This window comes from Paraburkholderia acidicola (assembly GCF_002362315.1).
Classification (GTDB): domain Bacteria; phylum Pseudomonadota; class Gammaproteobacteria; order Burkholderiales; family Burkholderiaceae; genus Paraburkholderia; species Paraburkholderia acidicola.
The window spans coordinates 575,324-689,020 of sequence record NZ_MTZV01000002.1 but is presented as its reverse complement, the minus strand read 5'-3'; the positions used below and the strand labels follow the sequence as shown (position 1 = coordinate 689,020).

Sequence of the window (113,697 nt, the reverse complement as noted above, 5' to 3'; positions counted from 1 at the left end):
CGGCGACAACGTTATCGATTCGACCTTTCCGTACTTATTCGTCCCGACATACAGGAATTTCGCCGAGGGTGTGACGAAGCCGTACCTGGGGTCTGTGAAACGCAATCTGGCTGGACGAGTTACGAAGCCTCCCCAAAACATTTCAGGGTCTGCAGCGGGCAAGGTCGAACGGGATTGCTGGCGCACCTGTTCGTAGGGTTCGTCAAGGGTCAGCGCAACTTCATCAGCGGGCCTTGTCGTAGCGTAAATACCCCATGCGATCGCGCAGCCAACCAACACGTACGCAAGGTACGCAAACCTTCTGATACTTTGACTCGGCATGGCTACCTCGGATGCGCAATCAGAAAAATCGAATTTTCGACCATGTACTTCTCTATAGGGTCGCGCAGCAGATCATCGAACCGTTCTGCCGCGCGTTGCACGAACGCCATTCGTTGGTTGGGGTCGGCAAGATTGGCCAGGGGTTGTTTGCTGAAAATCTCGCTTTTCGCGTTGGCACCTGTGACTGTGCATTGATTGACGAGTGCCAACTGGATTTCCCGTGCCGATCCAGTCGGGATATGCAGCGCCCACGCGAACTGATTGGCGCGCACCAGCAGCGCGAATGCCGGATCGTTGTACATGGCCGGTTGCAGAATATTGAGTTGTTCATGGCGAGCCAGTTGCTCAACACCGCTTGCAATATTCCCGGCATCAATCGCCTTGAATCCTCTCTGAATTTCCGGAGTGGGGACGCCAAACCTCACGGAATCCGCAATTGGCCAGACGACGTTCTCACTCAATAGCGCTCGTTCGGGTAGACAGCGTTCAAACCTCTGCAAACCAAATTTCTTATAAAACTGGTGCAATGGCCACACGTCGAGAAACAACGAGATGTTGCCCTTCGCCAGCATCTCGTACACCTTGCGTGCACCTTCGCCTGATGCCTGGTTCGGTACAGACATGCGCGGCGATGTGTAGGGCGACAGGCGTTCAAGCGGCGAACTGGTTTGGTGCCATTGCTGGTAGGCGTTGCGTTCGCGGTTCGACTTGCTAATCAATTCTGCGGCGTTAAGCAGGCCGCAGCCAACCTGTTTAGATGCAAATGCGGCAAGCCCCGCCCACTGGAACCTGTGGTCGTCCAGCCACATTTGTGCATAGGCCGCGTTGATACGCCGGTTACGCTCAACTGGATCGCCAACGGCTACGATGGTCTCGGCCTGCTTCTGAAAGAAGCGCCAGCAGTCGATACAGTCCTGATTGTCGTCTTCAGCCCGTTTCTTTGCGGTGGCCTCTTCCTCTTTCCAGTTGGGGTAACAGATTGGGCATTTTGGGTTATCGCACTTCTGCATGTAACTTACTCGTTGTTTTTGGCCTCGTTTTCATCACGCATCGCGACGTTCGTTTGCGGCGTACGCACACATATAAGGTTGGCCACATCGAACATCGAGCGGCCATTCCCGGTGCGGGGTAAACCTAGCAGATTGCAAGATGCCTATGTTTATGGGATCGCCGCCAACAGGAAAACCGACGTTCATTGGTCGGCTCTTTTGGGCAGTAGCTTGCGAGCATTCCGCGCGAAGCGTTCGAAGCGGCGTTGCGTGATCCTGAGGTGAAGCCGACAACGGCATCAATAGTGACGCCTGCGGCACAGGCTTCTTTTTGGCTTTTTTCGTGAGATCGCACCGCTCAAGGTTGGCAGGCGAAAAAACCCCCGCACACGGCGCCCTTTGGGTTGATGGTCGCGGGGGAGGGCTGGCCGAGTTTCCTGGGGTGCAGCGAGTCGTCCGCGTGCTTGCCCACGTATTGACGAACAGACGTCCGTGCGATCACCGCGCTCGGCGTTCGATGCGGCTGACCTGAGTTCGGGGCCGAACGGGTAGTGTCAGTCGCAACACCAGAAGCAAAAAAGCAAAAAGCCCAGTCGCAATGACTGGGCTAGGTGCCTGAAACTGGTTGGTGCCGGAAAGAGGAATCGAACCCCCGACCTTCGCATTACGAATGCGCTGCTCTACCGTCTGAGCTATTCCGGCATCAGAGAACCGCGATTATAGGGATATTTTCTATCCCTTGGCAAGCCCCACCGATCAACTTTTTGCCTCGTGATGGTAGCGTGTGACGCGGTCGACCTCGTTCTTCGAGCCGAGAAACACGGCAACGCGTTCGTGCAGGCTCTTCGGCTGGATATCGAGAATCCGCTTGTGGCCGTTGGTCGCGGCGCCGCCCGCCTGCTCGACGATAAACGCCATCGGGTTCGCTTCGTACATCAGGCGCAGCTTGCCGGGCTTGTCGGGGGTGCGGCTGTCGGCGGGGTACATGAAGATGCCGCCGCGATTCAGGATGCGGTGCACGTCGGCCACCATCGATGCAATCCAGCGCATATTGAAGTCCGCCTGGCGCGCGCCGTCGGTGCCGGCCTTCAGTTCGCCGACGTACTGCTGGACGGGCGGGTACCAGTGGCGTTCGTTCGATGCATTGATCGCGAATTCGCGCGTCTCGACCGGAATGCGCATCTCGCTCTGCGTGAGCACCCACGACCCGAGTTCGCGATCGAGCGTGAAGCAGTTCACGCCATTGCCGGTGGTCAGCACGAGTACGGTTTGCGGGCCGTACACCGCATAACCGGCCGCGACCTGCTGGGTGCCCGGTTGCAGGAACGACTGTTCGGTGGGCTGCTGGCCATCCGGGCAGCGCAGCACCGAGAAGATCGTGCCGATCGATACGTTGACGTCGATGTTCGACGAGCCATCGAGCGGATCGAACACGAGCAGGTATTCGCCCTTCGGATAGTTCGCTGGGATCGGGAAGAACTGTTCCATTTCTTCCGATGCCATGCCGGCCAGGTTGCCACCCCATTCGTTTGCTTCGAGCAGGATTTCGTTCGACAGGATGTCGAGCTTCTTCTGCACTTCGCCCTGGACGTTCTCGCTGCCCGCGGTGCCGAGCGCATCGCCGAGCGCACCCTTGCTGACGTGATAGCTGATCGCCTTGCACGCGCGCGCCACGACTTCGATCAGGAGACGCAGATCGGCGGGCAGGTTGTTGTTCTCGCGCTGCTGCTCGATCAGATACTTGGTGAGAGTGGTACGTCGCAATAAAGCCATTGCAGTGCTCCGGAAAGACTGAGGAATCCCTCGATTTTACCCGCTCGGATCGGGCGGCCCGTGTTTTACGTCGGGTGCGGGCAACTGTTTTCACTTCACGCAGCAAAAAGCCGGCCACAGGTGCCGGCTTTTTGCCCGATCGGCGGAGGGTGAGCGGGCCGGCGGCGAGCCGGCCAGCGACACCGTCGGAACCTGCTAGCCCAGCGCCTTCTCGACAATCTCCCGCACGTCACGCGACTTCACCTGCGCGGCAACCTTTTCGAGCGCACTACGCATCTTCTCGCGCAGCGCCGGCGTGAACCGGCGCCACAGTTCGAGCGAACGCGCGAGCCGCGCGGCGACCTGCGGGTTCAGTGCATCGAGCGCGATCACCTGATCGGCCCAGAACGCGTAACCCGAGCCGTCTTCCGCGTGGAACTGCGCGGGGTTCGCGGCGCAGAAACTGAAGATCAGCGAACGAGCGCGATTCGGGTTCTTCAGATTAAACGCCGGATGTGACATCAGTGCACGCACGATATCGATCACCGGACGCTGTGCGGAGCCGCGTTGCGTGGCCTGCAGCGCAAACCACTTGTCGATGACGAGCGGTTCTTTTTCGAAGCGGCGGTAGAAGTCTTCGAGCGCTTCCTGCGCACGGCGACCGTCGCTTGCCGCTGCTGCGGTGAGCAATGCGGACAGCGCGGCGGAGCGGTCGGTCATGTTGTTCGCCGCGTCGTATTGCGCGCCGGCGAGCCGGACCACGTCGGCAGGGTCGGCGAGTTCGGCGAGGTAGGCGAGCGCGAGGTTCTTCAGCGCGCGATGACCGCCTGCTTCGGGCGTTGCTTCGTAGTCGCCAGGCGTTTGATGGCGTTCGTAGATCGCGAGCCAGTCGTTCTTCAGCGCTTCGGCGAGACGGCGGCGCACGAACTGCCGCGCAGTATGCACAGCGGCCGGATTCGACTCGGGCATCTGTTCCGCGAGATAGGTTTCCGACGGCAGCATCAGCGCGAGTTCGCGGAACGAAGGCGACAACGTTTCGTCGGTCAGTACCCGCGCGAACGCGTCGACGACCGAGTCGTCGAGTTGCAACGACGCACCGGTTGCCGCGCGTGCGGCAAGACCGAGCAGTTCGCGCGTCGCAAGCCGCTGGCCCGCTTCCCAGCGATTGAACGGATCGCTGTCGTGGGCGAGCAGGAACGCAAGCTCTTCGGCGGAATAGTCGTACTCGACGATCACCGGCGCCGAGAAATTGCGCAGCAGCGACGGCAGCGGTTTCTCAGCGACGTCGACGAACGTGAAGGTCTGCTCGGTCTGCGTGAATTCGAGTACGCGCGTCGTACCGTGCGCCGCAGCCTCGCCTTCGAGACGCAGCGGCAGGTCCGCGCCGTTCGCACCGATCAGCCCGAGCGCAAACGGAATCAGCAGCGGGCCTTTTTGCGTGTCGCGCGCGGCCGGTGCGGCATCGCCGTAGCCCTGCGACAGCGTGACGCGATAGCGGTGCTGCGCCGCGTCGTAGTGCGTGCTGACCGTGACGCGCGGCGTACCGGCCTGGCTGTACCAGCGCTCGAACTGCGCGAGGTCGCGGCCGTTCGCATCGGCGAGCGCATGACGGAAGTCGTCGCAGGTCACGGCCTGGCCGTCGTGCCGCTTGAAGTACAGGTCCATGCCGCGGCGAAAACCGTCGCGGCCAAACAGCGTCTGGTACATCCGCACGACTTCCGAGCCTTTCTCGTAGACGGTCATCGTGTAGAAGTTGTTGATTTCGACGTAACTTTCCGGACGGACCGGGTGCGCCATCGGGCCTGCGTCTTCGGCGAACTGCATCTGGCGCAGGACGCGGACGTCTTCGATGCGCTTGGTTGCGCGTGCGGCTTCGTCCGTGGCGCCGCCTGCCATGTCGGCGGAGAACTCCTGGTCGCGAAACACCGTCAGCCCTTCCTTCAGGCTCAACTGGAACCAGTCGCGGCAGGTGACGCGGTTGCCGGTCCAGTTATGGAAGTACTCGTGGCCGACCACGGCTTCGATGTTCGCGAAGTCGGTGTCGGTGGCAGTCTCGGGGTTCGCCAGCACGTACTTCGTGTTGAAGATGTTGAGCCCTTTGTTCTCCATCGCGCCCATGTTGAAGTCGCCGACTGCGACGATCATGAAGCGGTCCAGATCGAGTTCCAGCCCAAAGCGCTCTTCATCCCAGCGAATCGAATTGATCAGCGAGTCCATCGCGTGACGCGTTTTGTCGAGATCGTGCGGTTCGACCCACACCTGCAGCAGCTTCTCTTTGCCCGAGCCGCTGCGCACACGTTCTTCGAGCTTGACGAGCTTGCCCGCGACCAGCGCGAACAGGTAGCTCGGCTTTCTGAACGGGTCTTCCCAGCGGGCAAAGTGACGGCCGTCCGGCAGGTCGCCTTCGTCGAGCAGGTTGCCGTTGGACAGCAGCACCGGGTACGCGGCCTTGTCCGCACGCAGCGTGACCGTGTAGGTCGCCATCACATCGGGACGATCGAGGAAGTACGTGATGCGGCGAAAGCCCTCGGCCTCGCACTGCGTGAAGAAGTTGTCGCTCGATACGTAGAGCCCCGACAGCGTCGTGTTTTCTGCCGGGTTGCAGAGATTCACGAGCGTCAGTTCGAACGCGTCCGGCACGTTGTCGACGCTGAGGCCATGCTCGTGCGTGCGCACGGCACTGTGCGGCGTCCCGTCGATGCTCGCGCTGACAAACTCGAGCTGCTCGCCCATCAGTTCGAAGTGCGCTGCGTGGGCCGCGTCCGGATTGCGCCGCACGCGCATCGTATTCCTGACGACAGTGCGTTCGGGGACGAGATCGAATTCCAGCGCGACGGTGTCGATCAGGAAAGCCGGCGGTGCGTAGTCGGCGCGCCGGATCACGGTGGGCGTTGCGGTATCTGCCATGATGTCCACGGATAAGGGGATTTTCAGGGAGCCGGCCGGCGCGGGTGTGCGAGGCGAGCATAGACCGCTATTGTACAAAGGCTCGGTGCCCCCTGCCGGGCGAACTTTTTACCGACTCGACCGGTCAGCGTATTATCGGGCCGCTGCACATTGTGCACACCCATGACAGGCAAGACGAGGACGACCATGAAACTGGACCGATGGACCCGGCGCGCAACGCTGTTGCTGGCGGCGCTGACCGTGATGCTTTCCGGCTGCACGACCTACGTGACGAGCCGCGTCACGGCGTTTTCCGACTGGAGCGGCAGCGACGCCACGCGGACTTACGCGTTCACGCGCACTGCCACGCAGCAGAACAATCTTGAACAGGCAACTTACGAACAGCTTGTTGCCGACGAACTCGCCACCCACGCATTCCGCCGCGTTAACGCGGCCGAAGCGCGCTATCTGGTCGGGCTGACGTATTCGACGCGGGCGGGGACGGTGACGGTCTCAGAGCCGGTCTATGCCAACCCGTGGCCAGGTCCGTTCCCCGGTTACTGGGGGCGTCCGTTCGACCCGTGGGGGCCGTACGGCGCGTATGGTGCGTTCCCGGCCGGGTATGTGAACCAGAATTATCCGGTGTCCGTGCATACGCTTGGCATCCGCTTCACCGAGCGCGCGACCGGCAAGGAGGTCTACAACGTGACGGCCCGCACCGCCACCGACGAGCCCTCGCTGGTCCACGCGATGCCTTACCTGGCGCGTAGCGCGCTCGATGGGTTCCCGCTCAACAACGGCACCGTGCGTACGGTACGGATTCCGCTCGACAAGAACGGTGGGGCGTCGAACGAGGTGCCTGGGTCTGCCGTGCCCGGTGTTCCGCCGGCCAAGGCTCCTGTCCCGGCGCCGGCGGTAGCGCCGATCGGCTCTGCGCAGACAGTGCAATAACGATGCGGTGACCGCAACCGGACCGGTCACGGTCCGGCTGTAACCGCTAGCCGCGCTCCGCGAATCAACCGCGCGGATTACGCGGCGATCTTCGCAGTGCGGGCCGCATGCGCCCGCTCCCGATCGCGCTGGTGCACGCACTTCCCAGCCGCGTAGGTCGCATACACCGCGCGGTCGTCGCCAAGCAGCGCGAACGCAAACAGCAGTTCTTCCAGCGATTCCACCCGCGACGTCCGGCGCGCGAGCAACGGCGTCGCCGCCGGATCGAGCACGACGAAATCCGCTTCCGATTGCACAGCGAGCGTCCCGACCTTGTCGGCGAGATCGAGCGCCTGCGCGGCGCCCGCAGTCGCGAGCCAGAACATGCGCGTGGCACTCAGATGATGACCGGTGAGGCGCGCGACCTTGTGCGCTTCGTTCATCGTTTGCAACATCGAGAACGACGTGCCGCCACCGACGTCGGTCGCGAGCGCCACCGGCTGCCCCGTTTCACCGGCCCGGTCGAAATCGAACAGCCCGCTGCCGAGAAACAGATTCGACGTTGGGCAATGCGCGGCGACGGTGCGGGTCTGCGCCATCCGCCGACGGTCTTCGTCGTCGAGATGGACGCAGTGTCCGTACACGGCGCGCGGACGCAGCAGCCCATAGTGATCGTAGATGTCGAGATAGCTGCGATGACCGGGAAACAGACTCGCGACCCATTCCACCTCGGCGAGATTTTCCGCGACGTGACTCTGAATAAAGATGTCCTGATGCTGCTTCGCGAGCACGCTGCACGCTTCGAGCTGCGCTTCCGTCGAGGTCGGTGCGAAGCGCGGCGTCAGCGCATACATCTGCCGGCCGCGGTTGTGCCAGCGCCCGATCAGCTCGGCGCTGTCGTCGTAGCCGGACTGCGCGGTGTCGCGCAGAAACTCGGGGCAATTGCGATCCATCAGCACCTTGCCGGCGACCATCCGCAGGTTGCGCGCTTCGCTCTCGCTGAAGAAGGCATCCGCGGAATGCTTGTGCACGGTGCAGTAGACGAGCGCGGTCGTCGTGCCGCACGCGAGCAGTTCATCGACGAAGAAGCGCGCGGTATCCGCAGCGACCGCGGGGTCGGCGAAACTGCGCTCGGTCGGGAATGTGTACGTCTCGAGCCACGGCAGCAAGCCCGGTGCCGGCGACGCGATCATGTCGGTCTGCGGGTAGTGGATATGCGAATCGATGAAGCCCGGCACGATCAGCTTGTCGCGCAGTTCGTGCACCTGCGTGCCCGGCGCGAGCTGGGTCGATACGGTGTCCCACGCGCCCGCGGCGACGACATGGCCGTCCTCGACGATGAGCAGGCCGTCTTCGTCGAAGACCGCCGCATGGGGTGATTGCGCGGGGTCACCGTTGAATCTCAACAGTTGTGCGCGGTAAGCCGATTGAGTCATGAGAAAAACTGTCTCCGTCGTGTAGCGATTGAAGTGATGTGGGTTGGCGGGCTGTGCGCGGTGGGGGCCGCGCGGCCTTCGTGGTTTCTGTGGTTTCTGTGGCTTTCGTAGCGTTACTGCGCGCTATCGCCGTGCCAATGCGCATCGAGCCGCGCAATCAGCGCCGCGCGTTCGTCCGGTGTCACGAACGATGCTTCGAAGCTGTTGCGCACGGTCGTGTAGACCTCGGCATCGGTGAGCTTCAGCGCTTCGATAATCGCGAAGTAGTTGGTGTTTACGTAACCGCCGAAATACGCCGGGTCGTCGGAATTTACGGTGACGGCGACACCGCGATCGAGCAACTCTTTCAGCGTGTGCTTCGTGAGATCGTCGAACACACACAGCTTCAGGTTGGAAAGCGGGCAGACCGTCAGCGCGACGCGCGAATCGGCAAGACGCGCGACGAGTGCCGGGTCTTCGATGCTGCGCACACCGTGATCGACGCGGTCCACTTTCAACAGATCGAGTGCTTCGTAGATGTACGACGGCGGGCCTTCTTCACCCGCATGCGCGACGAGCTTGAGCCCTTGCGCGCGGGCTTTTGCAAATACGCGTTCGAACTTCGACGGCGGATGACCGCGTTCCGACGAATCGAGACCGATGCCGATCAAGCGGTGGCGATACTGTTCGAAGAGCGGCAGCGCTGCATCGAATGTCGCGAGCGCATCTTCTTCGGACAGATGGCGCAGGAAGCACAGAATCAGCTTGCTCGACAGGCCGCGCTTTTCCGCATCGGCAAGCGCGCGCTCGATACCCGCAACCACGACGTCGATCGATACACCGCGTTCGGTGTGCGTCTGCGGATCGAAGAAGATTTCGGTGTGTGCGACATGATCGGCGAGGGCGCGCTCGGCGTAGGCCATCGTCATGTCGTAGAAATCCTGCTCGGTGAGCAGCACGCTCGCGCCTGCATAGTAGATGTCGAGAAACGACTGCAGATCGGTGAACGCATAGGCCGCACGCAATGCATCGATCGATGCGTACGGCAGCGTCACGCCGTTGCGTTCGGCGAGGCGAAAGATCAACTCGGGTTCGAGCGAGCCTTCGATATGGATGTGCAGTTCGGCCTTCGGTGCGCGTGCAACCTTATCGGCGAGAGTGGGGGCGATCGTTGTAGTCATCTTCGATTCTTCGGGGGTTCTGGTTTGGTTTTCTGAAAACAAATGAGTGTCCGGAGCGAGCAGCTCCGCTTTATCCGATGTCAGGTGCAGTTCGTCCGGCCGCGGCCAGCGCCACGGCGGAAGGCGCGGCATGCGCATTCGCTTCGACGGCTTGCAGCAACTGCGCAGCCGCGGAAACCGCGATGATTTCCGGCGATTTGTCGACGATCCCGTCCACACCAAGCGGGCACTTCATCCGCGCGATCTGCGCGGGATCGATGCCGCGAGCGGCGAGCCGGTGCTCGAACTGCTTGCGTTTCGTGTGCGAGCCGATCATGCCGAAGAACCCGTAGTCGCCGCGCAGCAGGATGCGCTCGGCGAGTTCGAGATCGACCTGGTGGTTGTGCGTCATCACGATGAAGTACGTGTTCGGTGTGGCTTCGTCGACGGCGGCATCGGGCGCATCGTTTGCGTCGATCGTCAGGTTTGGCGCGTTGAGTGTTTCCAGTGGCGGAAACTGCGCATCGCGTTCGTCGATCCAGCGCACGTGGCAAGGTAGCGTGGCGAGCACACGCACGAGTGCGGCACCTACGTGGCCGGCACCGAACAGCATCACCGCGAAGTCGCGCGGCGCGATGGTTTCGGTCAGCAGCGCGCCGCTCGCTTCGAAGCCTGCGCCATCCCACAGCAGACAGTCCGCGCCTTCCACGCCGGGTTCCGGTTCGGACAGCAGCACGGCATCCGCGGCGGGACCGAATGATACGCTACGCACCGTCGATTGCCCGGCAGCAATGCGCTTCGCCAGCGACGTAACCCAGCCGAGATCACCGATATCGAGTCGCTCGAACGCGAGCACGACCGCGCCGCCGCAACATTGACCGAGGCTCGGGCCGAGCGCAAAGCGTTCGAGCCGGCGCATACGCGGTGAACGCATACCGTCTTTGAGCACCTTGCGAGCGCTCTCGATCGCTTTCCACTCGAGATGGCCGCCGCCGATCGTATGCCGCGCCGAATCGCGCGTGACGATCATCTTCGTACCGGCCTCGCGCGGTGCCGATCCTTCGGCACGCGCTACCGTGACAAGCACGACAGCGTCGCCGTGCGCGAGCAGTTGTTGCAGATCGGGTAGCCAGGCTTGCATCCGGCATTCTCCAGTAGAGCCCGCACGAGGTATCCGGGCGGGCGGTTATGCGCTATCGGCGCGGCTAGGCAGTGGTATCGGCTGTCTTCGGCGATGGTGGTGTCACCGCGCCGGCCGCGTTCGCTTCTTGAGGCTCCAGCGGCGACGCAGCGAGTGCATCGATCGCGTCGAGTATCGCTTCCGGCGTTGCGGGCGCGCGCAGCGGCGGCGCGCGGTTCGCGTGCGGCACGGCTGCGGCGATCGCATCGCGAAGCGCCAGAAACACCGAGAACGGCAACAGCAACGGCGGTTCGCCGACGGCCTTCGAACGGAACACGGTCGGCTCGGCGTTTTCGTTGCGATAGAGCCGAGTGTAGAACGCAGCCGGTGTATCGCTTACCGCGGGAATCTTGTACGTCGAGGGCGCGTGTGTCATCAGGCGGCCGTCGCTGTTCCACCAGAGTTCTTCGGTGGTGAGCCAGCCCATGCCCTGGATAAACGCGCCTTCCACCTGGCCGATATCGATGGCCGGGTTGATCGATTGCCCCGCGTCGTGCAACAGGTCGGCGCGCACCAGTTTCCATTCGCCGGTCAGCGTATCGACTACGACCTCCGACACGGCCGCACCGTACGCGAAGTAGTAGAACGGATGGCCGGTCAACGTCTTGGCGTCCCAGTGGACTTTCGGTGTTGCATAGAAACCGTCGGACCACAATTGCACGCGCGCGAGGTACGCGCTCTCGACTAGCTGCGCGAACGGTATCGATGCGCCGTTCGCGTGCACCGCGCTGTCTGCGAAGCGCACGTCCTGCGCTGTGCCACCGAGTTGTTGCGCGGCCAGCACGGCCAGTCGCTCGCAAATGATGTGCGCCGCCGCTTCGGCGGCCTTGCCGTTCAGGTCGCTCCCGGTCGATGCCGCAGTTGCCGACGTGTTGGCAACCTTCGACGTATCGGTGGCCGTGACACGCACACGCGATAGCGGCAAACCGAACGCATGTGCGACGACTTGCGCGACCTTGGTGTTGAGCCCTTGGCCCATTTCAGTGCCGCCATGATTGACGAGCACCGAGCCGTCCCGGTACACGTGCACTAACGCTCCCGCTTGATTCAGAAACGGCACGTTGAACGAGATGCCGAACTTCACCGGCGTCAGTGCAATACCGCGCCGAAGTATCGGGCTCGTCGCATTGAACGCGGCGATCGCAACACGGCGCGCCTGGTACTGGCTGGTCGCGAGCAGTTCGTCGGTGAGTGGCGCGAGGATGTTGTCCTCGACGCGCTGACCGTACGGTGTCACATCGCGCTCGCCGACGCCGTAGTAATTCACGCGCCGCACGTCGAGCGGATCGCGCTGCAACTGCCGCGCGATGTCATCGAGCATCACTTCCATCACGAGCGCACCCTGCGGGCCACCGAAGCCGCGAAACGCCGTGTTCGACTGCGTGTTGGTCTTGCAGCACAGCGCAACGATATCGACGTCGGACAGGTAATACGCGTTGTCGACATGGCAGACGGCGCGTGTCGCCACGGCACCGGACAGATCGGCGGAATAGCCGGCGCGCAGCGCGATCTCGACGCGCACGCCGGCGATCCGGCCGTCGTCGTCGAAGCCCACTTCGTACTCGTACGCGGCGTCGTGGCGCTTGCCGGTGATCGTGAAGTCGTCGTCGCGATCCGCGCGCAGCTTCACCGGGCGATTCAGCGCGCGCGCAGCGAGTGCGGCCGCGCAGGCAAACACCGCCGATTGCGATTCCTTGCCGCCGAAACCACCGCCCATCCGACGACATTCGCAGACCACGTTATGCGCGGGCACATTGAGCATGTGCGCGACCAGTGCCTGCATTTCGCTCGGATGCTGGGTCGAACTGTAGATGAGCATGCCGTCCATCTCTTGCGGCACCGCATACGCGATCTGCCCTTCCAGATAGAACTGCTCCTGGCCGCCTACTTCGAACGTGCCTGTCATGCGATGAGCCGCCGCCGCGATACGTGCGGCGGGTGCGCCGCGAGTCAGATGCAGCGGCGGCAGCACGAACGACTGACGCGCTTTCGCGTCGGCGATGCTGAGCACCGCTTCGAGCGGCTCGTAGCGGATCACGTCGTCGCTCGTGGCGAGCGCGGCGGCGCGGCGCGCGAGCGTGTGGCTCTGCGCGATCACGACGAATACCGGCTGGCCGAGGTACTGCACTTCGCCGTCGGCGAGAATCGGATCGTCGTGCAGCACCGGGCCGCAGTTGTTTTCGCCGGCGATGTCGCTGGCCGTCAGCACGGCAACGACGCCCGGCGCGGCGCGCACGGCGGTGAGATCCATTGAAACGATGCGAGCGTGTGCGTGGCGCGCGAGGCCGAGCGCCGCGTGCAATGTGCCGTGCAGTTCGGGTAGATCGTCGGTGTAGAGCGCTTCGCCGCTCACGTGAAGTCCCGCCGATTCATGCGGCAGCGACACGCCGATCGACGCGTGGTTTGCGTCGCCTGCGGTAGAAGTGTCGATGCGCGAGGTCATGGCTGAGGCTCCTTCGCGAGCGTGACTTCGTCGGCTGCGTCATGCGTGTCATGCGCATCGTGCGCGTCGAACGCGAACGCGTTCACGTCGTGCAGACCAAGCGGTGCGTTGTCGCGCGTTTCCAGATGGAAGCGCCACAGCAGATTGCGCGCCACCTTCAGACGATAAGCGCCCGACGCGCGCATATCGGTCAACGGTTGATAGTCGGCGGCGAGTGCATCCATCGCGCGGCGGCAGGTAGCCGCATCCCAAGGCGCACCTGTGAGCGCCGCTTCCGCATGCGCCGCACGCTGCGGCACCGCCGCCATACCGCCGAACGCGATGCGCGCATCGACAATCGTATCGCCGTCGACGCGCAGTGCGAACGCCGCACACACCGCCGAAATATCCTGATCGTAGCGCTTCGACACCTTGTAAGTACGAAAGCGCAACGTGGGCGCCGGCCGCGGCACACGGATCGCCGCAACGAACTCGCCCGCGGCGAGCGCCGTTCTCCGGTAGCCGGGATAGAACGCATCGAGCGGCACGGTGCGCGTCTTGCGCGCGTGGCGCAGCACGACCTGCGCACCGAGCGCGATTAGCGCGGGCATCGAATCGCCGATCGGCGACCCGTTCGCGACATTGCCGCCGAGCGTGCCCGCATTGCGGATCGGCAGCGAGGCGAAGCGGACCCATAGTTCGGCGACTTCGGGGTAATCGACGGCGAGCGCAGCGTAGGCCGCTTCAAGCGAGACCGCTGCGCCGATGGTCAGCGTTTGCGCATCGCGCTCAATCGCTTTCAGCGCTGCCACGTTGCCGACGTACAGAATGTCGCCGAGGTCGCGAAACTGTTTGGTGACCCACAGGCCGACATCGGTGCCGCCGGCCAGCACGCGCGCCTGCGGATGCTGCGCATACAACTGCGCGAATCCATCGAGGTCGACCGGCGCATGGAACGTCGGCGAACCGGCGGCGGTGCCGCGCACGTCGGGGGCGGAGTAGGTGAAGGTATTACGACGCTGGACCGGTTCGAGCGCAGCGCACACCGCAGCGCGATCGAGCGCGATGCGCGGATATTGCGTGTAGTCGAACATCTTCTGCGAGGCCTCGACGATCGGGCGGTAGCCGGTGCAGCGGCACAGATTGCCGGAGAGCGCGGCGGCGATTTCATCGCGTGTTGGCAGGCCGGCGTCGGCGGGCTGGTTTTCGTAGAGCGCCCACATCGACATCGCGAAGCCGGGTGTACAGAAGCCGCATTGAGAGCCGTGACAATCGACCAGCGCCTGCTGGACCGGATGCAGTGTGCCGTTAGCGGCGCGCAGATCTTCGATGGTGAAGAGGGCGCGGCCGTCGAGCGTAGGCAGGAACTGGATGCAGGCGTTGACCGCTTTTAGCGCGAGCGAGCGCTGCGGACCGAGCTCGCCGACCACCACGGTGCATGCGCCGCAATCGCCTTCGGCGCAGCCTTCCTTCGTTCCCGTGCAATGCAGGTCTTCGCGCAGGTGCTGCAGCACGGTGCGCGAAGCGGGCACGCCGGCGACTTCACGGAGGGCCCCACGGTAATAGAAACGGATGGTTTGCGTTGTCATGGCGAATCCGAAAGACATTGCGGACCGGGCGCGCGTTACGCATGAGGCCGTGCCGTCACCGGCCTCGCGCACGTAGATCGCCATCCATGCCCGAAGATAGCACCACCGCGCGCGGAAAGGATTCCCTGCGGGTAATGGGGGTTATCAGCCGCGGGTCATGAAAACCGTACGATTCGCGCGCGCGGCGGAAGTTGCGTGGGGGCGGGAATGGGCAAAAACAGTGGGAAATGAGGTGAAGCGACGTGCAGCCGCTTGAAGCGGTGGGCCGGAGACGGGAGAGGCCGCGGAGTGGGCCGGGTCGCAGCGGTGACGCCGGACCCGCTAAAGCTGCGCAGCCACGCAAATGCCGCTGAACCTGCGGCGCCGGCGTCGCAGGCTCTACCGCTGCGGCCCCATATCGACCGGCAATGCAGCGGACAAACCGCCCGACAACGAGAGCAGCGCCCGGCAACCCCGAATCAGCTGATGCGGCGCCGGTTGCGTACGAGGCTCCGTACGAGCGGCACGAACGCCACGACGAAGCCAAGCAGCGACCACATCGGCAGCGTCAGGCCGAGAATCGGCGGATAGGCGGTTTCGCAGAGGCCCGCCACCTTGAACACGCCGGGCAGCCAGTGCGCGGGCGGCAGGCTGTCGACGACCGGTTGCAACGCATCGAACCCGCAGCTGAACCCCGGATTTGCCTGCACGTAGACATGTTTCGCCGCGGTGGCGATGCCGGCCGCCGCCGACAGCACAGCCAGCAGTTCGAGCAGACGCACGCCGCGCCAGCCGCGCAGCCGCGCGCCGAGGAACGCGAAGATGGCGATCAGCAGATAGAAGTAGCGCTGCATGATGCACAGCGGGCACGGATCTTCGTGCTTGAAGTACTGGAGGTACAGGGCGCCGGCCACCAGCGCGAGACAGATGAAACCGAGCAGAACCAGCAGGGAGCGCTCACGGCGCAGGACGGCGTTGTCGTTGTTCATGGATCGATCGTGTGGCGGTCGGTGAATGCCGGAGGAGCTCCCCCAGGCGGGTGCCCGCGATTCTAGCGCGAACCCGGGCCACCGCGCCTTTCGTCTAACGGATCGTCGTCAGGACGGCCTCGGCGGCCCGGCCGAGCGCCAGCAGCGCGTCGTCGTTGTGCGGGGCGCCTGCCAGCATCAGGCCGACCGGCGCATCGCCGCGCCGGTGGCACGGCAGCGACAGCGCGCACGTATCGAGGAAGTTGAACGCGCTCGGATTGCGCAGGATCAGCGCGTTGGTGCGGCCGAATGCCTCATCGTCGTCGATCAGCTCGGCGACGCGCGGCGGCACGACCGGCACGGTCGGCGCGACCAGGGCGTCGAAGCGTTGCCACAGCGCGCCGGCCGTTTCCAGCATGGCGCGGCGCTCGGCGAGCAGGTCCAGGTAATCGGCGGCGCTGGCGGGCTGTCCCTTCAGGATACGGACCAGCACGCGCGGATCGTAGAGGTCGCGATGCTTTTCCAGCAGCGGCCGGTGCCACGCATACGCTTCGATCGGCGAAAAGCCGAAGCGGTTGATTTCCGCCAGGCGGTCGAGCGGCGCGAAGCGCACTTCCTTGACGATTGCGCCGGCTGCTTCCAGATGCTTGAGCGCCGTGTCGACGGCTTCGGCGACCGCTGGCTCGACGCCGTCCGTCACGTAGTTGGTCAGCACGCCGAGGCGCACGCCTTCGAGCGGCCGGGCAGCCGGCACGCGCGGCTCGAGGCCGGCCAGCATCCGGTCCACCAGCGCGCAGCACGCGACTGAGACGCCGATCGGCCCGAACGAATCGAGGGTCGACGACAGCGGCACGCCACCTTGCTTCGGAATCCGCTCGGCGGTCGGTTTGAAGCCGGTCAGACCGCACAGCGCGGCCGGGATGCGGATCGAGCCGCCGGTGTCGGTGCCGAGCGCAACTGCTGCCATGCCGTCGGCGACCGAAGCCGCCGCGCCCGACGACGATCCGCCCGAGATCCGTTCTTCGCCGGGCTCACCGCGCCGATACGGCGACAGCGGATGTCCGTAATGCGGATTGAGCCCAAGCCCCGAAAACGCGAACTCGCTCATGTTCGTCCGCCCGACGATGACCGCGCCCGCACGCTTCAGCCGCGCGACGGCGATTGCATCGGCGGTGGCGGGCGGCGCATCGGCGAGCACGCGGGAACCCGCGCGCGTTACCTGACCTTCGATGTCGAACAGGTCCTTCACCGACACCGGAATTCCCGCGAGCGGCGACAGCACGGTGCCCGCGGCGCGCAGGCGGTCGTGTGCATCGGCGGCGGCGCGGGCGCTGTCGGCATCGACGTGCATGAAGACGGTCGAGCCCTGGCCAGCCGGATCGGCGATCCGTTCGAGCGCGGTTTCGACGAGCGCGCGGCTCGTGGTGCGGCCGGCGGAGAGATCGGCGGCGAGTTGGGCGAGCGGCGGGAAGGGCGTTGAGGGTGTGAATTCGGTGGTCATGGTCGTTCAGATCCGGTTGAAAAGCGTCGCGCGGAACGCTTCGATATGACGCTGCACGGACTGGCGCGCGCCGTCCGCATCGCGTTCGCGCAACAGGCGAAACAGTTCGAGATGTTCCTCGTGAACGTCTTCGAGATGGTGCGGCTCGGACAGCGAGATGAACCAGAAACGCAGCGAGCGTTCATGCAGCCCGCGCAGGATGTCGGCGAGCACCGCGTTGCGCGAGGCGGCGGAGATTGCCAGATGGAATTCGCGATCGATGTCCATCATCCCTTCGACGTCGTGCGCGGCAACGCAGACCGCCGAACGTTCGAGCAGCGCTTCCATCGCTTCGAAATCCTGCGCCTGCGCATGCCGTGCCGCGAGTTCGACACAGTAGCTCTCGTTGACGAGCCGCACGTCGATGATTGCGAGCACGTCGTCGAGCGAGACCGGGCGCACCATGATGCCCTTGCGCGGCATGATCGTGAGCATGCCTTCGTGGACGAGCCGGTGCAGCGCCTGGTGAACGGGAGTGCGACCGATGCCGGTCAGCGCCATCAGTTCGGCTTCGTTGAGCACTTCGCTCGGGCGCAGGCGCATCGTGATGATCTCGCGCTTGACGAAGTCGTAGGCCTGTTCGGCCAGGCTCGCGGCATTCGGGCGCTTCGGCTGCCGTGCGGTGCGGGAAGTCTGCGGGAGCGTCATGAAAAGGAGTGCGGTCGGTGTGGCGGCATTGTAGAACACGGCTGCGCGGCGAATGAGGCGCAGCGCGGCCGTGGACTCACTGCGCGCTCGGCGCTGTGAGTCGCAGTGTGAGCATTACGCCGCACTCGTCGCACCGTGCAGTACCTTCACACGCGGCATCGCGAGCGTGACGAGCCCGCCGACGATCAACGCGCCAGCGATCAACAGCAGCCCGTAGGTCACGCTATGCGTCGCATCCTTGACGATGCCGAGCACATACGGGCTCACGTAGCCGGCCAGATTCGCGATCGAATTGATCACCGCAATGCCGGCAACGGCGGCCGTGCCTTGCAGAAACGTAGTCGACATCGACCAGAAAATACCGAAGCCCGCGAGGATGCCGACGTACGCGATCGACAGACCGGTCACAGCGAGCGGAATCGAGTTCGTGACCGACGCACTGCCGATCAACCCGGCCGCGCCAAGGAAGCAGCACACCGCGTAATGCCAGCGACGCTCGCCCGTCACATCCGAGGAGCGGCCAATCAGGATCATGCCGATACCCGCCGCGAGATAGGGAATCGCGGTGACGAAACCGTTCGTCAGCAGGTTGGTCACGCCGAGATCCTTGACGATCTGCGGCAGCCAGAACGAGAAGCCTGCATTGCCGGTGACGAGACAGAAATAGATCAGCGTCAGCAGCCAGAAGCGACTGGAGCGCAGCGCGACGGCGAGACTGTGTTCCGCGCCCGCTGCGGCCGCGGCTGTGTTTTCGCGGGCGAGCCGGCTGAGGATGGCGTGCTTTTCTTCGGCGGTGAGCCAGGCGGCGTCGGCAGGGCTGTTGCGCAGCACGGCGAGCGCCCAGAAGCCGGTGAGGACTGACGGAATGCCTTCGATCAGGAACATCCACTGCCAGCCGCGCAGCCCGTGCGCTTCATGCAGCGCCGACATCAGGAATCCCGACAACGGCGCACCGATGATGCCAGCCACCGGAATCGCCGCCATGAACACGGCGACCATCCGCGCACGCCGGTCGGAGGGAAACCAGAACGTCAGATACAGCACCACGCCCGGCACGAGACCGGCTTCGGCGACGCCGAGGAAAAAGCGCAGCACATAGAACGTGGTCTCCGAATGCACGAACATCATCGCGCACGACAGCGCGCCCCACAGGATCGTGATGCGGGCAATTGTGGCGCGAGCGCCGAAGCGCTTCAAAAGCAGATTGCTCGGCACCTCGAACACGAAGTAGCCGAAGAAGAAGATCCCTGCACCGAGCCCGTACGCTGCGTTCGACAGGCCGAGGTCGCCGGTGAACTGCAGCTTCGCATAGCCGATGTTCACGCGGTCGAGATACGACAGCACATAGACCAGAAACAGGAACGGCATGATGTGCCAGGTGATCTTGCGCAACGCGCTGGTTTCGGCGGAAGCGGCGGGAGTGAGGTTCATGAAAGACTCATTCGACAATGGGTAACGCGCGCACGCGATACGCGTGGCGCAGCGTGCGGTTCAGCACCGGGTCGTGCAGTTCGAGTTCGAGCGCATCGCCGTCCCCCATCCCGACAATGCCGCCGATCACCGCCAGCGTGCCGCAGAACATCGCCGCGCCGGCCGGTACCGGCGCGCGTTCGAGCAGGTCCGCGGCGGCGAGCAGCGAGGCCACGCTGCCTTGCTGGTACAGGCGCCGCTCGCCGTTCAGCACGGCATGCGCGCACAACTGCAACTGGTCCCAATGGCCGACGACATCGTCGAAGCGCCAGGCATCGCGCGCTACCGGCTTCGGGCAGATCTGCTTCGACACGGTCACGCCGTAGGCCTCGACTTCGCGGTCCGTGTGATCGGAGCCGATCGTCACGAGCAGGCCGTCGGCGCTATGGACCAGCACGCACTCGGCTTCGCCGCTCGATTTCGTGCCGACCACGTCGATCTGTTCCGCCTGCGTGAGCAGGCCGGCTCCAAGGCGGTAGAAGAGCGGTGTCGTGGAAGGGCGCTTGACGCCGAGCGCCGCGAGTTCGGCGATGTGATGCTCGATGGCTGCCTGGTCACGGCCGGCCCAACCGGCGATCGTCAGCCGGTTGAGATCGACGGTGGATGGGGCGCTCGTTCCCGAGCGGCTCACGACATTGAACGACACCTGCGGCATGACTGAACTCCAGATTGAATATGCGAAAGATATTATTGTGATATTTCACAGACGTCCAGTCTGTCAAAAACATTCCTTCATGTGGTCGGGCCCGTCCGCAGGCGTTTGGCGGCCCTAATCCCGTGTATCCCGGTGTATCGCGCGTGTGCGTTACTATTCGGTCTCGACATTACTTTTTGTAAGGAAAAGCGCCCATGCACCACGGAATCGGCTTCATTCAGGATCTGGCGGTCGTGATGGCGTTTGCCGGCGTCGTCACCGTGCTGTTCCATCGCCTGAAGCAGCCGGTGGTGCTGGGCTATATCGCGGCGGGCGTGATCATCGGGCCGTACACGCCGCCGTTCCAGTTGATCCACGACGAGGCGACCATCCAGACGCTCGGCGAACTCGGCGTGGTGTTCCTGATGTTCTCGCTGGGGCTCGAATTCAGTCTGCGCAAGCTGTTCCGCGTCGGTGCGACCGCGATCGTCGCGGCGCTGTCCGAGATCGTGCTGATGCTGTGGATCGGTTACGAGATTGGCAGCGCGTTCGGCTGGAGCCCGATGGATTCGCTGTTTCTCGGTGCGATCCTCGCCATCTCGTCGACGACGATCATCGTCAAGGCACTTTCCGAACTTGGCTTGAAGCGCGAGAACTTCGCCCAGCTCGTGTTCGGCATTCTGATCGTCGAAGACATCCTCGCGATCGCGATGCTCGTGCTGTTGTCCGGCATTGCGCAGACTGGCCAGTTGAGCGCGGGCATTGCATTGATCACGCTCGGCAAGCTGCTGCTGTTCATGACGGTGTCGCTGGTGGTCGGCATTCTGGTGGTGCCGCGTGCGCTTAACTACGTGGCGCGCTCGCGCAGCGACGAGATGCTGCTCGTGTCAGTGCTCGGTTTCTGTTTTGGTTTCTGTCTGCTGGTCATGAAGCTCGACTACAGCATCGCGCTCGGCGCGTTCCTGATCGGCGCGATCATGGCCGAATCACGGCACCTGCATCGCATCGAGCATCTGATTGCGCCGCTGCGCGACGCGTTTTCCGCGATCTTCTTCGTCACGATCGGCTTGATGCTCGATCCGCGCATTCTCGTCGACTACGCATGGCCGATTGCGGTGATCACGGTTGCGGTGATCGTCGGCAAGATCGTGTCGTGCGGCCTCGGCACATTCCTCGCCGGCAAGGACGGGCGTACCGCGATGCGTGTCGGCATGACCGTGTCGCAGATCGGCGAGTTCTCGTTCATCATCGCGTCGCTTGGACTGACGTTGAAAGTGACGAGCGCGTTTCTGTATCCGATCGCGGTGGCCGTGTCGGCACTGACCACGTTGTTCACGCCGTATCTGATCCGTGCCGCCGATCCGATTACGCAGCGTCTCGGTCGCGCGATGCCGGCCACGCTGGCCAACGTGTTCGGTATGTACTCGCAGTGGCTGGGTAGCCTGCGCCCCTCAAGCGACGAACCGACGCTGCTCGGCATGACGCGGCGGATCGTGCTGCAGATCGCAGTGAATCTCGCACTCGTTGCGGCGATCTTTCTCGGTGTTTCGTATGGCGCGCCACACGCAAGCGACTTCCTTGCGCACTGGGTGAGTTCGGAACCGTTGCAGCGGGTCGTGCTGTGGAGCGGTGCGTTACTGGTGTCGCTGCCGTTTCTCGTCGCGGTCTATCGCAAGACCAAGTCGCTTGCGCTGCTGCTCGCGGAAGTCAGCGTGCAGCCGGCGAAAGCCGGGCGCTTTACGAGTGCGATCCGCTATGCGATTTCCGATCTCGTGCCGATCGTATCGATGGTGGGGGTGTTCCTGCTGGTCGCCGCGCTGTCGGGCGGTATTCTGCCGCCGACCGGTTTGCTCATCGCCGTGCTTCTGTGTGCGGCGCTGCTCGTGGCATTGCTGTGGCGCTGGTGCGTGCGAATTCACGCGACGATGCAGATCGCACTGCGTGAAACGTTCGAGGAACAGCCTGACCCGTGAAGCAGGCTGTCACCCAAATACCAGCTAGGTTGACAACTAGGCAGGACGATCGACGACCGTCGCGCGCACTGCCTTGCCGCCGAAAACACAAACCGTCAGTGTCGCCAGCACGAGCACGTAGAGGGCGACGTGCAGGCTCAGCAGGCCTGCTCCGAAGCCGATCAGCGGCGGTCCCACGAGAAAGCCCGCATAACCAGCCGTAGCGGCCATCGAGACACCGGCAGCCGGTATCGCCGTCGAGCGACCGGCCGCGCTGAAAATAACCGGCACGATGTTCGCAAGGCCGATCCCCACTAGCGCGAAACCGACGCATGCCGTCACCACACCGGGCACGCTGAGTACGATTGCGAGCCCCGAGGCCGCGATCACCCCACCGATCGTCACGACCGCCGTCGGCCCCAGACGCCGTACCGAGGCATCGCCGACAACACGGCACGCGGCCATCGACAGTGCGAATGCCGAATAGCCGAGCCCCGCGGCGCTGGCGTGTGTCCCGAGCGTGGACCGCAGATAGACCGCGCTCCAGTCCGCTACCGCGCCCTCGACGAGCATGCAGAGAAAGGCGAGCCCCGCGAGTTTCATCACACCTGCGCTCGGTAGCTGCAGTCCTCCTGCGCTCCCGGTGCGCGGTCCGATATCGCGCAGCGCGAAAATCGTACTTGCGACAACGAGTGCGCCGATCACGAGATCGGGAAGCAGCAGCCCACCGAGCGTTCCCACGCCGTGTGCCTGCAGGAGGGTGCCCAGTGCGGCACCGAGCAGGCCGCCACCACTCCACGCAGCATGAAACGACGACATGATCGGCGCCTGCCATCTTGCTTCGATGACACTCGCGTGCCCGTTCATCGAAACATCGAGGGCGCCGTTCGCCGCGCCTAGCGCAAACAGCACGACGCACAGCGACACGAAATTCGGAGCCAGCGCGGGGAACGGCAGCAGGACGGCGAATGCAATGGCGAGCGCCGCGGTGAGCCGTCCGCTACCGAAGCGCAACGAGAACCGGCCGGCGAGCTGCATCGCGACGATCGCACCGAGCCCGAAAGCGAGCAGCGCGATGCCCAGTAGCGAGTCGCTCAGCGCGAGCGCTTCCTTGATTCTTGGGATTTCGACGGCCCATGCTCCGATGCCCAGGCCGTTGGCAAGAAATATCGCCGTTGTTGCAACACGTTCGGAGACGGGCTTCATGATGCGGCCACCGTCAGGTTGCCGCGGGTTTTGGAGAGCGCATCTGCCTGCGCGCGTTCATCTGGAAGCAAGCCATCTACCGCGTCGAGCCGTGTTCTTTGCATGTTCCGCCCATTCCGTTTATCGATGATAAACGAGCATAAAGTATCGTAAACGAGCGTAAATTGAAATCGCCGTGGCGGGGTGCCGTGTGACAGAAACGCACTAATGTGAGCAATTGTGTGCTGGTTTGCCGGGCACTACCGGCTGACGGATAATGGATTCACATCCATTCGTTCGCGTGTCCAGACGCGCCTGTGCCACCGCCATGAGCGAAAACAAACCTGATCAGCCTGCCGTACCGGGCACCCCCTCTTCCTCCACCGCCCACCCGGATGCCGCGAAGCCGGCGCCACCTCCGTCTGCTACACCACCGGTGCAAGCCGCCACCGAAGCGTCATCGACCGATTCGCCCGTCAGCGCATCGAACGTCACGCCTGTTGATCCGGGCGCCGCGCAACGGCAAGAGGCGGCCGAAGCGCGTGCTTCTGCTGCGCAGGCGACTGCGAAGCAGGAAGCGGAGGTGCGCGAACGGGCCGGTAGCGCACATGCGAACCAGGGTGCCGGAGCGGAAGCAACCGCAAATGCCGGCGCGAGCCCCGGCGAGGTGTCGGCGGCCGGGGCGGAACAGGCCAGTACCAGCGATGTCCCCGGCGAAACCGCAGCCGCCGCATCGGCTGCGCGCGCCGGTGCACCGCCAGCCGGTTTCGGCGCGGCGCCGGACTTCAGCGCGACGAATCCGCCACCGCCCAACGCGATACCGCCGGGCCAGCCCGCTTATCTGAAGCAGGCCGATTCCGCGTGGTCGGTGTTTGGACGGATCGTCGCGGCGCGGGCGCGGCGCATCTTCGATCGTGCCGGACAGCGCATCACGCAACGCACGCTGCGTATCGGCGTCTCGGCGCGGATCTTTCATCCGGAGCCGGGTGCGAAGGGATTGCGCGGCAAGACGCTGCAATATCTCGAGGAATCGATTGCGCACTGGGTGATGTCGCGAGATGTGCTCGTGTTCATGATCCCAACCGTCGGTCATCAGGGCATGCTGCATCCGAGCAACATCCGTCTGCGCGATTACGCGAAGCATCTCGATGGGTTGCTGTTACAGGGCGGTGCGGACGTTTCGCCGCAGTCGTACACGGAGGCCGCGACGCATCCCGAATGGCCCGGCGACCGCGTACGCGATATGTACGAACTGGAGCTGCTGCACGAGTTCGTTGAATCAGGCAAACCGGTGCTCGGTGTGTGCCGTGGCTGTCAGCTCATCAACGTCGCGTTCGGCGGCACGCTGTATCAGGACATTGCCAGCGAGGTGCCGACCGCCGCCGTGCATGTCAACGAGCACTACGACCAGCATCGTCATTCGATTCACTTCCCCGATGGCTCGACGCTCGCGAACATGTTCCCGGGCCGGCGCGAGGCAATCGTCAACTCGATCCATCACCAGGCGGTGAAGACGCTTGGACGCGATCTGAACATCGAAGCCGTGTCGGCGACCGACGGCCTCATCGAAGCCGTGCGCTACCGACGCGCGCCGTTCGTGATGGGTGTGCAGTGGCACCCGGAGTTTCATCGCGCGGGCGGGCCGGAGTTGCTCGATTGCACGCCGTTGCTCGATACGTTTTTACGCGTTGCACGCGAGACGCGTTTTTAGGCGCGGGTTTTTAGGCGCAATAGCAGAAAGGCGACCTGTGAAACTCAGGTCGCCGCAGCCCGATCGAGCCGATAGATATAGCGCAGCGCGGTGATATCGATACCGCCCATCTGATCGGGTTCCGCACCCGAGAACTCCCAGCCCTGGCGTTCGTAGAAACGGATCGCGGGTGTATTGCCTGCAAGCACATATAGATAGAGCTGTACCGCGCCTTGTGTGCGTGCCCAGTCCTGGGCGGCACGCATCAGCAGCTTGCCCGCGCCGATTCCCTGATGCGCGGGGAGCGCATGCAGGTTGTCGAGCAACACGCCCCAAGGCGTATCGATCTGACGTTCCACACAGACAAAACCGATCGCTTCGCCGTCACGTTCGGCAATCAGAACGATGCGCCGCTCGGCGCCCGGCGCGTTCATCCGGTTGAGCCAGTAGGCCGCACGCTCACGCGTGACTTCGCTGTCGAGAAAGGCGTCGGGCAGCAGTCCGCGATAGGTGGCTTGCCAGCTGGCGGCGTGGATCGACGCGAGCAATGGTGCATCGCTAACAGTGGCGGGGCGCAGCGAAACGGAAGCGGTAGACATCGAGACGGGATCGGGTCGAAACAGACGAACGCAGAGTGTACCGCCGCTACCGGCGTGCGCGCGTGAAGCTTCGCGCGTCGTGCGGTGCGCCGCAGCGCAAACTGGCCGCAGGGACGCTAAAATTCGAATCGCTGGCGACGCTCGTCTGGCTCCATGTTTACCCGGATACCGCGGCAAGAGTCGCAGCGTCAGAATGCAGCGCCCCCGGCGCGTGTTCTAGTGTCCTGTCCAGTTCGCTCCGGGGCATCCGCTTGCCGATGCAGTGGATGGTCGTTAGTTAACTCCCCGATCCTGCCACCGTCCGCCGGCAACGGGCTCACCCGAGAGTGTCATGTCTACTGCGTCCCACGCGTCTCACGCGTCTTCCACCGAGGAATCGAAAGTCCGCACGGTGTTCCGCGTCGTCAGCGGGAATTTTCTCGAGATGTACGACTTCATGGTCTACGGCTATTACGCGTCCGCGATCGCCAAGACCTACTTCCCCGGCGGCAGCGAATTTGCGTCGCTAATGCTGTCGCTATCCGTGTTCGGCGCCGGCTTCCTGATGCGCCCGCTCGGTGCGATCGTGCTCGGTGCGTATATCGATCACCACGGCCGGCGCAAGGGCCTGATTCTCACGCTCGGGCTGATGGCGCTCGGCACACTGACGGTGGCCGCGATACCGGGCTACGCGACGATCGGTATTCTCGCGCCGGTGCTCGTGCTGCTCGGGCGCCTGCTGCAAGGGTTCTCGGCGGGTGTCGAACTGGGCGGCGTGTCGGTGTATCTGTCGGAGATCGCGACGAAAGGCCACAAGGGTTTCTATTGTTCATGGCAGTCGGGTAGCCAGCAGGTCGCCGTGGTGTTCGCCGCGCTGATCGGCGTGCTGCTCAACAAGCTGCTGCCGGCCGACCAGATGACGGCGTGGGGCTGGCGCGTGCCGTTCCTGATCGGCTGTCTGATCGTGCCGTTCCTGTTCCTGATCCGCCGCTCGCTGAAAGAGACCGACGAGTTTCTCGCGCGGAAGCATCGCCCGTCGATGGGCGAGATCATGAAGTCGATGGTGCAGAACTGGGGCGTGGTGCTGGGCGGCATGGGCATGGTGATCATGACGACGGTGTCGTTCTACATGATCACTGCGTACACACCGACGTTCGGCAAGGAAGTGCTGAAACTGTCGTCGCTCGATACGCTCGTCGTGACCGTCTGTATCGGTCTGTCGAACCTGATCTGGTTGCCGCTCGCCGGCGCGTTATCGGATCGCATCGGGCGCCGGCCGGTGCTGCTCACGTTCACGATCCTGACCATTCTCACGTCGTATCCGGCAGTGCTGTGGCTCGTGGCGGACCCGTCGTTCGGCCGTCTGCTGACCGTCGAACTGTGGCTCTCGTTCCTGTACGGCAGCTATAACGGCGCGATGGTCGTCGCGCTGACCGAAGTGATGCCGGCCGCCGTTCGCACTGCGGGCTTCTCGCTTGCCTATAGTCTTGCGACGACGATCGGCGGTTTCACGCCGGCCATCTCGACACTGTTGATCCACACCACGGGCAACAAGGCTGCGCCTGGTCTGTGGATGGCTGTGGCCGCGGTGTGCGGGCTGATCGCGACGCTCGTGTTGTATCGCACGCCGGAAGCGCGTAACCAGTATCGAACTGCGTAGTAGCGAGCGGTGCGTGAGCGTACCGCTGGGTAGTGGCTGACTGGTCTTGCACGGAACCCCACCTGCCTTTGCGGCGCGTGGGGTTTTTCTTTGGTGGGGGGATGTTGCCTGGGTGCTGGGCGAGTGGTGGTTAGGTGCCACTTAAATGCAGCATAAGTGCAGCTTGGGCGTCGCTTGGGTGTCGCTTAGGCGCGGCCCGGGTGTTGTGCAATGAGCACGTTTAGGCGTCGCGCAGCGCACGTGCGACTGTTTCCGCGACTTCATTCCACGCACCAGGCCGCGGCTGGCGCACGAGTCGCGCGCCCGGATACCACGGGCTGCGCGTGTCGTCGGTGAACCAGCGCCAGTCGGCGGCGAACGGCAACATCAACCAGAGCGGCCGATGCAGTGCGCCGGCCAGATGCGCGATCGACGTATCGATCGATACCACCGCTTCCAGCCGTTCGACGATCGCCGCCGTGTCGGCGAAGTCGACGATGCGTTGTCCGGCCCGTTGTCCCGCGCGCTGACCTATGCGATGAATCGATGCAGCCTGCGGGTGCGCATCGAGTGCCGCGTGATCTTCCGCGCTCAAATCGGGTTGCAGCACGATCCAGTCGATGCCTTCCAGCGCGAACAACGGATCGAGCGCCGCGAGCGGCATCGCGCGGTTTTCCTGCTGCTGGATGCGGCCCGACCACGCGAGTCCGATCTTGCGCTTCGCGTGTCCACCCAGCGATCCGCGCCATTTGCGCTGGTAAGCGGGCGGCACGGTGAGGTAAGGCGTGCGTGCGGGGATCGTGTCGAAGGTCGTGCCGAAGGCGAGCGGCAGGCTCGGTAGCGGGCAGTGCAGATCCGCATCCGGCCGCGCTGTGCCTTGCGCGATCAGCGTGACGCGCCATGCGCGTGCTGCGGGTTCGAGTATCGGGATCAGTTGCGGTTGCACCTCGAGTATCACGCGCGCTCGTGCCGCACGCTGTGCGAGTTCGGGGATATAGCGCACGAACTGTAACGTGTCGCCGAAGCCCTGTTCCGCGTAGATACGCAGGGTGCGCGAGTCGAGTGGCTCGCCGTGCCAGCGCGGCAGGGCGGATGAAGCGCGCGTCGATGTCGGCGATACGCGCGACGCGATGGATGAGTGCGAGATATCCTGCGCATTCGCTGCATTCGCTGCATTCGCTGCATTCGATGCGCTTGCCCCATTCGCTACAGTCGCCGCATGCAACGCACCCGGCGCATTTGACGCACTCAACGTACCCGCGCCACCCACCACATCCATACCCTCGACAACCCGCAATCTCCACTCGTATTCCGGCAAACCACGCGCGAAGTCGCCGAGCGTCAAACGCACGAGTGCGCGATTCATATGCGCGGGCGCGAGATCGGGTCGCAGACGCAGCGCCTGATCGAATGCGCGCAGCGCCGCCGCATGCGCGCCGAGCGCGTGATGCGCAGTGCCGAGGCTCAACCACGCAAACGCAAACTGCGGATCGAGGCCAACCGCGCGCTCGAAACGCGGCAACGCCTGCGCGTGCTGACCGAGCGCGGCCAGTGCATTGCCGAGGCCGAACAGCGCGGGTGGCAGGTTTGGTTGCAGCGCAAGCACGGTTTCGAATGCATCGATGGCTTCGCGATGCTGGCCGATCGCATCGAGCGTGTTGCCGAGATTGAATTGCGCGGCAACGAAGCGCGGCTCCGCTGCAAGCGCCGCACGAAATTCGACGATCGCTTCGTGGGGTTGATGCAGCGCATTGAGCGCCATGCCGAGATTGTTGTGCGCGCCAGCGTGGCCCGGGCGCAGTTCGAGCGCGCGGCGAAACGATGCGATTGCCTCGCGATGCTCACCCAGCGCGTGCAGCGCGTTGCCGAGATTGTTATGCGACGACGCGTCCTGAGGTTGCAGGCGCAGTGACCGGCGGAACGCGTCGGCGGCATCTTCGTGGCGACCGGTTGCCGCGTACGCATTGCCAAGGTTGTAGTGCGCCATCGGAAAGGTCGGCGCGAGCGTCAACGCATTGCGAAACCGTTCGATTGCGTTGTCCAGCTGACCCATCGCCTTGAGCGCGTTGCCGAGGTTTAGCTGCAGCGCGGCGTCGTCCGGGCGCAGATCGGCGGCACGGCGCACGAGGTCGGCCGCTTCCGCGTGCTGGCCCTGCTGGTGGCGCAGCACGCCCAGCAGATGCAGCGCATCGACATGTACGGGATCGGCGTCGAGCGTTGCGCGGTAACCGCGCTCGGCGTCGGCGAGGCGGCCGTCAAGATGTGCCGCGTACGCGCGGTCGAAAGGAGGTTCCATGACGGAAGACGACGAATCGGGTAAGGCAGAGCGCGCATTTTCCCACACTCGCAGGATAGCCCCGCGATTTGACCGGTCAGGCGGCCTCGGCTAACATGTGAATACTTGTTCATATGTTATTTTCCCTGCTGCCCGGTCTCCATGCGGCGACCGGGCGTCCCTTCTGCCGAACCTTCCATGCTGCCTGCCGTCGTCGACGATCGCGTCGTGCCCATTGCCGATCTGTTCCGCCTGCTCGGCGATCCGACGCGGCTGCGCATCGTGCTCGTTTGCGTGGACGAGCAGCGCGCGGTGGGCGCGATCGCCGATGTGCTCGGGCTGTCGTCGTCGCTGGTCAGCCATCATTTGCGATTGCTGCGCGCGGCGCGGATCGTGCGCGCGGAACGTCAGGGCAAGCAGGTGTTCTACCGTGCAGCCGACAGTCATATCAGCAACATGCTCGCGGACATGCTGGAGCACGTCGCCGAGCCGGCCAACGAACTTCCCCAGGATACAGAATGACGAATACGCCAGCCGCCGGCGAGCATGACGACGATCGTGCGTCGCAAGTCGCCGGGACGCCGCAGGATGGGACGGCATCCGGGCATGCTCATTCGCATGATCACGACCACAACCACGCCGACGCAGCGAATGCCGGCGGTGAACATGGCCACGGCCGTCACGATCATGCGGACAAAGCGAACGCTGGTCATGAGCACGACCACGGCCATGCAGACGAAGCGAGTGCCGGTCACGACAACGAAAACGACCACGACCACAGCGGCCACGACCACAGCCACGGCGGCCACAGCCATCACCACCATCACGCACCGGTGGAGGGCCAGGGCCGCGCATTCGCACTCGCGGTTACGCTGAATATCCTGATCGTCATCGTGCAGGCTATCTACGGTGTACTCGCGCATTCGACGGCGCTGCTGGCGGACGCGGGCCACAACCTGTCGGATGTGCTTGGCTTGTTGCTCGCGTGGGGCGCGATCTGGCTCACCGCGCGCCGGCCGTCGGCGCGCTATACATTCGGCTTCGGCAGTTCGTCGATACTTGCGTCACTCGCCAACGCAGGGTTGCTTCTGTTCGCGTGCGGCGTGATCGTCGCCGAGGCGATCAACCGTCTGTTGAATCCGGCGCCCGTCGCAGGGTTCGACGTGTTCGTCGTCGCCACCATCGGCATGATCGTGAACGGCTTTTCCGCGTGGCTGTTCATGCGTGGCCAGGAGAAGGATCTCAACGTGCGCGGCGCGTTCATGCATATGGCCGCCGATGCCGCCATCTCCGGCGCCGTCGCGGTGAGCGGGCTCGTCATTCTCGGCACTGGCTGGACGTGGCTCGACCCGGCGATGAGCATCGTCGTCGTGGCGGTGATCGTCTATGGCACGTGGGGATTGCTGCGCGATTCGATCCGACTCGCGCTCGATGCGGTGCCGCCCGGTGTCGATCTGCAGCGCATCCGCAGTTTTCTCGCGCAACAACCCGGCGTCACCGATGTTCACGACCTCCACGTATGGGCGCTATCCACCACGGGCAACGCGTTGACCGCGCACGTCGTGATGCCCGCGGGGCATCCCGGCGACGCTGCCGTCGACGGCATGGTGATCGCGCTGCGCGAGCGCTTCGAGATGCATCACGCGACGTTGCAGGTCGACCTCGGCACGACCGATCATCACTGCACGCTCGACCGGCCGCCGCATTCACACTGACTGCACTGAACCGGCGGCGTAGCGCACGCCCATCAAAACCGGCGTGCGCTTTGATGCGCCGCGTCGAAAGCCGTTGACACAGCGGCGTACACTAGACGATGTGTTCATCCGTGGAGGCCCGCATGACGGCTGCTTCCTTCGATGCAGCGCCGGTGCTGATCGTCGGCGCGGGTCCGACCGGGCTCGCCGCTGCGATGAGTCTGGCCCGTGCGCACGTTCCTGTCCGTCTGATCGACAAGGCGCTTCAACCCGATTCGCATACGCGCGCAATTGGTATCCAGGCGCGCACACTCGAACTTTTCGAACAACACCGGCTCGTTGAACCGTTTCTCGAGCTGGGTCATCGAGCGCGCGCGGCGAATCTCTACTCGAACGGTCACCGGCTCGTCCAGCTCGATTTCGATCCGCTGCAGACGCGTTATCCGTATCTGCTGTTCCTCGATCAGTCCATCACCGAACGATTGATGACCGGGCATCTCGCGACGCTCGGCGTCACCGTCGAGCGCGGCGTCGAACTGACGACGCTCACGCAAAACGCCGCTGGCCTGCGCGTGAACGTGCAACATCCAGACGGTCATGTCGAGACCTTGCACCCCGCGTATCTGATTGCCGCCGACGGCGCACACAGCTTGATACGCAAGCAGCTCGGCATGAGCTTCGCGGGCAGGACCTTCGAGCAGACTTTTCTGCTGGCCGATCTGCACGCGGATACCGAATGGCCCACCGACGAGTTTCATATCTTCGCGTCAGGCGAGGGGATCGCTGCGCTGTTTCCGATGGGCGATGGCCGCCATCGGTTGATCGCCGATCATGCGGCGGTTCCGGTTGCGGGCAACCTTAAAGGTGAGGGCGAAAGCGAAACGGCGCAGACACCACCGGTGCCGTCGCTAGAAGAGTGCCGCGAGATCGTCGAGCGGCGTATCCATCATCCGGTCGCGCTATCGGCGCTTGCTTGGTCCGCATACTTTCATGTGAACAGCCGCATGGTCGAACAACTGCGTACGGAGCGCGTCTTTCTCGCTGGTGACGCTGCGCACGTGCACAGTCCGGCGGGTGCGCAGGGCATGAACACGGGCATTCAGGAAGCGTTCAATCTGGGCTGGAAGCTGGCGCGAGTGCTGAAAGGCGACGCGCCCGACCGGTTGCTCGACACGTATCACACAGAGCGTCATCCGATCGAACGCGAGGTGCTGCGGCAGACCGGTTTCGTCATGCAACTTGCGCAGGCCGATCACGGGCCGCTCAAGCTGCTGCGCGAACGTGTGATGCCGGCGCTCGCCGCGCTCGGTCCGCTGCGTGACGCGGCGCGTCGCCAGGTCAGCGAACTGGCCGTGCAGTACCGGCGCTCGCCGCTCACGCTCGAACGCGTACTCGACGGCGGCCCGCATGCGGGAGCGCGGGCGCCCGATGCGCTCGTGCATATCGTCGATGGACCGCTGGGACGTGTGCCGGGCACCGGATGCATATTCGATCTGCACGATCCGGCGTTCTTTTCGCTATTCCTGTTGGTAGCCGCAGACGAAGGCGGAGAGGGAGGTGCCGGTGGTCTGGGCCCAAACGATTCGGCCTCGACTTCAGCGCCGCCGCGTGACCGCGATCTCGATCAGCTTGCGGCTACAGTCGAGCAGGCGTTACCCGATGCCGTGCGCGTGTGGCGCGTGACGGATAGGGTCGGCGATGGAGCGTTGTCGTTGAGCGACGCGTATGGGCGTACGCGTCCGTCGTTCTATCTGGTGAGACCCGACGGATATATCGGCGCGCGCGGCCGGCCGTCGTCGGATCTGCGCGCGTTGCAGCGCTACTGTGATGCGTGGTTCACGAAGAATGCGATGTCTGGAGAGGAATCTGACGCGGACTAGGCAGCGTGCATCAAGCAACGGCCGCCGCCGGCGTCAACGACACGCGATGCCGCACCAGCGCCTCGCGAACGATCGCCGACATCTCGTTGTCCGCGGGCGGTTGGTCGAGCGTCGCCAGCAATGTGCGACGCATGCGCGGCTCCCAGAAGCGGCGAATGTGATCGGCGATACCATCGAGCGCTTCCTCCCGATCCGGCATCGACTCGAAGAAATCGCCGATCCGGTTCGCCATGTCGATCAGGTTCTGTTCATCCATCGCCTGTCCTTTTATTTACCGGCCGTTGCGTTCGCCAGCTCGCGCGTGCGTAGCAGATCGAGTTGCTCGGCGTTAAACACCGAGTAGTCTTTCTGCCATTGCGACGGCTGCTCGACCGGCATCACCTGAACGGCCGTGACCTTGTATTCGGGGCAGTTGGTGGCCCAGTCGGAGCTGTCGGTGGTGATCACGTTCGCGCCCGACTCGGGGAAGTGGAACGTCGTGTACACGACGCCCGGCTGCATCCGTTCGGTTACTTTCGCGCGCAGCACGGTCTGGCCCGCGCGCGATTCGATACCAACCCAGTCGTCGTTGCGAATACCGCGTTCTTCCGCGTCATGCGGATGGATCTCGAGCCGGTCCTCGTCGTGCCAGCGCGAATTCTCGGTGCGGCGCGTCTGCGCGCCGACGTTGTATTGCGACAGGATGCGTCCGGTGGTCAGGATCAGCGGGAATTTGCGTGTGACTTTTTCCGGCGAGGCAATGAACTTCGTGATGACGAACTTGCCCTTGCCGCGCACGAATTCGTCGATGTGCATCGTCGGTGTGCCGTCGGGGGCCTGCTCGTTGCACGGCCACTGGATGCTGCCGAGCTGGTCGAGCTTCGCATACGACACGCCATGGAACGTCGGCGTGAGACGCGCGATCTCGTCCATGATTTCGCCCGGATGCGCGTAGTCCATCTCATAGCCGAGCGCACGCGCGAGCAGTATCGTGACTTCCCAGTCCGCGTAACCGGCGAGCGGCGGCATCACCTTGCGCACCCGCGAGATGCGGCGTTCGGCGTTGGTGAACGTGCCGTCCTTTTCGAGGAAGGTCGAACCGGGCAGCAGCACGTGTGCGTACTTCGCCGTTTCGTTCAGGAAGATGTCCTGCACGACGATGCATTCCATCGCCGACAACGCAGCCGATACGTGGTGCGTATTCGGGTCCGACTGCACGATGTCTTCGCCCTGGCAGTACAGGCCCTTGAAGGTACCGTGCACGGCGGCGTCGAACATGTTCGGAATCCGCAGGCCCGGTTCGGGCTGCAGCGTGACGTTCCAGGCATCCTCGAAGAGGGCGCGTGTGATCGAATCGCTGATGTGGCGGTAGCCGGGCAGTTCGTGCGGGAACGAACCCATGTCGCACGAACCTTGCACGTTGTTCTGACCGCGCAACGGATTGACACCGACACCTTCGCGACCGATGTTGCCGGTCGCCATCGCGAGATTCGCGATGCCCATCACCATCGTCGAGCCCTGCGCGTGTTCGGTGACGCCGAGGCCGTAGTAGATCGCGGCGTTGCCGCCGGTTGCGTAGATGCGCGCGGCTGCGCGGACCTGGTCGGCGGGCACGCCGGTGGTTGCCTCGGTGGCTTCGGGCGAGTTCTCCGGTAGCGCAACGAACGCGCGCCATTGTTCGAACGCACGCGTTTCGCAGCGCTCGGCGATGAACGCTTCGTTCAGCAGGCCCTCGGTGACGATCACGTGCGCGAGCGCGGTGACGATTGCGACGTTGGTGCCGGGCATCAGTTGCAGATGGTGTACGGCTTTCACGTGCGGTGTATCGACGATATCGATGCGGCGCGGATCGACGACGATCAGCCGCGCCCCTTCGCGCACGCGACGCTTCAGACGCGATGCGAACACCGGGTGGCCATCGGTCGGATTCGCGCCGATCACCACGATCACATCGGCTTTCTCAACCGAGCGGAACGTCTGCGTTCCCGCCGATTCGCCGAGCGTCGTCTTCAGTCCATAGCCGGTCGGCGAATGGCAGACGCGCGCGCAGGTGTCGACGTTGTTGTTGCCGAACGCAGCGCGCACGAGTTTTTGTACGAGGTAGGTTTCCTCGTTCGTGCAGCGCGACGACGTAATGCCGCCGATCGAATCGCGGCCGTGTTTGTCCTGGATGCGACGGAATTCCGATGCTGCATAGCTGATCGCTTCGTCCCAGCTCACTTCGCGCCACGGGTCGGTGATCTTCGCGCGGATCATCGGCTTCGTGATGCGGTCCTTGTGCGTCGCGTAGCCCCACGCGAAGCGGCCCTTCACGCACGCGTGGCCTTCGTTTGCGGCGCCGTTCTTGTTTGGCACCATGCGCACGACCTGGCTGCCCTTCATCTCGGCCTTGAACGAGCAACCGACGCCGCAATACGCGCAGGTCGTCACAACCGAGTGTTCGGCCTGGCCGAGCATGACGACGCTTTTTTCCTGCAGCGTCGCAGTCGGGCAGGCGGCGACACATGCACCGCACGACACGCATTCCGAATCCATGAACGGCTGGTTCTCGCTGGCGGCGACGCGCGATTCGAAACCGCGGCCCGCGATGGTCAGCGCGAACGTGCCCTGCGTTTCCTCGCAGGCACGCACGCAGCGATTGCAGACGATGCACTTCGACGGATCGTAGGTGAAGTACGGGTTCGACTCGTCTTTCTTGTCCTTCAGATGGTTCGCGCCGTCGAAGCCGTAACGCACTTCGCGCAAACCGGTCACGCCGGCCATGTCCTGCAGTTCGCAGTCGCCATTCGCGGGGCAGGTCAGACAGTCGAGCGGGTGATCGGAGATGTACAGCTCCATCACGTTACGGCGTAGCGACTGCAATCGATCGGTCTGTGTGCGCACCTTCATGCCCGCTTCGACCGGTGTCGTGCACGATGCTGGATAGCCGCGCCGGCCTTCGATCTCGACGAGGCACAGACGGCATGAGCCGAACGGTTCGAGCGAATCGGTCGCGCAGAGCTTCGGCACGTTGACGCCCGCTTCGATCGCGGCGCGCATCACCGATGTGCCGGCCGGCACAGTCACGGCCTCGCCATCGATTTCGAGCGTCACGTCGACGTCTGCGTAACGCAGCGGCGTGCCGTAGTCGGTGTCGTCGAGCGGCGAGCGGGTGGCACGTTGCTGTGCCTGCGATTTGCAACTGCAATTGCCTGAGCCGCAGCCGCCGGAAGGAGAATTGAGCGTAGTGGACATAAGAGTCTCTCTCTTCAGGCTGCCGCTGCGTTAGCGGTTGCCGGGACAGCGGGTTGGACAGTACCGAGACCGAAGTCTTCGGGGAAATGATCGAGTGCGGACATCACCGGGAACGGCGTCATGCCGCCCATCGCACACAGCGAGCCGGACACCATCGTGTCGCACAGGTCACGCAGCAACTGAACCTGGCGCGTCGACGTGTCGCCATTGCGGATGCGCTGGATGACTTCGACGCCGCGCGTCGAACCGATCCGGCACGGCGTACATTTGCCGCACGATTCGAGCGCACAGAAGTGCATCGCGTATTGCGCGAGTTCGGCGAGATTCGATGTGTCGTCGTGTACGACGAGGCCACCGTGGCCGACCACCGCGCCGACTGCCGCATACGCTTCGTAATCCATCGGGACGTCCCACTGGCTCTCAGGCAGATACGTACCGAGCGGGCCGCCCACCTGGACCGCGCGTGCGGGCCGGCCGCTCGCGGTGCCGCCGCCGTATTCGAACAGCAACTCGCGCAGCGTGACGCCGAATGCGAGTTCGACGAGACCACCTTGCTTCACATTGCCCGCAAGCTGGAACGGCAACGTGCCGCGCGAGCGGCCCATGCCGAAGTCTTTATAGAACGCCGCGCCCTTCGCGAAGATGATCGGCACGGTGGCGAGTGTGATGACGTTGTTGATCACGGTCGGCTTGCCGAACAGCCCGGAGAGTGCGGGCAGCGGTGGCTTTGCACGGACGATGCCGCGCTTGCCTTCAAGCGATTCGAGCAGCGCTGTTTCTTCCCCGCACACATACGCGCCGGCGCCTTTCGCGACGAACAGATCGAAGCGGTGCGCTGAACCGAGCACGCTGTCGCCGAGCCAGCCGGCTGCACGTGCTTTGGCGATGGCGGCTTCGAGCGTTGCGATCGCATGCGGGTACTCGCTGCGCACGTAGATGTAGCCCGCGGTCGCGCCGGTCACGATGCCCGCGATCGTCATGCCTTCGATCAGCACGAACGGATCGCTTTCCATCACGAGTCGATCGGAGAACGTGCCCGAATCGCCTTCGTCGGCGTTGCAGACGATGTACTTCTGGTCCGCCTGCGCGCCGCGCACCGTACGCCATTTGATGCCGGCCGGGAATGCCGCGCCGCCGCGGCCGCGCAAGCCCGATTCGATTAGCGCGGCGCAGGCGGCATCGCCATCGGTAGTGAGCGCGTTGCGCAGACCTTCGAGGCCGCCGTGGGCGAGGTAGTCGTCGGTGGAAAGCGGGTCGGTGATGCCGATGCGCGCGAAAGTGAGACGCTGCTGTTTCTTCAGATAGGGAATCTCATCGACGAGACCGACATGCCGCGCATGCACACGGCCTTCGATAAAGCCCGCGTCGAACAATGACGCAACATCGGCGACGTCGACATTCGCGTAACCGACACGGCCTTGCGGTGTGTCCACTTCGACGAGCGGTTCGAGCCACAGCAGTCCGCGTGAACCGTTGCGGACTACGTCGAGTGCGATACCGCGACGGGCGGCTTCCTGCACGACCGCTGCAGCGAGTGCGTCGGCGCCGAGCGCGAGCGCCGATGAATCGCATGGAATAAACACGCGCGTCATGCTGTTTGCTCCATGTGGTTGCTCGCGCTGGTGGCGACCGTGGTCATAGCCGCCTCGAAGAGGGCATCGAATTTTTGCGGTGTGACTTTAGCGTACAACGTATCGTTGATCGTCATCGCCGGCGACAGTGCGCACTGGCCGAGGCAATACACGGATTCGAGTCCCACCGCGCTGTGCTTGTCGTGTTCGCCGTGCGCATCGTTGAAGTGGCAGCCGGTGCGCGCTTCGATGTGTTGCGCAAGCGCTTCGGTGCCCATGCTGCGGCACGCTTCGGCGCGACACAGTTGCACCGTGACCGGCGCAGCCGGCGTGGTACGGAAATGGTGGTAGTAGGTGATGACGCCATGCACTTCGGCACGCGACAGGTTCATCGTGCGGGCAAGCGGTCCGACCGTAGCCGGCGGCACGAAACCGGTTTCGTCCTGGATGGCGTGCAGCACGGCGAGCAGTGACATGCCGGGCTGCGCGTGGCGCTGCACGAGCGCCTCCGGCGCGAGGGCGGTGGGGTCGTCCAAGATGGGGCTCCTCCGAAGTCAAATATGCACACATGATTCATAATGTGTGCATCCCTGCTTCATTTATTTGGTGTGGATAAAGCGTACGATAGGCGGCGAATGGCGCTTGTGCAATAGGAGGCGGTGCGACATATATGATCAAGATCGAATGCCGGGCGCAACTGGTCGTGCGCGATGCGGATGGCCGCGAAGCCAGCCTGACAGATGTCGTGCCGCTGCTGGCGTTTGTTGATGAGGCGGGCAGCATTGCGCAGGCCGCTACGCTCAAGGGTTTGTCCTACCGTCATGCTTGGGGTCTGCTACGCAGTATCGAGGAGCGCCTGGGCGGTCCGCTGATCGCGAAGGAGCGTGGCCGCGGCTCGGTTCTGTCGGAGCTGGGGCAGGCGGTGTTGCGCTCGCAGCGCCTGTGCGGCGAGCGGCTTGGCGGCAACATGCAGGCGCTCGCGAGCGAAGTAGCAAGCGATCTGAACCGCTGGCTCGCCCCGCCCGCTGACGACGTACGGATCCATGCATCGCACGGTTACGCGGTGGCGACGCTGGTCACGGCGCTCGTCGCCAGCGACGTGCCCGTCGACATCAAGTATCGCGACAGCGCAGAAGCTGTTACGGCGCTCGCACGCGGTGAGTGCGATCTGGCCGGGTTTCATTTGCCGCGCGGCGAATTCCGTACGGCATGTGCCGATACGTATCGTCGGTGGCTCGATCCGCAGCGTCACGTGCTGATTCATCTGACGCGGCGCAAACAGGGCCTGTTTCTGGCGCGCGGCAATCCGAAGCGGATCGGTGGATTGGGCGACCTGTCGCGCGATGACATTCGCTTCGTCAACCGGCAGCCTGGTTCCGGCACGCGGCTGTTGCTCGATCTCGCGTTGCGTCGCATCGGCATCGATCCCGATCGGGTCAACGGCTACGCATCGGCGGAGCTGACGCATTCGGCGATTGCAGCGTTTGTCGCGAGCGGCATGGCGGACGTCGGGTTCGGCGTCGAGCCGGCTGCGCATCACTTCGGGCTCGACTTCATTCCCGTCGTCGACGAGGACTATTACTTCGCTTGCGATCGCACGCGACTGCCGCGACCACCGCTTGCGGCCGTTATCGATCTGCTGCGCGGCGAGCCGTTCGTGAGCAGCGTCGCGCGACTCGCGGGCTACGATCCGGTTGAATGCGGGAAGGTATTCGATCTGGATGCGGGGTTGCGCGGCAACGACGCGTGATGGAGCGTGCTGTTTCTCGTGCGGTTCCGTGTAGTGCGCTGTCCGCCACGGTGAGCGGGTAAGTTCAGGTAACAATCTGAGCACCGTCGACGCTGCATCACGGGATAGTTTGCGATACTCTCTAAACTTCGCACTCCGCTTTAGTTGCGCGGCTTCTTGCCGCGCCGAATCGATATGAAATTGCTCATTCAGACATGCATCGCCGCTGCCGCCGCAGGCGTGGTACTCGCAACGGCATCGGTTGCTTTCGCACAAAATTCGCCAGGCGTGCCCGGCGGCATCCTGCAGGACGAATTCCGCTTGCAGGCACATCCGCAACTGCCGTTCGCCGCGTCCGCTCCGTCGAACAAATATCAGAAGGGCGCACCGTCGAAAATGCGCCGCAAGGGCGACGATGGGGACCCGGATGGCTGCAATCTTCAGTGTCCCGGCGATAGCACCAAGTAGGCTTCGTCTTGTCGGTGATGCCGCGCGCCACGGGCCGTGGGTGGTCGCGGCCTGAAGAGCTTTCGCTGCGCGATGAGCTTGAACCGACAGGCACGATCTGATGCCTCGCACTCGTAGTTGCTGGATCGTCAGGACAGATAGAGCCCGCTCACCCGAGCGGGCTTTTTACAGGGAGATGCTGGCGGAGCCGGCGGGATACAGACGCGCCAACGCTCACGACGCTAGTCGTCTGCGCGTGCGTCAAACGGAGGGAAAGATTCCGCGGGTGCGCAGCGCACGAATGCGCTGCGCGGAATTATGGTGGAGGCGGCGGGAATCGAACCCGCGTCCAGAAGCACTCTACGACCAGTTCTACATGTTTAGTTCTGTCATTTGATTTAGCCGCAGCGACGCGGACGAACACGCTGCACTACGGCGATTCACTAATTTTTCGACCCGGACGTCGTGACGCCGCCAAGGCTTAACTGACGTATATGACCTCTGTCGGTATTGCTACCGGTCTTGCGACACTAGCCCGTCAGTGAACTAGGCAGAGGACGGCGGCCCTTAGGCTGCCAGTGCGAACGTATCGTCGTTTGCAGTTACGTTTTTCCCATTGATTAACGAGGTGACGGGTCCTCGACATGCCCTAGCCGCTTCGCAACCCCTGTCGAAACCAGGTCGCCCCCGCAGAAGGAAGGCCCACTGACAAACGTGGGCCAACGCACATTCTACAAGAGAGCGCCTTCTCGTGCCACTGACGCTTCTACACGCGCTGTCGGGCAAGGGCAGGGCAACCGCACGGCGGGTTAACCGATCTCGCGCAGCAGCCGCTGCAGTTCCGCGGGCGAATCGACGACATGTTGCGCATGCCAGCGCGTAGGTGGCAGGTCGGTGCCGCAGTAGCCGTACGCGGCCGCGACCGTCACCATGCCCGCCGCGAAGCCCGCTTGCACGTCGCGCAGGTCGTCGCCGACATAGACGATCCGCTCCGGCGCGATACGCAGTTCGCGCGCGGCATGCAGAAGCGGCGCGGGGTGCGGCTTCGCATGCGGTGTCGTATCGCCGCTGACCACACTCGCCGCGCGCGTGTCGAGGCCGAGCAGCGCGACGAGCGGACCGGTCAACCGGCTGGCCTTGTTCGTTACGATGCCCCAGCGCACGCCGCGTGCATCGAGATCGTCGAGCACGGCATCGATGCCGGGAAAGAGTGTCGTCTCGATGCACAGATCCGCTTCGTAGTTCGCGAGAAACTCTTCGCGCATCGAGGTGAAGTCGGGATGCTCAGGGCCGATCGAAAACGCTCCACCGATCAGACCGCGCGCGCCCGCGGATGCAAGTGGGCGCAGGGTTTCGAGCGGCACCATCTCGAGGCCGCGTTCGTGGCGCATCTTGTTGACGGCAGCGGCGAGGTCGGGCGCGGTATCGGCGAGCGTGCCGTCGAGATCGAACAGGACAGCCTGGCAGAGGCCGATCGATGCATCGTCGCCTTCACGTTGCGGCAGGGGCGTGGGGTCGCTCATGGGATTCCGGGAAAAGGTATCGCGTGTTGACGCGGGTCAGGCCTCGCGGCGACACGCGAGCATGTAGTTGACGCTCGTATCGTCGGACAACGCGAAGTGCTTGCTGAACGGACGGTAGGCGATGCCCTTGATCTCCTGCGTATGCAGGGCGGCGGCCCGCACGAACCCGGCCAGCTCTGACGGACGGATGAAGCGCGCGTAGTCGTGGGTGCCCTTCGGCAACATCTGCGCGAGGTATTCCGCACCGATCACTGCGAACAGATACGACTTGACGTTGCGATTGAGCGTCGAGAAGAACACCCAGCCACCGGGCTTCACCAGTGTTGCGCACGCGGCGACGACGGCTGCCGGCTCGGGCACGTGCTCGAGCATTTCCATACAGGTCACGACGTCGTAGGTGGCCGGTTCGCGGGCGGCGAGGGCTTCGGCGGCGATTTCTTCGTAGTCGACCGTGACGCCGCTTTCGAGGCTGTGCAGATCGGCGACGCCCAGTGCCTGCGACGACAGGTCGATGCCCTTAACCGTCGCCCCCAGGCTGGCCATCGACTCCGACAGGATGCCCCCGCCGCAGCCGATATCGAGCACACGCTTACCGGCAAGCGCTGCATGCGCGTCGATCCACTTGAGCCGGACAGGGTTCAGTTCATGCAGCGGTTTGAATTCGGCGTTCGGATCCCACCAGCGATGCGCGAGATCGCTGAATTTCTGTAGTTCGTGGGGGTCGGCATTGGTCATGGCAGAAGCGGCCTGTAGAGCGGGTGGGCGGGCGATCGAGGATAAACCCTGAGTATATAGGCCGACGATCAGGGCGGCAAAATGCCGCGGTCACAGCGGACGGCCTCGGCCGGTCGGAGCGGCGCGCTGCAGAAGCACATAAAAAAAGCCCCGCCGAAGCGGGGCTTTGATACTGCGGTATGCGTCGCTTACTGCTTCGAAGTACCGACAACTTCGACTTCCACGCGGCGATCCGGTGCGAGGCAAGCGATCAGTTGCTTGCGGTTGCGCTGGTTGCAACCCGTCGTAACCGGGTTACGCTTGCCCTTGCCTTCCGTGTAGATGCGGTTGGCTTCGATGCCACGGCTAACCAGGTAAGCCTTCACAGCTTGAGCACGGCGCAGCGACAGACGGTCGTTGTACTTGTCCGAGCCGATGCGGTCGGTGTAACCCGTTGCCACGACGACTTCGAGGTTCACGCCCTGAATCTTCGAGGCGAGGTCGTCAAGCTTTGCCTTGCCAGCCGGCTTCAGGATTGCCTTGTCGAAGTCGAACAGTGCGTCGGCTTGATACGTGATCTTCTGGCTGGTCAGCACCGGTGCCGGCGGCACTTGAGCCGGCGGAGTCGGAGCCTGGGCGACCAGTGCGCCATCGCACTTCGCGTTAGCCGTTGCCGGCGTCCAGAACGCGTCGCGCCAGCAAAGCTCGTTCGTGCCGTTCATCCACACGTATTCGCCGGTACCGTTCACCCAGTTGTCGTTCACGGCTTGTCGCGATGCCGGCACCGATTGTGCCGAAGCCGATGCAGCCATTACTGCGGTAGCTGCAATGAACGCGAGCTTTGAAAGTTTATTCATATTTCTCCTCTCGAAATTGAGATTACCGCAGGTTTACTGCGAGCCTGTTGACGAAGACAAGTCATACATTGCTCGAAGTATAACATTGGTGCGGAACAAAAAACGTGCTGTGTAGACTTCGAGCCGTGTCTAACTCTTTGTGCGTTGGCATTTTGCCATATCGTTCCCTTCCAACGATAAAAAAATCCTGTTCCCCCGATCAGCCCCCCCAATTGTGGTGCAAGCGCAACAGAACGTTAACTGGCGCAAGAGCCCGCCGGCCGTGGTTTTGCGCCGTTTTCGGGCGAGCACTTTTCGGGCCTGCTCTCACGCGCTGCAGAAGCCCTCAGGCGGCTTCGCTGGTCGTTCCTCTAATAGGTATACGCAGGCCGTCGGTCGTGGATGCTGCGCATGCTAGAATCGCGTGATGCGCCGCGCCTGCGGCGCTGACGCGTAAGGCGCGGCATCTTCGCCGTTTGCGCACGAAAAAGACACGGATAAATGGATCAATTCGCCAAAGAGACTCTGCCAATCTCCCTAGAGGAGGAAATGCGCCGCTCCTATCTCGACTACGCGATGAGCGTGATCGTGGGGCGGGCACTCCCCGATGTCCGCGATGGCCTGAAGCCGGTGCACCGGCGCGTGCTGTACGCGATGCATGAGCTTAACAACGACTGGAACCGGGCGTACAAGAAGTCCGCACGTATTGTCGGCGACGTGATCGGTAAATATCACCCGCACGGCGACACGGCTGTCTACGACACGATTGTCCGGATGGCGCAGCCTTTCTCGTTGCGCTACATGCTGGTGGACGGACAAGGCAATTTCGGGTCGGTAGACGGCGACAACGCCGCTGCCATGCGCTACACCGAAATCCGCATGGCGAAGATCGGCCACGAACTGCTGGCCGACATCGACAAGGAAACGGTCGATTTCCAGCCGAACTACGACGGCAGCGAAAGCGAACCGGCCATCATGCCGGCGCGGATTCCCAATCTGCTGATCAATGGTTCGTCCGGTATTGCGGTCGGGATGGCAACCAACATTCCGCCGCACAACCTCAATGAGGTTGTCGATGGGTGTCAGCATCTGCTGAAAAACCCGCACGCCACCATCGACGAACTGATCGAAATCATTCCCGCCCCCGATTTCCCGACCGCCGGCATCATCTACGGCATCGCTGGCGTGCGCGACGGTTACCGCACCGGGCGCGGACGCGTCGTCATGCGCGCGACCACGCACTTCGAGGAAATCGACCGCGGCCAGCGGATGGCGATCATCGTCGACGAACTGCCGTACCAGGTGAACAAGCGTTCGCTGCAGGAGCGGATGGCCGAGCTCGTCAACGAAAAGAAGATCGAGGGTATTTCCGACATCCGCGACGAATCCGACAAGAGCGGCATGCGTCTCGTGATCGAGTTGAAGCGCGGCGAAGTGCCCGAGGTCGTGCTCAACAATCTGTATAAGGCGACCCAGCTGCAGGACACGTTCGGCATGAACATGGTCGCGCTGGTCGACAACCAGCCGAAGCTGCTGAACCTGAAGGAAATGCTCGAGCATTTCCTGTCGCACCGCCGCGAGGTGCTGACGCGGCGCACTGTATACGAACTGCGCAAGGCACGCGAACGCGGCCACGTGCTCGAAGGTCTGGCCGTCGCATTGGCCAACATCGATGAGTTCATCGCGATCATCAAGGCCGCTCCGACGCCGCCGATCGCGAAGCAGGAGTTGATGGCGCGCCCGTGGGATTCGTCGCTCGTGCGTGACATGCTGGCGCGCGCCGAGACCGAGAATGCAACGGTCGGCGGCGGCGCGGCCTACCGGCCGGAAGGGTTGAATCCGGCGTTCGGGATGCAGGGCGACGGCCTCTACCGTCTCTCCGACACCCAGGCGCAGGAAATCCTGCAGATGCGTCTGCAGCGCCTGACCGGTCTCGAGCAGGACAAGATCATCGGCGAGTACCGCGAAGTGATGGCGCAAATTGCCGACCTGCTCGACATCCTGGCTCGTCCGGAGCGCATTACGGCGATCATCGTCGACGAACTCACGGCTATCAAGGCCGAATTCGGCGATGCACGCCGCTCGAAGATCGAGTTCAACGCGACCGAACTGAACACCGAAGATCTGATCACGCCGCAGGAAATGGTCGTGACGATGTCGCATGCCGGCTACGTGAAGTCGCAGCCGCTGTCCGAGTACCGCGCGCAAAAACGCGGTGGGCGCGGCAAGCAGGCTACCTCGATGAAGGAAGACGACTGGATCGATACGCTGTTCATCGCGAACACGCACGACCACATCCTGTGCTTCTCGAACCGCGGACGCGTCTACTGGGTCAAGGTCTACGAAGTGCCGCAGGGTTCGCGCAACTCGCGCGGCCGTCCGATCGTGAACATGTTCCCGCTGCAGGACGGCGAGAAGATCACGGTGGTACTGCCGGTCAAGGAATTTTCGGCGGACAAGTTCGTCTTTATGGCGACGGCGTTAGGAACGGTAAAAAAGACGCCGCTAGAAGCCTTTAGCCGGCCGCTGCGCAAGGGTATTATTGCGGTCGGTCTCGACGACGGCGACTACCTGATCGGTGCCGCGATCACCGATGGCGAACACGACGTGATGCTGTTCTCCGATTCGGGCAAGGCGGTGCGTTTCGATGAGAACGATGTCCGGCCGATGGGACGCGAGGCGCGCGGCGTGCGCGGCATGCAACTCGACGACGGGCAGAACGTCATCGCGTTGCTGGTTGCGGGCGACGAGCAGCAGTCGGTGCTGACGGCAACCGAAAATGGCTACGGCAAACGCACGCCGATCATTGAGTACACGCGTCACGGGCGCGGGACGAAGGGGATGATTGCGATCCAGACGTCGGAGCGCAACGGCAAGGTCGTCGCCGCAACGCTCGTCGACCAGGAAGCGCAGATCATGCTGATCACCACCACGGGCGTGCTGATTCGTACGCGCGTGTCGGAGATTCGCGAGATGGGCCGTGCAACGCAAGGTGTTACACTCATCAGCCTTGACGAGGGTACGAAGCTTTCAGGTCTCCAACAGGTCGCGGAAGCCGATGCCGAAGGCGATGCCGACGGTCCCGCCGAAAACGGCGAGGCCGATGAAGAAGGCGGTGTTGTCTGAGTCGTACCGGCGCGCTTCTCGGTACTGGGTGAATAGCCGCAAGGACACATGAGCGCATCGGGCCGATGCGCTGTCCAGGCGGCGCGCAGTTCGACTAATTTCTCTTAGGGAGTAATGATGCAAAAACGATTCAAACAGTTGATGGTGCTCGCAGCTTTCCTGCCGACTCTCGCGATGGCGCAAGCGCTGCAGGCGCCGGCTTCGGCACCCGCAGCTGCGGCAGCTCCGGTTGACCCGGCCAAGCAGGCTGCGATCAAGGATCTGCTCGACGCAATCGATGCGCAGAAGCTGGTCGGTGCGATCGGCAACAGCGCACAGATGCAGGCGAAGCAACTGGTTCCGGCCATCCTGTCGGACGCCCTGTCGGAAAACAAGACGCTGACGGACAAGCAGAAGCAGGCTTCGGTCCCGACGCTGCAAAAGAATGCCGTACCGAAGCTGGTTGACGGTGCAGGTCAGGTCTTCGCGACCGATTCGTTCCGTCAGGACGCGATGCAGGCTCAGTACGACGCGTACGCGAAGTACTACAGCACGTCGGAAATCAAGGATCTGACGTCGTTCTACAAGAGCCCGACGGGCCGCAAGTTCATCCAGGTGCAAGACCAGGTGGGCCGCGACGTAGTGAACGGTCTGATGCAGAAGTACATGCCGGAATCGATCAAGGCAACGCGTGACCAGGCCGACAAGGAAGTCGCGGCCGTCAAGCCGGCTAAGTAAGCCAGTCGAACCGGCTGCACCGGCAACATCGCCAGGCGCCGCAAGGCGCCTTCGGTTGGCGGGTTGCCAGTGACAGTGCGATAATGGCCGTTTGCGCATAGGCGCAAACGGCCATTATTTTTTCGGGTTTTTCACGCGGGGTTTTTTGCGATGCGCGTCTTCAATTTCTCCGCCGGACCTGCGGCTTTGCCCGAAGAGGTGCTGCGTCAGGCCGCTGCCGAAATGCTCGACTGGCAAGGCAGCGGTATGAGCGTGATGGAGATGAGCCATCGCGGGAAGGAGTTCTCGTCGATTCACGAGGCGGCGCTGCTCGATCTGCGCGAACTGCTCCACGTACCTGCAAGCCACCATATCCTGTTCCTGCAAGGCGGCGGTCTGGGCGAGAACGCGATCGTACCGATGAACCTGATGGGCGCGAAACCGCGCGCGGACTTCGTCGTGACGGGATCGTGGTCGCAGAAATCGCTGAAGGAAGCGCAGAAGTACGGCGCGGTGCATCTGGCGGCAAGTGGCGAGACATCGGCGGGATTCACGCGCGCGCCCACCCGTGCCGAATGGCAACTGTCCGACGACCCCGCGTATGTGCATCTGTGCACGAACGAAACAATCCACGGTGTGGAGACGTTCGATATCCCGGATCTCGGTGACATTCCGCTCGTCGCCGATGCGTCGTCGCACATCCTGTCGCGTCCGATGGACATCGCCAAGTACGGTGTGCTGTTCGGCGGGGCGCAGAAGAATATCGGCATGGCCGGTGTGACCGTCGTGATCGTGCGCGAAGACATGCTCGATCGCGCGCTGTCTATCTGTCCGTCGGCGTTCGAATGGAAGACGGTCGCCGCCAATAATTCGATGTACAACACGCCGCCCACGTACGCGATCTACATCGCGGGGCTCGTGTTCAAGTGGTTACAGAAGCAGGGCGGCCTGCCTGCGATCGAAGCGCGCAATCTCGAGAAGTCGACACTGCTGTACGACACGATCGATGCGAGCAGCTTCTATCTGAACAAGGTCGAGCGCGGTTCGCGGTCGCGGATGAACGTCCCGTTCTTCCTCGCCGACGAATCTCGCAACGAAGATTTCCTGGCCGGCGCGAAAGCGCGCGGGCTGGTGCAGCTGAAGGGCCACAAGTCCGTCGGCGGCATGCGGGCGTCGATTTACAACGCGGTGCCGCTCGAAGGCGTTAAAGCGCTCGTCGAGTACATGAAGGAATTCGAACAGCGCGAAGCCTGATTGCGGGCACGCGTGCCACTCTTTCATCTAACGGCCGTTTTTACGCATGGACGACGAACTTAATTTACGACTCAAACCGCTGCGCGAGCGCATCGATGCTATCGACGCGCAGCTCATCGCGCTCCTCAACCAGCGGGCGTCGGTTGCGCTCGAAGTCGGCGAGGTGAAGAAGCATTTCAACGCGCCGGTGTTTCGCCCGGAACGCGAGCAGCAGGTCATCGCGCGTTTGCAGGACATGAGCGCGGGGCCGCTGGCCGGCGAACACATCAGCGCCATCTGGCGCGAGATCATGGCGGCGAGCCGTGCACTCGAACAGACGGTTCGCGCCGCGTATCTCGGGCCGATCGGCACCTATAGCGAAGAAGCGATGCACGAGTACTTCGGTCAGTCGATCGAAGGGCTGCCGTGCCCGTCTATCGACGAAGTGTTCCGTTCCGTCGAAGCCGGCGCAGCGGAATTCGGTGTCGTGCCGGTCGAGAATTCGACCGAAGGCGCGGTGTCGCGCACGCTCGATCTGCTGCTGCAATCGCAGTTGCTGATCGGCGGCGAACTCGCGCTGCCAATTCACCACAACCTGCTGACGGCGAGCGGCGACCTGACGGGCGTGACGCGTGTCTGCGCACACGCGCAGGCGCTTGCGCAATGCCAGCGCTGGCTGTCTACACATGCGCCGCATCTCGAGCGCCAGGCTGTATCGAGCAACGCCGAAGCCGCGCGTCTCGCCGCAGCCGATCCGACGGTAGCGGCGATCGCGGGCGACCGTGCCGCGACGCATTACGGTCTGCAGGTGGCCTACTCACTGATCCAGGACGATCCGCACAATCGCACCCGCTTCCTGATGATCGGCAAGGAGCCCGCGGGCGTAAGCGGGAATGACCGGACCTCGCTGATCTTCTCGGTGAAGAACGAGCCCGGTGCGGTGTTCCGGCTGCTCGAACCGCTCGCGCGTCACGGCGTGTCGATGACGCGTTTCGAGTCGCGGCCCGCGCGCGTCGACAAGTGGGAGTATTACTTCTACATCGACGTCGAAGGCCATCGCGACGATGCGGCTGTGGCTGCGGCGCTTGCCGAGCTCGAGCAGAAGGCCGCGTTCGTCAAGATACTCGGCTCGTATCCGCGCGCCCGCTGACACCGGCTTGCCGGCTTGCTGCTGCGAATTCAACACATCAAATGTCGTTTTGGAGATACTCATGACAACGCCTTTCGGTCCTTCCTATGTGCGCGCCATCGCGCCTTATGTCGCCGGCAAACCGATCTCGGAAGTCGCCCGCGAATTCGGTCTCGACGAGGCGAGCATCGTGAAGCTTGCGTCGAACGAGAACCCGCTCGGCATGCCCGAGTCGGCACAGCAGGCGTTGGCGAAGGCCGCGGGCGAGCTGGGCCGTTATCCGGATGCCAACGCGTTCGAACTGAAGGCCGCGCTGAGCGCGCACTACGACGTGCCCGCCGAATGGATCACGCTCGGCAACGGCAGCAACGACATCCTCGAACTCGCTGCGCATTCGTTCGTTGAGAAAAGCCAGTCGATCGTCTACGCGCAGTATTCGTTTGCGGTGTATGCGCTCGCTACGCAAGGACTTGGCGCACGCGCGATCGTTGTGCCGGCCGTGAAGTACGGCCACGATCTCGATGCAATGCTTGCCGCCATCGACGACGACACGCGGCTCGTGTTCGTCGCGAACCCGAACAATCCGACCGGCACGTTTCTCGAAGGCGCGCAGATCGAAGCATTTCTCGACAAGGTGCCGCGCCACGTCGCGGTGGTGCTCGACGAGGCGTACACCGAATACCTGCCGGCCGAAAAGCGTTATGACGCGATCGCATGGGTGCGTCGCTATCCGAACCTGCTGGTGTCGCGCACGTTCTCGAAGGCGTTCGGTCTTGCCGGTTTGCGAGTCGGTTTCGCGATCGCGCAACCCGAGTTGACCGATCTGATGAACCGTCTGCGTCAGCCGTTCAACGTCAATACGCTTGCGCAGGCCGCGGCGATTGCCGCGTTGAACGACAAGGCGTTCCTCGCGAAGAGTGCAGAACTCAACGCGCAGGGTTATCGCCGGCTGACCGAAGCGTTCGACCGGCTTGGCCTCGAATATGTGCCGTCGTCGGGCAACTTCGTGCTGGTGCGCGTGGGCACCGACGATGCGGCCGGCAACCGCGTCAATCTCGCGCTGCTGAAGCAGGGTGTGATCGTGCGGCCGGTTGGCGGTTATGGCTTGCCGCAGTGGTTGCGCATCACGATTGGCCTGCCCGCAGAAAACGACGCGTTTATCGCTGCACTCGAAAAGACGCTCGCGACCGCTTGAGCGGTTCGCGCCAACTATCCGCGTGCCCGGCCCGATGATGGCCGGGACGCTTTTTCCCGGTTCGCTGTGGCCGCATTCTCTTTCAACAAGCTGGTGATTTTCGGTGTCGGCCTGATCGGCGGATCGCTTGCGCGTGCGTTGCGCGAGCGTGATGGTGTGAGCGGCGCGCGTACTGTGGTCGGGATTGGGCGTTCGGCGGCGTCGACGGCGCGGGCGCTCGAACTCGGCGTGATCGACGAAGCTGCCACCTTCGACGATCCGGTCGCTTTGCGCGCGGCGCTGGCGGGCGCGGACATCGTGCTGCTTGCCGCGCCGGTGGCGCAGACGCAGCCGCTGCTCGAGCGCATCGCGCCGTTTCTCGACGCATCGACCATCGTCACCGATGCCGGCAGCACGAAATCCGACGTCGTCGCCGCGGCGCGCGCGGCGCTTGGTTCGCGGGTCGCGCAGTTCGTGCCCGGGCATCCGATTGCCGGTCGCGAGTCGAGCGGCGTCGACGCGGCGCTCGCCGATCTGTATGTCGATCGCAACGTCGTGCTGTGCGCGCTGCCGGAGAATGCGCCGCGCGACGTCGAGAGAGTGGCCGCGATGTGGCGTGCCACTGGCGCAGCGGTGCATGAGATGTCGCCGGAGCAGCACGATCGTGTGCTTGCGTCGGTGAGTCATCTGCCGCACGTGCTGTCGTTTGCGCTGGTCGAGCAGATTCTCAGCTCTCCGGACGCAGCGCTGAAGTTTTCCTTTGCGGCCGGTGGCTTTCGCGATTTCACGCGGATCGCGGCGTCGAGCCCGGAGATGTGGCGCGACATCTGCGTCGCCAACCGCGCGGCGCTGCTCGACGAACTCGACGGCTACACGGCGGTGCTGGCGCGGCTGCGTGCGGCGATCGAAGCGGGCGACGGCGCGGCGCTCGAAGCCGTGTTCGCCCGTTCGCGGGAAGCGCGCAGCGGATGGCAGGCCGGTGGCGGCAAGACCGGTACCGACGACGCGTCGAAATAACAGGACATACCATGGACTACCTCGATCTCGGACCCTTCTCCCGTGCATCCGGCACGGTGCGCCTGCCTGGTTCGAAAAGCATTTCGAACCGTGTGCTGCTGCTCGCCGCGCTCGCCGAAGGCGAGACGACGATTACCAACCTGCTCGATTCCGACGACACCCGCGTGATGCTCGCGGCGCTCGAACAACTCGGCGTGAAACTGACCCGTAGCGGCGATACCTGCACGGTCACCGGTACGCGCGGCGCGTTTACCGCGCAGAGCGCCGATCTGTTCCTCGGTAACGCGGGTACGGCGGTGCGTCCGCTCACAGCGGCGCTTGCGGTAAACGGCGGCGAATATCGCGTGCACGGTGTGCCGCGCATGCACGAGCGGCCGATCGGCGATCTGGTCGACGGTTTGCGGCAGATCGGCGCGAAGATCGATTACGAAGCGAACGAAGGCTATCCGCCGCTGCGTATCCACGCGGCACAGATCGCTGTCGATGCACCGATCCGCGTGCGCGGCGACGTGTCGAGCCAGTTCCTGACCGCGCTGCTGATGACCCTGCCGCTCGTGCGCTCCGCCAGCGGCGTGACGGTCGTCGAAGTGGAAGGCGAACTGATCTCGAAGCCCTATATCGACATCACGATCAAGCTGATGGCGCGCTTCGGCATTCATGTCGAGCGCGACGGCTGGCAGCGTTTTACGGTGCCGGCCGGTCGGCGCTATCGGGCGCCGGGGCGGATCATGGTCGAGGGCGATGCGTCGTCGGCCTCGTACTTTCTCGCGGCCGGCGCGCTGGGTGGCGGACCGCTGCGGGTGGAAGGCGTCGGGCGCACGAGCATCCAGGGCGACGTTGGCTTTGCCGACGCGCTCAACCAGATGGGCGCCAATGTATCGATGGGTGAGGACTGGATCGAGGTGCGCGGTATCGGCCACGATCACGGCAAGCTCGCGCCGATCGACATGGACTTCAACCTGATCCCGGACGCCGCGATGACGATTGCCGTGGCTGCGCTGTTCGCCGACGGCACTTCGACGCTGCGCAATATCGGCAGCTGGCGCGTCAAGGAAACCGACCGGATCGCCGCGATGGCGACCGAATTGCGCAAGGTCGGCGCGACGATCGAAGAGGGCGCCGACTATCTGGTCGTCACACCGCCCGCCCGCCTCACGCCCGGCGCTGCAATCGATACCTACGACGATCACCGGATGGCGATGTGCTTCTCGCTGGTGAGCCTCGGCGGTGTGCCGGTGCGTATCAACGACCCGAAGTGCGTTGGCAAGACCTTCCCCGACTATTTCGAGCGCTTTGCCGCGCTCGCAAAGCCGTGACACCGATTTCCACTCCGGCTTGCCCCGACGAGCGACTTTTCCGATGAAACCGACCCGTCCTTTTCACCAGACGCCCGTCATTACGATCGATGGCCCGACTGCCTCCGGTAAGGGCACCGTGGCCGCGCTGGTCGCCGCCCAGCTGGGTTTTCACCTGCTCGACAGCGGCGCGCTCTACCGGCTTACCGCGCTGGCCAGCGCGCGCTACCAGGTCGCCACCGACGATGCCGACGCGCTGGCCAAGCTGGTCGGCGACCTGCACATCACGTTCCGCGAGGGGCTGGCACAGCTCGACGGGGTGGACGTATCGAGCGAAATCCGCGCCGAGGAAATCGGCAAACGGGCCTCGGCAATTGCCGTCCACACCCCGGTGCGGACCGCGCTGGTGGCGCGTCAGCGGGCTTTTCGCAAGGAACCAGGGTTAGTGGCCGATGGCCGCGATATGGGGACAGTGATCTTCCAGGATGCAGCCCTGAAGGTGTTTTTGACCGCAAGCGCCGAGGCCCGTGCGGCGCGACGTCATAAGCAATTGATCCAAAAAGGTTTTTCTGCTAATATAGATGACTTGCTCCGGGATTTGCGTGAACGCGACGCGCGCGATAGTCAGCGCACGGCCGCGCCGCTCAAGCCCGCAGCAGATGCAAAGCTGCTCGACACCTCAGCACTGTCAGTCGACCAGGCGGTCGGCCAGGTAGTGCAGTGGTATCAGGCGCTAACGCCGCATGCATGACGCGCGCAAGAGCGTGCGAGCGGCAAGGTAGGTGCTTCGCGAGCGTCGCGAAGCGTGTATTTAACCCTTTAACCCCGCGTGGGATTCGCTTTAATCACAGCGACTGAAGTCTTGCCGCTGTACGGCCATCCGGGCCGCGCGAAAACCAGGCAAATTCCGATTTTTATGTCCGACCTGCAAACCTCCACCCCGAATACCGAATCTTTTGCGGCTCTGTTCGAAGAGTCGCTGACCAAGCAGGACATGCGCGCTGGCGAAGTGATCTCCGCCGAAGTCGTGCGCGTCGACCACAACTTCGTGGTCGTCAATGCTGGTCTCAAGTCCGAAGCCTACATCCCGCTGGAAGAATTCCTGAACGACGCGGGTGAAGTGGAAGTGCAGGCGGGCGACTTCGTTTCCGTCGCGATCGACGCGCTCGAAAACGGCTACGGCGACACGATCCTGTCGCGCGACAAGGCGAAGCGTCTCGCTTCGTGGCTGTCGCTGGAAAAAGCCCTCGACAACAACGAACTCGTGACCGGCACGATCACGGGCAAGGTCAAGGGCGGCATGACCGTGATGGTCAATGGCATCCGCGCATTCCTGCCGGGTTCGCTCGTCGACACGCGTCCGGTCAAGGACACGACCCCGTACGAAGGCAAGACCCTCGAATTCCGCGTCATCAAGCTCGACCGCAAGCGTAACAACGTCGTGCTGTCGCGCCGTGCCGTGATCGAAGCTACGCAAGGCGAAGAGCGCGCAAAGCTGCTCGAAACGCTGAAGGAAGGCGCGATCGTGGAAGGCGTGGTCAAGAACATCACCGACTACGGCGCGTTCGTGGACCTCGGCGGTATCGACGGTCTGCTGCACATCACCGACATCGCATGGCGTCGTGTGCGTCACCCGAGCGAAGTGCTGTCGGTTGGCCAGGAAGTCACCGCGAAGATCCTCAAGTTTGATCAAGAGAAGAACCGCGTCTCGCTGGGCATCAAGCAACTCGGCGACGATCCGTGGGAAGGCATTTCCCGCCGTTACCCGTCGGGCACGCGCCTGTTCGGCAAGGTCACCAACATCACCGACTACGGCGCATTCGTCGAAGTGGAATCGGGCATCGAAGGCCTGGTTCACGTGTCGGAAATGGACTGGACGAACAAGAACGTTGCACCGTCGAAGGTTGTGCAGCTCGGCGACGAAGTCGAAGTCATGGTTCTCGAAATCGACGAAGACCGCCGCCGTATCAGCCTCGGCATGAAGCAATGCAAGCCGAACCCGTGGGACGACTTCAGCCGTAACTTCAAGAAGGGCGACAAGCTGCAGGGCGCGATCAAGTCGATCACCGACTTCGGCGTGTTCATCGGCCTGCCTGGCGGCATCGATGGTCTGGTTCACCTCTCCGATCTGTCGTGGAGCGAAACCGGCGAAGAAGCCGTGCGCAAGTACAAGAAGGGCGACGAAGTGGAAGCGATCGTGCTCGGCATCGATGTCGAGAAAGAACGCATTTCGCTCGGCATCAAGCAGCTCGAAGGCGACCCGTTCAGCAACTTCGTTGCCATGAACGACAAGGGTTCGATCGTCGACGGCGTGGTCAAGACGGTAGATGCGAAGGGTGCAGTGGTCACGCTGTCGACGGAAGTCGAAGGCTACCTGCGCGCTTCGGAAATCGCTCAAGACCGCGTGGAAGATGCGCGCAACGTGCTGAAGGAAGGCGACAAGGTCAACGCGATGATCATCAACATCGATCGCAAGTCGCGTGGCATCAACCTGTCGGTCAAGGCCAAGGATTCGGCTGAGCAACAGGAAGCGATCCGCGGCCTGGCTTCGTCGGATTCCAACGCGGCAGCAACCGGCACGACGAACCTCGGCGCGCTGTTGAAGGCCAAGCTCGACGGCCAGAACCAGTAAGCCTGAAGAACGCCCCCAACCCTGGCGCCTCGCGCGCCAGGCCCCCTGAAGAGGGGCTGTCCCCCACGGGGACTTCCTGCGGTGTACAAAACCTGGGGGCGGTCAGGCGTTTTCTTTAGGGGTCTGCTGCAGTATGACCAAATCGGAATTGGTCGCCCAGCTTGCTACGCGATTCCCGCAACTTGTTCTCAAGGACGCGGATTTTGCGGTGAAGACGATGCTCGATGCAATGTCCGAGGCGCTTGCCAAAGGCCATCGCATTGAAATTCGTGGCTTCGGCAGCTTCGGCCTTAACCGCCGTCCTTCCCGTGTCGGACGCAATCCGAAATCGGGCGAAAAGGTGCTGGTGCCGGAGAAGTTCGTACCGCATTTCAAGCCTGGCAAGGAGTTGCGCGAGCGCGTCGATCGACGTGCGGGCGAACCGCTGAAAGACGAAGGGCCGGACGACGATCTGTGAGTTTCGGTGCATGCAACGAAACTGTAGCGACCGCCAGCGGCGGATGCCACAGATGCCAGACGGCAAAAAGATCAGAAAAAAGCGCCTGCGGGCGCTTTTTTTTCGCCTGTATGGCGTGCTACACCGAACTGCGGCGGATCCATGCAAGCGGGATCGCCCAGGACACGGGTTCTGTCCAGCGGCGAGAGGCTTCATTTACAATACGGGTCACTTCGGCGCGGGCAGCACCGTGGCGCGATGCGTCATCAGGCCGGCGTCATCCCGCAATCGCCGTCAAGAGATCTACTCATGAAATTTATCGTCTGGTTGATCCGCGTGCTGGTGTTCGTGCTGCTGCTGGTGCTCGCACTCTCCAATACGCAAACCGTCACGTTGAATTTCCTGGCTGGCTATCAATGGCAGGCGCCGTTGATCCTGATTGGCCTCGCGTTCTTCGTCGTGGGGCTGCTGGCTGGCCTCGTATCGTCGTTGCCGGCGCTGTTCCGGTTACGGCTCGAGAACGGCCGCCTGAAGCGCGATCTGCGCGTCGCGCGCGAAACGCCGGTGGTCGTCGAACAACCGCCGCTGCCGCCATTGATGTGAGTTTCCTCATGCCGCGCGCCTCGTGTGCGCGGCTTTTGTTTTCGCCTTCACTACCATTCGCATGGATCTAGACTACTGGTGGCTACTCGTTATACCGGTCGCCTTCGCGCTCGGCTGGATGGCCGCGCGTTACGACCTGAAGACGCTGTTGTCCGAGAGCGCCAATCTGCCGCGGTCCTATTTCCGCGGCCTGAATTTTCTGCTGAACGAACAACCGGATCAGGCGATCGATGCATTCATCGAAGTCGTCAAGCTCGACCCCGAAACCATCGAACTGCACTTCGCACTCGGCAATCTGTTTCGCCGGCGTGGTGAAACAGATCGCGCGATCCGCGTGCATCAAAACCTGCTGAGCCGCGCCGACCTGCCGGTCAAGGAGCGCGACCACGCGCTCTTCGAACTCGGCCAGGATTTTCTGAAGGCCGGTCTGCTCGATCGCGCGGAGGAAACTTTCCGTTCGCTGCAAACGGGCGACCACGCGCTGGGCGCGCAGCGTTCGCTGATGACGATCTACGAGATCGAAAAGGACTGGAACAAATCGATCGATACCGCACGCCGGCTCGAAACCATGGGCGCGGCATCGCTCGAGAAAGAAGTGGCCCAGTTCCACTGCGAACTCGCGCACGAAGCGCTGCAGCAGCAGAAGCCCGACGAGGCACGCCGGCAGATCGCCCTCGCACTGAAAGCCAATCCGCAGAACGTCCGCGCGACCATACTCTCCGGTGACGTGGCCGCAGCTGCGGGCGAGCAACAAGCCGCGATCGCGCAGTGGCGCAAGGTCGAGGAGCAGAATCCGGCCTACCTGCCTCTCGTGGCCGAAAAACTGATGAAGGCGTATGCGGCGCTCGGCCAGCAGGAAGAGGGCGCCAATCTGCTCACGACATGGGTGGATCGCTATCCGACCAACGATCTGCTGGATGTCGCGTATCAGCACGTCGCGGCACTGCGCGGACCCGACGCGGCGCATGCCCTGGCCCGTACGCAGATGCAGAAATCGCCGACGCTCGCGGGCATGACGCGCCTGCTCGAAGCACAGCAGGCAACCGCGGAAGAACCGCGGCGCAGTGAGCTGGATCTGATGCGCACCTTGATCAAACAGCGGACGAAAAATCTGCCGCGCTACACGTGCCAGAATTGCGGTTTTCGGGCACGGCTTTTCTATTGGCAATGCCCGGGCTGTAGCGGTTGGGAAACCTATGCGCCGCGTCGCATCGAACCGATGGCAGCGGCGAGCTGATCACGACAACGCCGGGTGCGCGCGAAGATCGCCGCGCCCGTGCAGTAGCGACACGGTTGAATCATTCACCGGAAACCCACACCGGAACCACCTACCGGAACGCGTATGAAAATCACCATCATCGGTACGGGCTATGTCGGGCTCGTCACAGGCGCGTGCCTGGCCGAAATCGGCAACGACGTCTTCTGCGTCGACGTCGATCCGCGCAAGATCGGCATCCTGAACGGCGGCGGCGTGCCGATTCACGAGCCGGGCCTGAAGGAAATCATCGCGCGCACGCGGGCGGCCGGACGCATCGAGTTCGCCACCGATATTCAGGCGAGCGTCGAACACGGCGACGTGCAGTTCATCGCGGTCGGTACGCCGCCCGATGAAGACGGTTCCGCCGATCTGCAATACGTGCTCGAAGCGGCGCGCAACATCGGCCGCTACATGAATAGCTACAAGGTGATCGTCGACAAGTCGACGGTGCCGGTCGGTACCGCCGAACGCGTGCGTGCCGTTGTCGCAGAAGAACTGGCGAAGCGCGGTCTCGCGGACAGCCCGCAGCATCGTTTCTCGGTGGTATCGAATCCCGAGTTCCTGAAGGAAGGCGCCGCCGTCGACGACTTCATGCGGCCCGATCGCATCGTGCTCGGCATCGACGACGATGCGGCCGGCCAGATCGCGCGCGAAAAGATGAAGCGTCTGTATGCGCCGTTCAACCGCAATCACGAGCGCACGCTGTACATGGACGTGCGTTCCGCCGAATTCACGAAGTACGCGGCCAACGCGATGCTTGCAACACGCATCTCGTTCATGAACGAAATGGCGAATCTTGCGGATCGCGTGGGCGCCGATATCGAAGCCGTGCGTCGCGGCATCGGCTCCGACCCGCGCATCGGTTACCACTTCCTGTATGCGGGCGTCGGTTACGGCGGCTCGTGCTTTCCGAAGGACGTGCAGGCACTGATCCGCACCGCGAGCGAGAGCGGTCACAACCTGCGCATTCTCGAAGCCGTCGAGGACGTGAATCAGGCGCAGAAGGAAATCCTCGTGCGCAAGATTACCGGCGCGCTCGGCGACGATCTGACGGGCCGCACGTTCGCGGTTTGGGGGCTCGCGTTCAAGCCGAACACCGACGACATGCGCGAAGCGCCGAGTCGACGGCTGATCGCGGAACTGCTGACGCGCGGTGCGACCGTACGTGCTTACGATCCGGTCGCGCTGGACGAAGCGCGCCGTGTCTTTGCAATGGATCTCGACGGCGAGCCCGAACAACGCGCGCGCCTGCACTTCGTGAACACCCAGGACGAAACCTTGATCGGCGCCGACGCGCTTGTCATCGTTACCGAATGGAAAGAGTTCAAGAGCCCGGACTTCGCGTACCTGAAGTCGGTGCTGAAGTCGCCGCTGATTTTCGATGGCCGCAACCTGTACGAACCGGAAGCGATGACCGAGCTGGGCATCGACTATCACTCGATTGGACGCCCCTATGTACAACCCTCCCACCGTCCCTGAAGCGTCGACGCCGGTACCCGAACCACGCGTCGTACCGCGCGAGCAGATCGCGCGTGCACGCGTGCTCGTGGTGGGCGATGTCATGCTCGACCGTTACTGGTTCGGCGACGTCAACCGGATCTCGCCGGAAGCGCCGGTACCAGTCGTGCATGTGCAGAAACAGGAAGACCGTCTGGGCGGCGCGGCGAACGTCGCGCGCAATGCGGCGGCGCTCGGTGCGCAGGCCGGATTGCTGTGCGTGGTCGGTCACGACGAACCTGGCGAGCGCATCGTGCAGTTGCTCGGCGACAGCGGTGTCACGCCGTATCTCGAGCGCGACCCCGCGCTGCTGACCACGATCAAGTTACGCGTGCTGTCGCGCCAGCAGCAGTTGCTGCGCGTCGATTTCGAAAACACGCCGGCGCACGAAGTGCTGCTGTCCGGTCTCGCGCGCTTCGATGCACTGCTGCCGCAACACGATGTGATCCTGATGTCCGATTACGCGAAGGGCGGCCTCACGCATGTCACGCGGATGATCGCCAATGCACGCGCGGCGGGCCGGCCGGTGCTGGTCGATCCGAAGGGCGATGACTGGGAGCGCTATCGCGGCGCGACGGTGATCACGCCGAACCGCGCGGAATTGCGCGAAGTGATCGGACAATGGAAATCGGAAGAGGACCTGCATGCGCGGGTCGCGAAACTGCGCGCCGATCTCGAACTCGACGCGCTGCTGCTCACGCGCTCCGAAGAAGGCATGACGCTGTTCGCCGCCGAAGGCATCCTGCACGCTTCGGCGGTGGCACGCGAAGTGTATGATGTCTCGGGTGCCGGCGACACCGTGATCGCCACGCTCGCCGCCATGCTAGGCGCGGGTTTGTCGCTGGTCGAAGCGGTCTCGCTGGCGAATCGCGCCGCGGGCATCGTGGTCGGCAAGCTCGGCACCGCCACTGTCGATTACGACGAACTGTTCCATTGAACCCGCGCCGCGTTTTGCGTCGCGCAGCCATGCGAACGACGCAAGACGCCGCGTAGCAACCGCTACTCTTACTCAACGCAGGACGATCATGACTCTCATCGTCACCGGCGCAGCCGGCTTTATCGGCAGCAATATCGTCAAGGCGCTCAACGAGCGCGGCGAGCAGCGCATCATCGCAGTGGACAACCTGACGCGCGCCGACAAGTTCAAGAACCTCGTCGATTGCGAGATCGATGATTATCTCGACAAGACTGAATTTGTCGAACGGTTTGCGCGCGGCGATTTCGGCAAGGTACGTGCGGTGTTCCATGAAGGCGCCTGTTCGGACACGATGGAAACCGACGGCCGCTACATGATGGACAACAACTTCCGTTACAGCCGCGCGGTGCTCGATGCGTGTCTCGCGCAGGGCACGCAGTTTCTGTATGCGTCGTCGGCGGCGACTTACGGTGGCTCAGACCGCTTCGTCGAAGATCGCACCGCGGAAGCACCGCTGAACGTGTACGGCTATTCGAAGTTTCTGTTCGATCAGGTAATCCGACGTGTGTTGCCGCAAGCGAAGAGCCAGATTGCCGGCTTCCGCTATTTCAACGTGTATGGCGCGCGCGAAACGCACAAGGGCCGCATGGCGTCGGTGGCGTTTCACAACTTCAACCAGTTCCGCGCGGAAGGCAAGGTCAAGCTGTTTGGCGAATACAACGGCTACGGCGCAGGCGAACAGACACGCGACTTCGTCTCCGTCGAAGACGTGACGAAGGTGAACCTGTTCTTCTTCGATCATCCGGACAAGTCGGGTATTTTCAACCTCGGTACCGGACGCGCGCAGCCGTTCAACGACATCGCGACGACGGTCGTCAACACGTTGCGGGCGCTGAAAAACGAGCCGGCACTGTCGCTTGCCGAGCAGGTGCAACGCGGACTGATCGAGTACGTGCCGTTTCCCGATGCGCTGCGCGGCAAGTATCAGTGCTTCACGCAGGCCGATCCGACGAAGCTGCGTGCGGCCGGTTACGATGCGCCGTTCCTGACGGTGCAGGAAGGCGTCGATCGCTACGTGCGTTGGCTGTTCGGCCAGCTATAAATCCCTCTCGCGGTTTCTTAAACTGGACTCTCCTGGTCGGCGATCGGCGCCGACTGGTTGCATCAAGGAGAGTCCAGATGTTCCGAAAAACCATCATTACGGCGGCGATGCTCGCCGCGTTCGGTCACGCCTATGCGGCCGTCGACGTCAATACGGCGAACGAGGACGCACTGCGCGGTATCAGGGGTATTGGCGCGTCGAAGGCCAAAGCGATTCTCGAAGAGCGCACCGCGCACGGTCCGTTCAAGGATGCGGGCGATCTCGGCAAACGCGTCAAGGGTATGGGTGGGCATACCGTCGAGCGCCTGCAGGCGGAGGGTCTCGCTATCGGTCCGGCTGGCGCTGCTGCTGGCGCACAGGCTGCGGCAAAGGCCGCGCCCGCAAACCCTGGTGTGAAAAACGGCGCGGCGACGGTAGCGAAGAAGTAGCTGCGTGCGATCAGGGCGGTGTTTGCCGCCCTGCGCGGTTTCTTGCCGGGCGCGCGCGAGGCGCTTGCTTCTGTCGGCTCATCCCTTCAGGTCGCTCCTTCAGCCGTCTTCTAATGACTGGCTCCCGCGGCGATATTCGCCGCGGTTTTTTGCGTTTCAGGCGCGATTGTGTGTGGTGGGCGCAACGTCTCGCACCTGCTGTCGTTTCGGACAACTGCCCGCGTTGCGACGAGGGGTAGACAGCGAGGCTGGGCGCGGTGGTTTAGAATCGGCAGATTATCGATCGTCCGGCAAAGCAAACGCACATGGCTTACAAAACAATTGAAGACACGATCGGCAATACGCCGCTCGTCCAGCTCGTCCGCCTGCCGGACGACGAGATCCGCAGCCGCAACAACGTGATTCTCGGCAAGCTCGAGGGGAACAACCCGGCCGGTTCGGTGAAGGATCGTCCGGCGCTGTCGATGATCAACAAGGCCGAAGCGCGCGGACGCATCAAGCCCGGCGATACGCTGATCGAAGCGACGAGCGGTAACACCGGCATTGGGCTGGCAATGGCCGCGGCGATCCGCGGCTACAAGATGGTGCTGCTCATGCCGGAAGACCTGTCGCTCGAACGGCGCCAGAGCATGGCCGCCTACGGCGCGCAGATCGTGCTCACGCCGGTGACGGGCGGCATGGAGTACGCACGCGATCTCGCCGAGCAGATGCAGCGCGACGGCAAGGGCGTGATCCTCGATCAGTTCGCGAATCCCGACAATCCGCTCGCACACTACGAATCGACCGGCCCGGAAATCTGGCGCGATACCGAAGGACGCATTACGCATTTCGTCTCTGCGATGGGCACGACCGGCACGATCATGGGCGTGTCGCAGTATCTGAAGGAACAGAGCCAGGCGGTGGAGATTATCGGTGCGCAGCCGGAAGAGGGTTCGCGTATTCCAGGTATTCGCAAATGGCCGGAAGCCTATCTGCCGAAGATCTTCGATCGCACCCGTGTCGATCGCACTGAGAATGTCAGCCAGGCCGCGTCCGAGGCGATGGCGCGGCGGCTGGCATCGGTGGAGGGGATTTTCTGTGGGATCTCGTCAGCGGGTGCCTGCGAGGTGGCAATGCGGATTGCGCGTCAGGTCGAGAATGCGACCATCGTGTTTATTGTTTGCGATCGTGGGGATCGGTATCTGTCGACGGGTGTGTTTCCGGCCTGAGGTTCTCGCAACGCGGATTCTTGCAACGAAACGCCAGCAAAAAGCGCCGGTTTTGAAGCCGGCGCTTTGCGTTTCACGCTGCGGAGCGATTGCGCTATCCAGCGCGCCGCATCCTACTGATTGCCTGGATTTGAACCACTGTTTATTCCCGGACTAATCCCCGGATTCAACGCAGGACTCGGCTCAACGTTCGGCGCCTGATCGCCCGGCGTCGCATCGCCGGTTGCTTCCATCTGCGCCTTGATGCGCTGACCAAGCTGATACACGGCGAGCGCGTAGAAGAAGCTGCGGTTATAGCGCGTCAATACGTAGAAGTTCTTCAGACCCAGTTCGTATTCGGTCGGCCGTCCCGGAGACGGCAAATCGATCACCGTGACCGGCGTACCTGCTTCCGACGCAATGTCGAGGTTCGGTTCGTTGAGCAGCATACCGGCGCGCAGCAACTGGGCGAGCGGCCAGTGCGGTTCCGGCTGACCGTCAGCAGCAGCTTGCGCGATGCCGATGCTGCCTGGATCGCTGGTAATTTTCCACACCACCGGCCGGCCGTTCTCCCAGCCGTTCTGCTTCAGATAGTTCGCGACGCTGCCGATCGCATCGGCCTGGCTCGTGCGCAGGTCGATCTGCTTGTTGCCGTCGTAGTTGACTGCGTATTGCACGATGCTGCTCGGCAGAAACTGCGGAATGCCGATCGCGCCCGTGTAGGAGCCGAGCACGGTAGTCGGATCGATCTGCGAATCGCGCGTCCACACCAGATAGTCTGCGAGATTCTTGCGGAACGTCGCCTGACGGTCGGCGCGATTCGGGGTGCCCGGGTAATCGAAGGTCAACGTCGTGAGCGCATCGAGCACACGGAAGTTGCCCATGAAGCGCCCATAAATCGTCTCGACACCGATAATGCCGACGATCACTTCAGGCGGCACACCGAACTCGTCGTACGCGCGTTGCAGCGTCGCCTGGTTGTTGCGCCAGAAACGTACACCTGCGTTGATGCGTATCTGATCGAGAAAGCGCGCCTGGTACACGCGCCAGTTCTTGATCGACGGCGACGCCGCGGGCGTGACGAGCTTCACCGCAGTCGCCGAATAGCTGACGCGCGCGAACAGCGCATGCAACACGGACGGATCGAAGTCGTAGCGCGCAACCATGTCGTTGATAAACGCATCGACGTCCGCGTTGTTCGCGTAGCGCTGCGGAACGATCTCTTCTTCGAATGTCTGCCCTTGCTGGACCGTCGCCTGAGGCTGGCTTTGCGCGAGCAATGCGGGCTTTGGATTCACGGTCTGCGCACTCGCGGCACGGCTGCCGGCGAACCCGCACGCAGCGATCAGCGCCATCACGAGCACTGTTGCGCTGAACCGGTTCGATGCGTGCGTGGACGTGAATGTCGAGGCGGGCAAAGCAGACGTAACGGTCATAGGGGACGGGCTGGGCAGGGGCGGAAAAGGACCGGGCCAGTATACCCGACGACATCGGCGGCGCCGGTGCATGTGGTGACCGCAGAACAAAAGCGCATAACCCATGCGCGGCCGGGAGCGATGCGCCGTCGTGTGGTAACTTGGCGCTAATTGCGCGCATTCCCGCTGCGCGCCCAGACGGAGACATGTCGCGCACGCATGGCGTCGCGCGGCTCGACGATTCATGGCCACAGGCTTCTATTCCCACACCGATTGTCTGCAGCACGAGATGGGGCAATGGCATCCCGAATGCCCCGCGCGCCTGCAGGCGATCGAAGATCAACTGATCGCGAGTCGCATCGATGGGCTGATCGAACGCGATACGGCGCCGCCCGCCGACGAAGCCGCGCTGCTGCGTGTGCATACCCAGGCGCATATCGACTACATCCGCAGCCGCGCGCCATCCGAAGGCTATGCGGAGATCGATCCCGACACATCGATGAATCCGCATTCGTGGCAGGCCGCATTGCGCGCTGCCGGCGCAGCAATCACCGCGACCGATGCGGTGATCGAAGGTCGTTACGACAATGCTTTCTGTAGCGTGCGCCCGCCGGGTCACCATGCGGAGCCTGCGCGCGCGATGGGCTTCTGCTTCTTCAACAACGTTGCGATTGCGGCGCGTCATGCGCTGGAAGTGCACGGTCTTGCGCGTGTCGCGGTCGTCGATTTCGACGTGCATCACGGCAACGGTACGGAAGCGGCGTTCTCTGGCGACTCGCGCGTGCTGATGTGCAGCTTCTTCCAGCATCCGTTCTATCCGTTCAGCGGCGCGGACAACCAGGCGCCGAACATGGTGAACGTGCCGATGCCCGCGCGCTCGAAAGGCATGGAGGTGCGCGAGGTGGTGGACCTGCTATGGCTGCCGCGGCTACACGCGTTCAAGCCGGAGATGATCTTCGTGTCGGCGGGCTTCGATGCGCATCGCGAAGACGATCTCGGCAACATGGGGCTCGTCGAAGACGACTACGCCTGGATCACCGGACAGATTCGCGAGATCGCGGACCGCTACGCGCAGGGCCGGATCGTCAGTTGTCTCGAGGGCGGTTATAACCTCTCTGCGCTCGGTCGCAGCGTCGTGGCGCACGTGCGGGCGCTGGCGGGAATTTAAGGCCGCTCCGTTACGCTGCGGCTACGCAAAGGAACAAGTCATGAGCGGCACTTCGCAGATTCCCGTATCAGACAAAACCGATCGCGCATCACTCGTCGACGTTAAGCACGACGCGTACGGTGTGCGCGACCTGGTCTGCCTGACACTGAACCGGCCCGATGCGTTCAACGCGCTGTCGGAGGCGCTGCTCGACGAACTGCAAACACAGCTCGCATCGCTCGAACATTCGGAGGCGCGCGTGGTCGTGATCGCTGGCGCGGGTCGCGCGTTTTGCGCGGGGCATGACCTGAAGGAAATGCGGGCGGCGCCGTCGGCGGGCTACTACGAGGCGCTCTTCGCGCGCTGCACGAAGATGATGCTGACTGTCCAGCGTCTGCCGCAGCCCGTCATCGCGCGAGTGCATGGCGTGGCGACCGCGGCGGGCTGTCAACTGGTCGCGATGTGCGATCTCGCCGTCGCCGCCGATTCCGCGCGCTTCGCGGTATCGGGCGTCAACCTGGGGCTGTTCTGCGCGACGCCGTCGGTGCCGCTATCGCGCAACCTGTCGCGCAAGGCCGCGCTCGAAATGCTGCTGACCGGCGAGTTCATCGATGCGCAGCGCGCGCTACAGCAAGGGCTCGTCAACCGGGTCGTGCCGCTCGACGAACTCGACGCGGCGGTTGCCACACTGGCGTCGAGCATCTGCGCGAAACCGCGCGAGGCGGTGCGCGCGGGGAAAGGGCTCTTCTACCGCCAACTCGAAATGGGCATCGGCGCCGCATATCAGCTTGCTGGTCAGACGATGGCCTGCAACATGATGGATGCCTCCGCGCTTGAAGGCGTGCAGGCGTTCATCGACAAACGCCCGCCTGACTGGCAGCGCTGAACCGACGCACGTCAGGCCGCGCGCTTCACGATCCACTCGATCAACGCATCGATCACCTGCTTGCGATCGAGGTCGTTCATCGTCTCGTGGTAACTCCCCTCGTACAGCGTGAGCGTCTTGTCGGGCGAGCCCGCCTGCGCGCCGAACGTCCGGCTGCCGTCGGGTTCGGTGAGCTTGTCCCGGGTGCCGTGATAGACGAGCAGCGGTAGCCGCAAACCGGCCCGGCCGCGTTCGATGCGCGTCATCGCGAGCAGGATCTCGGCGCCCGTGCGCGCCGGTACCGCGCCGTGATGGACGAGCAGATCGTGCAGGTTGTTGTCGACGACTGCCGGATTGCGCGACAGCAGCGCCGCGTCGATCTTGAGGGCCGGGAAACGCGGCCATACGCGGCTGATAATCCGGCTCAGCCCGATCATCCAGCGTGGCACGTCGCGGCCGGGGGCCAACGCCGGACTCGACAGGATCAAGCCGGTCAACCGACGGCCGCGACTCGCAGCCCGTTCGATCGTATACAGCGCCGCGATCTCGCCGCCCATGCTGTGCCCCATCAGGAAAAGCGGCGCGCTGCTGCGGGCGGCAGCGTCGAGCAACGCATCGGCATCCTGCAGATAGTCGTCGAAACGCTCTACCCACACGCGCAAGCCGGGCGCGCGGCCGTGACCGCGCAGATCGATGGCGAACAGTTCGATGCCCGCCGCGTTCAGCTGTTGTGCCAGCGCTGTATAGCGGCCCGCGTGCTCCGCGAGGCCGTGCACCAGCGCGACGGTTGCGCGGGGCGCCGCCACGGGCCAGCGGTACAGCGGTAGCTCGATACCGTCGCCGGTGACGACGTTCGATACCTCGGGCGCCTTACCGGCCGTGGGCACGGTGGTGGCGGCAACAGACTGGGGTGTCTCCATGGGCGGGGGTCTCCGTCGCGGTTGTTCTGAGATTCGCCCGATCATAGTGGCAGCGGCGAAGCGGGCGTACAGATGATGACCGCGGGTGTCCTCTAATGCTCTCCCGTTATGAAAAGATCGGAATTGATTATTAAGGGAAATGTCGACGCTGCGGTAAAATCGCCGGCCATCCTCTATCAAGGCGGCGGTTGACCTTTGCGATCATCGCGACGGACGATCCGTCGTCCGGCAGACCGCCGTCCTGTTCTCAATGATTGAAATACGCAACATCTCGCAGCGTTTCGCGGGGCCCCGCGGTTGGGTCGAAGCGCTGCACAACGTCAATCTGTCCATTCCGCAGGGCGAAGTGTTCGGCATCATCGGACGCAGCGGCGCGGGCAAAAGCACGCTCGTGCGGACGATCAACCTGCTTACGCGGCCTACCGAAGGCAATATCGTCGTCGACGGCCGCGATCTGACGACGCTGCCCGCCGCGCAACTGCGCGAAGCGCGGCGCGAAATCGGCATGATCTTCCAGCATTTCAACCTGCTGTCGTCACGCACCGTCTATGACAACGTCGCGTTGCCGCTCGAACTGGCCGGCATGTCGGCTGCCGAGATCAAGGCGACCGTCTTGCCGTTGCTCGATCTGGTTGGCCTTTCAGCGCAGCAGGATCGCTATCCGGCGCAGATCAGCGGCGGCCAGAAGCAGCGAGTTGGCATCGCGCGGGCGCTGGCGAGCAAGCCGAAGGTGTTGCTGTCCGACGAAGCGACTTCCGCGCTCGATCCGGAAACCACGCGCTCGATTCTCGATCTGCTCAAACGCATCAACCGCGAATTCGGTTTGACCGTCGTGCTGATCACGCACCAGATGGACGTGATCAAGCAGGTCTGCGATCGCGTCGCGGTGCTCGATGCGGGGCGCGTCGTCGAGGAAGGCAAGGTCATCGACGTGTTCCTGCAGCCGCATCACGAAGTGACGCGCGCGCTGATCGGCGATGTGATCGCGCAGGAGTTGCCACCAGCGATGAAAGCGCGCGTCGCCGAGCGCCTCAAGACCGGTAGTGGTCATCTGTTGCGTCTCGCGTTCACGGGTTCGGGCGTCGATCAGCCGATCCTCTCGGAAACGATCCGTCGCTACGAACTGGACTTCAACATCCTGCACGGCCAGATCGATGAGATTCAGGGCCAGGCGTTCGGCTCGCTCGCGGTGCTGGCGGGCGGCGAGCCGCTGAAGGTCGCGCAGGCGATAGCGTTTTTGCGCGAACAGGGTGTGGTGGTCGAGGAGCTTTCGTATGTTGAGTGAAATGTTCGATATGTTCGTGCAGTCGTTCTGGGAAACGCTCGTGATGGTGGGCATTTCCGGTGCGGTCGGCGCGCTTGCCGGTGTGCCGCTCGGCGTGCTGCTGTATCTGACCGACCGCCAGGGCGTGCTGCAGAACATCGCGGTGAATCGCGTGATGGGTATCGTGGTCAATGCCGTGCGTTCGACGCCGTTCATCATCTTGCTGGTGGCGGTGATTCCGTTCACGCGGCTCGTCGTGGGTTCATCGATCGGCACAGCTGCCGCCGTCGTGCCGCTGACGATCGCCGCCGCGCCGTTCATCGCGCGGCTTGTCGAAACGGCGCTACGCGAAGTGGATCGCGGGCTGATCGAAGCCGCTCAGGCGATGGGCGCGACGACCTCACAGATTGTGTTCAAGGTGCTGTTGCCGGAGTCGCTGCCCGGCGTCGTCGCGGGTCTGACGATCACCTTCGTTTCGCTGGTCGGCTACTCGGCAATGGCCGGGGCGATCGGAGGCGGCGGGTTGGGCGATCTGGGGATCCGCTACGGTTATCAGCGCTTCCTGCCGGAAGTGATGCTGACCGTCGTCGTGATCCTGATCGTGTTCGTGCAACTGGTGCAGTCGTTCGGGGATTGGCTCGTGCGTCGTTTGAGTCATAAATAACAAGGGTTAACAAGAGTTGTTGCGCTTCGTTCGATAACCCGTTCAACGAGAATCATAAAGGTCGGTCATGCAACGTCGTTTCATTGTCAGGCTCGCGGCCGCGCTCGGCGCCGCGTCGCTGTTCACCGTTTTCGCCACGTCGGCCCAGGCCGACGACACCATCAAGGTCGGCGTCACCGGCGGCCCGCACGCGCAACTGATGGAAGTGGTGAAGGGCGTCGCCGCGAAGAACGGCCTGAACATCAAGATCGTCGAATTCTCCGACTACGTGCAGCCGAACGCCGCGCTCGCCGCCGGCGATCTCGATGCAAACAGCTACCAGCACGAGCCCTATCTGCAGGCGCAGGTGAAAGACCGCGGCTACCCGCTGATCAAGATCGCGGATACGGTCACGTTCCCGATGGGCATTTATTCGAAGAAAGTGAAGGCGCTGGCCGAGCTGCAAAACGGAGCGAAGATCGCGGTACCGAACGATCCGACCAACGGTGGTCGCGCGTTGCTGCTGCTGCAGAAAAACGGTCTGCTGAAGCTGCGCGCCGATGCGGGCCTGAAGGCAACGCCGCTCGACATCGTCGATAACCCGAAGAAACTGAAGATCGTCGAACTCGATGCGGCGCAGATTCCGCGTTCGCTCGGCGACGTCGATGCCGCCGCGATCAACACGAACTTCGCGATGGAGGCGGGCCTGAAGCCGAAGCAGGACGCGATCGCCATCGAAGACCCGCAAGGTCCGTACGCCAACATCCTCGTGATCCGTGCCGCGGACCGTAACAAGCCGTGGGTGGCGAAATTCGTGGCCGCCTATCACTCCGCGGAAGTGAAGCAGTTCATCGAAAGCCGCTTTGGCGGTTCGGTCGTCGCTGCCTGGTAAGCATGCGTGTCGCCACGCAAATGCGGAGGCCTCGCCACCAGTTAGAGGCGTCGGTCGGAACCCGGGGTTGGCACCCGGGTTTTTTTGCGTTTAAAATAGAACGATCGTTCGCTATCGCAGTCAAGCCCACCGACCGTCCTACCCGTTTCCTTGCCGGTGTCGTGTCAGGGCGCAATATCCTCGCAGCAAACCCACGCCAGCGACTGTCTGGAAGAAGGCAGTCGTTATAATGGCCGCTGGGTTGACGTATTCGTAACTTTGGAGCGTGTGCATGAAAATCCTGGTGCCAGTCAAGAGAGTGGTCGATTACAACGTGAAGGTCCGTGTGAAGTCGGACGGCACGGGAGTCGACATTGCGAACGTGAAGATGTCGATGAATCCGTTCGACGAAATCGCGGTGGAAGAGGCGGTACGGTTGAAGGAAGCGGGCATTGCGACTGAAGTGATCGCGGTGTCGGCAGGGGTGACGCAGGCGCAGGAAACGCTGCGCACGGCGCTCGCGATCGGCGCGGACCGCGCGATCCTGATCGAATCGAATGAAGATCTGCAGCCGCTGGCCGTGGCCAAGCTGCTCAAGGCGCTGGTCGACAAGGAACAGCCGCAACTGGTGATCCTCGGCAAGCAGGCCATCGACGACGACTCGAACCAGACCGGCCAGATGCTCGCCGCGCTGGCGAATCTGCCGCAGGCTACGTTTGCATCGAAGGTCGTCGTGGCCGACGGCAAGGCGACGGTGTCGCGCGAAGTCGATGGCGGTGCGGAAACGCTGTCGCTGAAGCTGCCAGCCGTTGTCACTACCGATCTGCGCCTGAACGAGCCGCGCTACGTGACGCTGCCGAACATCATGAAGGCGAAGAAGAAGCCGCTCGAAATCCTCAAGCCCGAAGACCTTGGTGTCGACGTGACGCCGCGCCTGAAGACGCTGAAAGTGGTCGAGCCGGCCAAGCGCAGCGCCGGTGTGAAGGTGCCCGACGTGAAGACGCTGGTCGAGAAGCTGAAGACCGAAGCCAAGGTGCTGTGAGGAGACGGACAACATGACAAATCTGGTAATTGCTGAACACGACAGCGCGTCGATCAAGCCCGCGACGCTGAACACGATTGCAGCGGCGCAGAAGATCGGCGGCGATATTCACGTGCTGGTGGCTGGCCATAACGCGCAGGGCGCGGCCGATGCAGCGGCGAAGATCGCCGGTGTATCGAAGGTGCTGCTGGCCGATGCGCCGCAACTGGAAGCGGGCCTTGCAGAGAACGTCGAAGCGACGGTCGTCGGTATCGCGAAGGCGTATACGCACATCCTTGCGCCGGCCACCCCCTACGGCAAGAACATCGCTCCGCGCGTTGCAGCGAAGCTTGACGTTGCGCAGATCAGCGACATCACCGCTGTAGATAGCGCCGACACGTTCGAGCGCCCGATCTACGCAGGCAACGCCATCGCAACGGTGCAATCCGCCGATCCGATCAAGGTCATCACGGTTCGCACGACCGGCTTCGATCCGGTTGCGGCCGAAGGCGGCAGCGCAGCGGTCGAGAAGATCGACGCAGCAGCGGATTCCGGCCTTTCGGAGTTCGTCAGCCGTGAAGTGACGAAGCTGGATCGTCCTGAACTGACCTCGGCCAGCATCATCGTGTCGGGCGGCCGTGGGCTCGGCAGCGGCGAGAACTACACGAAGGTGCTTGAGCCACTCGCGGACAAGCTGAATGCAGCGCTCGGCGCTTCGCGTGCAGCCGTCGATGCAGGCTTCGTGCCGAACGACTACCAGGTCGGACAGACCGGCAAGATTGTCGCGCCGCAGCTGTATATCGCGGTGGGCATCTCCGGCGCGATCCAGCATCTGGCAGGGATGAAAGACTCGAAGGTCATCGTGGCGATCAACAAGGACCCGGAAGCGCCGATTTTCAGCGTGGCCGATTACGGTCTGGTGGGTGATCTGTTCACGGTCGTGCCGGAGCTCGTCGGCGAGCTTTGAGTGTCGACTGCGCGCTTGTCGCGCGCACGGATCGTCGCCGGCTAGCGCTGAATAGCACTGGATAACGCCGCACAACAGGCGTCCGGCAGTAACCGAAGGGGCGCAGGACCTGAAGTCCCGCGCCCCTTTCTATATCGCTCAGCTACAACATTCAGGCAGGAGGAGAACTGACATGTACAACGCGCCCATCCGAGACATGCTGTTCGTCATGAAGGAACTGGCCGGTCTCGAAGACATCGCGGCATTGCCCGGCTTCGAAGATGCGAACCTCGAGACCGCTCAGGCCGTACTCGAAGAATCCGCGCGATTCTGCGGCGAAGTTCTGGCGCCGCTGAATGTAGAGGGCGACCGCAATCCGAGTAGCTGGCGCGATGGCAAGGTCACGGCAACGCCGGGTTTTGCCGACGCGTTCCGCCAGTTTGCTGAAGGCGGCTGGCAAGGCGTCCAGCACCCCATCGATTACGAAGGGCAGGGCCTGCCGAAGCTGATCGCGACGCCTTGCGTCGAGATGCTCAACGCGTCGAACCTGTCGTTTGCGCTGTGTCCGCTGCTGACTGACGGCGCGATCGAAGCGCTGCTGACCGCAGGCACGGAAGAACAGAAACAGGCATATGTGCCGAAGCTGATCTCCGGCGAGTGGACCGGTACGATGAACCTCACGGAGCCGCAGGCCGGCTCCGATCTCGCGCTGGTGCGCACGCGTGCGGAGCCGACCGGTGACGGCGCGTTCAAGATCTTCGGTACGAAGATTTTCATCACGTGGGGCGAGCACGACATGGCGAAGAACATCGCCCATCTCGTGCTGGCGCGCACACCCGGTGCGCCCGAAGGCGTGAAGGGCATATCGCTTTTCATCGTGCCGAAGTTTCTCGTCAATGCGGACGGATCGCTCGGCGAGCGCAACGACGTGCATTGCGTGTCGATCGAACACAAGCTCGGTATCAAGGCGAGTCCGACGGCGGTTCTGCAGTTCGGCGACCATGGCGGCGCGCTCGGTCATCTGATCGGCGAAGAGAATCGCGGCCTCGAGTACATGTTCATCATGATGAACGCGGCGCGTTTCGCGGTTGGGTTGCAGGGCGTCAGCGTGTCGGACCGTGCGTATCAGAAGGCGGTCGCGTATGCGAAGGAGCGTGTGCAGAGCCGTCCGGTCGACGGGTCGGCGAAGCAATCGGTGGCGATCATCCAGCATCCGGATGTGCGCCGCATGCTATCGACGATGCGCGGCCTGACCGAAGCTTCGCGTGCGCTCGCTTATGTGGCTGCGGCTCATTGCGATATCGCGCATCGGCATCCCGACGAAGCGAAGCGGGCCGAGCATCAGGCGATCTACGAATTCCTCGTGCCGATCGTCAAGGGCTGGAGCACCGAGCTGTCGATCGATGTGACGAGCCTCGGCGTGCAGGTACACGGCGGCATGGGTTTCATCGAGGAGACGGGCGCTGCGCAGTACTATCGCGACGCGCGCATCCTGCCGATCTACGAAGGTACGACGGCTATCCAGGCAAACGATCTGATCGGCCGCAAGACGGTGCGCGACGGCGGCGCCGTAGCGAAAGCGCTACTGGCTGGCATTGCGCAGACGGTCGAACAGCTTGGCCAGCAGCAGGGTCCGGCGTTCGCATCGATGCAGCGGCACCTCGCGCAGGGACAGCGTTCGCTCGAGGCAGCGGTGCACTTCGTCGTCGAGAACACGCGACGCGATCCGAATGCGGTGTTCGCTGGCAGCGTGCCTTATCTGAAGCTCGCGGGTATTGTGCTGGGCGGTTGGCAGATGGCGCGTGCATTGCTCGTGGCCGCACAAAAACAGGCCGACGATCCGTCGTTCTACGGCGCGAAGATCGCGACTGCACAGTTCTTTGCCGAGCATGTGTTGTCGCAGGCGAGCGCATTCGAAGCGGCGATCGTCAGTGCGAAGGGTGGTGAAGGGGTGCTGGCGTTGTCGGAGGATCAGTTCTGATCGATCTGTGCGATCGGTTTGCCGCAGGCATGACGCGGGAACAGGCAAACTGATCCGGCAAAACAAACGGCGCCTTGAAGGCGCCGTTTGTTCTCTCAGGTGAACTATGTCAAGCACGGCAAAAAGCCATCGCTAGAAGTATCAAGCGTAAGCCGGGCGATGCGTGCCGCCAGTTTCGCCGAGGTAGCGATGCACCGACAGGTCGCCGGATTGAATAGCCGGCTGCTTGCCGGAGATCAGATCGGCGAGCAACTGGCCCGAGCCGCACGACATCGTCCAGCCGAGCGTACCGTGCCCGGTGTTCAGGAACAGGTTCGACACAGGCGTGCGACCGACGATCGGTGTGCCGTCCGGCGTCATCGGGCGCAGGCCGGTCCAGAAGGTGGCCTTCGACGTATCGCCGCCACCCGGGAACAGATCGTTGACGCACATTTCGAGCGTCTCGCGGCGCGCATTGCGCAATGTCTTGTCGAAGCCGACGATCTCCGCCATGCCGCCCACACGAATGCGGTCGTCGAAGCGCGTGATCGCGATCTTGTAGGTTTCGTCGAGCACGGTCGAGACCGGCGCTGCGGCCGCGTTCACGATCGGCGCAGTGATCGAATAGCCCTTGAGCGGATACACCGGAATCTTGACGATGCTCGACAGAAATTTCGTCGAGTAGGAGCCCAGCGCGACGACGAACGAATCGGCACGCACCAGCTCGTTGCCGCATTGCACGCCGGCGATGCGTCCGCCTGCCATGGCGAGTGCGTCGATCGGTGTGTTGTAGCGGAATTTCACGCCGAGCGCTTCGGCCATTGCCGCGAGACGTGTGGTGAACAGCTGGCAGTCGCCGGTTTCATCGCCCGGCAGGCGTAGACCACCGGTCAGCTTGTGCGACACCGCGGCGAGTGCCGGTTCGGCGCGCGCCAGTTCGTCCGGCGACAGCAACTCGTACGGGATGTTGGCTTCCTGGAGTACGGCGATGTCTTTCGCAGCGCCATCGAGTTGCTGCTGGCTGCGGAACACCTGCAGCGTACCGCCCGTGCGGCCTTCGTACTGGATGCCGGTTTCGGCGCGCAGCGTCTGCAGACAATCGCGGCTGTATTCAGCGAGACGGACCATGCGGCCTTTGTTCACCGCATAGCGTGCGGACGTGCAGTTCTGCAGCATCTGCCACATCCATTGCAACTGGAACTGCGTGCCATCGAGACGAATGGCGAGCGGCGCATGTTTCTGGAACATCCACTTGACGGCTTTCAGCGGCACGCCAGGTGCTGCCCACGGCGCCGCGTAGCCCGGCGAGATCTGGCCGGCATTGGCAAAACTGGTTTCGAGCGCAGGGCCCGCTTCACGATCGATAACGGTCACATCGTGACCGGCACGTGCAAGATAATAGGCGCTCGTCACCCCGACGACACCGCTACCCAAAATGACAACCCGCATAGCTGCTCCAGAGAGGTCGAAAGGCCCTGGCGCTCGTGAAATCGGTCAGTACATGCGATTAACGAGGTATTACGCGAGTGGCCCAGTGTTAACCGCTATACTATTGATCGTTCCCTAGGTTTTGTTATTGTATTTTTGCGATTTTCAGTAAAAACACGATGAGAACACAACGTCAACCGATCCGCGCACTCGACAAGCTCGATCACCGCATCCTCAAGCTTCTGCAGGAGGATGGCCGCATGGCGATGAAAGACCTCGCGGAGCAGGTGGGGCTGTCGGTTACGCCATGTATCGAGCGGGTGAAGCGGATGGAGCGCGACGGCGTGATCACCGGCTATTACGCGCGCCTGAATCCCAAGGAGCTCGGTGCAGCGCTGCTGGTATTCGTCGAGATCACCCTCGACCACAAGAGCGGCAACATGTTCGACCAGTTTCGCCGTGAGGTGCAGAAGATCCCCGAGGTGCTCGAATGCCACCTCGTGTCCGGCGATTTCGACTATCTGATCAAGGCGCGCATCGGCGAGATGGCCGACTACCGCAAGCTGCTCGGCGACATCCTGCTGCAACTGCCGGGCGCGGTGCAGTCGAAGAGCTATGTGGTGATGGAAGAAATCAAGGAATCGCTGGCGATTGCAGTAGGTGAATAGCGGCGGTACGGCACGTTTTTTTGCGTTGTATCGGCGCTCGACAAACCGCGTAAACACTGTATATTTGTACAGTATTGATGCCGTTTGCTGCGCCCAGCCATGTCCGATCCCGACTCCGATTTCAATTCTGTTTTCGCTACCGGCCGCGAATTTCCGATCGCGCCGCCTGCGCCCCGCAAGGGCCGAGGCGCGGTGACGAACCTGCAGGGCCGCTACGAAGTCGACCAGCGCGAAACCGTCGACGACGGCTGGGCGCCAAACCCCGACGAAGACGGCGAGCCAAAAGCGTTGCGTACGCAGGTGTTCGAGGAAAAGGCGAAAAGTATCCTCACGCGCAATGCGTCGCCGGATATTCCATTCAACGTTTCGCTCAACCCGTATCGCGGCTGCGAACACGGCTGCATCTATTGCTTTGCGCGGCCGACGCACAGCTATCTCGGGCTGTCGCCGGGGCTCGATTTCGAAAGCCGTATCTACGCGAAGATCAACGCGCCCGAACTGCTCGAGCGCGAGATGTCGAAGAAGTCGTATGTGCCGGAGCCGATCGCGCTCGGCGTCAACACGGACGCGTGGCAGCCGGTCGAACGCGACTTGCGGCTCACGCGCCGCATTATTCAGGTGCTGCACGATCGCGGCCAGCCGTTTGCCGCCATTACGAAGTCATCGCTGATCGAACGCGATCTCGATCTGCTCGCACCGATGGCCGAACGCGGTCAGGTCATGGCGGCCATTACGATCACGACGCTCGATGCCGATATCGCGCGCACACTCGAACCGCGTGCGGCAACGCCGGCTCGCCGGCTGCGTACGATCCGGACATTGAGTGAAGCGGGAGTGCCGGTCGGGGTGAGCATTGCGCCGGTCATTCCGTTCGTGACGGAGCCCGACATGGAGCGCGTGCTCGAAGCCTGCGCGGAAGCGGGCGCGACGAACGCGAGCTATATCGTGCTACGGCTGCCGTGGGAGGTCGCGCCGCTTTTCAAGGACTGGCTGTCTGCGCACTTTCCGGATCGAGCCGACCGTGTGATGAGCCGGGTGCGCGACATGCGGGGCGGGAAGGACTACGACTCGTCGTTTGCCAGCCGGATGAAGGGTGAAGGTCTCTGGGCCGATCTGCTGCGGCAGCGCTTTTACAACGCGGCGCGCCGTCTTGGGTTGAACCGGCGGGATCGCGGCATCCTCGATATGTCGCATTTCCAGCGCGTCGAGCTGAACCCCATGCCGCGGGCCGCGCCGGATAAACCTGCGAGCCCGCAACTGGATCTGTTCTAGCAGTGCTGCCTGAATATATTCACTGCGAGAGCGTTTTGGCCGCTTCGACCTGCGATTCAAAGTAAGTCTGGAACGACAGAGCCAGCCCGGTCATCAGCAGGAAGGCGCCGATCAGCAGCGAAAAGATCACGACGAAGATGACGGCCCAGCCTGAGCGGCTGTGTCGTCCGGTCTGCGCGTTGAACTGCGCATCCCATTTGTCATCCGGACGCAGGCCATAGACGATCGCCGCGAGGAATGCGGACAGCAGCGATATCGCGCCAGGAACGGCGAGAAACCAGCCGAGCATCGAGGCCCGCTCGCTCGCGACCAGCAGCAGAACACCCGGGATGCCAAGCATTGTGCCGACGACGTGCAGCCAGCCATACGGGTCGCGCTGGCTATACAGATAGAAGCGGTGCGCACCGAGCGTGCCGAAGAAGAAGGCAAGCGCGGCGGTGGCCGTTTTGGAGCGAAAGCGCGGAGAAGTCGAAGCGGCGGTGGACATGGAGAGAGCGACAGGCTGCGGGAAGATGCGGCGCGCTTGCGCGCGGGCCGACGCGAATTCTACGCCGCGTGGGAGCCGGCGGTCACGCGGCGCTGTGCCGCACAGGTGCCAGCTCCCACGCAGGTTTCACGTCCAGACAACCTTTCATCAGAAGATTTCGCGGCGCCAGAACGGCGCCACTGTATGGCCCGCGCCACCGAGCCCGCCAGTTTATCCCCGTAAGTGTTTGTTATGGCGTTGGTTTCGGGCTATAATCTCGCGTTTCGTGGTTCTGAACCCCGGTTTTCAAGGATTCCAGTATGGTCATCATCCGCTTGGCTCGTGGCGGCTCGAAGAAGCGCCCGTTCTACAACATCGTCGCAACCGATTCGCGTAACCGTCGTGACGGCCGCTTCATCGAACGCGTTGGTTTCTACAACCCGGTCGCTACGAAGGGCGAATCGCTGCGTATCGCTCAAGATCGCCTGACGTACTGGCAAGGCGTTGGCGCCCAGCTGTCGCCGACGGTCGAGCGTCTCGTGAAGCAAGCGCAACAGGCACAACCGGCTGCCTGATGGCGGCAGGTAATTGCATCGACGGCATGGTCCGGCGGTGCGATGCACTTGATGCGCGAAGGCAAGCGCGGCTGCGGTTTCGCGGCGCGCCTGCGTTAGCACACTATGCTTTGAGGTCGGTCCATGTCAGCGCCTGATTCCAGCGGCTCCGGTCGCGCGAAAGCGCCCGCATCGGCATCCGAGGCCCCGTTCGGCGCGTTTGTTCGCAAGCCGTCGAAAGCTGCTGCACCCGCTGCACCGAAAGTCAGCCCCGATCCCGATATGCAGCCAATGCGTGTCGAATCGCCGGAAAGCTGGCCGACCGATGCCGTTGAAGTTGGCGCCATCGTCGATGCCTACGGTCTCAAGGGTTGGGTCAAGGTGGCCGCGCATGCGGACGCCGGGCACGGCGGCGATGCGCTGCTGAGCGCGAAGCGCTGGTGGCTGCTCAAGGGCCGCGATGCGAATCCGGAACGCAAGTCGACGCCGGTACTGCAGGCGAAGATCCATTCCGACAGTATCGTTGCGCATCTGGCCGGTGTAGATGGTCGCGACGCTGCAGCCGCCATGCGCGGCTGTCGTGTTTATGTGAGCCGCAGCGAGTTTCCCTCGCTGAAGGCCGACGAGTTTTACTGGGTCGACCTGCTCGGTCTGGATGTGGTCAACGTTGCCGGGGTCGCACTCGGCAAGGTCGCCGACATGATCGACAACGGCGCCCATTCGGTGCTGCGTGTCGAGTACCCGGCAACCGGCAAGGATGGCAAGCCGGTCAACGGCGAACGGCTCATTCCGTTCGTCGGTGTGTACGTCAAGCATGTGGACCAGGCGGCGAAGCAGATCACAGTCGACTGGGAAGCCGATTACTGAACCCATTAGCAAGCGTTCGCTGAAACGGAGAGAGCGATGCAGTTCGATGTCGTGACGCTCTTTCCCGAAATGTTCCGCGCGCTGACCGACTGGGGCATTACGAGCCGTGCGGCGAAGCAGGCGCGTTACGGGTTGCGGACCTGGAATCCACGCGATTTCACCACCGACAACTACCGTACGATCGACGACCGGCCGTATGGCGGCGGGCCCGGCATGGTGATGCTGGCCAAGCCGCTCGAAGATTCGCTCGGCGCAGCACGCGCCGCGCAGGCGGAGCAGGGCATTACGGGTTCGCGAGTCGTGATGATGTCGCCGCAAGGTGCGACGCTGAATCACGAACGCGTGATGCGACTCGCTGGCGAGCCAGGGTTGATCGTGCTGTGTGGTCGCTATGAAGCCATCGACCAGCGTTTGATCGACCGGTATGTCGACGAAGAAATCAGCCTCGGCGATTTCGTGCTGTCGGGCGGTGAGCTACCCGCGATGGCCATGATGGACGCGATCGTACGTCAGTTGCCGGGCGTGCTGAACGATGCGCAGTCGGCGGTGCAGGACAGTTTTGTCGACGGTCTGCTCGATTGTCCGCATTACACGCGGCCGGAGGAATACGACGGTGCGCGCGTGCCGGATGTGCTGCTCGGTGGCCATCATGCGGAAATCATGCTGTGGCGTCGTCGTGAAGCGCTGCGTAATACGTGGCACAAACGGCCCGATCTGATCGAACGGGCCAGAAAGAACAAGTTGTTGAGCCGTGCCGATGAGGCATGGCTTGCAAGTCTCGCGAAGGAAGCGCCCAAGGCCTGAGGCCCTGGCGTTCCGGGCGGGAACCAGGCGGTGTCGTTCATGCGTGAGCGGCGCCAGATGTGAACCCATCCTCTATCGGGGCCGTAGCCGCGCGTAACAGGCAAACCCTCTGGGCAAGCCCATGCAAGGCAGGTACGAACGCCGACAAGATGGCATTAGGAGTCAGTGATGAATCTGATTGAAAAACTCGAGCAGGAAGAAATCGAGCGCGCGCTCGCAGGCAAGACCATTCCCGCATTCGCCCCCGGCGATACGGTGATCGTCAGCGTGAACGTGGTCGAAGGTACCCGCAAGCGCGTTCAGGCTTACGAAGGCGTCGTCATTGCGAAGCGTAATCGTGGCCTCAACTCGTCGTTCATCGTCCGCAAGATTTCGTCGGGCGAAGGCGTCGAGCGTACGTTCCAGACATACTCGCCGCTGCTGGCGAGCATCGTCGTGAAGCGTCGCGGCGATGTGCGTCGTGCAAAGCTGTACTATCTGCGCGACCGTTCGGGCAAGTCGGCCCGGATCAAGGAAAAGCTCGTGTCGAAAGACCGCGCGGCTTCCCAGGAGTAAAAGCTGTAAGAAAAAGCACCCGTTACGGGTGCTTTTTTGTTTGGCGAGGCAGAATGTCGGTTATCCCGTCGATGTCCCACATTTGCCCGCGCCGAGAGTCCCGTTGATCCGCCCAGTTTTCGAACCCGAAACCCTGCCTGTCGTGGCTACCGGTGGCGATCTGCCCGCCGCGGCCCCCGCACGTCTGACGCCCGATGCCCTGCGGGCCCGTTTCGAACAGCGGCTGAGTTGGGACCCCGAGCAGGCCGAGGTGCGCTGGGTCGAAGGCACCGATCCGCGTGTGGCGGCGGTGTTGGTGCCGCTCGTGGTCCGCGAGGGCGGCCTGACCGTTTTGCTGACGCAGCGTGCCGACCATCTGAACGACCACGCTGGCCAGGTCAGCTTTCCCGGCGGCCGTGAAGAGCCGCACGATACCGATGCCACCGCGACCGCGTTGCGTGAAGCGCAAGAAGAGGTCGGACTCGATCCGGCGCGCGTGGAAATTCTCGGTACGCTGCCCGATTACATGACCGGCACGGGCTTTCGCGTCACACCCGTAGTGGGCCTCGTGCATCCGCCGTTCACCGTCGAAGCCGATACGCTCGAGGTCGCCGAAATCTTCGAAGTGCCGCTCGCTTTCCTGATGAACCCCGCGCATCACGAGGTGCGTCTGTTCCGTTGGGAAGGCAACGAACGCCGTTTCTTCGCGATGCCGTATCCGCGTCCCAATGGGGGCGCCGACTATTTCATCTGGGGCGCGACGGCGGGCATGCTGCGCAATTTCTATCGTTTTCTCATGGCGTAATTCGCGCGTGGCCGGGACGGACGTTGTGCGTTTGTAAAGCCGCCGTTCAGCGGCATCCGACCCTGTGCTATCGTTACAACACAACTGTAAAAACTCGAATGGCACGGCGCATCGCATGACTTTTTTCTCCGTATTGCTCGCTCTCATCGTCGAACAGATGCGCGCGCTGTCGCCGAACAATCCGGTGTCGGCGTTGTTGCAATATCACGCGGAATCGGCGGCTCGCGGGTTCGATGCCGGCAAGCCGAAGCACGGCATTCTCGCGTGGCTCGTGGTCGTCCTGCCATGGACGCTCGCCGTCGGCCTCGTCTACTACGTGCTGTACCGGATCAATTTCGTGCTGGCGTTCATGTGGAATGCGGTGATCGTCTATTTCACGCTCGGCTTCCGGCAGTTCAGCCATTACTTCACCGACATTCATCTCGCGCTGAATAACGACGACGTCCCGCGCGCGCGGGAGATTCTCGCCGAATGGACCGGGATCGACACCGTCGATATGCCGGTCAGCGAGATCGTCCGGCATACGCTGATCCATGCGGTTGTCGCGTCGCATCGGCATGTGTTTGGCGTGTTCTTCTGGTTCCTCGTGCCGATCGGTCCGGCCGGCGCGGTGCTGTACCGGATCGCCGAATATCTGGCGCGCACCTGGTCGCAGCCCGCGGTCGATCGCACCGCGGCGTTTTCGACTTTCGCACAACGCGCATTCTTCGTGATCGACTGGGTGCCGGCGCGGCTCACGTCGCTGGGCTTTGCGATCGTCGGCAATTTCGAGGACGCAATCTATGCGTGGCGCAATCATGCGCGTCAGTGGCCCGATCCGAACGACGGTGTGCTGCTTGCCGCAGGCAGCGGCGCGCTGGGTGCGCGGCTGGCGGGCCCGCTTGCGGAGCCGTCCAGTCTCGATGCGCTCGCAACCGGCGATGGCGGCCCGCTCCCGGTCGGCGACGACTGCACGCCGCGCACGCTGCAATCGGCGGTCGGGCTGGTGTGGCGCGCGGTGATCCTGTGGATGATCCTGCTGCTGATGCTGACGATTGCCGTATGGCTTGCGTAGCGTAGCAGGGCAGTACCCGCACTAGCGGGCACAAAAGTGCAGTTCGAACGAGGCCGGCCAGACCGGCCTCGATTCTTTTCAGCGCCCGCACATCGAGTTCGATACGGTGCCAACGCCAACGCGGCCGCTCAGTCGCCGAGCGGATCGCGTGCCGTCCCGCATTGCCAGCACACCGTGAACTGTGCCTCCAGCGTTTCGCCACACTGCCCACAGCGCCACGACGGCGCGCCTGCCACCGGCCCATGTAACGCTATGTCGATCAATCTGCGCGCCATCATTTCATCGCGCTCGTCGGTGAGCCACAGTTCCGGCGCGCATTGATCCGCGGGGATCTCGCCGAGCGCCCCGTTCAGATAGCGATTGTGTAACTCGCAGCCGATGCCGGCTGTCGCCAGCACATTGACCCAGTGCTGGCCGATCAGCAGATTCGGTGCGCGCATCAGCTTCAGCATGGAAAGGACGAGCCGTAAAGAAAACTGGGGCTGCTCAATGCTCAACGAACGATCTGACTCGCCTCATGCACGAGCTGTGCATACAGCGCATGCCGCGTGCGCGCGATCCTGCCGTCGGCGACCGCCTCGAGCACCGCGCAACCCGGCTCCTGCAGATGATGGCAGTTATAGAAGCGGCAATGCGCGAGCAAGGGACGGAATTCGGGAAACGCGCGCTCGAGCCGCCCCTCGGTCAGGTGATGCAGGCCAAACTCCTGGAACCCCGGCGAGTCGATCAACGCGCCGCCTTCCTGCAGCGGATAGAGTCGCGTGAACGTGGTCGTATGGCGACCGCTGTTCAGCGCCGTGGAGATCTCCCGCGTGGCGACTTCGGCGTTGGGAATCAGCAGGTTCACGAGCGTCGACTTGCCCATCCCGGACTGACCGAGCAGCAGCGTCGCATGGCCGTGCAGATGCTCGGTGAGAATTGCGTGTGCCGCTTCCGGCTGCGCCTTGATCGATACCTCGACCACGGTATAGCCGAGCCCCCGGTAGCGTTCCAGGCGTGCGCGTGCGCCAGCCAGTTCGGCTTCCACGTCGATCTTGTTCAGGACGATCAGCGGCTTGAGTTCGTGTGCCTCAGCGGCAACCAGCGCGCGGCCGAGCAGGTCTTCGCTGAAGTGCGGCTCGGTGGCGAGGACGATCAGCAGCTGGTCGAGATTGGCGGCGAAGAGCTTCGATTTGTACTGGTCCGAACGGTACAGCAGGTTGCGCCGCTCGCCGATTTCCACGATCACGCCCTGATCTGCTGAAGTCCATTCGTACAGCACGCGATCGCCGACCGCGACCTCGCTGCGTTTGCCGCGCGGAAAGCACTGTAGTGAGGGGCCACCGTCGTCGGGCGTGACGAGGTAGTGGCGCCCGTGCGCGGCGACCACGAGGCCGTGTGCGCGGGCACCGGTTGCTGCCCGGGCGGGCTTCGCCGAGCGGTGCTTCATGCGTGCCGCAACAGGCGATCGATACGCTGCGACGCCGGCGGATGCGAATAGTAGAACGCGGTATAGAGCGGGTCGGGTGTCAGGGTCGATGCGTTGTCTTCATACAGCTTGACGAGCGCGTTGACGAGATCCTTCGCGTCCGTCTGCGTGGCGGCAAACGCGTCCGCTTCGAATTCGTGTTTGCGTGAACTGAGACTGCCGAGCGGCGTCACGAAGAACAGGAACACCGGCAATGCAATGAAGAACAGCACCAGCGCGAGCCCGCTGTCGCCGCTCGTCGGCGACGGCCGCACACCGAGCCCTTCGAAGAACCACACGCGCTGCGACAGCCAGCCGAGCAGCGCCAGCATCGCGAGACTGATGACGAACGTGACGATCATCCGCTTGAGCACATGGCGTCGCTTGAAATGGCCGAGCTCGTGCGCGAGCACGGCTTCGATCTCACTGCCCGACAGACGCGCGATCAGCGTATCGAAGAAGACAATCCGTTTCGATGCGCCGAAACCGGTGAAATACGCATTGCCGTGCGCCGAGCGCCGGCTGCCGTCCATCACGAACAGTCCCTTCGCCGCAAACCCGCAGCGCTTCATCAGCGCTTCGATGCGCGAGCGCAGCGCTTCGTCTTTCAGCGGCTCGAACTTGTTGAAAATCGGAGCAATAAAGGTCGGATAAAGCACCAGCGCCAGCATCTGGAACGCGACCCAGACCACCCACGCCCAGAGCCACCACAGACCGCCCGCCTGATTCATCAGCCAGAGCACGACGAACAGCAGCGGCAATCCGAGGGCCGCACCGAGCAGCACGCCCTTGATGCGATCGAAGAAGAACAGGCCTTTGCCCATCCGGTTGAAGCCGAAGCGTTCTTCGATCACGAACTGCCGGTAGTAATCGAATGGAAGGTCGATTACGCCCGTGATTGCGAGCACGGCCGCCACGAGGGCGATCTGGCCGCCGTAGCCGTGTCCGAGCCAGCCGGAGAGGGCGACGTCGAGCGCCTGGATGCCGCCAAGCAGCGTCAGCGCCACCAGCACCGCGGCACCCGCGACGATCTCGAGCATGCCAAGGCGCGCGCGCTCGACCGTATAGTCCGCCGCGCGCTGGTGCGCGGTCAGCGTGATCGTGGTGGAGAACTGAGCGGGCACCTGGGCGCGGTGCGCGGCAACGAAGCGGATCTGCCGCGTCGCGAGCCATAGCTTGGTGCCGACCATCAGCAGGACGGCGATCGCGAACAGGGCAGTGAAGTACAGGGTAGGCATCCGGGGGATCCGTGGTAACTATGCGAGAATTATATGTTTCTTCCTGCCAGCCGGGCGGGAGCGTTCAGGCGAACCGTGCCGGGCTGGCGCCAGCCGCCGTCGTGTGCGTCCTATCCGTCCGGTCCGGCCAACCAAGGCTGCCTCTCATGACTGACACCCTCGACCCTGCCGGCACTTCCAACGCTCCCGACGCTCCCGCGCTCGTGCGCAGCGACATGAATCTCGTCTGGCTCGATATGGAAATGACGGGGCTCGAACCCGACAGCGATCGCATCATCGAGATCGCCGTCGTGGTGACGAATTCGCACCTGGACAAGCTCATCGAGGGCCCCGTGCTGGCCATTCATCAGAGCGACGAAACGCTCGCGAAGATGGACCAGTGGAATCAGAACACGCATGGGCGCTCGGGGCTGATCGACCGGGTGCGTGCGTCGACGGTAACGGAAGCGGACGCCGTCGAACAGATCCGCACGTTCCTCGGCGCCTATGTGCCGCCGGGCAAATCGCCGATGTGCGGCAACTCGATCTGCCAGGATCGCCGCTTCATGGCCCGCTGGATGCCGGATCTCGAGCGGTTTTTTCACTACCGCAATCTCGATGTCAGCACCTTGAAGGAACTGTGCCGCCGCTGGCAACCGGCCACCTACAAGGGCTTCCAGAAGCGCGCGATGCACACGGCGCTCGCCGACATCCATGAATCGATCGAAGAACTGCGCTACTACCGCGAGCATTTTCTGGTGCCGGCGGCGAGCGTACCGATCGCCGATACGTCCACGCCGTAACGGCTAGCGCGGCGGCCGCTGGGCACTCTTCGGCCGGAACGCCGTGACGACGGCGGGTTGGGTTTCCACATACGGGCCGCCGATCAGATCGATGCAGTAAGGCACCGCCGCAAAGATGCCGGGCACTTTCACCGCGCCGGTTTCGTCACGCAGACCTTCCAGCGTTTCGCGAATCGACTTCGGCTGGCCCGGCAGGTTGACGATCAGCGCGGCGCGACCCGGCGTTTCGCGGATCACGGCGACTTGCCGCGACAGGATCGCGGTGGGTACGAAATGCAGGCTGATCTGCCGCATCTGCTCGCCGAAGCCCGGCATTTCCTTCGTGCCGGCCGCCAGCGTCGCTTCGGGTGTCACGTCGCGGCGCGACGGGCCGGTGCCGCCGGTGGTCAGCACGAGGTCGCAGCCGGCCTCATCGACGAGTTCGATCAACGTGGCCGTGATGGTGGCCGCGTCGTCCTGGATCAGCCGCGTTTCGGCGCGCCACGGCGATGCGAGCGCCGTTTCCAGCCACGTCTGCAGCGACGGAATTCCCTTGTCTTCGTAGACGCCCGTGCTCGCCCGGTCGCTGATCGAAACCAGCCCGACGATCAACGCGCGGTCAGCGTCAGGCGCGGTCGTCGTCATCGTCGCCTTCCTCGCCATCGGCAGCGGTTTCGTCGCCTTCGTCCTTGCCCGTGCCGCTCGCGGTCTTGATCCACTTGAACAGCTCACGGAAGTATCGCGGCGGCCGTGCCTGCTGCGCTTCCTTGCGGGCGTTGCGGATCAGCGTACGGCCTTCCTGCGGATCGGCGGCCGGGTGCAGGCGGATGAATTCGGTGAGCGCGGCATCGTCGGCGAGCAGTTTCTCGCGCGTGCGTTCGATCCAGTGCATCCGGGCCGTTTCGGCCTTGTTGATGCCGTTGTAGGCATCCAGCGCCGTACGCAGCGCGGCGACCTCGTCTTCGAACAGCGAGCGCATCACGCGGCCGACGTACTGGATCTGGCGGCGCTTGCCCTCGTGATCGGTGATGCGGCGCGCTTCGCGAACCGCTTCGTCGAGCTTTTCGGGCATCGGCATGCGCTTGAGCGCATCTTTTGGCAGGGCGACGAGCGTTTCGCCCAGTTCCTGCAGCGCGTGCATGTCGCGCTTCAGCTGCGATTTGCTGGGGCGATCGTAGCCGTTGTCGTCGACGACGACAGCGGTTTCCATCGGTTGAATGCGGGTTTTGCGTGTCATAGGCCGTATTGTAGCGTGCCGGACCGCGCCAACCGGCTGCTGTGGCATCCGCGTACGTCGGGCGGCCGAACGAATCGCAGGTGCGCGTGCGCGGACCTTGCTATGATCGCGGGATGCGCAGCGTGGCCGCCCGGTTACCCGAGGCAGCGCCTGCAGACGGACTTCCCGACCGACCGGCTCCCGCGCCGGTCCCTGACCGAACGGCAATACAGGACGGCAACGACAATGGCAGCAGACATGGACGCCAGACAGCGTTTTTTCCCGCATACGCAGGACGAATTGAAGCAGATCGCCTCGGACATCCTTCGCCACGCGAAGTCACTCGGTGCGAGCGACTCCGCCACGGAAATTTCGGAAGGCGATGGCCTGTCCGTGTCCGTGCGGCGCGGTGAAGTCGAGACAATCGAACATAACCGCGACAAGATGGTCGGCGTGACCGTTTTCATCGGTAACAAGCGCGGTAACGCGAGCACGTCGGACTTTTCGTCGTCGGCGCTGAAGGACACGGTCGCAGCCGCGTACAACATCGCGCGCTTCACTGCCGAAGACGATTGCGCAGGTCTCGCCGAAGCCGAACTGCTGGAAACAGCGCCGCGCGATCTCGATCTGTATCACCCGTGGAATCTCACCGCCGACGAAGCCGTCGAGATCGCCCGTCGCTCGGAAGAAGCCGCATTCGCCACCAGCCCGCAGATCCGCAACACGGAAGGCGCGAGCGTGTCGGCGCAGCATTCGCAGTTCGTCCTCGCCACGTCACGCGGCTTCCTGTCGGGCTACCCGTTTTCGCGGCACTACGTCGCGTGTGCGCCGATCGCCGGCAGCGGCCGCAACATGCAGCGCGACGACTGGTACACGTCGAAGCGCAGCGCGTCCGAGCTCGCCGATCCCGAAGCGATCGGCCGCTATGCAGCGCAACGCGCGCTCGCGCGGATCGGTGCCCGCGGTCTCGATACGCGCAAGGTGCCGGTGCTGTTCGAAGCGCCGCTCGCAGCCGGTTTGCTCGGTGCGTTCGTGCAGGCGACGAGTGGCGGCGCGCTGTATCGCAAGACCTCGTTCCTCGTCGACAGCCTCGGCACGCCGGTGTTCGCGCCGCACATCCAGATCGTCGAAGATCCGCATGTCGCGCGCGCAATGGGCAGCGCACCGTTCGACGAAGAAGGCGTGCGCACGAAGCAGCGTTCGGTCGTGAAAGACGGCGTGGTGGAAGGCTATTTCCTGTCGACGTATTCGGCGCGCAAGCTCGGTATGCAGACCACCGGCAATGCGGGCGGCTCGCACAACCTGTCGATGCGCAGTACGCAGACGCGTCCCGAAGACGACTTCGAGGCGATGCTGAAAAAGCTCGGCACGGGTCTGCTGCTGACCGAGCTGATGGGGCAGGGCGTCAACTACGTGACCGGCGACTATTCGCGCGGTGCGTCGGGTTTCTGGGTCGAGAACGGCAAGATCCAGTATCCGGTCGAGGAGATCACGGTGGCGAGCACGCTGCAGGAGATGTTCCGGCACATCGTCGCGATCGGTTCCGATACGCTCGTGCGCGGGACCAAGCAGATCGGTTCGGTGCTGATTGAACGGATGACGATCGCCGGGCAGTAAGCTGCGCCGCTACAAACCGCTGCAAGCAAAAAACGCCGCGAAATCCAGGTTTCGCGGCGTTTTTTATGCTGACGTCTTGCGGCGATACGTGACGAACGCGTAGTCGAAGTCGTTCGGCGCGTGCGCGCGATGCGTTTCATGTGCGACTTCTTCCCAGTCCTCCGGGTCAGGCGCGGGAAACGTCGCGTCGCCGTCGAAATCGACGGAGATCTCGGTGATGATCAGCTTGTCGGCCTGTTGCAGGCCCTGCGCATACAACTGCGCGCCGCCGATCAGAAACGCTTCGGGTGCGTGATCGGTCGCCGCAAGCGTGAGCGCGTCGGCAAGCGTTGTCGCAGTGTCGCAGCCGTTAAAGCGCCGCGAGGCGTCGCGTGTGACGACGATGTTGCGTCGTCCCGGCAGCGCTCGTCCGATCGATTCGTGCGTTTTGCGACCCATGATGATCGGCGCGCCCATGGTGGTGCGCTTGAAGAACGCGAGATCTTCGGGAAGCCGCCAGGGCAACTGGTTATCGCGGCCGATTACGCCGTTGCGTGCGCGTGCAACGATCAGGGTAAGCGTAGTCATCGAAAAGGCGGGAGTGGTCATCGGGCGATTGTACCCGAGCGGTCTCGCGCGTCTGCCGTGCGCTAGTCGTGCGCGCTTTGTGCTCCCGGTGTGTCATGGGTATCGGCGTTGTCGCCTTCGGCACCGAACGGCGCCTTGTCGTCGTGCTCGCTGATTTCACGCAAACCGTGCGACCCCATCAGCCGATATAACGTGACTCGCGAAATGCCGAGATCGGCGGCGGCTTCGTTGAGCCTGTGGCGGTGGCGCAGTAAAGCAGTTTCGATCGCGCGTTTCTCCGCAGCTTCGCGCGCCTGCGCGAGGCTCATCGTTTGCTGCGCGGTGAAGTGCGCGAGGTCGAGGTCGTCGGCGGAAATCAGTTTGCCTTCCGCCATCACGATCGCGCGCCGCACGCGGTTGATCAACTCGCGCACATTGCCGGGCCAGTTGTAGTTGTACATCGCCTCGATCGCGGACGGTGTGAAGCCGCGAATCTTGCGCGCGCTGTCCACCTTGAAACGATGCAGGATGTGATGCGCGAGAATCTCGATGTCCTTGCCGCGCGCCCGCAGCGGCGGCTCATCGACGCGCAGCACACAGAGCCGGTGAAACAGGTCCGTGCGAAACCGGCCGTCGCGTATCGCGCCTTCGAGATCGATGTGGGTCGCCGAGATGATCCGCACGTCGACCGCAATCGATTCATGTCCACCCAGCCGTTCGATCCGGCCTTCCTGCAGAAAACGCAGCAGGCTCGCCTGGCTTTCCATCGGCAGGTCGCCGATTTCGTCGAGCAACAAGGTGCCGCCATCGGCTGCCTCGACCCGGCCGATCTTGCGCTGGTTTGCGCCGGTGAACGCGCCGCGTTCGTAGCCAAACAGCTCCGACTGCAACAGATGGTGCGGAATCGCGCCGCAGTTGATCGCCACGAACGGCGCCTTGCGGCGCGGCGAGCGTTCGTGAATCGCCAGTGCGGTGAGTTCCTTGCCGGTCCCCGATTCGCCGGAGATAAAGACGCTCGCGTCGGTGTTCGCGACCTTGCGGATCGTGCGGAACAGCTGCTGCATCGCTTCGCAGGTGCCGACCATTTCGTCATCGCCGGCCGGTGCTGAGCAGCCGGCAAGGTCGAGATCGCACAGCGTGACCATGCCGAACGCGTGGCCGACGAGGTAGTCGACGGTCGCGTTGGCCACCGGCAGCTTCACGTAGTCGAAACAGTACTGGCGGATCAGGCGTCGCGTGTCGGGATCGGTGAGCCGTTCTTCGGTGGCGAGTGCGATCCAGCCGACCTGTTGCTGCTGCAGGCTCGCTTCGAGCCCGGCCAGTTCGCGCGCCGGAAAGCTCGCGAGATCGACGATGCCGGCGCAGGCCACTTCGGGCTTGAGCAATCGCCCGATCTCGTACGAAGAGCGTGCCACCGATACGACCCAGCCGCGGCTGCGCAGATGCGCGGCGAGCGCTTCGTCGGGCTTGCGCGTCAGGTAGAGCAGGGCGCGTTCGGGGTCGGCCGTGGCGGTACTGTGCGCGCTGTCGTTCGCCGTGTCGCAGGCGCGTTCGTCGGTACGTGCGGTGTCGCCGGTATCCGTCGGCCGCCCCGTGGGGGCATCGTTCGAACTCGCGATCGTCAGGCGACTGCCCGGGCTCGCGAACGGCATGATGCTGGTGAGTTGGGATGAGTCGCGCACGATCAGCCTCATATCGATGAATCGTCAGAAAGTGTACGGGAAGCGCACGCCGACCACGAAATTCGGCGCATCGGGCGTGAGGCCGACGGAAACCGAACCATTGATCGTCAGGTGCTTGTTCACCACGTGGTTCAGCCCGAAGTTCAGCGTCGACGCGGTGGTCTCGCTACCCGGCACCTTGCTGTAACTGTCGCCGGGCTGGCGCGTCTTCGAGGCCGGCTCGAGTGCCATCGTGTACGAGATGCTCGCCGAGTCCTTGTCCGAGAACGCGAGCGCAACCCCGCCGCCGAACTGGATGATGTCGCCGAGCTTCACCGTGGCCGGTTGTACTTGCCCCGCCACCGACGAGATATCCGCGAACGAGCGGGCGATGTTGTACGTGTACGAGAGGCTGCCGAACAGCACGACCGGGTCGTAGGTCTTCAGCAGCGAGACACCGGCCGTGATGTTCCAGAAGCCGGTGCCGGTGGGCAGCTTGGACGGTGCGACGAGGTTGGTGTTGTCGGGTGTCAGCTGGACGACCTTGACGCCGAACGGCGAGCTGCCGGTCGGCGCCTTGATACGCAGACTGCCGACCACGTCGGGCATGCTGTTGGTTTCTTTCAGGAACTGGTAGTAGATCCCGAAGTTGATATCGCCGATACCGCTCGAATTGAGCGACGCGTCGGACATCGAATTCGCCGCACCACCGGCCCCGCCGATGATGAAGTTGCTGTGCCGGTACACGTACGGTACGTCGACGTCGATGCTGATACGGTCGGTAAGACCGTAGCGCGTATCGAGATCGGCCATCACCTGGTGCGACTTCGTCTGGCCAAGGTTGATGTTGCCGAGGAAGATCGCATCGAGCGCGAGGAACCCGGACAGCTGCAACTGCCGACGATCGTAGTACGTATCGCTGATACCCCAGTCGAGCGTCAGCTTGTGATCGAAGAGTGGCGCGTGTTCGCGCTGCACGACGGCTTCTTCGGCCTGGGTGCGCGCGGGTTCTGCAGCCTTCTGCTTCTGTCCGATGGTGGTGCCGTCCGGCATCGGTGCGGGGCCGCTCGTGCCCGGGGCCGTCTCGCTGCCGTTGCCTGGCGCGGGCGGGTTGACCGGCACACCGGTCGCAGTGCCGGTCGCGTCGCCGGGCGCGGACGCACCCGGATTGATCTGCGCGAGCTGCTGCAGCGGCGGCAGCGGAACCGGCAAGCCGTCCGCACCGGGTGGCTGGGCAACCACCTCGCTGCCGGCCGGCGCACCGTAGCCCGGTACACCGCGGCCGCGTTGCGACATCTCCAGATTCGTGACCTGCTGCTCTAGCGAGTGAATCTGCCGTTGCTGTTCGTCGACGACGCGCATCAACGTGTTGAGCCGGTCTTCGACCGACTGGTTTGCGAGTGCCTGCGCAGCCGCCCCTTGTGACAGCGCGAACAGCAGCACGGCGGCCGGAATGGCGGCGAGTGCGATGCGCGGTGTCCTGGTCCATGAAACGTTAGTCATTTTTGTTCCCCCGGTATCGGGCCGCACAACCGGTCTCGGTTAGTGCGTCGCGCGGCCCTCATTCGATACAGCTACTGCGTTCCTGCATGCGGGCGGCGGCCCGCCGCATCATCTCCTGACGATGGCTGCGTTCTGCAGGGCTTGTAAAACGCCGGCCTGTTGCAACATGGCGGGTGACATCTGCTGCGTCTGCAGATGCAGTTGCAACTGGTTGGCGACTTGCTGGTTATTGCCGGCGATCTGCAGCAACTGCGCGATCGCACCGGCCTGCTGGGCGCTGTTCGGCGCGATGGTCTGGGTCGCGAGTCCCGCAGGGGTTTGTAGAGCGACGGTCACGCCGCCATTGCCGAACGCGATGCCGGCCTTGATCGTGCCCGCGGCGTTCGACGCGTTCGCACTGGCGGCGTTGTTGCCGCCCGGCAATAGTCCGAGCGCGCCGTCGCTGAAGTCGATCTGTGCGGAGTTGACGCCGATGTTGCGGTCGCCGGCCACCTGGGTGACCTGCGATACGCCGTTCACCGAGATGCTCTGGCCACCGTTGGCGCCGGCATTCGGATTCGCACCGCTGTTACCGCTGCCACCGTTGCCACCGATGACGCTCGCAAGCGTGTTGACCGTTGCACTGAGCTGATTGGCGGTGTTCGTCGCGACAGCAAGCGTGCCTTGCGCGATGGCGGTCGCGCCGTTAGGCAGTTGCCATTGGGACAGCAGGTTCAGTACGAACCCGGAGATCATCGACGCACCGGCATATTTGCCGGTCTGGTTCGCGAGAACGTCGTCGTCGACGGCTTGCCACTCGATCGTTTGCGGGGCGGTGTCGAGGACCGGAATAAGGTCCTGTATCGGCGGCGGGCCGATGCTTTCCGCAGCAAACGCACTGCTTGCAAGGCTGCACGCCGTGGCGCATAACGCGAAGCCGAGCTGTGAGATCTGGCGCTTCATGGTTGATTCAGAACAGGTCTGCCTTGATCAATCCGTATTCGACAAAGGGAGTCGCCGCCGAACCGTTTGCAAGCGCATTCGCGCGTAACTTCAAGGCCAGCGACTCGTTGTTTTGCAGCAATGGGGAATCCTCCCTGAACGGCTTTCCGAGAACCGCGAACACGAGACCGTTCCAGGTTCTCGTAAAGTCCTCCTGGAGCACGATGCGGTTGCCGAGCGCGGGGTCCGCGATGAAAACGCGGCTGTTCTCGGCGTGTTTGACGATCACAAAATGCTCGTAACCGTCGATGTTCATCAGCACCATCACGGGAATCTGCAGGTGGTAGAGCGCATCCACACTGACCCGGAAACCTCTGCCGCGCAGGCCGATCGTCTCGACGAACTTCTTCATGTCGAGCATCGAGAAGCCGTTCTTCACCACGACGTCCGGCGTCGAGAAAGTCATCATCCGGCGGATCAGTTCGGTTTCCGGAATATCGATACCGTAGCCGTACTTGAGCAGCGTCGCGAGCGCAGCCGCACCGCAGCTGTAGTCGAACTGCTGGTTGACGATGTGGCTGTAGCGGATGTCCCTCATCGAGCGGACCGTCTTGACGAGCGGTACGCCTGCGAGAGTCGACGTATCGATCGTCGCCTGCGCGTAGCTCGCTGCACACAGGGTGCAACCTGCCAGCGCGACGGCAAGCCGTAACGCACGGGACCGGTTGAAACCGGACATGATGGTCTCCTGCCTTATATGCGCCGGCAGCTACTGTGGCCGCCGGCGCGCTCCTGCCATGGTGCGATGTCGCGAGTACTGCGCTTATTTAGCCTGCTTACTTGGCTACGTTCATCGAAGCGATCGCGAGACCGTTGTGCTGCACGTTGCCTGCACCGCCGGCGATGTTCACGCCGATGTTGCCTTGAGCGCCGAGCAGCGCGCCCATGCCGAGCGAAGCCGTGCCTTCGAACGTACCGTTGAAGGCGAGGCTTGCTTGCTGCACGCTGTTGTCGGTTGCGACCATCGCGCCGTTGGCACTCTTGCTCAGAGTCGACGTCGATGCAGCGAGGCTGTTGTTCTGCACGTTGCCGATGCCGGACGCGATGTTCACGCCGACATTGCCCGATGCACCCGCGAGCGAGTTGTCGCCAACCGAAGCGTTGAGGTTGAAGTTATGGATCTTCGCCGTGCCGCCCGAAGTCTGGTTGTTGAACACCTGTGCATTGCCGAACACATTGCCGGCATCGACCGATGCGAGCGATGCTTCGTTGCTTTGCGCGTTGTCCACACCTTCCGCGACGTTCACGCCGACATTACCCGACACGTTTTGCGCAGCACCCGAGCCGGTCGTCGCCGTCAAGGTGCCCGCTTTTTGCGTGTCGATGTGCTGGGTGATCTTGCCGGTCGTCGTGACGTCGGTGGTCGCGAGGCTGGCATCGATGCCCCATGCGGCAGAAACGCTGTTGGTCGCGGTGGAGGCGCCGGCCTGATAGCCCGACTCTTCGCCCCATGCGGACTGGCCACCGGAACCCTGATCGGCGTGGAAGCCCCACAGCGCGCCTTGTCCCGATCCTTGCGAGGCCTGGAAGCCGCCCGCAAGGCTGTTCGAGTTGGCATAGCTCGACTGGTTGTAGCCGGCCGAGAAACCACCTTGGGCATGCGCCGAACCGAAGCCGAAGAACGGCGTGTCGAAGTTCACGTAGTTGTAGCTGCCGCCGATCTGTCCGCCTGCGGCGATGTGGCCGCCGGAGTTCTGCGAGGTGTGGCTGAAGCTGCCGGCAATGCCCGAGCTTTGCTGGCCGTACTCATAGCCGCCGCCGGTAATCGTGCTGCTCTGATGACCGTACTGGTAGCCAGACGCTTCCTGGCCGCCCTGCGCCATCCATGCCGACGACGAATGGCTCGTCGTTACTGTGCCGAAGGCAACCCCGCCGCCCTTGATGGACGAAGAGTTGTTGTTGATGGTCGTCGTCACATAGCCAGACGTATAGCTTTGCGCATTCGGTCTGAGCGATGCGTTGACCGTCACGTTCTGGTTGTTGTTGACGACCGCGCCGGCTGTGCTTGTCACGCCGACGCAGCCATACAGTGCGACCCAGCCGAACATGCCGACATCTTCGCCGACGATCGTCGCGTTGAAGATGAAGGGGTTGACGGGTGCGGCGAACGCACCGCCTGAGGCGGTGGCGAGTACGGCTGCAGCAATGAGAGTGCGCTTCATGATGTCGCTCCGATTACAAGTGTGGTCAGTTAAAAAAGAGTGCCCGCCGGGGGACGGAGCACAAAACTGTTTGCCGTGGCATTACCGGCACCGGCTGTCTGGTTGATCTGTACGATCCCGTTGACGTTCTTGAAGGCGTCGTTGGAAATAGTCGCCTCGCGTACGCTGTGAACCCCGATGGATAGACCTTGACCGCCGTTTTTCGCGGCCGTCACGGATAGCTCTCTATCCGAGACGGTCTCGACTCCTGGCGCCGCAGTGCCGACCTGCACACTGTTGCGCTGGAGATTCCCTGCGCCGGCGCTCTGATTGATCATCAGGGCTCCGGACGAATTCGAAAATGCGTTGCTGCCGATCGACGCAGTCGTGCTCGTCACCTTCGCGGCAACCGATGCGCTCTGTGCGCTTGCGTTGTCGACGGCGACGACGTTGCCGCTGGTGATCGTCAACTGGTTGGCCTGCGCGTTGTCGAGGCCGGCCGCTTCGTTGACGGTGACCGCACCGGTCATGCCGACACCGGCACCCGCGTCGATCGATGCGGCGCCGCTCACGATGGGCACGCGCTGCGCGTAAGCGCTGCAGGCAAAGAGTGCGGCGAGTACTGCGCTGCCCGTACGAACGAGCGTGTGCGACAGGCGCTGCGAAGAACGGCGCGCGCTCATTTCAGACCTCCGAGTCCGCCGCTCAGCGCAGCCGACAGCGGTGCGAGCGCGCCCGTCACCGATTGCGCAATCGTGCCGCCGATACCGGCGCCCGCCAGGCCCGCACCGCCTGTGCCGAGCGGAATATTGCCGCCCGCCACATTGCCGCTGAGGATGCGCGTCACACCCTGGATGCTGTCGCCCATCGCACCGATCGGCGCGAGGCCGCTCGAGCCGCGTGCTGTCGTCAGGTCGGCGTCGGACACGACCTGCGCCATCATCGGATCGAACGTGTTGGCCGGGAACGTGGTGGCGCGCACGGCAACCGGATCCTGATCGCGCGGAACGTGAGCGAACGCACTGCGCGGCGTGATTTCCCGCTCGACGATGATGTCGCCAGGGTTCACCACCTGCTGCGCGGCGGCGATACCGGCTCCGCTTGCGGCCGCGATTCCGAGCAGCGCCTGCAGCACGGGCAGCAGTGCTGCAAGCGGGCTGTGTGCGCGCGGCGTGTGGATCGAGGTGCTCATGTCTGCTCCCGGTGGCGCGGCGACTGATACGGTCGCCGCGCAGTGTTCGTGTCGTGACGCGGTACGCATCACTTTCTCGTGTAGCTCGTGACGTTGGTCTGCGCGGTACGCGCCGCATCGACGGGGACCGGCAGCGGTGCCGGCGGCGCGATCTCGTCCCACAGCGTCACGGTGCCGCCGCGCATCAGTTGCGGCGTCGCGGCCACCATCAACATTCCGCTTGCACCGCCGCGCTGATGCGAGAGCATCTGGTCGTCGAGCGCCAGGTCGTTCATCGATGCAGCATCGGTCCGGTCGCGCAGCACGGCGGCGAGAGTGGAACCGCTTTCAGCTGACGTATCGTCGAGCGCTGCCACGATCGTTGCGGGTGCATCGAAAGCGGCGGCCGTGACGAACGGCGCGTTCGCGAGGACGAAGGGCGCGGCATACGTGTCGAACGCACGGGCAGACACGAAGGTCTGCGCCTGGACCGTAAAAGGCAGCGCACTGCAAACGAGCGCGACGCAGAGTGCGGCGCGTGGCGTAACGGCAATCAGGTCGATGCGGAAAGCGAGTCGCATGATGTCTCTCCTTGGTGCAGGGCATTTAGCGAAACGTGTGCCATGCGCCGCAATCCGTTGCTACGACTGGATTCGACGTTGCCTGTCCGGAGAGGAAAATCGCAAAACGGGAAAAAACGTTTCAGCGCTGAAACGGGCGGCAGAAAATACCGATGAACGGCAATTGCAAGCCATTGCGACAGTCGTCGTAATGACTCGTGGTCAACCCTTTGTGGAAACGTTTTATTCAAAACACGTAGACTTGCGGACCACTGTGCGAACCTTGCTGGGCAAGGTATTCAGCATTTAATTTGCATATGTGTTTTCTAAGTGGCGGGCGTATAGTAAGCTCTCGAAAACAGTTCCATATTTTAAAAAGCCCGCTACTGGGCCGTCTCGATACACACACACACGCCGCTTTTCGGGGATTCGCTGTTCGCACGAATGGAATGGCCGTTCGGGTTTTGCCCTGCGTGAGTCCCGATGCGAATCAGCGTGTCTGAAACATGTTCAGGTACGTGCCGTCATCCTTAACGTTCGTTGACGAGAGGATCTGAATAATGGAATCCGCAACGCGCCAATTGATTTACGTTTCGCGCGACCCCAACGCGAGGTTGCACACCCAGTTTCACGACCGCGGCTGGCATGTCGAGGTAGTCGGTTCGGCACGCGACGCGCGTCGGGCGGTTCGCGCCGGTATGGCAGCGGGCGGCCTGCTCGATCTGACAAGCCGTTTTCAGCAACATGAAATCGCTGCATTCGAAGCGTGCCTGACGATGCAGAACGTCGGCTGGGTCGCGGCCACAACGGCCGGCCAGCTGCAGGACGCAGCGTTGCGCAGGCTCGTGCGCGACTACTGTTTCGACTATGTGACGGTGCCGTATTCGGACGATCGCATCGTCGATTCGGTGGGGCATGCGTACGGTATGGTGTCGCTCGGCGAGACCGCGTCGAACGATCCCAAACAGAGCAGCAACGAAGGCGAGATGGTCGGCTCCTGCGACGCCATGCTCGCGCTGTTCCGCTCCATTCGTAAGGTCGCGATGACCGATGCGCCGGTATTTATCTCCGGTGAATCGGGTACCGGTAAAGAGCTGACCGCAGTCGCGATTCATGAACGTTCGTCGCGCCGTGACGCGCCGTTCGTGCCGATCAACTGCGGTGCGATTCCGCCGCATCTGCTGCAATCTGAACTGTTCGGCTATGAGCGCGGTGCGTTTACCGGTGCGAATCAACGCAAGATCGGTCGCGTCGAAGCGGCCAACGGTGGCACGCTGTTTCTCGATGAAATCGGTGATCTCCCGCTCGAAAGTCAGGCGAGCCTGCTGCGCTTCCTGCAGGAACGCAAGGTGGAACGCCTCGGTGGTCACGGTACGATTCCCGTCGACGTACGCATCATTTCCGCGACCCACGTCGATATGACCGCGGCGATGATCGAAGGGCGGTTTCGTTCGGATCTGTATCACCGGCTGTGCGTGCTGCAGATCGATGAGCCACCGCTGCGTGCACGCGGCAAGGACATCGAACTGCTCGCGCGGCACATGCTCGAACGTTTCAGAAAAGATGCAAGCCGCCGGTTACGCGGGTTTTCCCCCGATGCGATTGCCGCGCTCCATAACTACAGCTGGCCAGGCAATGTGCGTGAGCTGATCAATCGTGTGCGGCGAGCAATCGTGATGTCGGAAGGACGCGCCATCACCGCACGCGATCTCGAACTCGCCGAGTATGTCGAGATCGTGCCGGTCTCGCTCGCGCAGGCGCGCGAAGCCGCGGAACGTCAGGCCATCGAACTCGCGCTGCTGCGTCATCGCGGTCGGCTCGGCGATGCGGCGCAGGAACTCGGTATCTCGCGTGTGACGCTGTATCGTCTGCTGTGCGCGCATGGCATGCGGCACATCGAAGCAGAGCCGCTCGCGCAGCATACCGACCTGCAGGCGACGATGCCGCATCTGTGACGGCATAGAGCGGAGTGATCCGCACGATTCACGTCTGATACACCGCCACACACACGTGCGCCGCACGCCGCGCACGTCGCTCCGAACGCATCCTCCCTTCGCTTGGTAAAATCACGGTTTCTCGCCTAACCGCGGGCGCATCGCGCCCGGCCGAAGGAATCTGCATGAAACAATACCTCGACCTCGTCCGCTCGATCCTCGACACCGGCACATGGCAGGAGAATCGCACCGGCATTCGTACGATCAGCATGCCGGGCGCGATGTTGCGCTTCGATCTGCAACAGGGTTTTCCCGCTGTGACGACGAAGAAACTCGCGTTCAAGTCGGCGATCGGCGAACTGGTAGGGTTTTTACGCGCCTCGCGCAGCGCGGCGGAATTTCGCGAGCTGGGCTGCAAGGTGTGGGATGCGAACGCGAACGACAATCCGCAGTGGCTCGCCAATCCGTATCGCGAGGGACCAGACGATCTCGGTGACGTGTACGGCGTGCAATGGCGCAAGTGGCCGGCCTACAAGGTGCTCGACGAACAGGCCAGCGCGCGGATCGCGGATGCAACGGCGCGCGGTTATCGCACGGTCACGACATTCGATGAAGACGGTACGCGCAAGGTGCTCCTCTACAAGGCCGTCGACCAGTTGCGCCAGTGTCTCGACACGATCATGCAGAACCCGGCGGACCGACGCATTTTGTTTCATGGCTGGAACCCCGCAGTGCTCGAAGAGATTGCGTTGCCCGCCTGCCACCTGCTGTATCAGTTCCTGCCCAACGTGACGCGTCGCGAGATTTCGCTGTGTCTGTACATCCGCAGTAACGATGTCGGTCTCGGTACGCCGTTTAATCTGACCGAAGGTGCCGCGCTGTTGCATCTGGTCGGGCGCCTCACCGGGTACACGCCGCGCTGGTTTAGTTACTTCATTGGCGACGCGCATATCTACGAGAATCAGCTCGACATGCTGCAACAGCAGCTCACGCGTGAGCCGTACGAGAGCCCGCGTCTCGCGATCGCCGACCGCGTGCCCGACTACGCGCAAACCGGTATCTACGAACCCGAATGGCTGGAGAAAATCGAACCGGCGGATTTCTCGCTCGTCGGTTACCAGCATCACGAACCGTTGACAGCGCCGATGGCGGTTTGATCGGATGATTCGATCAAGCGGTAGGGTCGGTCGGAGCGTTACCGCGCCAGAAAATCGTTGAAGCGCTGGTGGCCGGTCGGCGTGATACGCAGGATGCGTGGCCGCTCAGTACGCTCGACCCAGCCCTGACGCGACCACGAATCGAGCAACGCCGCGCCGAGCGCACCACCCAGATGCGGGCGCCGTTCGCTCCAGTCAGGACAGGTGCAGGCGAAGCGGCGTCGACGCGTGTGTTGACCCGCGACATCGATGCCCCAGTCCGCGAAATGCGCGGTGCCGCGCGACGTCGCTTCGAGTGCATCGCCGTCCCGCGTGAGGTGCCCATGCTCGACCATCCGCTCGAACACACGGACTGCCAGCTCGCCTGCCATGTGGTCGTAGCAGGTTCGGGCGTAGCGCATGTCGACCGGTACCGTACGTGCCGTACGCGGTGCGGCGCGCTGAGGCGCGGTGGCTTGTGCGACGTTGGCGAGCGCTTCGATCGATGCCGCGATATCCGGCGTAGCGATGCGGAAGTAACGGTGCCGCCCGCGTACCTCGACGGCTAGCAGACCGCCTTCGGTGAGTCGCGCAAGGTGAGCGCTTGCCGCGGAAGGCGAGAGGCCAGCGATCAACGTCAGTTCGCCGGCCGGTCGGGCGCTGCCGTCCATCAGTGCCCACAGCATCGCCGCGCGCCCCGGGTCGGCCAGCAACGCGCCGATCCGGCTTAAACCGGGGAAATGGCTGTGATCGTCGGCGGAGGCGGTGGGCATGGTGACTTCCTTGCTGGATAAAGGTGATGCCGGACGGCATCGGCGCGATGTCTCAACTGTACCCGGATGCGGTATTCGATGTTTCAGCTTGACCTGAATTGTCGAATGAGCGGCCGATGGTCGCTGCGGCGCCGCGCGTCACCAGGCTAGAATCGTTGCCTGTTCTGCAGAAACCGTCGCCATGAAACTGCTCCTTGTTTTTGCCACCGTTGCGTTGCTGTGCACTGCCTGCGCGCAGGGCGGCGGCCCGGATGCGTCGGGGCCGGGCTCCGGCCGCATCTCGATGTACGGCACGATCGACGAAGGCGTGTCGTTCCACAGCAAATAACGCCGGCACGCGAACGATGCAATACACGAGCGATAAATGGCCGGCGTAACCGCTACGAAAACCGGCCGGCGGGTGCCTGCCGCGAAAACCGCAACCCGGGCCGCGAACGAAATAACCGCCACCCCAGCGGTGCGCCACATCGTGTTCGCGGTAGCGCCCGACCTCGTCTTACTCGATGCGAGTGGTCCGCTGGAAGCGTTCTGGCGCGCTGAACTCACCGTTGCCGACCGGCGCTGCGCAACCGGCGCGCAGAGTGTTCAGGACGCACGGGAGCAGGCGCCGGTTGCATACCGGCTCTCTATCGCCTCGATCGACGGCGGTGTACTGCAAACCTACCCCGGTCTGCCTATCGTCACGCAACGTCTCGACGCGCTCGAGCACGAATCGATCGATACGCTGATCGTCCCAGGTGTGCCGATCGACGACGGCTACGCGTTGCAGCCCGAACTGGTCGCGTGGATCGCCCGTCGGGCACCGCCTATACGGCGCGTGTGTTCGGTCTGCACGGGCGCGTTCTATCTGGCCGCGGCGGGTGTGCTCGATGGCCTGCGCGCGACCACGCACTGGCGCAATGCCGAGCGCCTCGCCCGGCAATTTCCGCGCGTGCAGGTCGATGCCGAACCGATCTTCATCCGCGCGCCGCTCGACGCACGCTCGGGGCGCAGCGTGTGGACGTCGGCGGGTGTTACTGCAGGCATCGATCTGGCGCTCGCGCTGATCGAAGAGGACCTCGGCCACACGGTCGCGATGCAGGTGGCGCGGCGGCTCGTCGTGTTCATGAAGCGGCAGGGCGGGCAGTCGCAGTTCAGTGCGACGCTGGCGGCGCAGACGTCGGCAGCCGGTGCGTTCGATGCATTGCACGGCTGGATCGCCACGAATCTGCGCGACGATCTGTCGGTCGAACGGCTTGCCGAACGCGCGCGGATGAGCCCGCGCACTTTTGCGCGGCGTTACGTCGATGAGGTAGGCCGCACACCCGCGCGAACGGTGTCGGCGCTGCGGCTCGAAGCGGCGTCGCGCGCGCTTGCCGAGTCGAGCCGGCCGCTGAAAAGGATCGCGCTCGAATGTGGATTTGGCAGCGAGCAGAATCTGCGGCGCGCGTTTCTGCGCCACTTCGGTGTGCTGCCGCACGACTATCGCGAGCGCTTCGCATCGACCCGGCCGACCGCGCGGCCCCGCGCGTGAGACCGACCGCCGGCCGCCTTTCCGCCGAACGTTAAAGCAGGCAGACAACCCCGTAGTCGACCACCCTGCGAATCAGCCAGTGACGGTTCATCTCCGGCAATTCGTAGTCGGGACATGCAACTTCCATGTAGCCGTTTGCAAGCAGAATGATTTCCGTATGCAAGCGTGACAAGCGCGACAACTGGGAGAGGAAAAGAGCGGTCTTCATGTCTGCACCCTTGCTACCGGAGAATCGACGATTCCAATCTAGTCCCGGCGGATTCGTTGGTCGCGCGATTTAGACGGTCTGTTACCGTTCGGCCGATGGGTACGCAAACGTTGGTCTGAGTCAGGTGTTTTTATATCGCGCAGTAGCAGCTCAGTGACAGATCAATAGCGGGTCAATGATTTTGTCGCATCACCGATGCCGGGGTAAGATTTGCCGCAACGCTGATCCGCATTGCCGCGACCAGCCCGTTCTGACTGACCGGAGTCCCCATGTCTACCCCCGCTGCATCCCTCGATCGATCGGAGACCACGTTCCGCTTTCTTGCCGAGCCGACTTCGGTCAACTTCGGCGGCAAAGTGCACGGCGGTGCGCTGATGAAGTGGATCGACGAAACCGCGTACGCGTGCGCGGCCGTCTGGTCCGGCCGCTATTGCGTGACCGTGAGCGTCGGCAATATCCGTTTTCGCCGGCCGATTCTCGTCGGCAATCTCGTCGAACTGCGTGCGCGCGTGGTGACGACCGGGCGCACCAGCATGCACATCCACGTGTCGGTGCAGGCGGGCGATCCGAAGGGCGGCGAACTGCTGCAGACCACCGATTGCCTCGTCGTGATGGTCGCTGTCAACGAGAACGGGCACCCGGTACCGGTGCCGCCGTTCGTGCCGGAGACCGACGAGCAGCGGCGCCTCGCGAAGTACGCGATGGATGTGAAGGATGCGCTCGACGCGATCGTCGAGCTGAAGCCTGAGGTGGTCGCGCAGGGTAAGGTTTGAGTCTGCGCGAATGTGGTCGGTTGCGCACGGCGGCGTATGCCACCAGCTACCGCACGCAACCGCCGAGGCCAGTATCAGCCTTTAACGTTACCAACCATATCGGCAGGCTGAACCCATTCGTCGAACTGCTGCTCCGTGACGTAGCCGAGCGTAAGCGCGGCAGCCTTTAGCGTCGTCCCTTCCTTGTGCGCCTTCTTCGCAATCTGCGCGGCCTTGTCGTAGCCGATGTGCGGATTGAGCGCCGTGACGAGCATCAGCGATTCATTGAGCAACGTATCGATACGATCGCGATTCGGCTCGATGCCGACCGCGCAGTGATCGTTGAAGCTCTGCGCGCCGTCGGCGAGCAGGCGAATGGATTGCAGCACGTTGTGCGCGATCATCGGGCGGAACACGTTCAGTTCGAAATTGCCGCTCGCGCCACCGATATTCACCGCGACGTCATTACCGAACACTTGCGCACACAACATGGTCAGCGCTTCCGACTGCGTCGGATTGACCTTGCCCGGCATGATCGAGCTGCCCGGTTCATTTTCCGGAATCGACAGTTCGCCGAGGCCGCAACGCGGACCGCTCGCGAGCCAGCGCACGTCGTTAGCGATCTTGTTCAGGCTGGCGGCGATGGTTTTCAATGCGCCGTGCGCAAACACGAGTGCGTCGGCGGCAGCCATCACTTCGAACTTGTTGGCCGCGGACACGAACGGCACACCGGTCAGCTTGCCGATTTCAGCGGCTACTTTCGTCGCGAACTGCGGATGCGCGTTAAGCCCGGTACCGACCGCGGTGCCGCCCTGCGCGAGTTCGTACAGATGCGGCAGCGTCGATTCGACGTGACGGATGCCCTGATCGAGTTGCGCGACATAGCCGGAGAATTCCTGGCCGAGCGTGAGCGGCGTCGCATCCTGCAGATGTGTGCGGCCGATCTTCACGATCCCGGCGAACGCCTTTGCCTTGCCGTCGAGCGTATCGCGCAACGTCTTCAACGCGGGCAACAGATGCCGGACAATGCCGGTCGCGGCGGCCACATGCATCGCGGTCGGGAACACATCATTGGAAGACTGGCCGCGATTCACGTCGTCGTTCGGATGCACCTTGCGCGCTTCGCCGCGTTCGCCGCCGAGCAGTTCACTCGCGCGATTCGCGATCACCTCGTTGAGGTTCATGTTGGTCTGCGTGCCGGACCCGGTTTGCCAGACCGCGAGCGGAAATTCCTGCGGATGCTGGCCGTCGATGATCTCGTCGGCGGCGCGCATGATGGCGTGCGCCTTCGTTTCGTCGAGCACACCGAGCCCGAGATTCACTTCGGCGGCGGCGCGCTTGATCACGGCGAGCGCCGTGATCAGTTCCGGCGACTGCTTCTCCGACGAAATGCGGAAATTCTGCAATGAGCGCTGCGTCTGCGCGCCCCACAGGCGAGCGTTCGGCACGGCGATTTCGCCGAACGTATCGCGCTCCATGCGTACATCTTCGGTCATGATGATTTCACTCCGTTTGACTGATCGGGTTCTCGACACGGCACGATGCGGCCCGGCGGGAGGCGGACAGAGGCGCCGTCAAAGCTCGTTATCGATGGGCAACAGCAAGCATATCCCCGTCAGCAGATTTCTGTAGAAACCCGCATGTGGATCGAGGTTATAGGTGTGCCGCTGGCCGTCTTCCACATCGGTCCAGATCAGCGGCGACTCGGTCACGCTGTCGGCTTTCAGGCGCGCGCGTTCGGCCGGTGTTGCGAGCGTGACGCGATAGCTGATCTCCGGTTGCGTCGCGCGATCGAACAGCGTGGCGACTTCGCCTGCGAGCGCTTCGCTGTGGATCACCAGTGCGAGTTCGGTGTTCAGATGCGCGGACCGCGGATCGAGGTTCATCGAACCGATCACCAGTATCTTTCGATCGATGACGTAAGTTTTCGCATGCAGGCTCGCACGCGATTGCGATCCGGCAATGCCTGGCCTCGGCTGGTTCTGGATCGGTCGGAATTCGTATAACTCGACGCCTTCTTTTAGCAGCGGCACGCGGTACGGACTGTAGCCGGCCTGCACGGCGATCGCATCGGTTGCGGCCATCGAGTTGGTCAGCACCGCCACGCGCACGCCGCGCTGCGTCAGTACGCCGAGCCCTTTCACACCCGCATCGTGCGGCACGAAATACGGCGAAATGACGAGGAATTCTTTCTGCGCATCGTGCGTCAGTTCGATCAGCCGTTGCATGGGTGGGCTGACGTAATCGTCGGTTGGTTTGACGATCTTGTCAGGCGTATCGGCCTTGAACTCGGCCGGTGCCCATGTCAGCCCAAGCGTGTTGCTCGCGATCTGCGCGGCGAGCGGTGTCGCGTTCAGCGGTTTTGCGTTGTACGGGTCCGCGTTGTCGCGCCAGTGCGCGCGCAGTTCGTCGCGCATCGCATCGAGTTCCTTCGGCTCGAACTTCTGATGATTCAATGCGCGCAACGGGTACGAACTACTGCTTTGCCAGAATTCGTCGAAGCTCGCCGAGACATCGTGCGTGATCGGACCCGCGGCGAGCACATCGAGATCGCGGAACTGCAGCGTCGTACTCGCGCTGAAATATTCGTCGCCGAGATTGCGCCCGCCCACAATCGACACCTGGTTGTCCGCGATCATCGCCTTGTTATGCATGCGTCGCGTGAAGCTGTCGATCTTCGTGAACAGATTCGCCGTGCGTTCGAACATGCCCCGGTGCGTGGTGCCGAACGGATTGAAGACGCGGATCTCGATGTTGTCGTGCGAGTTCAGCGCAGCCATCACGCTGTCGATGTCGTCGAAGTTCAGATCGTCGACCAGCATCCGCACGCGCACGCCGCGATCGGCCGCATAGAGCGCGGCACCGAGCAGCAGTTTGCCGGTCGTGTCCTCGTTGGCGATGTAGTACTGCATGTCGAGCGTTTTCGTCGCGGCGCGCGCGAGGGCGATGCGCATCTGCAGCGCTTCGGAGCCGTTCGACAGCACGCGAAAGCCCGATTCGCCCGGATGCGTGCGCTCAGGTGTGGTGAGTGCGTCAAGCAGGGGGGTTGGGGTATCGGCGGGCAGCGCGTGCGTAACCTCGCGATTCATCGAGGTGGCGGGTGGACGTGTTGCGCACGCACCGAGCAGCGTCGTGGCGATGCATAGCAGGGCTGTGCGGGCGGCTGCGGCGGCGATGTGCCGCCAGGGTGTGGTCGATGCGTGATGAGTAGAGAGGGAATACGCCGGCACGCTGCTTCCTCCGTCTGGGTCGACTGTCGAGTAGATGAGGCGTTGCCGCCAGGGCCGGGCGATGGCTTCGGCGCATCGCCCGGAGCGGATTCTGGAAGCGATTCTAAAGGGGAATGCCGTTACCCGGCGACCTGTCGGTCCGTGTCGGCCCGCGTCGACCCGCGCGCCGGGCGGCCCGCCCAGTAGCCAGCAAGTAGCGAGCCTGACAGGTTGTGCCACACCGAGAACAGCGCGCCAGGCAAGGCGGCGATCGGCGTGAAATAGAGTTTGCCGAGCGTCGCGGCAAGGCCGGAGTTCTGCATGCCGACTTCGATCGCGAGCGTCCGGCAAACCGATTCGTCGAAGCCGAGCAACCGGCCGCCCCAATAACCGCCGAGCAGACCAATGCCGTTATGCAGAACCACACCGAGCATCACGACGAGCCCGACCGACGCAATGCTCTTCTGCGTCCCACCGACCACCGCCGCGATGATCAGCAGGATCGCCACCATCGACACCAGCGGCAGCACCGGTTCAATTTTGCGCACGATGCGGCCGAACAGATGATTGATCACGAGGCCGACCGCGATCGGCACCGCGACGATCTGCAGGATGCTGAGCAGCATGCCGCGCACATCGACGGCAATCGATGCGTCCACATAGAGCCGTGTGAGCAGCGGCGTCGCGAACACGCCGACGAGCGTCGACAGCGCGCTGATCGTAACCGACAGCGCCACGTCGCCGCGCGCGAGATAGATCATGACGTTCGATGCCGTACCACTCGCCACGCTACCGACGAGCACCATGCCGGCCGTGAGATCGGGCGGCATCCGTAGCGCTTTCGCGATCGCCCATGCGGCGAGCGGCATCACGAGGTAATGCAGCACGATGCCGGCCACGACCGGAGCGGGCCGCGTGAACACGCGCTGAAAGTCCGCTACCGATAGCGTGACGCCCATTGCCAGCATGATGATGGTGAGCAGCGTGGTGACATGCGGCGCGATGCCGCTTACCGATGCCGGCGAAAAATAAGCGGTGAGTGAAACGAGTACAGCCCACAGCGGAAAGAGACGGGTAACCCGGGCAAGCATGACAGGTGGTCCTTGGTTTTGTTTTGTGCTGGAAGCGATGGTGTGTGGCACGCGGTAGTGCCGTGCGAACGCGATGCGCAATCGCGGTGTTGCGGATCGTGCGGCGGGGGTATGGCAGCGGTGAGCATGCCGTGCGCGGCAGCGCACCCTCGTGAGATGCGCAGCGGGATGCACGCAGGCATCCGCCGCGCATTTTACCGTCGACGCGATAGATTGCCGGCACGACGAACGGCCGCACAAAAAAGAAACCCGCGCAGTGCGCGGGTTAAAACCCTGTCAGAGGAGTGTCAAAGTAAGACGGCTTCATCGTAGCGCGGCCACTCATCGCTCCCAACCAAGATCGCGTGCTTTGCTTAGCTCACGACGCGGGTTGCGACGATGCTGCAGCAGCCATCTGTACGTTGCGCAGGCTCAGCTTGTGAAAGCGCAGCGTCATCAGGAGTGCGACGCTGGCGAGTCCGGCCGCGAGTCCCCACCACAGTCCGCGCGTGCCGAAGCCGAAGTGGAACGCCAGCGTGTAGCCGGTCGGAAAACCGATACCCCAGTAGCCGATCGCGGCGGCGATCATCGGAATGCGCGTGTCCTTCAGTCCACGCAGGCAGCCCGAGCCAACCGTCTGCATGCCGTCGACGATCTGGAACAGCGCCGCAACGCCGAGCAGCGACGTGGCGAGCTGCACGGTCGCGGCGTTGCGCGGATCGTCGAGATGCAGATACAGCCCGACGATCGCATGCGGCGCCAGGATCAGTACGAGCCCCGACAGCGTCATGAAGCCGACGCCGAGCGCCAGCGCAACGAAGCCCGCATGCCGGGCCGCCAGCGGTTGCTGGGCGCCGGTCCAGAAGCCGACGCGCACGTTCGCTGCCTGACCGATCGCCAGCGGCACCATGAAGGCGACCGACGCGACGTTCAAGGCGATCTGGTGCGCAGCCAGCGACGACTCGCCGAGCACGCCGATCATCAGGCCGGTCGTGAGAAACAGCATCGTTTCGACGCCGTACGTAATTGCGACCGGCCAGCCGATGCCGAACAGCTCGCCCATCAGCGGCACGCTCGGGCGCGTGGCAACCGCGAAGTGGCGAAAGCGCGGGCGCAGATGCAGCAGTCCCATCAAGATGAGCGCGGACATCCAGACCGTGAACGTGGTCGCCGTCGCCGATCCGAGAAAGCCCAGATGCGGCAGTCCCCACGCACCGTGAATCAGCCCGTAATTCAGGAAACCGTTGACGAACACCCCGCCCAGCGACACCCACAGCAACCGCTTGGCCGCACCGATAGCGGGGAGGAACGAGCGCATCAGCCCGATCCCGATCAGGCTGCCGAGCGTCGCCCAGCGCAGCACGCCCGTGTATTCGCCGATGTTGTGCGCGAGCAAGGCCGGTTCGCCGAATGCGAGCAGGATCGGCGTTGCGAACGACAGCAGCACGAACGCCGGTATCGACAGCAATACCGACAGCAGGAAGCCGGTCCAGTAGATGTGCGGCACGCGCTCCTCGGCCTGGGCGCCGCGTGCGTGCGAGACGCTGACGCTGACCGAGGTCAGCACGCCCTGCAGCAGCGTGACCACGGTGAAGAACAGATTCGCGCCGAGGCCGCCCGCTGCGAGCGCATCGGCGCCGAGCGAGCCGAGCAATACGGTATCGGTCACGCTCATCGCCATCTGCGATAGCTGTGCAATGGCAAGCGGTGCGGCGAGGCGCGCAGTGTCGGCGGCATGGCGCGACAGCGACGGGGGCGCCGCGACGGAGCGCGAAAAGGCGGAACGGCCCGGTTGGGGTTGGCCGGTGTGGGTCATGGTTGGCCTGCAAATAGAAGCGGACGACACGGGCGACGCCGGTGTCGTGATTGATCAGTGTTTTCCGCTGAAGCTGACAAGCTGACAGCTTATTGCGTGCGCGCTCTGTTGTCGATCAACAGGCACACTTTTGGTGCGGGTTTGACGGGGAGGCTGAAGGGGCGCTGCTCGCTGGCGAAGTTTGCGCCCGCTACGCCTCGTGTACCGCGATGCGCGTGTCGCCCAGCAGCACGACCTGGCCTGCGCGGATTTTGCACGTTTTGCGCAGTTCGACCTGGCCGTCGACGAGCACTTCGCCGGCGGCGACACGCACCTTGGCGGAGCCGCCGCTGTCCGCGAGGCCCGTGATCTTCAGGAGATTGTGCAACTCGACGTAGTCGCCGGTCAGCGTGAAATCGAGGTTGGGCATGGCGTGTGCGACGGGAAAGCGGAACGGGTTCGCATCATAAGCCAGACGCCGGACAGATGCTTGTCCCGGGTGGTTTCGTGGGCTCGGGCCGGCAAATGCAAGCAGATGTTATGCAGATGTCAGGAAATGAAACGTTCCGTAACACTGCCTGTTTTTCACGAACTTCACTCGATACGGTCCGTCTGTGGGAATAACTGCTGCGCTTTTGCGGCAGTTCACAGAAACGATCGGGCGTCGCTGGCACCGAGGGCCAGTGGCTACAACGCCCGATCGCGACAACCTTGGAGAGGATAGCCATGACTCAGATTCGTTCGCTACTGATCGGTACCGCCCTGACCGCTGCATTGAGCACCGCATTGGGCATATTCGCTACCGGCGCTGCACTGGCACAGACGGCTACGCCGCCGGCTCCCGATACCGCAGGCCAGGCCCAGATGCAGCCGCCGGCCATGCAGGCACCTGCGGTGCAGGGTGCTGCGCAGCCAGGTGAAGCGGCACCCGCCGCACCGGCCGCCGCAGGCATCGAGCAGCCCGTCACGCCCGCTCCGCAGCGTCTGACCGCTTCCAGCCCAACTGACCCGCTGGTGCAAAAGCGCAATGCCGACGCGCAGGCAAATGCGAACTACAGCGCTTCGAAGAAGGCATCGAAGACGCAGTACAAGCAACAGGTTCATGACGCGAAGGTGAACCGCAAGGCCGACAAGCAGGCCGCGAACAATGAGATGAAGGCCGACATGAAGGGCACGCCGGCTCAGGCTGCGACGCCGGGTCCGGATAGCGGGCAGCACTAAGTGGCCCAATGAGCGGCGCAATGCCTACCGTCATGCAAAGGAGGAACCCAATGATGAACAAGCTCGTTAGCGCGATCGGCATGACGCTGGTTGCGGGTTGTCTGTCCGCGGCGGCTGTCGCGCAGTCGCACGATCCGGTGTCGGAGCCCACGACGCACGCCGATAAAAAGGCAGCGAAGGCTCAGGCGAAGGCGGACCATAAAACTTCGGTCGCGCAGGCGAAGGCGGACAAACAGCAGACCGACGCACAGGCCGATGCCGACAAGGCGACGGCCGACGCGAAAGTGAAGGACGCGAAGAAGGAATAGCGAGGCGCGGGGAGAAGTCGCTCGATGTCCGGGCTTTCTCCTTCGCTTAACGCCTGTGTGACAGGCGGCCCGGAGCACGTGAGTGTCCGGGCCGCTTTTTTGCGCCTGCGCCACGCACCGGGTGGCGCCGCATGATGCGTGATTACGTGGTCCGGTGAGCGACTGGCAGCGCGCCGGAAAATAGGGTGCTTGCCGCCATGGGCTGTACGGATATACAGTGGCAGTCGCTTACCACTCTCGCCACCGCCCACCGTGCTCTCCGTCGCTGATTCCCCGCTGCCCGACACCGCCGCCTGGCTCGCCAGGCTCAACGACGCGCAGCGCGAAGCCGTCGAGTACGGCACCGCCGACGCGACCCAGCTGCCGGGCGCGCTGCTGGTCATCGCCGGCGCGGGGTCCGGCAAGACCAACACGCTCGCGCACCGCGTCGCGCAGCTAATCGTGAAGGGCGCCGACCCGCGGCGCATTCTGCTGCTGACCTTCTCGCGCCGCGCCGCGCAGGAAATGACCCGGCGCGTGACACGCATCGCGGGCGCCGCACTCGGCACGCGTCCGGTGGCCACCCAGAGCCTGACGTGGTCCGGCACGTTCCATAGCGTCGGCGCGCGGCTGCTGCGCGAATACGCCGAACGGATCGACCTGTCGCCGGCGTTCACGATCAACGACCGCGAAGATTCCGCCGATCTGATGAATCTCGTGCGTCACGAACTCGGCCTGTCCGCCAAGGAGCGCCGTTTTCCGTCGAAGAGCACCTGCTTCGCGATCTATTCGCGGGTCGTGAATACGGGCGCCACGCTCGCGGACGTGCTGGCCCAGGCGTTTCCGTGGTGCTGCGAGTGGGAAGCAGACCTGCGCATGCTGTTCGCCGCCTACGTCGACGCGAAGCAGAAGCAGAGCGTGCTCGACTACGACGACCTGCTGCTGTACTGGTCCTACGTTGCAGCCGAACCCTCCATTGCCGCCGATCTATCGAGCCGCTTCGATCATGTGCTCGTCGACGAATACCAGGACACCAACCGCCTGCAGGCGTCGATCCTGCTCGCGCTAAAACCCGATGGGCGCGGCCTGACCGTGGTCGGCGACGACGCGCAGTCGATCTATTCGTTTCGCGGCGCGACGATACGCAACATTCTCGACTTCCCCACGCATTTTGATCCGCCCGCGAAGCAGGTGACGCTCGAGCGCAACTACCGCTCGACACAACCGATCCTCGCCGCATCGAACGCGGTTATCGATCTCGCGGCCGAACGCTTTACGAAGAACCTGTGGACCGACAAGGCGTCCGCGCAGCGCCCCCGTCTCGTCACCGTCGAGGACGAAGCCGCGCAGGCCCGCTATGTCGTCGAGCAGGTGCTCGAAGCGCGCGAAGGCGGCATGACGCTGAAGGCGCAGGCGGTGCTGTTTCGCGCGGCTCATCACAGCGCCGCGCTCGAAATCGAACTGATGAGACGCAACATTCCGTTCGTGAAATTTGGCGGGCTGAAGTTTCTCGATGCGGTGCACGTGAAGGACATGCTGGCGGTGCTGCGCTGGGCGGAGAATCCGCGCGACCGGGTCGCGGGGTTTCGTGTGATGCAGTTGTTGCCCGGGGTCGGGCCGGCTACTGCTGGGCGTGTGCTGGATCAGGTGGCTGCTCATGCGGGTGTACGCACGGCCGATGCGCTCGCTGCCTTCACGCCACCAGCGCGTGCATTCGAAGACTGGCAGCCGTTTGCCGCGCTGATGTCGGCGGTATGCGGGCGCGAATCGCCGTGGCCCGCCGAGTTCGAACTGATCCGGCGCTGGTACGAGCCGCATCTCGAGCGCAATCACGAGGACGCGGCAATCCGTCATGCGGACGTGCTGCAGATGGAGAGCATCGCGGGCACGTACCCATCGCGCGAGCGTTTCCTGACCGAACTGACGCTCGATCCACCCGATGCCACCAGCGATGAATCCGGCGTGCCGCTACTCGACGAGGACTACCTGATCCTGTCGACGATTCATTCGGCGAAGGGCCAGGAATGGCGCAACGTGTTCGTGCTGAACGGCGTGGACGGGTGCATTCCGTCGGACCTGGGCACCGGCAGCGAAGAAGAAATAGACGAGGAGCGACGCCTGCTCTACGTGGCGATGACGCGCGCCAAGGAAGACCTGCATATCGTCGTGCCGCAACGCTTTTATGTGCACAACCAGACCCATCTCGGCGACCGGCACGTCTGGGCGTCGCGAACCCGCTTCATTCCCGCGCATCTGATGTCGCACTTCGATGCGTATGCGTGGCCGCACGTCGCGCCTCCGGCGGCACCGACTGCAGCCGGGCTCGCGGCCGCAGCGCAGGCGAAGCTGCAGATCGCGGCGAAGCTCCGCAAGATGTGGGAGTGAGGCGGCGTCGCTGGCGCGTTCAGCGCGACGGTCGCTGCGTGCGCAGGGGGGGCGGCGTGAAGAAGTTGCGCAACCACGCGGCGAGGCGCGCGAATATATCGTAGGGTTCCTCGACGAAAATTTCCGGCTTCAGCAACCGCAGATACTCCATGATCTGCTGCGCTTCCTGCTTCTGGAATGAGCCATGCGCGATGCCAAGACGCAGCAGTCCGCGCAGTTCACCGAGCTTCTCGCGGGCCGCGCTGCCCACGCTTGCTTCACACGCGACCTTCGCCTCATACACCCGCTGACGTAGCGATTCAGCCAGTCGCCATGCGGGCGTCTGCATGGTTTCCTCGAGCGTCTGGATATCCTGCGCGGCGGATTTGATCTGCGTGGCGAGCGGCTCGACCATCAACGCGTCGCCTTGCGCTTCCTCGACGATGGCTGCCGCCCAGCTGTGGGCCTGCTTCGCGAGTTCTTCGGGAGTCCATTCGGTGCGCACGGCAAAACCGAAACCGAATTCGGTCGCCTGCCGCATCAGGATCGCG

Annotated in this window: 103 protein-coding genes, 1 tRNA gene and 1 other RNA gene (2 of these 105 only partly in view); 53 read left to right on the top strand and 52 right to left on the bottom strand. The window is 63.3% G+C overall.

Features of this window, described 5'->3' with window-relative positions; translation table 11 throughout:
* From BWP39_RS05175 to pepN, 5 genes are all read right to left on the bottom strand, one after another.
* Window positions 1-321: the 5' portion of a flagellar biosynthesis sigma factor gene (locus tag BWP39_RS05175; protein ID WP_096717516.1), read on the bottom strand. It extends 306 nt beyond the left edge of the window; 321 of the gene's 627 nt are visible here — the first part of the coding sequence; it begins with the start codon at window positions 319-321; the stop codon falls past the left edge of the window.
* Window positions 322-323: 2 nt separating this feature from the next.
* Window positions 324-1,331 carry a DUF2515 family protein gene (locus tag BWP39_RS05170; protein WP_096717514.1) on the bottom strand — a complete coding sequence of 336 codons (1,008 nt, stop codon included), beginning with the start codon at window positions 1,329-1,331 and terminating at the stop codon, window positions 324-326.
* A gap of 605 nt (window positions 1,332-1,936) precedes the next feature.
* Window positions 1,937-2,012 (bottom strand) — tRNA-Thr (locus BWP39_RS05165).
* Window positions 2,013-2,066: 54 nt separating this feature from the next.
* On the bottom strand, window positions 2,067-3,083 hold the full coding sequence (locus BWP39_RS05160) for a class 1 fructose-bisphosphatase (RefSeq protein ID WP_096717512.1): 1,017 nt from the start codon (window positions 3,081-3,083) through the stop codon (window positions 2,067-2,069).
* Between the two features lie 195 nt (window positions 3,084-3,278).
* Entirely contained in the window at window positions 3,279-5,969 is a 2,691-nt protein-coding gene (gene pepN, locus BWP39_RS05155; protein ID WP_096717510.1) for an aminopeptidase N, read from the bottom strand.
* 186 nt (window positions 5,970-6,155) lie between these two features.
* Between pepN and BWP39_RS05150 the strand changes: the two genes are divergently transcribed.
* Window positions 6,156-6,899 (top strand): DUF4136 domain-containing protein, encoded by a 744-nt coding sequence (locus tag BWP39_RS05150; protein ID WP_096718563.1) that lies wholly within the window; start codon window positions 6,156-6,158, stop codon window positions 6,897-6,899.
* A 77-nt stretch (window positions 6,900-6,976) separates the two neighbouring features.
* Here BWP39_RS05150 and guaD read toward each other — a convergent pair whose 3' ends face one another.
* The 10 genes from guaD to BWP39_RS05100 form a co-directional block, all read right to left on the bottom strand.
* Window positions 6,977-8,314, bottom strand: coding sequence for a guanine deaminase (gene guaD, locus BWP39_RS05145; protein ID WP_096717508.1), 1,338 nt, complete (start codon window positions 8,312-8,314; stop codon window positions 6,977-6,979).
* A gap of 113 nt (window positions 8,315-8,427) precedes the next feature.
* Window positions 8,428-9,474 carry an adenosine deaminase gene (locus BWP39_RS05140; RefSeq protein WP_096717506.1) on the bottom strand — a complete coding sequence of 349 codons (1,047 nt, stop codon included), beginning with the start codon at window positions 9,472-9,474 and terminating at the stop codon, window positions 8,428-8,430.
* Between the two features lie 70 nt (window positions 9,475-9,544).
* A complete protein-coding gene (gene xdhC, locus BWP39_RS05135) occupies window positions 9,545-10,594 on the bottom strand; it encodes a xanthine dehydrogenase accessory protein XdhC (protein WP_096717504.1) in 1,050 nt (349 codons plus the stop codon).
* 64 nt (window positions 10,595-10,658) lie between these two features.
* On the bottom strand, window positions 10,659-13,076 hold the full coding sequence (gene xdhB / locus BWP39_RS05130; RefSeq protein ID WP_096717502.1) for a xanthine dehydrogenase molybdopterin binding subunit: 2,418 nt from the start codon (window positions 13,074-13,076) through the stop codon (window positions 10,659-10,661).
* Window positions 13,073-14,644: a xanthine dehydrogenase small subunit gene (gene xdhA, locus BWP39_RS05125; protein ID WP_096717500.1), complete on the bottom strand. Its 1,572-nt coding sequence runs from the start codon at window positions 14,642-14,644 to the stop codon at window positions 13,073-13,075. Before xdhA ends, xdhB begins: the two co-directional genes overlap by 4 nt.
* A gap of 458 nt (window positions 14,645-15,102) precedes the next feature.
* The gene (locus tag BWP39_RS05120) at window positions 15,103-15,612 is read right to left on the bottom strand and encodes a disulfide bond formation protein B (RefSeq protein ID WP_091011468.1); all 510 of its coding nucleotides are present in this window, start codon (window positions 15,610-15,612) and stop codon (window positions 15,103-15,105) included.
* A gap of 94 nt (window positions 15,613-15,706) precedes the next feature.
* Entirely contained in the window at window positions 15,707-17,092 is a 1,386-nt protein-coding gene (locus tag BWP39_RS05115) for an amidase (RefSeq protein ID WP_096717498.1), read from the bottom strand.
* 6 nt (window positions 17,093-17,098) lie between these two features.
* Complete coding sequence (locus BWP39_RS05110; protein ID WP_096718561.1) at window positions 17,099-17,779, bottom strand: GntR family transcriptional regulator; 681 nt, start codon at window positions 17,777-17,779, stop codon at window positions 17,099-17,101.
* Between the two features lie 114 nt (window positions 17,780-17,893).
* Window positions 17,894-19,210, bottom strand: coding sequence for an MFS transporter (locus tag BWP39_RS05105; protein WP_096717496.1), 1,317 nt, complete (start codon window positions 19,208-19,210; stop codon window positions 17,894-17,896).
* Window positions 19,211-19,217: 7 nt separating this feature from the next.
* Window positions 19,218-19,904: a DUF2848 domain-containing protein gene (locus BWP39_RS05100; RefSeq protein WP_096717494.1), complete on the bottom strand. Its 687-nt coding sequence runs from the start codon at window positions 19,902-19,904 to the stop codon at window positions 19,218-19,220.
* A 194-nt stretch (window positions 19,905-20,098) separates the two neighbouring features.
* On the opposite strand from BWP39_RS05100, the gene BWP39_RS05095 reads away from it, so the two are divergent.
* Complete coding sequence (locus BWP39_RS05095; RefSeq protein ID WP_096717492.1) at window positions 20,099-21,856, top strand: cation:proton antiporter; 1,758 nt, start codon at window positions 20,099-20,101, stop codon at window positions 21,854-21,856.
* A gap of 36 nt (window positions 21,857-21,892) precedes the next feature.
* Here the strand turns inward: BWP39_RS05095 and BWP39_RS05090 are convergent, their stop codons facing one another.
* Complete coding sequence (locus BWP39_RS05090; protein ID WP_207556597.1) at window positions 21,893-23,041, bottom strand: MFS transporter; 1,149 nt, start codon at window positions 23,039-23,041, stop codon at window positions 21,893-21,895.
* 307 nt (window positions 23,042-23,348) lie between these two features.
* Here BWP39_RS05090 and BWP39_RS05085 point away from each other — a divergent pair, with 307 nt between their 5' ends.
* Complete coding sequence (locus BWP39_RS05085) at window positions 23,349-24,731, top strand: gamma-glutamyl-gamma-aminobutyrate hydrolase family protein (protein WP_096717488.1); 1,383 nt, start codon at window positions 23,349-23,351, stop codon at window positions 24,729-24,731.
* 44 nt (window positions 24,732-24,775) lie between these two features.
* Here the strand turns inward: BWP39_RS05085 and BWP39_RS05080 are convergent, their stop codons facing one another.
* Window positions 24,776-25,309: a GNAT family N-acetyltransferase gene (locus BWP39_RS05080; RefSeq protein WP_096717486.1), complete on the bottom strand. Its 534-nt coding sequence runs from the start codon at window positions 25,307-25,309 to the stop codon at window positions 24,776-24,778.
* A 331-nt stretch (window positions 25,310-25,640) separates the two neighbouring features.
* Here BWP39_RS05080 and tcuC point away from each other — a divergent pair, with 331 nt between their 5' ends.
* Window positions 25,641-26,948 carry an MFS transporter gene (gene tcuC, locus BWP39_RS05075; RefSeq protein ID WP_096717484.1) on the top strand — a complete coding sequence of 436 codons (1,308 nt, stop codon included), beginning with the start codon at window positions 25,641-25,643 and terminating at the stop codon, window positions 26,946-26,948.
* Window positions 26,949-27,168: 220 nt separating this feature from the next.
* On the opposite strand, the gene BWP39_RS05070 is transcribed toward tcuC, so the two are convergent.
* Complete coding sequence (locus tag BWP39_RS05070) at window positions 27,169-29,223, bottom strand: tetratricopeptide repeat protein (RefSeq protein WP_096717482.1); 2,055 nt, start codon at window positions 29,221-29,223, stop codon at window positions 27,169-27,171.
* 177 nt (window positions 29,224-29,400) lie between these two features.
* Here BWP39_RS05070 and BWP39_RS05065 point away from each other — a divergent pair, with 177 nt between their 5' ends.
* From BWP39_RS05065 to BWP39_RS05055, 3 genes are all read left to right on the top strand, one after another.
* Window positions 29,401-29,724 carry an ArsR/SmtB family transcription factor gene (locus BWP39_RS05065; RefSeq protein ID WP_096717480.1) on the top strand — a complete coding sequence of 108 codons (324 nt, stop codon included), beginning with the start codon at window positions 29,401-29,403 and terminating at the stop codon, window positions 29,722-29,724.
* On the top strand, window positions 29,721-30,917 hold the full coding sequence (locus tag BWP39_RS05060) for a cation diffusion facilitator family transporter (RefSeq protein WP_096717478.1): 1,197 nt from the start codon (window positions 29,721-29,723) through the stop codon (window positions 30,915-30,917). The genes BWP39_RS05065 and BWP39_RS05060 overlap by 4 nt, the downstream gene beginning before the upstream one ends.
* Before the next feature lie 122 nt (window positions 30,918-31,039).
* Complete coding sequence (locus BWP39_RS05055; protein WP_096717476.1) at window positions 31,040-32,776, top strand: FAD-dependent monooxygenase; 1,737 nt, start codon at window positions 31,040-31,042, stop codon at window positions 32,774-32,776.
* Between the two features lie 10 nt (window positions 32,777-32,786).
* Here the strand turns inward: BWP39_RS05055 and BWP39_RS05050 are convergent, their stop codons facing one another.
* From BWP39_RS05050 to BWP39_RS05035, 4 genes are read right to left on the bottom strand one after another with little or no spacing between them, the layout of a single operon-like run.
* Window positions 32,787-33,032, bottom strand: coding sequence for a formate dehydrogenase subunit delta (locus tag BWP39_RS05050; protein ID WP_096717474.1), 246 nt, complete (start codon window positions 33,030-33,032; stop codon window positions 32,787-32,789).
* Window positions 33,033-33,043: 11 nt separating this feature from the next.
* Window positions 33,044-35,989, bottom strand: a complete 2,946-nt coding sequence (gene fdhF / locus BWP39_RS05045; protein ID WP_096717472.1) for a formate dehydrogenase subunit alpha — start codon at window positions 35,987-35,989, stop codon at window positions 33,044-33,046.
* 14 nt (window positions 35,990-36,003) lie between these two features.
* Entirely contained in the window at window positions 36,004-37,581 is a 1,578-nt protein-coding gene (locus BWP39_RS05040; RefSeq protein ID WP_096717470.1) for a formate dehydrogenase beta subunit, read from the bottom strand.
* Entirely contained in the window at window positions 37,578-38,096 is a 519-nt protein-coding gene (locus BWP39_RS05035; protein ID WP_096717468.1) for an NAD(P)H-dependent oxidoreductase subunit E, read from the bottom strand. Before BWP39_RS05035 ends, BWP39_RS05040 begins: the two co-directional genes overlap by 4 nt.
* A 134-nt stretch (window positions 38,097-38,230) precedes the next feature.
* Between BWP39_RS05035 and BWP39_RS05030 the strand changes: the two genes are divergently transcribed.
* The gene (locus BWP39_RS05030) at window positions 38,231-39,310 is read left to right on the top strand and encodes a substrate-binding domain-containing protein (RefSeq protein ID WP_096717466.1); all 1,080 of its coding nucleotides are present in this window, start codon (window positions 38,231-38,233) and stop codon (window positions 39,308-39,310) included.
* Between the two features lie 174 nt (window positions 39,311-39,484).
* Entirely contained in the window at window positions 39,485-39,757 is a 273-nt protein-coding gene (locus tag BWP39_RS05025; protein WP_096717464.1) for a hypothetical protein, read from the top strand.
* A 298-nt stretch (window positions 39,758-40,055) separates the two neighbouring features.
* Here BWP39_RS05025 and ssrA read toward each other — a convergent pair.
* From ssrA to ompA, 4 genes are all read right to left on the bottom strand, one after another.
* Window positions 40,056-40,425, bottom strand: a transfer-messenger RNA (tmRNA) gene (ssrA, locus tag BWP39_RS05020).
* A gap of 120 nt (window positions 40,426-40,545) precedes the next feature.
* Window positions 40,546-41,259, bottom strand: coding sequence for a phosphoglycolate phosphatase (gene gph / locus BWP39_RS05015; RefSeq protein ID WP_096717462.1), 714 nt, complete (start codon window positions 41,257-41,259; stop codon window positions 40,546-40,548).
* Window positions 41,260-41,295: 36 nt separating this feature from the next.
* Window positions 41,296-41,994, bottom strand: coding sequence for a bifunctional 2-polyprenyl-6-hydroxyphenol methylase/3-demethylubiquinol 3-O-methyltransferase UbiG (gene ubiG, locus BWP39_RS05010; RefSeq protein WP_096717460.1), 699 nt, complete (start codon window positions 41,992-41,994; stop codon window positions 41,296-41,298).
* Between the two features lie 188 nt (window positions 41,995-42,182).
* Window positions 42,183-42,830 carry an outer membrane protein OmpA gene (gene ompA, locus BWP39_RS05005; RefSeq protein ID WP_096717458.1) on the bottom strand — a complete coding sequence of 216 codons (648 nt, stop codon included), beginning with the start codon at window positions 42,828-42,830 and terminating at the stop codon, window positions 42,183-42,185.
* A gap of 480 nt (window positions 42,831-43,310) precedes the next feature.
* Here ompA and gyrA point away from each other — a divergent pair, with 480 nt between their 5' ends.
* The 17 genes from gyrA (at window position 43,311) to cysM (ending at window position 62,559) form a co-directional block, all read left to right on the top strand.
* Window positions 43,311-45,935 (top strand): DNA gyrase subunit A, encoded by a 2,625-nt coding sequence (gyrA, locus tag BWP39_RS05000; protein WP_096717456.1) that lies wholly within the window; start codon window positions 43,311-43,313, stop codon window positions 45,933-45,935.
* A gap of 117 nt (window positions 45,936-46,052) precedes the next feature.
* The gene (locus BWP39_RS04995; RefSeq protein ID WP_096718559.1) at window positions 46,053-46,652 is read left to right on the top strand and encodes a DUF2059 domain-containing protein; all 600 of its coding nucleotides are present in this window, start codon (window positions 46,053-46,055) and stop codon (window positions 46,650-46,652) included.
* Between the two features lie 150 nt (window positions 46,653-46,802).
* Window positions 46,803-47,885, top strand: coding sequence for a 3-phosphoserine/phosphohydroxythreonine transaminase (gene serC / locus BWP39_RS04990; protein WP_096717454.1), 1,083 nt, complete (start codon window positions 46,803-46,805; stop codon window positions 47,883-47,885).
* A gap of 46 nt (window positions 47,886-47,931) precedes the next feature.
* A complete protein-coding gene (gene pheA / locus BWP39_RS04985; RefSeq protein ID WP_096717452.1) occupies window positions 47,932-49,014 on the top strand; it encodes a prephenate dehydratase in 1,083 nt (360 codons plus the stop codon).
* Window positions 49,015-49,075: 61 nt separating this feature from the next.
* A complete protein-coding gene (hisC, locus tag BWP39_RS04980; protein WP_096717450.1) occupies window positions 49,076-50,188 on the top strand; it encodes a histidinol-phosphate transaminase in 1,113 nt (370 codons plus the stop codon).
* A gap of 66 nt (window positions 50,189-50,254) precedes the next feature.
* Window positions 50,255-51,184: a prephenate dehydrogenase gene (locus BWP39_RS04975; protein WP_096717448.1), complete on the top strand. Its 930-nt coding sequence runs from the start codon at window positions 50,255-50,257 to the stop codon at window positions 51,182-51,184.
* An 11-nt stretch (window positions 51,185-51,195) separates the two neighbouring features.
* Complete coding sequence (gene aroA, locus BWP39_RS04970; RefSeq protein ID WP_096717446.1) at window positions 51,196-52,500, top strand: 3-phosphoshikimate 1-carboxyvinyltransferase; 1,305 nt, start codon at window positions 51,196-51,198, stop codon at window positions 52,498-52,500.
* Window positions 52,501-52,543: 43 nt separating this feature from the next.
* Complete coding sequence (gene cmk, locus BWP39_RS04965) at window positions 52,544-53,230, top strand: (d)CMP kinase (RefSeq protein WP_096717444.1); 687 nt, start codon at window positions 52,544-52,546, stop codon at window positions 53,228-53,230.
* Window positions 53,231-53,395: 165 nt separating this feature from the next.
* The gene (gene rpsA, locus BWP39_RS04960) at window positions 53,396-55,111 is read left to right on the top strand and encodes a 30S ribosomal protein S1 (RefSeq protein ID WP_091011496.1); all 1,716 of its coding nucleotides are present in this window, start codon (window positions 53,396-53,398) and stop codon (window positions 55,109-55,111) included.
* 133 nt (window positions 55,112-55,244) lie between these two features.
* Window positions 55,245-55,568: an integration host factor subunit beta gene (locus BWP39_RS04955; protein WP_091011497.1), complete on the top strand. Its 324-nt coding sequence runs from the start codon at window positions 55,245-55,247 to the stop codon at window positions 55,566-55,568.
* Window positions 55,569-55,856: 288 nt separating this feature from the next.
* Window positions 55,857-56,150 (top strand): LapA family protein, encoded by a 294-nt coding sequence (locus BWP39_RS04950; RefSeq protein ID WP_091011498.1) that lies wholly within the window; start codon window positions 55,857-55,859, stop codon window positions 56,148-56,150.
* A 61-nt stretch (window positions 56,151-56,211) separates the two neighbouring features.
* Window positions 56,212-57,387, top strand: coding sequence for a lipopolysaccharide assembly protein LapB (lapB, locus tag BWP39_RS04945; protein ID WP_096717442.1), 1,176 nt, complete (start codon window positions 56,212-56,214; stop codon window positions 57,385-57,387).
* A gap of 105 nt (window positions 57,388-57,492) precedes the next feature.
* Window positions 57,493-58,887 carry a UDP-glucose dehydrogenase family protein gene (locus tag BWP39_RS04940; RefSeq protein ID WP_096717440.1) on the top strand — a complete coding sequence of 465 codons (1,395 nt, stop codon included), beginning with the start codon at window positions 57,493-57,495 and terminating at the stop codon, window positions 58,885-58,887.
* Window positions 58,862-59,842: a D-glycero-beta-D-manno-heptose-7-phosphate kinase gene (gene rfaE1, locus BWP39_RS04935; protein ID WP_096717438.1), complete on the top strand. Its 981-nt coding sequence runs from the start codon at window positions 58,862-58,864 to the stop codon at window positions 59,840-59,842. Before BWP39_RS04940 ends, rfaE1 begins: the two co-directional genes overlap by 26 nt.
* An 88-nt stretch (window positions 59,843-59,930) precedes the next feature.
* Window positions 59,931-60,923 (top strand): ADP-glyceromanno-heptose 6-epimerase, encoded by a 993-nt coding sequence (gene rfaD, locus BWP39_RS04930; RefSeq protein ID WP_096717436.1) that lies wholly within the window; start codon window positions 59,931-59,933, stop codon window positions 60,921-60,923.
* A gap of 77 nt (window positions 60,924-61,000) precedes the next feature.
* Window positions 61,001-61,351: a ComEA family DNA-binding protein gene (locus BWP39_RS04925; RefSeq protein WP_096717434.1), complete on the top strand. Its 351-nt coding sequence runs from the start codon at window positions 61,001-61,003 to the stop codon at window positions 61,349-61,351.
* A 305-nt stretch (window positions 61,352-61,656) separates the two neighbouring features.
* Window positions 61,657-62,559, top strand: a complete 903-nt coding sequence (gene cysM, locus BWP39_RS04920; protein ID WP_096717432.1) for a cysteine synthase CysM — start codon at window positions 61,657-61,659, stop codon at window positions 62,557-62,559.
* 113 nt (window positions 62,560-62,672) lie between these two features.
* Here the strand turns inward: cysM and mltB are convergent, their stop codons facing one another.
* Window positions 62,673-63,974 (bottom strand): lytic murein transglycosylase B, encoded by a 1,302-nt coding sequence (gene mltB, locus BWP39_RS04915; RefSeq protein WP_207556596.1) that lies wholly within the window; start codon window positions 63,972-63,974, stop codon window positions 62,673-62,675.
* Window positions 63,975-64,197: 223 nt separating this feature from the next.
* Here mltB and BWP39_RS04910 point away from each other — a divergent pair, with 223 nt between their 5' ends.
* A complete protein-coding gene (locus BWP39_RS04910) occupies window positions 64,198-65,121 on the top strand; it encodes a histone deacetylase family protein (RefSeq protein WP_096717428.1) in 924 nt (307 codons plus the stop codon).
* 40 nt (window positions 65,122-65,161) lie between these two features.
* Complete coding sequence (locus BWP39_RS04905) at window positions 65,162-65,986, top strand: enoyl-CoA hydratase (RefSeq protein WP_096717426.1); 825 nt, start codon at window positions 65,162-65,164, stop codon at window positions 65,984-65,986.
* Between the two features lie 11 nt (window positions 65,987-65,997).
* On the opposite strand, the gene BWP39_RS04900 is transcribed toward BWP39_RS04905, so the two are convergent.
* Window positions 65,998-66,885 carry an alpha/beta hydrolase gene (locus BWP39_RS04900; RefSeq protein WP_096717424.1) on the bottom strand — a complete coding sequence of 296 codons (888 nt, stop codon included), beginning with the start codon at window positions 66,883-66,885 and terminating at the stop codon, window positions 65,998-66,000.
* Window positions 66,886-67,135: 250 nt separating this feature from the next.
* On the opposite strand from BWP39_RS04900, the gene BWP39_RS04895 reads away from it, so the two are divergent.
* From BWP39_RS04895 to BWP39_RS04870, 6 genes are all read left to right on the top strand, one after another.
* Complete coding sequence (locus tag BWP39_RS04895) at window positions 67,136-68,170, top strand: methionine ABC transporter ATP-binding protein (RefSeq protein WP_096717422.1); 1,035 nt, start codon at window positions 67,136-67,138, stop codon at window positions 68,168-68,170.
* Entirely contained in the window at window positions 68,160-68,813 is a 654-nt protein-coding gene (locus BWP39_RS04890; RefSeq protein ID WP_091011650.1) for a methionine ABC transporter permease, read from the top strand. Before BWP39_RS04895 ends, BWP39_RS04890 begins: the two co-directional genes overlap by 11 nt.
* A gap of 67 nt (window positions 68,814-68,880) precedes the next feature.
* Window positions 68,881-69,684: a MetQ/NlpA family ABC transporter substrate-binding protein gene (locus BWP39_RS04885; RefSeq protein ID WP_096717420.1), complete on the top strand. Its 804-nt coding sequence runs from the start codon at window positions 68,881-68,883 to the stop codon at window positions 69,682-69,684.
* Window positions 69,685-69,955: 271 nt separating this feature from the next.
* On the top strand, window positions 69,956-70,705 hold the full coding sequence (locus BWP39_RS04880; RefSeq protein WP_096717418.1) for an electron transfer flavoprotein subunit beta/FixA family protein: 750 nt from the start codon (window positions 69,956-69,958) through the stop codon (window positions 70,703-70,705).
* A gap of 13 nt (window positions 70,706-70,718) precedes the next feature.
* Window positions 70,719-71,651, top strand: coding sequence for an electron transfer flavoprotein subunit alpha/FixB family protein (locus tag BWP39_RS04875; protein ID WP_096717416.1), 933 nt, complete (start codon window positions 70,719-70,721; stop codon window positions 71,649-71,651).
* 172 nt (window positions 71,652-71,823) lie between these two features.
* The gene (locus BWP39_RS04870; protein ID WP_096717414.1) at window positions 71,824-73,611 is read left to right on the top strand and encodes an acyl-CoA dehydrogenase; all 1,788 of its coding nucleotides are present in this window, start codon (window positions 71,824-71,826) and stop codon (window positions 73,609-73,611) included.
* Window positions 73,612-73,752: 141 nt separating this feature from the next.
* Here BWP39_RS04870 and BWP39_RS04865 read toward each other — a convergent pair whose 3' ends face one another.
* Window positions 73,753-75,039 carry a D-amino acid dehydrogenase gene (locus BWP39_RS04865; protein ID WP_096717412.1) on the bottom strand — a complete coding sequence of 429 codons (1,287 nt, stop codon included), beginning with the start codon at window positions 75,037-75,039 and terminating at the stop codon, window positions 73,753-73,755.
* A gap of 158 nt (window positions 75,040-75,197) precedes the next feature.
* On the opposite strand from BWP39_RS04865, the gene BWP39_RS04860 reads away from it, so the two are divergent.
* Together BWP39_RS04860 and BWP39_RS04855 are read left to right on the top strand one after the other, a co-directional pair.
* A complete protein-coding gene (locus BWP39_RS04860) occupies window positions 75,198-75,686 on the top strand; it encodes an Lrp/AsnC ligand binding domain-containing protein (RefSeq protein ID WP_096717410.1) in 489 nt (162 codons plus the stop codon).
* Window positions 75,687-75,785: 99 nt separating this feature from the next.
* Window positions 75,786-76,958 carry a PA0069 family radical SAM protein gene (locus BWP39_RS04855; protein ID WP_096717408.1) on the top strand — a complete coding sequence of 391 codons (1,173 nt, stop codon included), beginning with the start codon at window positions 75,786-75,788 and terminating at the stop codon, window positions 76,956-76,958.
* Between the two features lie 19 nt (window positions 76,959-76,977).
* Here the strand turns inward: BWP39_RS04855 and BWP39_RS04850 are convergent, their stop codons facing one another.
* Window positions 76,978-77,445: an NINE protein gene (locus BWP39_RS04850; RefSeq protein ID WP_096717406.1), complete on the bottom strand. Its 468-nt coding sequence runs from the start codon at window positions 77,443-77,445 to the stop codon at window positions 76,978-76,980.
* A gap of 299 nt (window positions 77,446-77,744) precedes the next feature.
* Here BWP39_RS04850 and rpsP point away from each other — a divergent pair, with 299 nt between their 5' ends.
* The 6 genes from rpsP (at window position 77,745) to BWP39_RS04820 (ending at window position 82,042) form a co-directional block, all read left to right on the top strand.
* Window positions 77,745-77,999 carry a 30S ribosomal protein S16 gene (rpsP, locus tag BWP39_RS04845; protein WP_091011518.1) on the top strand — a complete coding sequence of 85 codons (255 nt, stop codon included), beginning with the start codon at window positions 77,745-77,747 and terminating at the stop codon, window positions 77,997-77,999.
* Window positions 78,000-78,122: 123 nt separating this feature from the next.
* Entirely contained in the window at window positions 78,123-78,845 is a 723-nt protein-coding gene (rimM, locus tag BWP39_RS04840) for a ribosome maturation factor RimM (RefSeq protein WP_096717404.1), read from the top strand.
* 36 nt (window positions 78,846-78,881) lie between these two features.
* Window positions 78,882-79,649 (top strand): tRNA (guanosine(37)-N1)-methyltransferase TrmD, encoded by a 768-nt coding sequence (gene trmD, locus BWP39_RS04835; RefSeq protein WP_096717402.1) that lies wholly within the window; start codon window positions 78,882-78,884, stop codon window positions 79,647-79,649.
* A 168-nt stretch (window positions 79,650-79,817) separates the two neighbouring features.
* On the top strand, window positions 79,818-80,204 hold the full coding sequence (gene rplS / locus BWP39_RS04830) for a 50S ribosomal protein L19 (RefSeq protein WP_091011521.1): 387 nt from the start codon (window positions 79,818-79,820) through the stop codon (window positions 80,202-80,204).
* A 103-nt stretch (window positions 80,205-80,307) separates the two neighbouring features.
* Window positions 80,308-80,988, top strand: a complete 681-nt coding sequence (locus BWP39_RS04825; protein ID WP_096717400.1) for a CoA pyrophosphatase — start codon at window positions 80,308-80,310, stop codon at window positions 80,986-80,988.
* A 115-nt stretch (window positions 80,989-81,103) separates the two neighbouring features.
* Window positions 81,104-82,042 (top strand): CobD/CbiB family protein, encoded by a 939-nt coding sequence (locus BWP39_RS04820; RefSeq protein ID WP_096717398.1) that lies wholly within the window; start codon window positions 81,104-81,106, stop codon window positions 82,040-82,042.
* Window positions 82,043-82,170: 128 nt separating this feature from the next.
* On the opposite strand, the gene BWP39_RS04815 is transcribed toward BWP39_RS04820, so the two are convergent.
* The 3 genes from BWP39_RS04815 to BWP39_RS04805 are packed head-to-tail and all read right to left on the bottom strand — an operon-like array spanning window position 82,171 to window position 84,727.
* On the bottom strand, window positions 82,171-82,491 hold the full coding sequence (locus BWP39_RS04815; protein WP_096718557.1) for a putative signal transducing protein: 321 nt from the start codon (window positions 82,489-82,491) through the stop codon (window positions 82,171-82,173).
* 44 nt (window positions 82,492-82,535) lie between these two features.
* Window positions 82,536-83,471: a ribosome small subunit-dependent GTPase A gene (gene rsgA / locus BWP39_RS04810; protein ID WP_096717396.1), complete on the bottom strand. Its 936-nt coding sequence runs from the start codon at window positions 83,469-83,471 to the stop codon at window positions 82,536-82,538.
* Window positions 83,468-84,727 carry a M48 family metallopeptidase gene (locus tag BWP39_RS04805; protein ID WP_096717394.1) on the bottom strand — a complete coding sequence of 420 codons (1,260 nt, stop codon included), beginning with the start codon at window positions 84,725-84,727 and terminating at the stop codon, window positions 83,468-83,470. The genes rsgA and BWP39_RS04805 overlap by 4 nt, the downstream gene beginning before the upstream one ends.
* Window positions 84,728-84,873: 146 nt before the next feature.
* Between BWP39_RS04805 and orn the strand changes: the two genes are divergently transcribed.
* Window positions 84,874-85,509 carry an oligoribonuclease gene (orn, locus tag BWP39_RS04800; protein ID WP_096717392.1) on the top strand — a complete coding sequence of 212 codons (636 nt, stop codon included), beginning with the start codon at window positions 84,874-84,876 and terminating at the stop codon, window positions 85,507-85,509.
* 3 nt (window positions 85,510-85,512) lie between these two features.
* On the opposite strand, the gene mog is transcribed toward orn, so the two are convergent.
* Both mog and yjgA read right to left on the bottom strand, forming a co-directional pair.
* On the bottom strand, window positions 85,513-86,133 hold the full coding sequence (gene mog / locus BWP39_RS04795) for a molybdopterin adenylyltransferase (RefSeq protein ID WP_096717390.1): 621 nt from the start codon (window positions 86,131-86,133) through the stop codon (window positions 85,513-85,515).
* Window positions 86,114-86,725: a ribosome biogenesis factor YjgA gene (gene yjgA, locus BWP39_RS04790; RefSeq protein WP_096717388.1), complete on the bottom strand. Its 612-nt coding sequence runs from the start codon at window positions 86,723-86,725 to the stop codon at window positions 86,114-86,116. Before yjgA ends, mog begins: the two co-directional genes overlap by 20 nt.
* Window positions 86,726-86,950: 225 nt before the next feature.
* Between yjgA and pmbA the strand changes: the two genes are divergently transcribed.
* On the top strand, window positions 86,951-88,321 hold the full coding sequence (pmbA, locus tag BWP39_RS04785; protein ID WP_096718555.1) for a metalloprotease PmbA: 1,371 nt from the start codon (window positions 86,951-86,953) through the stop codon (window positions 88,319-88,321).
* A 63-nt stretch (window positions 88,322-88,384) separates the two neighbouring features.
* Here pmbA and BWP39_RS04780 read toward each other — a convergent pair whose 3' ends face one another.
* From BWP39_RS04780 to BWP39_RS04740, 9 genes are all read right to left on the bottom strand, one after another.
* The gene (locus tag BWP39_RS04780; RefSeq protein ID WP_096717386.1) at window positions 88,385-88,888 is read right to left on the bottom strand and encodes a dihydrofolate reductase; all 504 of its coding nucleotides are present in this window, start codon (window positions 88,886-88,888) and stop codon (window positions 88,385-88,387) included.
* Between the two features lie 62 nt (window positions 88,889-88,950).
* Window positions 88,951-90,519, bottom strand: a complete 1,569-nt coding sequence (locus BWP39_RS04775; protein WP_407944777.1) for a sigma-54 dependent transcriptional regulator — start codon at window positions 90,517-90,519, stop codon at window positions 88,951-88,953.
* A 54-nt stretch (window positions 90,520-90,573) separates the two neighbouring features.
* Window positions 90,574-92,031 (bottom strand): hypothetical protein, encoded by a 1,458-nt coding sequence (locus tag BWP39_RS04770; protein ID WP_096717384.1) that lies wholly within the window; start codon window positions 92,029-92,031, stop codon window positions 90,574-90,576.
* Window positions 92,032-92,139: 108 nt separating this feature from the next.
* Window positions 92,140-92,973, bottom strand: coding sequence for a peptidase C39 (locus BWP39_RS04765; RefSeq protein ID WP_096717382.1), 834 nt, complete (start codon window positions 92,971-92,973; stop codon window positions 92,140-92,142).
* A 7-nt stretch (window positions 92,974-92,980) separates the two neighbouring features.
* Window positions 92,981-93,691: a C39 family peptidase gene (locus BWP39_RS04760; RefSeq protein ID WP_096717380.1), complete on the bottom strand. Its 711-nt coding sequence runs from the start codon at window positions 93,689-93,691 to the stop codon at window positions 92,981-92,983.
* A gap of 97 nt (window positions 93,692-93,788) precedes the next feature.
* Complete coding sequence (locus BWP39_RS04755; protein ID WP_096717378.1) at window positions 93,789-95,174, bottom strand: hypothetical protein; 1,386 nt, start codon at window positions 95,172-95,174, stop codon at window positions 93,789-93,791.
* Between the two features lie 29 nt (window positions 95,175-95,203).
* Window positions 95,204-95,836: a hypothetical protein gene (locus BWP39_RS04750; RefSeq protein ID WP_096717376.1), complete on the bottom strand. Its 633-nt coding sequence runs from the start codon at window positions 95,834-95,836 to the stop codon at window positions 95,204-95,206.
* Window positions 95,833-96,345 (bottom strand): hypothetical protein, encoded by a 513-nt coding sequence (locus tag BWP39_RS04745; RefSeq protein ID WP_096717374.1) that lies wholly within the window; start codon window positions 96,343-96,345, stop codon window positions 95,833-95,835. The genes BWP39_RS04750 and BWP39_RS04745 overlap by 4 nt, the downstream gene beginning before the upstream one ends.
* A 68-nt stretch (window positions 96,346-96,413) precedes the next feature.
* Entirely contained in the window at window positions 96,414-96,905 is a 492-nt protein-coding gene (locus tag BWP39_RS04740; protein WP_096717373.1) for a hypothetical protein, read from the bottom strand.
* On the opposite strand from BWP39_RS04740, the gene BWP39_RS31415 reads away from it, so the two are divergent.
* From BWP39_RS31415 to BWP39_RS04730, 3 genes are all read left to right on the top strand, one after another.
* Window positions 96,904-97,194 carry a hypothetical protein gene (locus tag BWP39_RS31415; protein ID WP_133116824.1) on the top strand — a complete coding sequence of 97 codons (291 nt, stop codon included), beginning with the start codon at window positions 96,904-96,906 and terminating at the stop codon, window positions 97,192-97,194. The two genes, BWP39_RS04740 and BWP39_RS31415, sit on opposite strands and share 2 nt — an antisense overlap.
* 250 nt (window positions 97,195-97,444) lie before the next feature.
* Window positions 97,445-98,839 (top strand): sigma-54 dependent transcriptional regulator, encoded by a 1,395-nt coding sequence (locus tag BWP39_RS04735; protein WP_096717371.1) that lies wholly within the window; start codon window positions 97,445-97,447, stop codon window positions 98,837-98,839.
* Window positions 98,840-99,003: 164 nt separating this feature from the next.
* Window positions 99,004-99,975, top strand: a complete 972-nt coding sequence (locus tag BWP39_RS04730; protein ID WP_096717369.1) for a thymidylate synthase — start codon at window positions 99,004-99,006, stop codon at window positions 99,973-99,975.
* 38 nt (window positions 99,976-100,013) lie between these two features.
* On the opposite strand, the gene BWP39_RS04725 is transcribed toward BWP39_RS04730, so the two are convergent.
* Complete coding sequence (locus tag BWP39_RS04725; protein WP_096717311.1) at window positions 100,014-100,727, bottom strand: ArsR/SmtB family transcription factor; 714 nt, start codon at window positions 100,725-100,727, stop codon at window positions 100,014-100,016.
* 181 nt (window positions 100,728-100,908) lie between these two features.
* On the opposite strand from BWP39_RS04725, the gene BWP39_RS31920 reads away from it, so the two are divergent.
* The gene (locus BWP39_RS31920; protein ID WP_170043831.1) at window positions 100,909-101,055 is read left to right on the top strand and encodes a hypothetical protein; all 147 of its coding nucleotides are present in this window, start codon (window positions 100,909-100,911) and stop codon (window positions 101,053-101,055) included.
* A gap of 36 nt (window positions 101,056-101,091) precedes the next feature.
* A complete protein-coding gene (locus BWP39_RS04720) occupies window positions 101,092-102,240 on the top strand; it encodes a GlxA family transcriptional regulator (RefSeq protein ID WP_096717308.1) in 1,149 nt (382 codons plus the stop codon).
* A gap of 31 nt (window positions 102,241-102,271) precedes the next feature.
* On the opposite strand, the gene BWP39_RS31700 is transcribed toward BWP39_RS04720, so the two are convergent.
* Window positions 102,272-102,448, bottom strand: coding sequence for a hypothetical protein (locus tag BWP39_RS31700; RefSeq protein WP_157915121.1), 177 nt, complete (start codon window positions 102,446-102,448; stop codon window positions 102,272-102,274).
* A gap of 269 nt (window positions 102,449-102,717) precedes the next feature.
* Here BWP39_RS31700 and BWP39_RS04715 point away from each other — a divergent pair, with 269 nt between their 5' ends.
* Complete coding sequence (locus BWP39_RS04715) at window positions 102,718-103,221, top strand: acyl-CoA thioesterase (RefSeq protein WP_096717306.1); 504 nt, start codon at window positions 102,718-102,720, stop codon at window positions 103,219-103,221.
* Between the two features lie 74 nt (window positions 103,222-103,295).
* Here the strand turns inward: BWP39_RS04715 and fumC are convergent, their stop codons facing one another.
* The 5 genes from fumC to BWP39_RS04690 all read right to left on the bottom strand — a co-directional run bounded on the left by fumC (window position 103,296) and on the right by BWP39_RS04690 (window position 109,704).
* The gene (gene fumC / locus BWP39_RS04710) at window positions 103,296-104,696 is read right to left on the bottom strand and encodes a class II fumarate hydratase (protein WP_096717304.1); all 1,401 of its coding nucleotides are present in this window, start codon (window positions 104,694-104,696) and stop codon (window positions 103,296-103,298) included.
* 78 nt (window positions 104,697-104,774) lie between these two features.
* Window positions 104,775-106,376: a phospholipase D family protein gene (locus BWP39_RS04705; RefSeq protein WP_235851390.1), complete on the bottom strand. Its 1,602-nt coding sequence runs from the start codon at window positions 106,374-106,376 to the stop codon at window positions 104,775-104,777.
* Window positions 106,377-106,549: 173 nt separating this feature from the next.
* On the bottom strand, window positions 106,550-107,500 hold the full coding sequence (gene panS / locus BWP39_RS04700) for a ketopantoate/pantoate/pantothenate transporter PanS (RefSeq protein WP_096717300.1): 951 nt from the start codon (window positions 107,498-107,500) through the stop codon (window positions 106,550-106,552).
* A gap of 358 nt (window positions 107,501-107,858) precedes the next feature.
* A complete protein-coding gene (locus BWP39_RS04695; protein WP_096717298.1) occupies window positions 107,859-109,295 on the bottom strand; it encodes an MATE family efflux transporter in 1,437 nt (478 codons plus the stop codon).
* 190 nt (window positions 109,296-109,485) lie between these two features.
* A complete protein-coding gene (locus BWP39_RS04690; protein WP_091011545.1) occupies window positions 109,486-109,704 on the bottom strand; it encodes an RNA-binding S4 domain-containing protein in 219 nt (72 codons plus the stop codon).
* A 296-nt stretch (window positions 109,705-110,000) separates the two neighbouring features.
* Here BWP39_RS04690 and BWP39_RS04685 point away from each other — a divergent pair, with 296 nt between their 5' ends.
* The 3 genes from BWP39_RS04685 (at window position 110,001) to BWP39_RS04675 (ending at window position 113,167) form a co-directional block, all read left to right on the top strand.
* Complete coding sequence (locus tag BWP39_RS04685; protein WP_096717296.1) at window positions 110,001-110,495, top strand: hypothetical protein; 495 nt, start codon at window positions 110,001-110,003, stop codon at window positions 110,493-110,495.
* 50 nt (window positions 110,496-110,545) lie between these two features.
* Window positions 110,546-110,803, top strand: coding sequence for a hypothetical protein (locus BWP39_RS04680; protein ID WP_096717294.1), 258 nt, complete (start codon window positions 110,546-110,548; stop codon window positions 110,801-110,803).
* A gap of 252 nt (window positions 110,804-111,055) precedes the next feature.
* Window positions 111,056-113,167, top strand: coding sequence for an ATP-dependent helicase (locus tag BWP39_RS04675; protein ID WP_096717292.1), 2,112 nt, complete (start codon window positions 111,056-111,058; stop codon window positions 113,165-113,167).
* A gap of 19 nt (window positions 113,168-113,186) precedes the next feature.
* Here the strand turns inward: BWP39_RS04675 and BWP39_RS04670 are convergent, their stop codons facing one another.
* A protein-coding gene (locus tag BWP39_RS04670; protein ID WP_096717290.1) for a DUF4088 family protein crosses the window boundary here: on the bottom strand, window positions 113,187-113,697 show its 3' portion. The gene runs 248 nt beyond the window's last position; the window shows 511 of its 759 coding nt (coding positions 249-759); its start codon lies off the right edge, out of view; the stop codon is at window positions 113,187-113,189.

Excerpts from the sequence above, each read along its gene's own strand:
- BWP39_RS05055 (WP_096717476.1), top strand. The coding sequence starts at position 31,040 with ATGACGGCTGCTTCCTTCGATGCAGCGCCGGTGCTGATCGTCGGCGCG.
- BWP39_RS04730 (WP_096717369.1), top strand. The coding sequence starts at position 99,004 with ATGAAACAATACCTCGACCTCGTCCGCTCGATCCTCGACACCGGCACA.
- xdhA (WP_096717500.1), bottom strand. The coding sequence starts at position 14,644 with ATGACAACGCAAACCATCCGTTTCTATTACCGTGGGGCCCTCCGTGAA.
- BWP39_RS04925 (WP_096717434.1), top strand. The coding sequence starts at position 61,001 with ATGTTCCGAAAAACCATCATTACGGCGGCGATGCTCGCCGCGTTCGGT.
- BWP39_RS05095 (WP_096717492.1), top strand. The coding sequence starts at position 20,099 with ATGCACCACGGAATCGGCTTCATTCAGGATCTGGCGGTCGTGATGGCG.
- mog (WP_096717390.1), bottom strand. The coding sequence starts at position 86,133 with ATGACGACGACCGCGCCTGACGCTGACCGCGCGTTGATCGTCGGGCTG.
- BWP39_RS04685 (WP_096717296.1), top strand. The coding sequence starts at position 110,001 with ATGACTCAGATTCGTTCGCTACTGATCGGTACCGCCCTGACCGCTGCA.
- rsgA (WP_096717396.1), bottom strand. The coding sequence starts at position 83,471 with ATGAAGCACCGCTCGGCGAAGCCCGCCCGGGCAGCAACCGGTGCCCGC.
- aroA (WP_096717446.1), top strand. The coding sequence starts at position 51,196 with ATGGACTACCTCGATCTCGGACCCTTCTCCCGTGCATCCGGCACGGTG.
- BWP39_RS04950 (WP_091011498.1), top strand. The coding sequence starts at position 55,857 with ATGAAATTTATCGTCTGGTTGATCCGCGTGCTGGTGTTCGTGCTGCTG.
- BWP39_RS04740 (WP_096717373.1), bottom strand. The coding sequence starts at position 96,905 with ATGCGACTCGCTTTCCGCATCGACCTGATTGCCGTTACGCCACGCGCC.
- rplS (WP_091011521.1), top strand. The coding sequence starts at position 79,818 with ATGAATCTGATTGAAAAACTCGAGCAGGAAGAAATCGAGCGCGCGCTC.
- gyrA (WP_096717456.1), top strand. The coding sequence starts at position 43,311 with ATGGATCAATTCGCCAAAGAGACTCTGCCAATCTCCCTAGAGGAGGAA.
- rpsA (WP_091011496.1), top strand. The coding sequence starts at position 53,396 with ATGTCCGACCTGCAAACCTCCACCCCGAATACCGAATCTTTTGCGGCT.
- BWP39_RS04955 (WP_091011497.1), top strand. The coding sequence starts at position 55,245 with ATGACCAAATCGGAATTGGTCGCCCAGCTTGCTACGCGATTCCCGCAA.
- BWP39_RS04900 (WP_096717424.1), bottom strand. The coding sequence starts at position 66,885 with ATGGAGACACCCCAGTCTGTTGCCGCCACCACCGTGCCCACGGCCGGT.
- BWP39_RS04850 (WP_096717406.1), bottom strand. The coding sequence starts at position 77,445 with ATGTCCACCGCCGCTTCGACTTCTCCGCGCTTTCGCTCCAAAACGGCC.
- BWP39_RS31415 (WP_133116824.1), top strand. The coding sequence starts at position 96,904 with ATGATGTCTCTCCTTGGTGCAGGGCATTTAGCGAAACGTGTGCCATGC.
- BWP39_RS04855 (WP_096717408.1), top strand. The coding sequence starts at position 75,786 with ATGTCCGATCCCGACTCCGATTTCAATTCTGTTTTCGCTACCGGCCGC.
- BWP39_RS04695 (WP_096717298.1), bottom strand. The coding sequence starts at position 109,295 with ATGACCCACACCGGCCAACCCCAACCGGGCCGTTCCGCCTTTTCGCGC.
- BWP39_RS04690 (WP_091011545.1), bottom strand. The coding sequence starts at position 109,704 with ATGCCCAACCTCGATTTCACGCTGACCGGCGACTACGTCGAGTTGCAC.
- BWP39_RS04755 (WP_096717378.1), bottom strand. The coding sequence starts at position 95,174 with ATGAAGCGCACTCTCATTGCTGCAGCCGTACTCGCCACCGCCTCAGGC.
- gph (WP_096717462.1), bottom strand. The coding sequence starts at position 41,259 with ATGAGCGACCCCACGCCCCTGCCGCAACGTGAAGGCGACGATGCATCG.
- hisC (WP_096717450.1), top strand. The coding sequence starts at position 49,076 with ATGACAACGCCTTTCGGTCCTTCCTATGTGCGCGCCATCGCGCCTTAT.
- pmbA (WP_096718555.1), top strand. The coding sequence starts at position 86,951 with ATGGCAGCAGACATGGACGCCAGACAGCGTTTTTTCCCGCATACGCAG.
- BWP39_RS31700 (WP_157915121.1), bottom strand. The coding sequence starts at position 102,448 with ATGAAGACCGCTCTTTTCCTCTCCCAGTTGTCGCGCTTGTCACGCTTG.
- rfaE1 (WP_096717438.1), top strand. The coding sequence starts at position 58,862 with ATGTACAACCCTCCCACCGTCCCTGAAGCGTCGACGCCGGTACCCGAA.
- panS (WP_096717300.1), bottom strand. The coding sequence starts at position 107,500 with ATGCTTGCCCGGGTTACCCGTCTCTTTCCGCTGTGGGCTGTACTCGTT.
- guaD (WP_096717508.1), bottom strand. The coding sequence starts at position 8,314 with ATGACTCAATCGGCTTACCGCGCACAACTGTTGAGATTCAACGGTGAC.
- rpsP (WP_091011518.1), top strand. The coding sequence starts at position 77,745 with ATGGTCATCATCCGCTTGGCTCGTGGCGGCTCGAAGAAGCGCCCGTTC.
- xdhB (WP_096717502.1), bottom strand. The coding sequence starts at position 13,076 with ATGACCTCGCGCATCGACACTTCTACCGCAGGCGACGCAAACCACGCG.
- BWP39_RS05065 (WP_096717480.1), top strand. The coding sequence starts at position 29,401 with ATGCTGCCTGCCGTCGTCGACGATCGCGTCGTGCCCATTGCCGATCTG.
- BWP39_RS04805 (WP_096717394.1), bottom strand. The coding sequence starts at position 84,727 with ATGCCTACCCTGTACTTCACTGCCCTGTTCGCGATCGCCGTCCTGCTG.
- BWP39_RS04870 (WP_096717414.1), top strand. The coding sequence starts at position 71,824 with ATGTACAACGCGCCCATCCGAGACATGCTGTTCGTCATGAAGGAACTG.
- BWP39_RS05100 (WP_096717494.1), bottom strand. The coding sequence starts at position 19,904 with ATGCCGCAGGTGTCGTTCAATGTCGTGAGCCGCTCGGGAACGAGCGCC.
- BWP39_RS05090 (WP_207556597.1), bottom strand. The coding sequence starts at position 23,041 with ATGAAGCCCGTCTCCGAACGTGTTGCAACAACGGCGATATTTCTTGCC.
- BWP39_RS04775 (WP_407944777.1), bottom strand. The coding sequence starts at position 90,519 with ATGCCGTTCGCGAGCCCGGGCAGTCGCCTGACGATCGCGAGTTCGAAC.
- BWP39_RS04765 (WP_096717382.1), bottom strand. The coding sequence starts at position 92,973 with ATGAAGCGCCAGATCTCACAGCTCGGCTTCGCGTTATGCGCCACGGCG.
- BWP39_RS05110 (WP_096718561.1), bottom strand. The coding sequence starts at position 17,779 with ATGACGCTCCCGCAGACTTCCCGCACCGCACGGCAGCCGAAGCGCCCG.
- pepN (WP_096717510.1), bottom strand. The coding sequence starts at position 5,969 with ATGGCAGATACCGCAACGCCCACCGTGATCCGGCGCGCCGACTACGCA.
- BWP39_RS04720 (WP_096717308.1), top strand. The coding sequence starts at position 101,092 with ATGGCCGGCGTAACCGCTACGAAAACCGGCCGGCGGGTGCCTGCCGCG.
- BWP39_RS31920 (WP_170043831.1), top strand. The coding sequence starts at position 100,909 with ATGAAACTGCTCCTTGTTTTTGCCACCGTTGCGTTGCTGTGCACTGCC.
- BWP39_RS05150 (WP_096718563.1), top strand. The coding sequence starts at position 6,156 with ATGAAACTGGACCGATGGACCCGGCGCGCAACGCTGTTGCTGGCGGCG.
- BWP39_RS04750 (WP_096717376.1), bottom strand. The coding sequence starts at position 95,836 with ATGAGCGCGCGCCGTTCTTCGCAGCGCCTGTCGCACACGCTCGTTCGT.
- BWP39_RS05140 (WP_096717506.1), bottom strand. The coding sequence starts at position 9,474 with ATGACTACAACGATCGCCCCCACTCTCGCCGATAAGGTTGCACGCGCA.
- BWP39_RS04865 (WP_096717412.1), bottom strand. The coding sequence starts at position 75,039 with ATGCGGGTTGTCATTTTGGGTAGCGGTGTCGTCGGGGTGACGAGCGCC.
- BWP39_RS05040 (WP_096717470.1), bottom strand. The coding sequence starts at position 37,581 with ATGACGCGCGTGTTTATTCCATGCGATTCATCGGCGCTCGCGCTCGGC.
- BWP39_RS04860 (WP_096717410.1), top strand. The coding sequence starts at position 75,198 with ATGAGAACACAACGTCAACCGATCCGCGCACTCGACAAGCTCGATCAC.
- BWP39_RS04905 (WP_096717426.1), top strand. The coding sequence starts at position 65,162 with ATGAGCGGCACTTCGCAGATTCCCGTATCAGACAAAACCGATCGCGCA.
- BWP39_RS04680 (WP_096717294.1), top strand. The coding sequence starts at position 110,546 with ATGATGAACAAGCTCGTTAGCGCGATCGGCATGACGCTGGTTGCGGGT.
- BWP39_RS05120 (WP_091011468.1), bottom strand. The coding sequence starts at position 15,612 with ATGAACAACGACAACGCCGTCCTGCGCCGTGAGCGCTCCCTGCTGGTT.
- BWP39_RS04780 (WP_096717386.1), bottom strand. The coding sequence starts at position 88,888 with ATGACTACGCTTACCCTGATCGTTGCACGCGCACGCAACGGCGTAATC.
- BWP39_RS05085 (WP_096717488.1), top strand. The coding sequence starts at position 23,349 with ATGAGCGAAAACAAACCTGATCAGCCTGCCGTACCGGGCACCCCCTCT.
- BWP39_RS04895 (WP_096717422.1), top strand. The coding sequence starts at position 67,136 with ATGATTGAAATACGCAACATCTCGCAGCGTTTCGCGGGGCCCCGCGGT.
- rimM (WP_096717404.1), top strand. The coding sequence starts at position 78,123 with ATGTCAGCGCCTGATTCCAGCGGCTCCGGTCGCGCGAAAGCGCCCGCA.
- BWP39_RS05080 (WP_096717486.1), bottom strand. The coding sequence starts at position 25,309 with ATGTCTACCGCTTCCGTTTCGCTGCGCCCCGCCACTGTTAGCGATGCA.
- BWP39_RS05170 (WP_096717514.1), bottom strand. The coding sequence starts at position 1,331 with ATGCAGAAGTGCGATAACCCAAAATGCCCAATCTGTTACCCCAACTGG.
- BWP39_RS04715 (WP_096717306.1), top strand. The coding sequence starts at position 102,718 with ATGTCTACCCCCGCTGCATCCCTCGATCGATCGGAGACCACGTTCCGC.
- BWP39_RS04760 (WP_096717380.1), bottom strand. The coding sequence starts at position 93,691 with ATGTCCGGTTTCAACCGGTCCCGTGCGTTACGGCTTGCCGTCGCGCTG.
- ubiG (WP_096717460.1), bottom strand. The coding sequence starts at position 41,994 with ATGACCAATGCCGACCCCCACGAACTACAGAAATTCAGCGATCTCGCG.
- BWP39_RS05025 (WP_096717464.1), top strand. The coding sequence starts at position 39,485 with ATGAAATTGCTCATTCAGACATGCATCGCCGCTGCCGCCGCAGGCGTG.
- fdhF (WP_096717472.1), bottom strand. The coding sequence starts at position 35,989 with ATGTCCACTACGCTCAATTCTCCTTCCGGCGGCTGCGGCTCAGGCAAT.
- BWP39_RS04725 (WP_096717311.1), bottom strand. The coding sequence starts at position 100,727 with ATGCCCACCGCCTCCGCCGACGATCACAGCCATTTCCCCGGTTTAAGC.
- BWP39_RS04880 (WP_096717418.1), top strand. The coding sequence starts at position 69,956 with ATGAAAATCCTGGTGCCAGTCAAGAGAGTGGTCGATTACAACGTGAAG.
- BWP39_RS05070 (WP_096717482.1), bottom strand. The coding sequence starts at position 29,223 with ATGGAACCTCCTTTCGACCGCGCGTACGCGGCACATCTTGACGGCCGC.
- BWP39_RS05050 (WP_096717474.1), bottom strand. The coding sequence starts at position 33,032 with ATGGATGAACAGAACCTGATCGACATGGCGAACCGGATCGGCGATTTC.
- tcuC (WP_096717484.1), top strand. The coding sequence starts at position 25,641 with ATGTCTACTGCGTCCCACGCGTCTCACGCGTCTTCCACCGAGGAATCG.
- cysM (WP_096717432.1), top strand. The coding sequence starts at position 61,657 with ATGGCTTACAAAACAATTGAAGACACGATCGGCAATACGCCGCTCGTC.
- BWP39_RS04820 (WP_096717398.1), top strand. The coding sequence starts at position 81,104 with ATGACTTTTTTCTCCGTATTGCTCGCTCTCATCGTCGAACAGATGCGC.
- rfaD (WP_096717436.1), top strand. The coding sequence starts at position 59,931 with ATGACTCTCATCGTCACCGGCGCAGCCGGCTTTATCGGCAGCAATATC.
- BWP39_RS04735 (WP_096717371.1), top strand. The coding sequence starts at position 97,445 with ATGGAATCCGCAACGCGCCAATTGATTTACGTTTCGCGCGACCCCAAC.
- BWP39_RS04940 (WP_096717440.1), top strand. The coding sequence starts at position 57,493 with ATGAAAATCACCATCATCGGTACGGGCTATGTCGGGCTCGTCACAGGC.
- BWP39_RS04875 (WP_096717416.1), top strand. The coding sequence starts at position 70,719 with ATGACAAATCTGGTAATTGCTGAACACGACAGCGCGTCGATCAAGCCC.
- BWP39_RS04910 (WP_096717428.1), top strand. The coding sequence starts at position 64,198 with ATGGCCACAGGCTTCTATTCCCACACCGATTGTCTGCAGCACGAGATG.
- BWP39_RS05030 (WP_096717466.1), top strand. The coding sequence starts at position 38,231 with ATGATCAAGATCGAATGCCGGGCGCAACTGGTCGTGCGCGATGCGGAT.
- ompA (WP_096717458.1), bottom strand. The coding sequence starts at position 42,830 with ATGAATAAACTTTCAAAGCTCGCGTTCATTGCAGCTACCGCAGTAATG.
- BWP39_RS04745 (WP_096717374.1), bottom strand. The coding sequence starts at position 96,345 with ATGAGCACCTCGATCCACACGCCGCGCGCACACAGCCCGCTTGCAGCA.
- BWP39_RS04890 (WP_091011650.1), top strand. The coding sequence starts at position 68,160 with ATGTTGAGTGAAATGTTCGATATGTTCGTGCAGTCGTTCTGGGAAACG.
- BWP39_RS05160 (WP_096717512.1), bottom strand. The coding sequence starts at position 3,083 with ATGGCTTTATTGCGACGTACCACTCTCACCAAGTATCTGATCGAGCAG.
- xdhC (WP_096717504.1), bottom strand. The coding sequence starts at position 10,594 with ATGCAAGCCTGGCTACCCGATCTGCAACAACTGCTCGCGCACGGCGAC.
- yjgA (WP_096717388.1), bottom strand. The coding sequence starts at position 86,725 with ATGACACGCAAAACCCGCATTCAACCGATGGAAACCGCTGTCGTCGTC.
- BWP39_RS05060 (WP_096717478.1), top strand. The coding sequence starts at position 29,721 with ATGACGAATACGCCAGCCGCCGGCGAGCATGACGACGATCGTGCGTCG.
- cmk (WP_096717444.1), top strand. The coding sequence starts at position 52,544 with ATGAAACCGACCCGTCCTTTTCACCAGACGCCCGTCATTACGATCGAT.
- pheA (WP_096717452.1), top strand. The coding sequence starts at position 47,932 with ATGGACGACGAACTTAATTTACGACTCAAACCGCTGCGCGAGCGCATC.
- BWP39_RS04770 (WP_096717384.1), bottom strand. The coding sequence starts at position 92,031 with ATGACTAACGTTTCATGGACCAGGACACCGCGCATCGCACTCGCCGCC.
- BWP39_RS04995 (WP_096718559.1), top strand. The coding sequence starts at position 46,053 with ATGCAAAAACGATTCAAACAGTTGATGGTGCTCGCAGCTTTCCTGCCG.
- mltB (WP_207556596.1), bottom strand. The coding sequence starts at position 63,974 with ATGACCGTTACGTCTGCTTTGCCCGCCTCGACATTCACGTCCACGCAC.
- lapB (WP_096717442.1), top strand. The coding sequence starts at position 56,212 with ATGGATCTAGACTACTGGTGGCTACTCGTTATACCGGTCGCCTTCGCG.
- BWP39_RS05115 (WP_096717498.1), bottom strand. The coding sequence starts at position 17,092 with ATGACCACCGAATTCACACCCTCAACGCCCTTCCCGCCGCTCGCCCAA.
- trmD (WP_096717402.1), top strand. The coding sequence starts at position 78,882 with ATGCAGTTCGATGTCGTGACGCTCTTTCCCGAAATGTTCCGCGCGCTG.
- orn (WP_096717392.1), top strand. The coding sequence starts at position 84,874 with ATGACTGACACCCTCGACCCTGCCGGCACTTCCAACGCTCCCGACGCT.
- serC (WP_096717454.1), top strand. The coding sequence starts at position 46,803 with ATGCGCGTCTTCAATTTCTCCGCCGGACCTGCGGCTTTGCCCGAAGAG.
- BWP39_RS05105 (WP_096717496.1), bottom strand. The coding sequence starts at position 19,210 with ATGAACCTCACTCCCGCCGCTTCCGCCGAAACCAGCGCGTTGCGCAAG.
- fumC (WP_096717304.1), bottom strand. The coding sequence starts at position 104,696 with ATGACCGAAGATGTACGCATGGAGCGCGATACGTTCGGCGAAATCGCC.
- BWP39_RS04885 (WP_096717420.1), top strand. The coding sequence starts at position 68,881 with ATGCAACGTCGTTTCATTGTCAGGCTCGCGGCCGCGCTCGGCGCCGCG.